Source organism: Leptolyngbya sp. GGD (assembly GCF_026735145.1).
GTDB lineage: Bacteria > Cyanobacteriota > Cyanobacteriia > Leptolyngbyales > Leptolyngbyaceae > Leptolyngbya > Leptolyngbya boryana.
Window position 1 is genome coordinate 1 of record NZ_JAPQKE010000006.1, and the last position, 113,745, is coordinate 113,745.

General features: G+C 46.6%; 122 protein-coding genes and 1 tRNA gene (1 of these 123 only partly in view). 55 read left to right on the forward strand and 68 right to left on the reverse strand.

Going from position 1 to position 113,745, the window contains the following annotated elements; genetic code table 11:
- On the reverse strand, positions 1–267 hold a 267-nt coding region (locus OU814_RS23295; RefSeq protein ID WP_268242245.1), incomplete at its 3' end, for a hypothetical protein.
- A gap of 96 nt (positions 268–363) precedes the next feature.
- Between OU814_RS23295 and OU814_RS23300 the strand changes: the two genes are divergently transcribed.
- From OU814_RS23300 to OU814_RS23325, 6 genes are all read left to right on the forward strand, one after another.
- The gene (locus tag OU814_RS23300) at positions 364–582 is read left to right on the forward strand and encodes a hypothetical protein (RefSeq protein WP_268242246.1); all 219 of its coding nucleotides are present in this window, start codon (positions 364–366) and stop codon (positions 580–582) included.
- Positions 579–848: a type II toxin-antitoxin system RelE family toxin gene (locus tag OU814_RS23305; RefSeq protein WP_268242247.1), complete on the forward strand. Its 270-nt coding sequence runs from the start codon at positions 579–581 to the stop codon at positions 846–848. The genes OU814_RS23300 and OU814_RS23305 overlap by 4 nt, the downstream gene beginning before the upstream one ends.
- Positions 849–1,006: 158 nt before the next feature.
- Complete coding sequence (locus OU814_RS23310; protein ID WP_268242248.1) at positions 1,007–1,504, forward strand: DUF4231 domain-containing protein; 498 nt, start codon at positions 1,007–1,009, stop codon at positions 1,502–1,504.
- A 31-nt stretch (positions 1,505–1,535) separates the two neighbouring features.
- On the forward strand, positions 1,536–1,694 hold the full coding sequence (locus OU814_RS23315) for a hypothetical protein (RefSeq protein ID WP_268242249.1): 159 nt from the start codon (positions 1,536–1,538) through the stop codon (positions 1,692–1,694).
- 21 nt (positions 1,695–1,715) lie between these two features.
- Positions 1,716–2,285: a hypothetical protein gene (locus OU814_RS23320; protein ID WP_268242250.1), complete on the forward strand. Its 570-nt coding sequence runs from the start codon at positions 1,716–1,718 to the stop codon at positions 2,283–2,285.
- Positions 2,282–2,671, forward strand: a complete 390-nt coding sequence (locus OU814_RS23325) for a hypothetical protein (protein WP_268242251.1) — start codon at positions 2,282–2,284, stop codon at positions 2,669–2,671. Before OU814_RS23320 ends, OU814_RS23325 begins: the two co-directional genes overlap by 4 nt.
- 131 nt (positions 2,672–2,802) lie before the next feature.
- Here OU814_RS23325 and OU814_RS23330 read toward each other — a convergent pair whose 3' ends face one another.
- The 3 genes from OU814_RS23330 to OU814_RS23340 all read right to left on the reverse strand — a co-directional run bounded on the left by OU814_RS23330 (position 2,803) and on the right by OU814_RS23340 (position 5,641).
- Positions 2,803–4,071, reverse strand: coding sequence for a glycosyltransferase family 4 protein (locus tag OU814_RS23330; RefSeq protein WP_268242252.1), 1,269 nt, complete (start codon positions 4,069–4,071; stop codon positions 2,803–2,805).
- 232 nt (positions 4,072–4,303) lie between these two features.
- Positions 4,304–5,275: a solanesyl diphosphate synthase gene (gene sds / locus OU814_RS23335; RefSeq protein ID WP_017288916.1), complete on the reverse strand. Its 972-nt coding sequence runs from the start codon at positions 5,273–5,275 to the stop codon at positions 4,304–4,306.
- A 195-nt stretch (positions 5,276–5,470) separates the two neighbouring features.
- Entirely contained in the window at positions 5,471–5,641 is a 171-nt protein-coding gene (locus OU814_RS23340) for a chlorophyll a/b-binding protein (protein ID WP_017288915.1), read from the reverse strand.
- 180 nt (positions 5,642–5,821) lie between these two features.
- Here OU814_RS23340 and ald point away from each other — a divergent pair, with 180 nt between their 5' ends.
- Positions 5,822–6,910, forward strand: a complete 1,089-nt coding sequence (ald, locus tag OU814_RS23345) for an alanine dehydrogenase (RefSeq protein WP_017288914.1) — start codon at positions 5,822–5,824, stop codon at positions 6,908–6,910.
- A 67-nt stretch (positions 6,911–6,977) separates the two neighbouring features.
- Here the strand turns inward: ald and ndk are convergent, their stop codons facing one another.
- Positions 6,978–7,427 carry a nucleoside-diphosphate kinase gene (gene ndk, locus OU814_RS23350; RefSeq protein WP_017288913.1) on the reverse strand — a complete coding sequence of 150 codons (450 nt, stop codon included), beginning with the start codon at positions 7,425–7,427 and terminating at the stop codon, positions 6,978–6,980.
- Between the two features lie 203 nt (positions 7,428–7,630).
- Here ndk and speA point away from each other — a divergent pair, with 203 nt between their 5' ends.
- Positions 7,631–9,661, forward strand: a complete 2,031-nt coding sequence (gene speA, locus OU814_RS23355; protein WP_017288912.1) for a biosynthetic arginine decarboxylase — start codon at positions 7,631–7,633, stop codon at positions 9,659–9,661.
- 156 nt (positions 9,662–9,817) lie between these two features.
- Here the strand turns inward: speA and OU814_RS23360 are convergent, their stop codons facing one another.
- From OU814_RS23360 to OU814_RS23375, 4 genes are all read right to left on the reverse strand, one after another.
- The gene (locus tag OU814_RS23360; RefSeq protein WP_017288911.1) at positions 9,818–10,420 is read right to left on the reverse strand and encodes an exopolysaccharide biosynthesis protein; all 603 of its coding nucleotides are present in this window, start codon (positions 10,418–10,420) and stop codon (positions 9,818–9,820) included.
- A gap of 88 nt (positions 10,421–10,508) precedes the next feature.
- Positions 10,509–11,759, reverse strand: coding sequence for a GTPase family protein (locus tag OU814_RS23365; protein ID WP_268242253.1), 1,251 nt, complete (start codon positions 11,757–11,759; stop codon positions 10,509–10,511).
- Positions 11,760–11,837: 78 nt separating this feature from the next.
- Positions 11,838–12,128 carry a DUF2973 domain-containing protein gene (locus tag OU814_RS23370; RefSeq protein WP_017288909.1) on the reverse strand — a complete coding sequence of 97 codons (291 nt, stop codon included), beginning with the start codon at positions 12,126–12,128 and terminating at the stop codon, positions 11,838–11,840.
- Between the two features lie 153 nt (positions 12,129–12,281).
- Positions 12,282–12,599 (reverse strand): DUF2605 domain-containing protein, encoded by a 318-nt coding sequence (locus OU814_RS23375; protein WP_017288908.1) that lies wholly within the window; start codon positions 12,597–12,599, stop codon positions 12,282–12,284.
- Positions 12,600–12,714: 115 nt separating this feature from the next.
- Between OU814_RS23375 and thrS the strand changes: the two genes are divergently transcribed.
- From thrS to OU814_RS23400, 5 genes are all read left to right on the forward strand, one after another.
- Complete coding sequence (gene thrS, locus OU814_RS23380) at positions 12,715–14,556, forward strand: threonine--tRNA ligase (protein WP_442786151.1); 1,842 nt, start codon at positions 12,715–12,717, stop codon at positions 14,554–14,556.
- A gap of 188 nt (positions 14,557–14,744) precedes the next feature.
- On the forward strand, positions 14,745–19,637 hold the full coding sequence (locus OU814_RS23385; RefSeq protein WP_268242254.1) for a DUF4347 domain-containing protein: 4,893 nt from the start codon (positions 14,745–14,747) through the stop codon (positions 19,635–19,637).
- Between the two features lie 279 nt (positions 19,638–19,916).
- On the forward strand, positions 19,917–20,345 hold the full coding sequence (locus OU814_RS23390; protein ID WP_268242255.1) for a hypothetical protein: 429 nt from the start codon (positions 19,917–19,919) through the stop codon (positions 20,343–20,345).
- Positions 20,346–20,444: 99 nt separating this feature from the next.
- Positions 20,445–20,864, forward strand: a complete 420-nt coding sequence (locus tag OU814_RS23395; RefSeq protein WP_144056224.1) for a hypothetical protein — start codon at positions 20,445–20,447, stop codon at positions 20,862–20,864.
- Positions 20,865–20,962: 98 nt separating this feature from the next.
- Positions 20,963–21,415: a hypothetical protein gene (locus tag OU814_RS23400; RefSeq protein ID WP_268242256.1), complete on the forward strand. Its 453-nt coding sequence runs from the start codon at positions 20,963–20,965 to the stop codon at positions 21,413–21,415.
- Between the two features lie 301 nt (positions 21,416–21,716).
- Here OU814_RS23400 and OU814_RS23405 read toward each other — a convergent pair whose 3' ends face one another.
- Positions 21,717–24,494: a hypothetical protein gene (locus tag OU814_RS23405; protein WP_268242257.1), complete on the reverse strand. Its 2,778-nt coding sequence runs from the start codon at positions 24,492–24,494 to the stop codon at positions 21,717–21,719.
- A 400-nt stretch (positions 24,495–24,894) separates the two neighbouring features.
- A complete protein-coding gene (locus tag OU814_RS23410) occupies positions 24,895–25,470 on the reverse strand; it encodes an HdeD family acid-resistance protein (RefSeq protein ID WP_017288902.1) in 576 nt (191 codons plus the stop codon).
- A 189-nt stretch (positions 25,471–25,659) separates the two neighbouring features.
- Here OU814_RS23410 and OU814_RS23415 point away from each other — a divergent pair, with 189 nt between their 5' ends.
- Positions 25,660–26,028, forward strand: a complete 369-nt coding sequence (locus OU814_RS23415; protein WP_268242258.1) for a response regulator transcription factor — start codon at positions 25,660–25,662, stop codon at positions 26,026–26,028.
- Between the two features lie 62 nt (positions 26,029–26,090).
- Here OU814_RS23415 and OU814_RS23420 read toward each other — a convergent pair whose 3' ends face one another.
- Complete coding sequence (locus tag OU814_RS23420) at positions 26,091–26,798, reverse strand: response regulator (protein ID WP_017288900.1); 708 nt, start codon at positions 26,796–26,798, stop codon at positions 26,091–26,093.
- 387 nt (positions 26,799–27,185) lie between these two features.
- Between OU814_RS23420 and OU814_RS23425 the strand changes: the two genes are divergently transcribed.
- From OU814_RS23425 to OU814_RS23435, 3 genes are all read left to right on the forward strand, one after another.
- On the forward strand, positions 27,186–27,587 hold the full coding sequence (locus OU814_RS23425; protein WP_268242259.1) for an Npun_F0494 family protein: 402 nt from the start codon (positions 27,186–27,188) through the stop codon (positions 27,585–27,587).
- 48 nt (positions 27,588–27,635) lie between these two features.
- A complete protein-coding gene (gene cobQ, locus OU814_RS23430; protein ID WP_017288898.1) occupies positions 27,636–29,105 on the forward strand; it encodes a cobyric acid synthase CobQ in 1,470 nt (489 codons plus the stop codon).
- A gap of 144 nt (positions 29,106–29,249) precedes the next feature.
- Positions 29,250–29,489: a 2Fe-2S iron-sulfur cluster-binding protein gene (locus tag OU814_RS23435; protein ID WP_017288897.1), complete on the forward strand. Its 240-nt coding sequence runs from the start codon at positions 29,250–29,252 to the stop codon at positions 29,487–29,489.
- 107 nt (positions 29,490–29,596) lie between these two features.
- Here the strand turns inward: OU814_RS23435 and OU814_RS23440 are convergent, their stop codons facing one another.
- The 6 genes from OU814_RS23440 to OU814_RS23465 form a co-directional block, all read right to left on the reverse strand.
- Positions 29,597–30,925, reverse strand: a complete 1,329-nt coding sequence (locus OU814_RS23440; protein WP_268242260.1) for a tetratricopeptide repeat protein — start codon at positions 30,923–30,925, stop codon at positions 29,597–29,599.
- 136 nt (positions 30,926–31,061) lie between these two features.
- The gene (locus OU814_RS23445; protein WP_017288895.1) at positions 31,062–32,312 is read right to left on the reverse strand and encodes a glycosyltransferase family 4 protein; all 1,251 of its coding nucleotides are present in this window, start codon (positions 32,310–32,312) and stop codon (positions 31,062–31,064) included.
- Between the two features lie 76 nt (positions 32,313–32,388).
- Positions 32,389–33,918, reverse strand: a complete 1,530-nt coding sequence (locus tag OU814_RS23450) for an MFS transporter (RefSeq protein ID WP_268242261.1) — start codon at positions 33,916–33,918, stop codon at positions 32,389–32,391.
- Complete coding sequence (gene recO, locus OU814_RS23455; protein ID WP_017288893.1) at positions 33,915–34,820, reverse strand: DNA repair protein RecO; 906 nt, start codon at positions 34,818–34,820, stop codon at positions 33,915–33,917. Before recO ends, OU814_RS23450 begins: the two co-directional genes overlap by 4 nt.
- Before the next feature lie 9 nt (positions 34,821–34,829).
- Positions 34,830–35,513 (reverse strand): deoxyribose-phosphate aldolase, encoded by a 684-nt coding sequence (gene deoC, locus OU814_RS23460; RefSeq protein WP_017288892.1) that lies wholly within the window; start codon positions 35,511–35,513, stop codon positions 34,830–34,832.
- A 114-nt stretch (positions 35,514–35,627) separates the two neighbouring features.
- The gene (locus tag OU814_RS23465) at positions 35,628–35,828 is read right to left on the reverse strand and encodes a hypothetical protein (protein ID WP_148664733.1); all 201 of its coding nucleotides are present in this window, start codon (positions 35,826–35,828) and stop codon (positions 35,628–35,630) included.
- Positions 35,829–36,365: 537 nt separating this feature from the next.
- Here OU814_RS23465 and OU814_RS23470 point away from each other — a divergent pair.
- Both OU814_RS23470 and chlP read left to right on the forward strand, forming a co-directional pair.
- Positions 36,366–37,328 (forward strand): DNA-methyltransferase, encoded by a 963-nt coding sequence (locus OU814_RS23470; RefSeq protein WP_268242262.1) that lies wholly within the window; start codon positions 36,366–36,368, stop codon positions 37,326–37,328.
- Between the two features lie 154 nt (positions 37,329–37,482).
- Complete coding sequence (gene chlP / locus OU814_RS23475) at positions 37,483–38,706, forward strand: geranylgeranyl reductase (protein ID WP_017288889.1); 1,224 nt, start codon at positions 37,483–37,485, stop codon at positions 38,704–38,706.
- 281 nt (positions 38,707–38,987) lie between these two features.
- On the opposite strand, the gene OU814_RS23480 is transcribed toward chlP, so the two are convergent.
- The 17 genes from OU814_RS23480 to OU814_RS23560 form a co-directional block, all read right to left on the reverse strand.
- Positions 38,988–39,452, reverse strand: coding sequence for a BON domain-containing protein (locus OU814_RS23480; protein WP_190652069.1), 465 nt, complete (start codon positions 39,450–39,452; stop codon positions 38,988–38,990).
- Between the two features lie 88 nt (positions 39,453–39,540).
- Positions 39,541–40,113 carry a hypothetical protein gene (locus tag OU814_RS23485; protein ID WP_017288886.1) on the reverse strand — a complete coding sequence of 191 codons (573 nt, stop codon included), beginning with the start codon at positions 40,111–40,113 and terminating at the stop codon, positions 39,541–39,543.
- A 157-nt stretch (positions 40,114–40,270) separates the two neighbouring features.
- On the reverse strand, positions 40,271–41,176 hold the full coding sequence (locus OU814_RS23490) for a hypothetical protein (RefSeq protein ID WP_268242263.1): 906 nt from the start codon (positions 41,174–41,176) through the stop codon (positions 40,271–40,273).
- A 578-nt stretch (positions 41,177–41,754) separates the two neighbouring features.
- Positions 41,755–42,852, reverse strand: coding sequence for a hypothetical protein (locus tag OU814_RS23495; protein ID WP_268242264.1), 1,098 nt, complete (start codon positions 42,850–42,852; stop codon positions 41,755–41,757).
- Positions 42,849–43,073 carry a hypothetical protein gene (locus OU814_RS23500; protein ID WP_268242265.1) on the reverse strand — a complete coding sequence of 75 codons (225 nt, stop codon included), beginning with the start codon at positions 43,071–43,073 and terminating at the stop codon, positions 42,849–42,851. The genes OU814_RS23495 and OU814_RS23500 overlap by 4 nt, the downstream gene beginning before the upstream one ends.
- Positions 43,074–43,128: 55 nt before the next feature.
- A complete protein-coding gene (locus OU814_RS23505; RefSeq protein ID WP_268242266.1) occupies positions 43,129–45,264 on the reverse strand; it encodes a VapE domain-containing protein in 2,136 nt (711 codons plus the stop codon).
- Positions 45,265–45,749: 485 nt separating this feature from the next.
- A complete protein-coding gene (locus OU814_RS23510; RefSeq protein ID WP_268242267.1) occupies positions 45,750–45,989 on the reverse strand; it encodes a hypothetical protein in 240 nt (79 codons plus the stop codon).
- Between the two features lie 40 nt (positions 45,990–46,029).
- Positions 46,030–46,200, reverse strand: a complete 171-nt coding sequence (locus tag OU814_RS23515) for a hypothetical protein (RefSeq protein ID WP_268242268.1) — start codon at positions 46,198–46,200, stop codon at positions 46,030–46,032.
- A gap of 115 nt (positions 46,201–46,315) precedes the next feature.
- Positions 46,316–46,639: a hypothetical protein gene (locus tag OU814_RS23520; RefSeq protein ID WP_268242269.1), complete on the reverse strand. Its 324-nt coding sequence runs from the start codon at positions 46,637–46,639 to the stop codon at positions 46,316–46,318.
- 305 nt (positions 46,640–46,944) lie between these two features.
- A complete protein-coding gene (locus tag OU814_RS23525) occupies positions 46,945–47,208 on the reverse strand; it encodes a hypothetical protein (protein ID WP_268242270.1) in 264 nt (87 codons plus the stop codon).
- Between the two features lie 3 nt (positions 47,209–47,211).
- Positions 47,212–48,195, reverse strand: a complete 984-nt coding sequence (locus OU814_RS23530) for a hypothetical protein (RefSeq protein WP_268242271.1) — start codon at positions 48,193–48,195, stop codon at positions 47,212–47,214.
- A 477-nt stretch (positions 48,196–48,672) separates the two neighbouring features.
- Positions 48,673–50,499, reverse strand: coding sequence for a hypothetical protein (locus tag OU814_RS23535; RefSeq protein WP_268242272.1), 1,827 nt, complete (start codon positions 50,497–50,499; stop codon positions 48,673–48,675).
- Between the two features lie 65 nt (positions 50,500–50,564).
- A complete protein-coding gene (locus OU814_RS23540; RefSeq protein ID WP_268242273.1) occupies positions 50,565–51,416 on the reverse strand; it encodes a hypothetical protein in 852 nt (283 codons plus the stop codon).
- 11 nt (positions 51,417–51,427) lie between these two features.
- The gene (locus tag OU814_RS23545; protein ID WP_190652057.1) at positions 51,428–51,844 is read right to left on the reverse strand and encodes a hypothetical protein; all 417 of its coding nucleotides are present in this window, start codon (positions 51,842–51,844) and stop codon (positions 51,428–51,430) included.
- Positions 51,841–52,056 (reverse strand): hypothetical protein, encoded by a 216-nt coding sequence (locus OU814_RS23550; RefSeq protein ID WP_268242274.1) that lies wholly within the window; start codon positions 52,054–52,056, stop codon positions 51,841–51,843. Before OU814_RS23550 ends, OU814_RS23545 begins: the two co-directional genes overlap by 4 nt.
- 162 nt (positions 52,057–52,218) lie before the next feature.
- Positions 52,219–52,551 (reverse strand): hypothetical protein, encoded by a 333-nt coding sequence (locus OU814_RS23555; protein WP_190652055.1) that lies wholly within the window; start codon positions 52,549–52,551, stop codon positions 52,219–52,221.
- A gap of 271 nt (positions 52,552–52,822) precedes the next feature.
- Positions 52,823–53,020, reverse strand: a complete 198-nt coding sequence (locus OU814_RS23560; RefSeq protein WP_268242275.1) for a hypothetical protein — start codon at positions 53,018–53,020, stop codon at positions 52,823–52,825.
- 520 nt (positions 53,021–53,540) lie between these two features.
- On the opposite strand from OU814_RS23560, the gene OU814_RS23565 reads away from it, so the two are divergent.
- The 4 genes from OU814_RS23565 to OU814_RS23580 all read left to right on the forward strand — a co-directional run bounded on the left by OU814_RS23565 (position 53,541) and on the right by OU814_RS23580 (position 55,487).
- Positions 53,541–53,762, forward strand: a complete 222-nt coding sequence (locus OU814_RS23565; protein WP_268242276.1) for a hypothetical protein — start codon at positions 53,541–53,543, stop codon at positions 53,760–53,762.
- A gap of 17 nt (positions 53,763–53,779) precedes the next feature.
- Positions 53,780–53,938, forward strand: a complete 159-nt coding sequence (locus OU814_RS23570) for a hypothetical protein (protein WP_268242277.1) — start codon at positions 53,780–53,782, stop codon at positions 53,936–53,938.
- A 173-nt stretch (positions 53,939–54,111) separates the two neighbouring features.
- Complete coding sequence (locus tag OU814_RS23575; protein WP_190652051.1) at positions 54,112–54,267, forward strand: hypothetical protein; 156 nt, start codon at positions 54,112–54,114, stop codon at positions 54,265–54,267.
- Positions 54,268–54,470: 203 nt separating this feature from the next.
- Positions 54,471–55,487 carry a hypothetical protein gene (locus OU814_RS23580; protein ID WP_268242278.1) on the forward strand — a complete coding sequence of 339 codons (1,017 nt, stop codon included), beginning with the start codon at positions 54,471–54,473 and terminating at the stop codon, positions 55,485–55,487.
- Positions 55,488–55,534: 47 nt separating this feature from the next.
- Here the strand turns inward: OU814_RS23580 and OU814_RS23585 are convergent, their stop codons facing one another.
- From OU814_RS23585 to OU814_RS23600, 4 genes are all read right to left on the reverse strand, one after another.
- The gene (locus tag OU814_RS23585; RefSeq protein ID WP_268242279.1) at positions 55,535–55,816 is read right to left on the reverse strand and encodes a hypothetical protein; all 282 of its coding nucleotides are present in this window, start codon (positions 55,814–55,816) and stop codon (positions 55,535–55,537) included.
- 621 nt (positions 55,817–56,437) lie between these two features.
- Positions 56,438–56,635: a hypothetical protein gene (locus OU814_RS23590; protein ID WP_268242280.1), complete on the reverse strand. Its 198-nt coding sequence runs from the start codon at positions 56,633–56,635 to the stop codon at positions 56,438–56,440.
- Between the two features lie 96 nt (positions 56,636–56,731).
- Entirely contained in the window at positions 56,732–56,938 is a 207-nt protein-coding gene (locus OU814_RS23595; protein WP_268242281.1) for a ribbon-helix-helix protein, CopG family, read from the reverse strand.
- 696 nt (positions 56,939–57,634) lie between these two features.
- Positions 57,635–57,707, reverse strand: a tRNA-His gene (locus OU814_RS23600).
- Between the two features lie 117 nt (positions 57,708–57,824).
- Between OU814_RS23600 and OU814_RS23605 the strand changes: the two genes are divergently transcribed.
- Positions 57,825–58,217 carry a DUF4359 domain-containing protein gene (locus OU814_RS23605; RefSeq protein ID WP_017288884.1) on the forward strand — a complete coding sequence of 131 codons (393 nt, stop codon included), beginning with the start codon at positions 57,825–57,827 and terminating at the stop codon, positions 58,215–58,217.
- A 16-nt stretch (positions 58,218–58,233) separates the two neighbouring features.
- On the opposite strand, the gene OU814_RS23610 is transcribed toward OU814_RS23605, so the two are convergent.
- Entirely contained in the window at positions 58,234–58,599 is a 366-nt protein-coding gene (locus tag OU814_RS23610; protein ID WP_017288883.1) for a VanZ family protein, read from the reverse strand.
- 793 nt (positions 58,600–59,392) lie between these two features.
- Here OU814_RS23610 and ilvC point away from each other — a divergent pair.
- The gene (gene ilvC, locus OU814_RS23615; protein ID WP_017288882.1) at positions 59,393–60,388 is read left to right on the forward strand and encodes a ketol-acid reductoisomerase; all 996 of its coding nucleotides are present in this window, start codon (positions 59,393–59,395) and stop codon (positions 60,386–60,388) included.
- A 74-nt stretch (positions 60,389–60,462) separates the two neighbouring features.
- Here the strand turns inward: ilvC and OU814_RS23620 are convergent, their stop codons facing one another.
- The gene (locus tag OU814_RS23620; protein WP_017288881.1) at positions 60,463–60,675 is read right to left on the reverse strand and encodes a hypothetical protein; all 213 of its coding nucleotides are present in this window, start codon (positions 60,673–60,675) and stop codon (positions 60,463–60,465) included.
- Between the two features lie 98 nt (positions 60,676–60,773).
- Here OU814_RS23620 and OU814_RS23625 point away from each other — a divergent pair, with 98 nt between their 5' ends.
- On the forward strand, positions 60,774–61,667 hold the full coding sequence (locus tag OU814_RS23625) for an EndoU domain-containing protein (protein WP_268242282.1): 894 nt from the start codon (positions 60,774–60,776) through the stop codon (positions 61,665–61,667).
- A 73-nt stretch (positions 61,668–61,740) separates the two neighbouring features.
- On the opposite strand, the gene OU814_RS23630 is transcribed toward OU814_RS23625, so the two are convergent.
- On the reverse strand, positions 61,741–62,700 hold the full coding sequence (locus OU814_RS23630) for a Gfo/Idh/MocA family protein (RefSeq protein WP_268242283.1): 960 nt from the start codon (positions 62,698–62,700) through the stop codon (positions 61,741–61,743).
- Positions 62,701–62,818: 118 nt separating this feature from the next.
- On the opposite strand from OU814_RS23630, the gene OU814_RS23635 reads away from it, so the two are divergent.
- A complete protein-coding gene (locus tag OU814_RS23635) occupies positions 62,819–63,802 on the forward strand; it encodes a homoserine kinase (RefSeq protein ID WP_017288878.1) in 984 nt (327 codons plus the stop codon).
- Between the two features lie 27 nt (positions 63,803–63,829).
- On the opposite strand, the gene OU814_RS23640 is transcribed toward OU814_RS23635, so the two are convergent.
- A complete protein-coding gene (locus tag OU814_RS23640; protein WP_268242284.1) occupies positions 63,830–64,303 on the reverse strand; it encodes an SAM-dependent methyltransferase in 474 nt (157 codons plus the stop codon).
- Positions 64,304–64,489: 186 nt separating this feature from the next.
- Between OU814_RS23640 and OU814_RS23645 the strand changes: the two genes are divergently transcribed.
- On the forward strand, positions 64,490–65,527 hold the full coding sequence (locus tag OU814_RS23645; protein WP_268242285.1) for a helix-turn-helix domain-containing protein: 1,038 nt from the start codon (positions 64,490–64,492) through the stop codon (positions 65,525–65,527).
- Between the two features lie 69 nt (positions 65,528–65,596).
- Here the strand turns inward: OU814_RS23645 and OU814_RS23650 are convergent, their stop codons facing one another.
- Positions 65,597–66,157, reverse strand: coding sequence for a zinc ribbon domain-containing protein (locus tag OU814_RS23650; protein WP_017288875.1), 561 nt, complete (start codon positions 66,155–66,157; stop codon positions 65,597–65,599).
- A 141-nt stretch (positions 66,158–66,298) separates the two neighbouring features.
- Between OU814_RS23650 and OU814_RS23655 the strand changes: the two genes are divergently transcribed.
- The 4 genes from OU814_RS23655 (at position 66,299) to OU814_RS23670 (ending at position 69,916) form a co-directional block, all read left to right on the forward strand.
- Positions 66,299–67,729: a circularly permuted type 2 ATP-grasp protein gene (locus OU814_RS23655; RefSeq protein ID WP_017288874.1), complete on the forward strand. Its 1,431-nt coding sequence runs from the start codon at positions 66,299–66,301 to the stop codon at positions 67,727–67,729.
- A gap of 15 nt (positions 67,730–67,744) precedes the next feature.
- A complete protein-coding gene (locus OU814_RS23660) occupies positions 67,745–68,692 on the forward strand; it encodes an alpha-E domain-containing protein (protein WP_268242286.1) in 948 nt (315 codons plus the stop codon).
- Positions 68,693–68,791: 99 nt separating this feature from the next.
- The gene (locus OU814_RS23665) at positions 68,792–69,409 is read left to right on the forward strand and encodes a MotA/TolQ/ExbB proton channel family protein (protein ID WP_017288872.1); all 618 of its coding nucleotides are present in this window, start codon (positions 68,792–68,794) and stop codon (positions 69,407–69,409) included.
- A 105-nt stretch (positions 69,410–69,514) separates the two neighbouring features.
- Positions 69,515–69,916, forward strand: coding sequence for an ExbD/TolR family protein (locus OU814_RS23670; RefSeq protein ID WP_017288871.1), 402 nt, complete (start codon positions 69,515–69,517; stop codon positions 69,914–69,916).
- 35 nt (positions 69,917–69,951) lie between these two features.
- Here OU814_RS23670 and aqpZ read toward each other — a convergent pair whose 3' ends face one another.
- Positions 69,952–70,731, reverse strand: a complete 780-nt coding sequence (aqpZ, locus tag OU814_RS23675; protein ID WP_017288870.1) for an aquaporin Z — start codon at positions 70,729–70,731, stop codon at positions 69,952–69,954.
- Positions 70,732–71,365: 634 nt separating this feature from the next.
- Here aqpZ and OU814_RS23680 point away from each other — a divergent pair.
- The 3 genes from OU814_RS23680 to OU814_RS23690 all read left to right on the forward strand — a co-directional run bounded on the left by OU814_RS23680 (position 71,366) and on the right by OU814_RS23690 (position 73,626).
- Complete coding sequence (locus tag OU814_RS23680; protein ID WP_017288868.1) at positions 71,366–72,796, forward strand: form I ribulose bisphosphate carboxylase large subunit; 1,431 nt, start codon at positions 71,366–71,368, stop codon at positions 72,794–72,796.
- Positions 72,797–72,882: 86 nt separating this feature from the next.
- Complete coding sequence (gene rcbX, locus OU814_RS23685; RefSeq protein WP_017288867.1) at positions 72,883–73,263, forward strand: RuBisCO chaperone RbcX; 381 nt, start codon at positions 72,883–72,885, stop codon at positions 73,261–73,263.
- A 15-nt stretch (positions 73,264–73,278) separates the two neighbouring features.
- Positions 73,279–73,626 (forward strand): ribulose bisphosphate carboxylase small subunit, encoded by a 348-nt coding sequence (locus OU814_RS23690; RefSeq protein WP_017288866.1) that lies wholly within the window; start codon positions 73,279–73,281, stop codon positions 73,624–73,626.
- Positions 73,627–73,639: 13 nt separating this feature from the next.
- Here OU814_RS23690 and OU814_RS23695 read toward each other — a convergent pair whose 3' ends face one another.
- Entirely contained in the window at positions 73,640–74,923 is a 1,284-nt protein-coding gene (locus OU814_RS23695; RefSeq protein ID WP_268242287.1) for a hypothetical protein, read from the reverse strand.
- Positions 74,924–75,056: 133 nt separating this feature from the next.
- Here OU814_RS23695 and OU814_RS23700 point away from each other — a divergent pair, with 133 nt between their 5' ends.
- From OU814_RS23700 to OU814_RS23735, 8 genes are all read left to right on the forward strand, one after another.
- Positions 75,057–76,088: a hypothetical protein gene (locus OU814_RS23700; protein WP_268242288.1), complete on the forward strand. Its 1,032-nt coding sequence runs from the start codon at positions 75,057–75,059 to the stop codon at positions 76,086–76,088.
- A 183-nt stretch (positions 76,089–76,271) separates the two neighbouring features.
- The gene (locus OU814_RS23705) at positions 76,272–76,478 is read left to right on the forward strand and encodes a hypothetical protein (protein WP_268242289.1); all 207 of its coding nucleotides are present in this window, start codon (positions 76,272–76,274) and stop codon (positions 76,476–76,478) included.
- A gap of 107 nt (positions 76,479–76,585) precedes the next feature.
- The gene (locus OU814_RS23710; protein ID WP_268242290.1) at positions 76,586–76,813 is read left to right on the forward strand and encodes a hypothetical protein; all 228 of its coding nucleotides are present in this window, start codon (positions 76,586–76,588) and stop codon (positions 76,811–76,813) included.
- Positions 76,813–77,238, forward strand: a complete 426-nt coding sequence (locus OU814_RS23715) for a PIN domain-containing protein (protein ID WP_268242291.1) — start codon at positions 76,813–76,815, stop codon at positions 77,236–77,238. Before OU814_RS23710 ends, OU814_RS23715 begins: the two co-directional genes overlap by 1 nt.
- A 98-nt stretch (positions 77,239–77,336) precedes the next feature.
- A complete protein-coding gene (locus OU814_RS23720) occupies positions 77,337–77,906 on the forward strand; it encodes a CDP-alcohol phosphatidyltransferase family protein (RefSeq protein WP_268242292.1) in 570 nt (189 codons plus the stop codon).
- A gap of 107 nt (positions 77,907–78,013) precedes the next feature.
- Complete coding sequence (locus OU814_RS23725) at positions 78,014–78,931, forward strand: response regulator (protein WP_190652039.1); 918 nt, start codon at positions 78,014–78,016, stop codon at positions 78,929–78,931.
- A 93-nt stretch (positions 78,932–79,024) separates the two neighbouring features.
- Entirely contained in the window at positions 79,025–79,717 is a 693-nt protein-coding gene (gene ubiE, locus OU814_RS23730; protein WP_268242293.1) for a bifunctional demethylmenaquinone methyltransferase/2-methoxy-6-polyprenyl-1,4-benzoquinol methylase UbiE, read from the forward strand.
- 24 nt (positions 79,718–79,741) lie between these two features.
- Positions 79,742–80,971, forward strand: coding sequence for a DUF445 domain-containing protein (locus tag OU814_RS23735; protein ID WP_017288859.1), 1,230 nt, complete (start codon positions 79,742–79,744; stop codon positions 80,969–80,971).
- Here OU814_RS23735 and OU814_RS23740 read toward each other — a convergent pair.
- The 6 genes from OU814_RS23740 to grpE all read right to left on the reverse strand — a co-directional run bounded on the left by OU814_RS23740 (position 80,958) and on the right by grpE (position 87,681).
- The gene (locus OU814_RS23740) at positions 80,958–82,151 is read right to left on the reverse strand and encodes a UvrD-helicase domain-containing protein (RefSeq protein ID WP_268242294.1); all 1,194 of its coding nucleotides are present in this window, start codon (positions 82,149–82,151) and stop codon (positions 80,958–80,960) included. The genes OU814_RS23735 and OU814_RS23740 overlap by 14 nt on opposite strands.
- A gap of 147 nt (positions 82,152–82,298) precedes the next feature.
- Complete coding sequence (gene rsgA, locus OU814_RS23745) at positions 82,299–83,396, reverse strand: small ribosomal subunit biogenesis GTPase RsgA (RefSeq protein ID WP_268242295.1); 1,098 nt, start codon at positions 83,394–83,396, stop codon at positions 82,299–82,301.
- A 4-nt stretch (positions 83,397–83,400) separates the two neighbouring features.
- Positions 83,401–83,634: a sulfurtransferase TusA family protein gene (locus tag OU814_RS23750; RefSeq protein WP_017288856.1), complete on the reverse strand. Its 234-nt coding sequence runs from the start codon at positions 83,632–83,634 to the stop codon at positions 83,401–83,403.
- Positions 83,631–84,767 (reverse strand): molecular chaperone DnaJ, encoded by a 1,137-nt coding sequence (dnaJ, locus tag OU814_RS23755; protein ID WP_017288855.1) that lies wholly within the window; start codon positions 84,765–84,767, stop codon positions 83,631–83,633. Before dnaJ ends, OU814_RS23750 begins: the two co-directional genes overlap by 4 nt.
- A 96-nt stretch (positions 84,768–84,863) precedes the next feature.
- The gene (gene dnaK / locus OU814_RS23760; protein WP_190652035.1) at positions 84,864–86,813 is read right to left on the reverse strand and encodes a molecular chaperone DnaK; all 1,950 of its coding nucleotides are present in this window, start codon (positions 86,811–86,813) and stop codon (positions 84,864–84,866) included.
- 184 nt (positions 86,814–86,997) lie between these two features.
- Entirely contained in the window at positions 86,998–87,681 is a 684-nt protein-coding gene (grpE, locus tag OU814_RS23765; RefSeq protein WP_017288853.1) for a nucleotide exchange factor GrpE, read from the reverse strand.
- 203 nt (positions 87,682–87,884) lie between these two features.
- Here grpE and OU814_RS23770 point away from each other — a divergent pair, with 203 nt between their 5' ends.
- From OU814_RS23770 to OU814_RS23785, 4 genes are all read left to right on the forward strand, one after another.
- On the forward strand, positions 87,885–89,885 hold the full coding sequence (locus OU814_RS23770; protein ID WP_017288852.1) for a GspE/PulE family protein: 2,001 nt from the start codon (positions 87,885–87,887) through the stop codon (positions 89,883–89,885).
- Between the two features lie 53 nt (positions 89,886–89,938).
- Positions 89,939–91,048 (forward strand): type IV pilus twitching motility protein PilT, encoded by a 1,110-nt coding sequence (locus OU814_RS23775; RefSeq protein ID WP_017288851.1) that lies wholly within the window; start codon positions 89,939–89,941, stop codon positions 91,046–91,048.
- A 112-nt stretch (positions 91,049–91,160) separates the two neighbouring features.
- Positions 91,161–92,384, forward strand: coding sequence for a type II secretion system F family protein (locus OU814_RS23780; protein ID WP_017288850.1), 1,224 nt, complete (start codon positions 91,161–91,163; stop codon positions 92,382–92,384).
- A 109-nt stretch (positions 92,385–92,493) separates the two neighbouring features.
- The gene (locus OU814_RS23785; protein ID WP_026148724.1) at positions 92,494–93,072 is read left to right on the forward strand and encodes a hypothetical protein; all 579 of its coding nucleotides are present in this window, start codon (positions 92,494–92,496) and stop codon (positions 93,070–93,072) included.
- A 45-nt stretch (positions 93,073–93,117) separates the two neighbouring features.
- Here the strand turns inward: OU814_RS23785 and OU814_RS23790 are convergent, their stop codons facing one another.
- The 3 genes from OU814_RS23790 to OU814_RS23800 are packed head-to-tail and all read right to left on the reverse strand — an operon-like array spanning position 93,118 to position 94,236.
- Complete coding sequence (locus tag OU814_RS23790; protein ID WP_190652033.1) at positions 93,118–93,597, reverse strand: ferredoxin; 480 nt, start codon at positions 93,595–93,597, stop codon at positions 93,118–93,120.
- Positions 93,598–93,984, reverse strand: coding sequence for a DUF1257 domain-containing protein (locus tag OU814_RS23795; RefSeq protein ID WP_190652032.1), 387 nt, complete (start codon positions 93,982–93,984; stop codon positions 93,598–93,600).
- 42 nt (positions 93,985–94,026) lie between these two features.
- Positions 94,027–94,236, reverse strand: a complete 210-nt coding sequence (locus OU814_RS23800) for a DUF2997 domain-containing protein (RefSeq protein ID WP_017288846.1) — start codon at positions 94,234–94,236, stop codon at positions 94,027–94,029.
- 399 nt (positions 94,237–94,635) lie between these two features.
- On the opposite strand from OU814_RS23800, the gene OU814_RS23805 reads away from it, so the two are divergent.
- Entirely contained in the window at positions 94,636–96,510 is a 1,875-nt protein-coding gene (locus tag OU814_RS23805; RefSeq protein ID WP_268242296.1) for a serine/threonine-protein kinase, read from the forward strand.
- Between the two features lie 4 nt (positions 96,511–96,514).
- Here OU814_RS23805 and OU814_RS23810 read toward each other — a convergent pair whose 3' ends face one another.
- From OU814_RS23810 to OU814_RS23860, 11 genes are all read right to left on the reverse strand, one after another.
- A complete protein-coding gene (locus OU814_RS23810) occupies positions 96,515–97,717 on the reverse strand; it encodes a hybrid sensor histidine kinase/response regulator (RefSeq protein WP_268242297.1) in 1,203 nt (400 codons plus the stop codon).
- Positions 97,718–97,919: 202 nt separating this feature from the next.
- Positions 97,920–98,531, reverse strand: coding sequence for a hypothetical protein (locus OU814_RS23815; RefSeq protein ID WP_268242298.1), 612 nt, complete (start codon positions 98,529–98,531; stop codon positions 97,920–97,922).
- 78 nt (positions 98,532–98,609) lie between these two features.
- Positions 98,610–99,164, reverse strand: coding sequence for a thylakoid membrane photosystem I accumulation factor (locus tag OU814_RS23820; protein ID WP_017288842.1), 555 nt, complete (start codon positions 99,162–99,164; stop codon positions 98,610–98,612).
- A 57-nt stretch (positions 99,165–99,221) separates the two neighbouring features.
- On the reverse strand, positions 99,222–99,527 hold the full coding sequence (locus OU814_RS23825) for a hypothetical protein (RefSeq protein ID WP_268242299.1): 306 nt from the start codon (positions 99,525–99,527) through the stop codon (positions 99,222–99,224).
- 95 nt (positions 99,528–99,622) lie between these two features.
- The gene (locus tag OU814_RS23830) at positions 99,623–100,933 is read right to left on the reverse strand and encodes an aminopeptidase P N-terminal domain-containing protein (protein ID WP_017288840.1); all 1,311 of its coding nucleotides are present in this window, start codon (positions 100,931–100,933) and stop codon (positions 99,623–99,625) included.
- 79 nt (positions 100,934–101,012) lie between these two features.
- Complete coding sequence (locus OU814_RS23835; protein ID WP_268242300.1) at positions 101,013–101,270, reverse strand: TIGR03643 family protein; 258 nt, start codon at positions 101,268–101,270, stop codon at positions 101,013–101,015.
- A 175-nt stretch (positions 101,271–101,445) separates the two neighbouring features.
- On the reverse strand, positions 101,446–102,192 hold the full coding sequence (locus tag OU814_RS23840; protein WP_268242301.1) for an MBL fold metallo-hydrolase: 747 nt from the start codon (positions 102,190–102,192) through the stop codon (positions 101,446–101,448).
- 23 nt (positions 102,193–102,215) lie between these two features.
- Positions 102,216–102,812 (reverse strand): anthranilate synthase component II, encoded by a 597-nt coding sequence (locus tag OU814_RS23845; protein WP_268242302.1) that lies wholly within the window; start codon positions 102,810–102,812, stop codon positions 102,216–102,218.
- Between the two features lie 54 nt (positions 102,813–102,866).
- Positions 102,867–103,313: a diacylglycerol kinase gene (locus OU814_RS23850; RefSeq protein WP_017288836.1), complete on the reverse strand. Its 447-nt coding sequence runs from the start codon at positions 103,311–103,313 to the stop codon at positions 102,867–102,869.
- 188 nt (positions 103,314–103,501) lie between these two features.
- A complete protein-coding gene (gene ybeY / locus OU814_RS23855; RefSeq protein WP_017288835.1) occupies positions 103,502–103,996 on the reverse strand; it encodes an rRNA maturation RNase YbeY in 495 nt (164 codons plus the stop codon).
- Positions 103,996–104,268: a DUF3285 domain-containing protein gene (locus OU814_RS23860; protein ID WP_017288834.1), complete on the reverse strand. Its 273-nt coding sequence runs from the start codon at positions 104,266–104,268 to the stop codon at positions 103,996–103,998. Before OU814_RS23860 ends, ybeY begins: the two co-directional genes overlap by 1 nt.
- 21 nt (positions 104,269–104,289) lie before the next feature.
- Here OU814_RS23860 and scpB point away from each other — a divergent pair, with 21 nt between their 5' ends.
- The gene (gene scpB, locus OU814_RS23865; protein ID WP_268242303.1) at positions 104,290–104,874 is read left to right on the forward strand and encodes an SMC-Scp complex subunit ScpB; all 585 of its coding nucleotides are present in this window, start codon (positions 104,290–104,292) and stop codon (positions 104,872–104,874) included.
- A gap of 202 nt (positions 104,875–105,076) precedes the next feature.
- Here scpB and trxB read toward each other — a convergent pair whose 3' ends face one another.
- Positions 105,077–106,444 (reverse strand): thioredoxin-disulfide reductase, encoded by a 1,368-nt coding sequence (trxB, locus tag OU814_RS23870; protein ID WP_268242304.1) that lies wholly within the window; start codon positions 106,442–106,444, stop codon positions 105,077–105,079.
- Between the two features lie 173 nt (positions 106,445–106,617).
- Here trxB and sipA point away from each other — a divergent pair, with 173 nt between their 5' ends.
- The 3 genes from sipA (at position 106,618) to OU814_RS23885 (ending at position 109,174) form a co-directional block, all read left to right on the forward strand.
- Positions 106,618–106,836, forward strand: a complete 219-nt coding sequence (gene sipA, locus OU814_RS23875) for a regulatory protein SipA (protein WP_017288830.1) — start codon at positions 106,618–106,620, stop codon at positions 106,834–106,836.
- A 79-nt stretch (positions 106,837–106,915) separates the two neighbouring features.
- Entirely contained in the window at positions 106,916–107,866 is a 951-nt protein-coding gene (locus tag OU814_RS23880) for an AAA family ATPase (protein ID WP_268242305.1), read from the forward strand.
- Positions 107,867–107,869: 3 nt separating this feature from the next.
- Positions 107,870–109,174 (forward strand): DUF58 domain-containing protein, encoded by a 1,305-nt coding sequence (locus tag OU814_RS23885; protein ID WP_268242306.1) that lies wholly within the window; start codon positions 107,870–107,872, stop codon positions 109,172–109,174.
- A gap of 149 nt (positions 109,175–109,323) precedes the next feature.
- On the opposite strand, the gene OU814_RS23890 is transcribed toward OU814_RS23885, so the two are convergent.
- The gene (locus OU814_RS23890) at positions 109,324–109,722 is read right to left on the reverse strand and encodes a response regulator (RefSeq protein ID WP_017288825.1); all 399 of its coding nucleotides are present in this window, start codon (positions 109,720–109,722) and stop codon (positions 109,324–109,326) included.
- A gap of 158 nt (positions 109,723–109,880) precedes the next feature.
- Between OU814_RS23890 and gyrA the strand changes: the two genes are divergently transcribed.
- The 3 genes from gyrA to OU814_RS23905 all read left to right on the forward strand — a co-directional run.
- Positions 109,881–112,457 (forward strand): DNA gyrase subunit A, encoded by a 2,577-nt coding sequence (gene gyrA / locus OU814_RS23895; protein ID WP_017288824.1) that lies wholly within the window; start codon positions 109,881–109,883, stop codon positions 112,455–112,457.
- 453 nt (positions 112,458–112,910) lie between these two features.
- The gene (locus OU814_RS23900) at positions 112,911–113,246 is read left to right on the forward strand and encodes a cation:proton antiporter subunit C (protein WP_017288823.1); all 336 of its coding nucleotides are present in this window, start codon (positions 112,911–112,913) and stop codon (positions 113,244–113,246) included.
- Positions 113,243–113,745 carry the start of a cation:proton antiporter gene (locus OU814_RS23905; protein ID WP_190652022.1) on the forward strand. Its footprint extends 925 nt past the window's final position, so 503 of the gene's 1,428 nt are visible here — the first part of the coding sequence; the start codon lies at positions 113,243–113,245; its stop codon lies beyond the right edge, outside the window. The genes OU814_RS23900 and OU814_RS23905 overlap by 4 nt, the downstream gene beginning before the upstream one ends.

Genomic DNA, 113,745 nt, shown 5'->3' on the forward strand with positions numbered 1-113,745 from the left:
TGTTGCGTGGGGATGTTGAAGAGCTTGATGAACAACTTCCACCTGGCTATCAAATACAAGCTGTTTAAGAATTTCTAGAGGTAAATTTGGATTTTGAGCAACCGCCAGCCGAACACTGAGATCAGGATGCTGGGATAATTCTCGCAACCGGGATGTGGGGGTTTCAGGATTGATTGCAACTCGTCTGAGCCGATGGAGTTCCAGATCTACCGATTCTCCGTACTCGTTACGGAAAAAGAATTTTAAGTACAACTCTCTTCTGCTCACAGGCGGTAGAAAACACGTTGAGGGGTTGCGTAGTCAGTTTTCCCATTTCTTGAACGATCAGCGATAATTTGGAAACATATCTACTGAAGAAGCCAAATGACTGAGCGACTTGAGCAAGCGATCGCTCGCCTAAAAACCTTGCCGACTGATAAGCAAGATGCGATCGCAACCCTAATTTTAGAAGAACTCGAAGAAGAGCAACGCTGGGATAATTCCTTTGCTCGCTCTCCAGACTTGTTGGCTAAACTGGCAGACGAAGCAATGACAGAATATCGATCAGGCAAGACTCAAGAATTAGACCCGGAAACGTTGTGAAGTCTCGTACTACTGCTCGTTTCCGGGAAATGTTTGCTGATCTCCCAAAACCGATTCAAGAGCAGACTCGCAAAGCGTATCGGCAATTCAAAGAAGATCCAAGCTATCCCAGCTTGCGATTCAAGAAAGTCCATCCAAAGTTGCCCATCTATTCTGCACGTATCAACAAAGATTATCGTGCTGTCGGTCAATTAGAAGACGATACGGTGATTTGGTTCTGGGTCGGTTCCCATGCAGAGTATGATTTGCTGCTTGACCAGTTGTAGAAACGCCAGCTAACAACGCCCATGCACCCGACCGTTTAAAGGTTATTGGTTGGGTTCGAGAGGTTATTGGCGGCGGGTTATGGGCATCGTTAGACCGACAGAGCACAATAGAAGAACGAGAAAGAAGATTTGAGTTTTCTAGGGTTGGAGATAGTTTTGTGGCAGAATCAGCAGACAGTAATCAAGAAACTTCAACCACCGACTTTCAACGATCGCTGAAGCAAAAACATGAAGAAGCCTTAATAGAGTGCGATCGGTTAATCCAGCGGTTCAAATACATCGCTGATAAGGATAAGCGTCGTTTCACGCTTCTTAAACAATTCAGCATCTCTCTTACACTTATGGTCACTTTACTCTCCGCTTTAGCTGCTAGTAAAAGGCTCAGTGATTGGGAATGGATTGTGCCTGCTGTGAGTGGTCTTGCTGCACTTTCTACAACTTTGCTCAGTCAAACAACTTCTCAAAAAACTTGGATCAATTCTCGTAATGTTCAGCAAAGACTACAAGTTGAAAAATTCCTCTATCTTCAAACCTCTGGTAGTTATTCACTAATGAGTGAGGAAGAGAAAGTTTGTCATTTCTCAAATCAAGTCATGGAAATATGGTCAGAGGGACATGAAACTTGGGGACAAACTGTATCGGACAGAAAGAAGTAAATCTGTTATCAGTACATTCTTTAACCTGCCCATGCTTCGAGTGTTTCCGCCAATCAGCAGACCCTATGAGCCTGGTATTCGGCAGCAAGTCGAACCGGGAAACCAGGGCAAAATTGTGGCGAACATGAAAAATGTGAGCCAAAAGCAACGACACAAACTCTATCGATTGAAAGTAAAATTGAGCCTCTAGCTTTTATGGGACAACAGCGTTTTGAGCCAAATTCAAGTCTTAAACTTGCAGATCCTTCACCAAGGACTTCCCGCAATTACACCCGCTTTCGGAGCAGCGATCGCAGAAGCAGGAGCAATTTGTCTAACGGATGAAGCCCATGAGCCAGGAGTAACTCTCGAAGTTGAAGGAGAATTTTCCACTCAGTTCCAGTTGAATTGGCAACCCGTTACAGAACAAGCAAGGCGATGCTGGAATGATGAGGAATATACAACCGAGCAAGCGGCTTATGGCATTGCATTTCTATTAATTTTGCTATTAACCAATCTGACGGTGATTGAACGTTCTCGTAAGGGCACTGGATTTGACTACTGGTTGGGAAGCCAAGATTCAACCACGACACTGCCGTTTCAGCGCATGGCTCGACTTGAAGTGTCTGGGATTCGTAAGGGCAATCGGAGTCAAATCAATGCCAGAGTTAAGCAGAAAATCGAACAAACTGGCGCATCTGATGCAGAAGGGTTGCCAGCTTATATCATAGTAGTAGAATTCAGCCGCCCGCTTTCTATCGTTAGCGCGAAACGGAATCCCGAAGGAGCCTTACTCCAATGAACCAGATTCAAACGCTCCATCAACAAGCAATGGATTTAGCCGAAGCAGCCGCAGTCGCCCGCTTGAGAGGCGCGATCGAGCAAGCAACACAGTTGACCCGACAAGCGTTTGAACAAGAAACCCAGGCTGCTAATTTAATTGCTAGCGTTCTCGATGCCGAACCTACTCGATCTGTCCTCCACCGTAGCGCTGCATCTTTAGCGATCGAGTGTGGCGAATTACGAGCCGCAGAACGACTAATTGCCACCGCATTATCTGGCAATCCGCCCCCAGAGATTGCAGAAGAACTCAAAGATTTATTCATCCAGATTAATCTGAGTCAATATCTGAAGCGTCAAGGAATTGATATCAACATTAACGAATTTCAAGGTTTGGTAAATCAGTAATAGCTAGTGAGGTACAGTCGAACAACATGGCTGAAGCAGACGGTAGAGAGTCTTTGCGCTTCACTTCAGACTTATCCACCGCCGCCCACTTTGACCATCATGTCTCTCAAAAACCTCAGATTTCTCAGCGATTATGCGATCGCTGCCGCTGGTGTTTTCGTCGGAACTTTTAGCACCTGTTGATACACCTTGCCTAACTGAGCCGCAACGCCATCCCAGCTAAACATCTTCTCAACTCGATCGCGCCCTGCCTGACCTAACTGATCACGCCAGTTTGGATCTGCCAAAATTCGATCGATCGCCTTGGCAAATGCCGCATCATCTTTTGCCGGAGCTAACAAGCCTGTGATTTCAGGAATGACGGTAAACTGCAATCCGCCCACATCCGAAGCGACAACAGGCGTTCCACTTGCCATCGCCTCAATTGCTACTAATCCAAACGGCTCATAATGACTCGGCACTACCGAAACATCGGCAGCAGCATAATACAAGTGCAGATTTTCAACTCCTAAACGACCCGGAAACAGCGTGATATCTTGCAAGCCGAGTTCATTGACGATGCCTTCAATACGCTCTCGTTCCGCGCCATCACTTTGCCCAGGACGACTGCCCCCGCCGATAATCAACTTCAAATTCTGGTCTTTTAGCTGAGACTGACCCACTGCACGAACTAAGGTTTCAATTCCTTTTCGGCGATCGAAGCGACCTACATACAGCACAATCTTGGCAGTTTCATCCAATCCCAACGTGCGCCGCGCTTCAATTCGAGAAATATGACCAAAGCGTCGAGTATCCGTGCCACAAGGAATAATATCAATGCTGCCGTGAGTCGAAACGAGCGATCTCATGTGGTCTTTCTCTTGTGGACTCGTTGCGACAATCCGCTCAGCCGTTTCTAAACATAATTTCTCAGTCGCTAAGCGAGTCTTCGCAATCATAGGAATCGCTGAAATTGACTGATATTTCACTGCACCTAAAGAGTGATAGGTATGAATCTGCTTCACGCCTTGCAGCTTTTTCAAGGTCATACCGACCCAGGAAGACAGCCAGTAGTTAGTATGAACTAAATCATATTGAAATCCTGAGTCAGCCTGAAATTGTTGCAGGGCTTCGACAAACTCAGGCAAGTAGCCAAACAAATCATCACGCGGAATAAATTTTTGCGGCCCAGCCGTTAATCGAATCGTGCGGCAATGCGGCGTGTGTTGCACAATCTCAGGCTGGTCGGCATCCGATCGACGAGTAAACATATCGACTTGCCATCCCTGCCGGGACAGCGCTTCTCCAACGTTCCGCACATAGACGTTTTGACCGCCCGCTTCCTCTTTGCCAATCTCGATCGCAGGATCGCCATGAACCGAAATTAATGCAATCCGAGGGCGCTGTCCTGAAATAGCCATAGTTCTTTTACCAAAACACGATAAACAGAAACAGAATGTGAATTTTCATATTCGCTTGTGTTTAGGTTAGTAACATTTCACTTCGTTTTCATCTTTCAGGGGTTAGAAATCAAACAAGATAATATCTGGGCTAGACAAAATACTAAAAAGTTAGAATCTATCAAAAGTAAGATTTTCAGCACAAAAAAAGGGTAGATAGCTCTACCCTGTACCTGCATTTCGATTGTGTGAATTAATACAAGCGGCTTAATACATAGTCAGCAAGTTTGATCAAAGCCTGTCGAGATTCAGACATTGGCAAGTCTGCCAGATGTTCGATCGCGGATTTAGCATGATGCGATGCCAGTTCTCTCGCTCTCTGAATCCCTTGGCTATCCCGAACCAGTGCTAAGGCTTGTTCGAGATCGTCTTCTTGTTCAAATTCTCGATCGATTAAGTCTTCCAGATACGGCTTTTCTTCCAACGCATACAGAACTGGAGCCGTGAGATTGCCGCTTCTGAGATCTGAGCCAGCAGGTTTGCCAAGAGATTCGGTTGAGCCTGTGAAATCAAGAATGTCATCGACAATTTGGAACGCTAAACCGAGATTACGCCCGTAGTGATAGAGATTTTGTGCCTCAACTTCAGAAGCATCGCTGAGAATTGCGGCGGCTTTTGAACTATTGGCAATTAAAGATGCGGTTTTGTAATAGCTCTTTTCGAGATAAGACTCGATCGTAATTCCCATATCAAACCGAAATAATCCCTGCTGAATTTCGCCTTCTGCAAAATCCTTGATCACCTCAGAGAGCAGCTTGATCACTTCGATGTTTTCTAAATTCGCCAAGTACCAAGAAGACTGGGCAAAAAGAAAATCTCCAGCAAGTACTGCAACTTGATTGCTAAATCGGCTATGAACCGCTGGAATACCGCGTCGGGTTGCGGATTCGTCGATCACATCGTCATGCACCAAGCTTGCCGTGTGAATCATTTCGGTGATTTCAGCTAAGCGTCGGTGGCGTTGAGTAATCTCCTGCCCATGCATCGTGGCGCGAGCGACTAAGAGCACGATCGCGGGTCGGATGCGTTTCCCGCCAGCGCTAAATAGATGCTCTGCGGCAGCGTACAGAATCGGATGACGCGCACCAATGAGGTTTTGAAGATTCTCGGTGAGTAAACGTAGATCCGCTTCTACCGGAGAAAATAGGGATGTTGCTGAGGTCATGTAGTTGCCGACTCAGAGGCTATAGGTTAAGTTTTTTTACGGCTTGTAAGCTTATTTTACTCATAAATCCGCAATTCTAGGGGACTCAAAATTTTTGGTTCTCAGATTTGGGTAAATCTAACTAGCAAAAGTCCCGCTCTCTCATCGATTCGATCGAGTGGCGGGACAAAACCAAATCGAGTCAGGATTCACATCTTAGAGCAAGCCGAGCCAGGTCAAAACGCCTTGTCCCGTGACAAATTCTACAATCAGCGCTGCCACAAATCCGATCATTGCGGCACGTCCATTTAAGCGTTCTGCATACTGATTGAAGCCAAATTTCGGATTTTCAAGCTTGGGGGTTACGGTCGGTTGAATCTGCGTCATGGTAAACAAAACCTATCCTAGATTTAGGGGTAAAAATTGTTACGAGTCAAAGCGGTTGAATCGCTTAACAATTCTTTATCTGTATTTTAGCGAGCGAATTGCATAAATGGGATCTGCATGTTAAACAACCGTTGACTCTAGGTTGGAAGACTACACTAGAAGTACGACTGGAGAATGGCTATGGAAATCGGTGTCCCTAGAGAAACCAAGGATCAAGAGTTTCGAGTTGGTTTGAGTCCGAGTAGTGTGAGGGTGCTGATCGAACAGGGGCACTCGGTCGCGATCGAGTCAAAGGCAGGTGAGGGTTCGGGCTTTAGTGATGCAGATTATGTGCAAGTCGGTGCCACGATCGTCAATAGCGCCAAAGCAGCCTGGGATCGTGAACTCGTGATTAAGGTCAAAGAACCTTTGAAAGCCGAGTATGACTATTTACAGAAAGGACAAATTCTATTCACCTACCTGCACTTGGCAGCTAGTCACGAATTAACCGAACATTTGCTGAATTCAGGTGTGAGTGCGATCGCTTATGAAACTGTAGAACTTAGCGATCGCCGACTGCCGCTGTTGACCCCTATGAGTATCATTGCGGGTCGCTTATCGGTGCAATTTGGAGCGCGATATCTGGAACGACAGCAAGGTGGGCGAGGTGTCTTGCTTGGAGGCGTTCCCGGCGTTAAACCGGGACGAGTGGTGATTTTAGGTGGAGGAATTGTTGGAACCGAAGCGGCGCGGATGGCAACGGGAATGGGCGCGCAGGTGACAATTTTAGATGTGAATGTCGATCGCTTGTCGTATTTAGAATCCGTCTTTGGATCGCGAATTGAACTGCTTTACAGTAATTCGAGTCATATCGAAGAATTAGTTCCTCAAGCGGATCTACTGATTGGTTCAGTGCTGATTCCAGGACGGAAAGCGCCGATCTTAGTGTCGCGAGAATTAGTGAAAAAAATGCGATCGGGTTCGGTTATCGTCGATGTTGCAGTCGATCAAGGTGGCTGTATCGAAACGCTGCATCCGACCTCACACACCGCTCCAACTTATGTGGAAGAAGGCGTAGTGCATTATGGTGTCCCAAATATGCCGGGTGCAGTTCCTTGGACGGCGACCCAGGCTTTGAATAATAGTACGCTGCCGTATGTGTTGAAATTGGCAAATCATCGGATGGAAGCCCTCGATCGCGATCCTGCCTTAGCGAAGGGGCTAAATGTCCAGAACCATCATTTGATTCACCCGGCAGTGCAAGAAGTGTTTCCGGATTTAGTGAGTTAGCGCGATCGTCAAAATCTACAGAAGTCCAACTTTTTGAACAAGTTGGACTTCTCAAGTCAAGCCGAGATTATTCGTGAATCCAACCGATGATCGTCGGCGACCAATTCACTAATTCTTCGTCTTTGAACCACAGCGCAATTTCGCTTTGAGCCGTTTCGGGTGCATCTGAACCGTGAATCAAATTCCGTCCAATGTTGGCACCAAAGTCTCCCCGAATCGTGCCAGGTTCAGCCGTCAGCGGATTTGTCGCACCAATGACTTTCCGGGCGCCTGCAATCACACCGTCACCTTCCCAAACCATCGCGACCACAGGGCCGGATGTAATAAATTCCACCAAGCTGCCGAAAAACGGACGCTCACGGTGAACACCGTAATGGCTCTCCGCCAACTCACGGCTAACGTTCATGAATTTCAATCCGACGAGAGTAAAGCCCTTTGTTTCAAAGCGGCGAATGATTTCACCAACCAATTTACGTTGTACGCCATCAGGCTTAATGGCTAAAAATGTGCGTTCCAAGCTGGACTCCCAAGAATGACGTGAAATTTACCAAACCTAGATTAGCCCAGATTGGGGGTTTGGGATGAAATTGGGAAGTAGGGAGTAGGAGTCAATCTCCCCACTCCCCCCACTCCCCAAATTACGTAGTGCGAAAGACCTCGATTTCGTAAACTCCGCGATACACTGAATGCTTAAGAATCGCAAAGTGAGGAGCAGCCACGATGGGAGAGCGCGCAGCTACTGCCAAACCGGAAAATCTACAGCCTGAAGAGAAGTTGGAAGCGTCAAGCAATCACTCAAAGGGCAAGCCGAACGGCAAATCGAACGGTAAATCGCGCCCCGTTGAACCGCCTCAACCGAAGAAACAATGGACGATCGAAGATAGCGAAGAGCTTTATCGCATTCAAGGATGGGGCGATCCGTATTTCTCAATTAACGCAGCAGGACACGTCACCGTCTCGCCGAAAGGGAATCGTGGCGGATCGTTAGACTTGTTCGATTTGGTCAACGCATTGAAACAGCGAAATCTAGGCTTGCCTTTGCTGATTCGATTTTCAGACATTTTGGAAGATCGAATTGAGCGGATTAATTCGGCATTTGCGAAAGCGATCGCAAGATACAGCTATCCCGGTGTCTACCGAGGCGTGTTTCCTGTGAAATGCAATCAACAACGTCATTTAGTCGAAGATCTGGTGCGATTCGGACAACCGCATCAGTTTGGATTAGAAGCTGGCTCAAAGCCTGAACTGATGATTGCATTAGCATCGCTCAAAACGCCGGGAGCGCTGCTCATTTGCAATGGCTATAAAGATCGCGAATACATTGAAACCGCAATGTTGGCGCGACGATTGGGACAAACGCCAATCATTGTGCTTGAACAAGTCGAAGAAGTTGAATTTGCGATCGAAGCGAGCAAAAAACTTGGAGTCGAACCAATTCTGGGCGTGCGAGCCAAGTTGAATGCCAAAGGGATTGGGCGCTGGGGCACTTCGGCAGGCGATCGCGCTAAGTTTGGCTTAACGATTCCTGAAATTATTCACGCCGTCAATCGGTTAAAAGAAGCCGATATGCTTGGCTGCTTGCAACTGCTGCATTTTCACATTGGCTCTCAAATCTCAGCGATTAGCGTCTTGAAAGAAGCGATGCGAGAAGCGAGTCAAATTTATGTGGAACTCTGCAAACTGGGAGCCAACATGCAATACATGGATGTTGGGGGTGGATTGGGTGTGGACTATGACGGGTCGCAAACGAATTTCCACGCATCCAAAAATTACACGACTCAAAACTATGCCAATGATGTCGTGGCGGCCGTGAAAGATGCTTGTACGATCGCGAATCTTCCCGTTCCGACTTTGATTAGCGAAAGTGGCAGAGCGATCGCATCGCATCAATCCGTTTTAGTCTTCAACATTCTGGGAACGAGCGATGTCTCGTCTGAGATTCCAGAACCTGCCAAGGAGAATGAGCATGTGATCGTGCAAAATCTCTACGAAACTTATACGTCGATCAACTCTGATAATTTCTTAGAGATGTATCACGATGCCACTCAGTTCAAAGACGAAGCCGTGAATCTGTTTGGATTCGGTTATCTGAGCCTGACTGAACGCGCTAGAGCCGAGCGTTTGTATTGGTCGTGCTGCCATAAGATTGTTACTTTTTCGCGACAGCTTGACTATATCCCTGACGATCTTGCAGACCTAGAGCAGATCATGGCATCCATGTACTACATGAATCTCTCAGTCTTCCAATCGGCTCCCGATAGTTGGGCGATCGATCAACTCTTCCCGATCATGCCGATTCATCGCTTGAACGAGGAACCGACGCGCCGTGTAACGCTCGCCGATCTCACCTGTGACAGTGATGGCAAGATTGATCAATTTATTGATCTGCGGGATGTGAAACCTGTGCTAGAGTTGCATACTTTAAAGCCTGGTGAACCTTACTACTTAGGCATGTTCCTGAATGGAGCGTACCAAGAGATTATGGGCAACTTGCACAACTTGTTTGGTGACACAAACACTGTTCACATCCAACTCACGCCCAAAGGCTACCAAATTCAGCATGTGGTACGCGGCGACACGATGAAAGAAGTGCTGGGTTATGTGCAATATGATCCTGAAGACATGATCGAAAGTATTCGACTTCAGACTGAACTCGCATTAGCAGACAATCGAATTACCTTGCAAGAGTCACAATTGCTGCTTCAGAACTATGAACGCAGTTTAAGCGGCTACACTTACCTCGTATCTTAGCTTCTGGTTGTTTCATCTGGAAGGATGAATTTTACTAGGTTTGCTGATACGAGTAGAGGGTGAGAGTGACTGTGTTGGACTCTCAATTCTCCAGTGCTAGACTGTCTAGCTCTCAACCCTCTACAACTCAATGCTCAACATTGCTTGAAGCTGAATTTATAGCCATTGCTGAATGAATTCTGGCGATCGCCAAAGTAAGTAAACGATCGTGGCACAAATTCCTGTAATCACAGTCGTCAGTCCATAAGCCACACACATTAATAATCCATCTGATTCAAGCATGGCGACGACGAGGAGTAAGATCCCGATCGTGGGAAATGGATTGGTCAAAGGAATTGGTGCAATTAATAAAATAGAAAGCCAAGTGATGCACATTCCATTGAATTGCCAAATTTTTGGATTCGCTGCAATTCGACGCATCCGAGGACGAGTAATTTTCTCTAAAATGCGCGTGACTCGTCGCACATTCTGCAATAGCTGTTTAGCAAAGCTCGTCGGAAATCGAAACCGGGCGACTTTTTTGGGCAACCAGGGGGTACGCCTTCCTAATGCCATTTGAACACCTAGCAAAACACAAGCCGTACCCGGAATTCCCGTTAGCCCGGGCGGCACAGGAAAGAGAAAAGGAATCACCATTAGTCCAATGACGAGACCAAATCCGCGTTCTGAAGTTTCGGAGAGAATAGCCGCGATCGTTAACGGTTCTTCGGATAGCCGCTTAATTAGAGATTCAATGTCTTGCGAGAAGCGAAGATGCATTCGTCGATAACGTGACAGATACGAAAATTCTAACCGAGACTTTCAGAAGTCGAACGCCTGCAAACTACTGATCTTTAACTCACTTGACTTATCCCTTCGAGGTTTTAAATCGATGTCTCGCATCGCTGAAAGCTTCCCGCATTGCAGCTTGAATCCTTTTCGGGTCAGGCGTTTTACCACCCATCAAATCCCCAAAATACACACATGCTGCTTCGCCTAACGCCCAAGTATAGGCACTCGCCCACGAAGCCGCAATTACACTGCCAAACCCCGGCACAAATTTAATCAATTCGCGCCCGATCGCTTGTGCTACAAATCCACCCGCGATCGCACTAACGACCCCACCTGCCTGCGAAGGGCTTAACGTCTGTCCATACAACTGTCCCAATGCTCCCACCATCGAAACTTGTAGCGCAGTCAACACGGGCATTGTGGCTAACGGTAAAGGAATCGCTGCTGCTGCCCCTGCCATTACGGAAAACGGCAAGATATAACGTCGCGCAGCATCTCGATACAAACCGCTAATTTGCTGACCTGCATCTCGATCGCTTAACAGTTGCGAAATGGTTCTTGCTTCAGCTTCTGGCAGCAATTCCGCGATCGTATCCATCAAAGACTCTAATCCATAAAAGGTTGGATGAAACTCATCTTCCTCCAACGTAAAATCGATCAAAACGGCACGGTCAAACAAGCCCTTAAAGTCTTCTTGAATGCGCGTAAACGCACGATCGACTTCTGCCAAATTTGGTGGATACTCAGGATGATCGCTCACATCCGGTGGATAGAGTTCATGCAGACAAGTGACAACCAGTAAGACAGGCACTTCTGGGCGTTTTTGCCGAATCCGACCTGCAATCTGTTTGAGCGTATCCGTTGCAAAATCACTGATTTTAACAGTGAGCAGTAAAATTTTGGCATTCGTCTCAGATTCACTCGACTGCAATTCGCCCACTAATTCGCGAATCACTTCCGATGTTGCTTGCGTTCCATCTCCCAAGCCGACCGTATCTGTAAAAATGACAAGTGGTAAATCCTCAGTGGGATAGCAATATTGTTGAGTGTACTGGGTATGCGGACGAAAGCCTTGACCAATGATTTCAGCCGAAACGCCGGTTAAACCACGAACGATCGAAGATTTTCCTGATTGCGGTTTGCCGACCAGCAATGCTTCAGTCGTCGGTAGTTCCGATCTGACTTTCTTCAAAATCTCTTCGACTTCTGCTTCATCGACCTTGAACCAATTCTGTAGCGTCTTTGCCATTGGTTCAATCGAGACGCGCTTCGTGGCTTCTGCCATCCCATCCCGAATTTGATTCAACCAGGAACTATCCCACTTCATCGCTCCTTCCTCATCAGAATAGAAAAGGCGCGATCGTAACCGCACCTTTACTGATAATTATGGCGTTTCTCAATTTAGCTATTCATCACCCGACTGTGCGGATTCCCCCCCTGGCGAGGACTTATAGATGGCATCTAGCTGTTCACGGGCATCTTCCACACTCATCGATCGCATGACCAGCAGCGGTTCGTCAATCATGCGACCATGCTCATCGAGTAGCTCTGGATGAGGGGTCGGACGATTCTGTTTGACGGGAGGATACTGACGCTGCGACTCAACCCCCAACGTCATTAAATTCCGGATTAAATTGCCAACTGCCAAGAAAGCCAATGCTGTGAAAGCCAGAATATAAAGTAGGTGCAGAATCATACGCCTCGCGCCAATAGAGATTGACAAAAGAGAATTTACCGGAAGCGCTGCGGCTCCCGGTTTGCAATTATGAAAAATCGTTTTCTAATTATCTAACAGTTTCTCAGATTTTTCTGATTCCTGGTATCCCAAAAAAGAGAGAGTTTGCAAAACTCAACTCGATTGCTGCGATCGCAGTTTGAGACTGACTTGCCAACATTCGCTCACTAGATGATGCCACGTGACTAAGACGGATGAATCGACTCCCGCCTGACCCCCTGTGGCTTTCAGCAATGCCTGAACCGTGCTCACTTCCTGCTGACTGGTCATCACGCGCTGCAAGAGGTCTTTCTGCTCGTCTGCAGAGAGAAATGGAATGTGCTGCTCTTCCAACAGGCTGCGAGAGCGCGAAAACCAGTACTCGAAGTCGTCGAGCAGCGGTTCTAAGATGGTTTTGAATAAGTCGGAGTCGGGGTGATTGGGATTAAACATTTTGAAAACCGATCGCGTTAGCAAATCCTAATAGTCGTTACATTTCGTAACATTTCTATTTTAGCTTGAAAGTTTGCAGATTCAACCCCGAATTACCGTGAGGTCGGTAAGATATATGGGTGATTTTATTAGCCTTCGTCCCATGTCTGCCGATTCAAACCAGCCGGAAAAAATTTATTTGCCCAAAACCAGCGAATCTGAAGCGTTGAAGAAAATTCGCCATACGACTTCGCACGTATTGGCAATGGCGGTTCAGAAGCTCTTTCCGAAAGCACAGGTGACGATCGGGCCTTGGATTGAGAATGGGTTTTACTACGATTTTGATAACCCAGAGCCTTTTACTGAAAAGGATCTCAAAGCGATCAAGAAAGAGATGGCGAAGATCATTCGGCGCAAATTGCCTGTGATTCGTGAAGAAGTGAGCCGCGAAGAGGCAAAAAGCCGAATTCAAGCGCTGAATGAGCCTTACAAGCTAGAGATTCTCGACGATATCAAACAAGAGCCGATCACGATTTATCACTTAGGCGATCAGTGGTGGGATTTGTGTGCAGGCCCGCACGTAGAAACGACCGAAGAATTAAATCCAGACGCGATCGAGCTTGAATCCGTTGCGGGTGCATATTGGCGCGGAGATGAAACTAAAGCTCAGCTTCAACGCATTTATGGCACAGCTTGGGAAACGCCTGAACAGTTAGCTGAATACAAGCGCCGCAAAGAAGAAGCGATGAAGCGCGATCATCGAAAATTGGGTAAAGAGTTAGGATTGTTTATTTTTTCGGATTTAGTGGGACCAGGGTTACCTCTGTGGACACCCAAAGGAACGATTCTGAGATCAACCCTAGAAGACTTTCTCAAACAAGAGCAGACCAGACGCGGTTATCTGCCTGTCGTTACGCCACATATTGCCAAAGTGGATCTGTTTAAAACTTCAGGTCACTGGCAGAAGTACAGCGAAGATATGTTCCCCATGATGGCGGAGGATGACAAAGCTCGAACCGAAGAACAGGGCTTTGTGATGAAGCCGATGAACTGTCCGTTCCACATCCAAATCTATAAGAGTGAACTGCGATCGTATCGAGATCTGCCGATGCGATTAGCAGAATTTGGGACAGTCTACCGCTATGAACAGTCAGGTGAACTTGGCGGATTAACGAGAGTACGAGGCTTTACAGTCGATGACTCTCACTTGTTTGTCACGCCTGAACAGCTTGATGCGGAGTTTCTCAGTGTTGTGGATTTGATTTTATCGGTCTTCAAGAGTCTACAACTGAAAAACTTTAAGGCTCGTTTGAGTTTCCGCGATCCAGACTCGGATAAATATATTGGGTCTGATGAGGCGTGGGAGAAAGCTCAAGGTGCAATTCGCCGTGCAGTCGAAACGATGGGCATGAACTATTTTGAGGGCATTGGAGAGGCAGCATTTTATGGACCGAAATTGGACTTTATCTTTAGTGATGCGCTCGATCGAGAATGGCAGCTTGGAACGGTGCAAGTCGATTACAACTTACCGGAACGCTTTGATCTCGAATATGTGGCAGAAGACGGCAGCCGTAAGCGTCCTGTAATGATTCATCGTGCGCCGTTTGGCTCGTTAGAGCGATTGATCGGAATTCTGATCGAAGAGTATGCGGGAGATTTTCCAGTGTGGCTTGCTCCTGAGCAGATTCGATTACTCACGGTGAGTGATGAATTTTTACCATTTGCGAAGCAGGCTGTCGAGCAAATGAAACTTGCAGGAATTCGAGCGGAAGTTGCGCCGAGCGGCGATCGATTGGGCAAACTGATTCGCAATGCTGAGAAGGAAAAGATTCCGGTGATGGCAGTTGTGGGTGCGAAAGAGGTCGAATCGAATGCGTTGAATATTCGGACGCGTGCATCGGGTGAATTAGGAGCAATTGCGCTCAGTGAGGTGATCGATCGTCTTAAACACGCGATCGCAAATCACGGGAATTTCTAGCCTGCAAAATTTGCCCAGTTTATGTTGGCAGTTTCACAGAGATTTCACGGTTGCAACGGCATCTCCAAATTTAAGAGATGCCGTTGTTCAGTTCTATTACTGACTTCGAGAAATTTCACTAGATAAGCTTATTTAAGTTGCGATCGCAGACGGGAATGATAAAGACGTTCTGTTAGGAGTCCACCAGAATGTCTGCTTCTGCACCCCAGTTTGACGCTGCTGTTTTGAATCATTGCGAGCGTGCTGAAATTGCCTTTGTTGATCCGTCTGTTCCTGAGGTTTCCAGTCTCGTTGCAGGAGTGAGATCGCAGATTGAAGTGATTTTGCTCGATGGCGATCGCGATGGTATCGTGCAGATCGCTGAAGTGTTAGAGAATCGTAGGCAGATTAAAGCGATTCATCTCATCTCTCATGGAACTCCTGGCGCAATTTTAATAGGCACAGCACAATTGAGTGCTGAAACGATGAGAATTTATGCGCGATCGCTGATGCAGTGGTCGGAAGCATTAAGCGCAGATGCAGAAATTTTAATTTATGGTTGCGAAGTCGCTCAAGGTGCAGAGGCACTTTTGCAACAAATGAGTGAACTGACAGGAGCCACGATCGCGGCTTCTGCGACAAAAACAGGCTGTGCAGAACTTGGAGGAAATTGGGAGTTAGAAGTCAGAACGGGAGAATGTCAGACTGAACTCGCATTTGGGATGGAAGCGCGCGCGCGTTATCGATCGATTCTGGCAAATGATCCTGTTATTGTGACAGGCGCAACCACATACAATGCACCCAGAAATTTGGCAAATGTTGATGGAGTCTTGTACTTCTCAGCAGTGAGTGGCAGTGGAACTGAACTATGGAGAGTTGATCCGGTAACTGGAAATGCAACGCTCGTGAGTGACATTGTTTCAGGCAGTAGCTCCTCTTCTCCCACAAATCTAACCAATGTAAATGGAACGCTCTACTTCTCTGCGACAACTCCCACAAGCGGGCGTGAACTCTGGAAGTTTGACCCTGTAACTGGTACAACATCGATCGTTGGAGATATCAACTTAAACACGGGTAATGCTGATCCTCAAGAATTAATCAATATAGGCGGAACACTGTACTTTTCAGCAACTGATGGTACAGGACGTAAATTGTGGAAGGTTGATCCTACCAATGGACAAGCGCAGCTAGTCACAAATGCAGGTTCTTCTCCTACATCTTTAACCAATGTGAATGGAACACTGTACTTTGCAGCGACAACTAGCACAAATGGGACTGAACTGTGGAAGATTGATCCTGTAACTGGACTTGCATCACTAGCTGCTGATATTCGACCTGGTACTGGAGGTTCTTCCCTCACAAATCTAACCAATGTCAACGGTATTCTTTACTTCTCTGCAAGTGGTAACGATGCAAATGGAACTGAGCTATGGAAATTTGATCCCAATAGCGGACAGGCAACTTTAGTCAACGATATTCGATCAGGTAGCCTTGGTTCCTTGCCAGCTAGCCTAACGAATGTAAATGGAACATTGTACTTTACCGCAGATGATGGCACAAATGGTCGTGAACTATGGAGAGTTGATCCTACAACAGGTCAAGCCTCATTGGTGGCAAACATTAATTCAACAGGTTCTGCTCTCACGAATACTACGACTACCGAACTCATCAATGTAAATGGAACACTGTACTTTACTGCAGATGATGGCACAAATGGTCGTGAACTATGGAAAGTTGATCCTGCAACAGGTCAAGCTTCAATGGTCAGGAATATCAATGCGGGTTCAGCGAGTTCTGATCCGCAGTCTCTAATCAATGTAGATGGAACCTTGTACTTTACAGCAACAAATGGTTCTACTACTGGTCAGAACGGACGAGAACTGTGGAAAGTTGATCCGACAACGGGTCAAGCCGCGCTTGCGAAAGATATTCGGGTGGGGACAAGTGGATCTGGTGCTGCGAACTTGACAAATGTCAATGGAACTCTATACTTCTCGGCAAACGACGGTTCTGGCGATCGCTTATGGAAACTAGAGCCTCCAACTCCCCTCACGCTGGATCTCAACGGCGCATCTGCGGGCAGTAACTTCGCTGTAAGCTTTACCGAAAATGGTGCAGCAACAACGCTTACCAGTTCTACACTCGCAATTACGAATTCTGACACCGAAATTGATCGAGCAACGATTACAATTGCCAATTTCGTTGCAGAAGACGAGCTGCTATTTACCAATCAAAATGGGATTACAGGCAGTTTTACCAATGGTGTCCTTACACTGACTGGAACAACCTCGATCGCGAATTACCAAACTGCGCTCAAATCGATTACTTACCGCAACCTCAGCGACAATCCCAATACGACAAATCGTCAGATTCAGTTTGTCCTATTTGATGACACTCGCTCTAGCCCAGTTGCAACCACAACAGTCAGCATTACTGCACTCAACGACAGTCCAGTTCTTAATGCTCCTACCAGTCAAGGCTTTATCCCTAGCGGATTAACTCCCGTTTCAGGCATTAGTATTAATGATATTGATGCTAACAATGCGATTCCTCTAAATGTGATTGTCTCTGCTGGAACTGGAACTATTTCACTCGGTACAGTCACTGGAATTACTTTTGTCTCAGGTGATGGCAGCGACGATCAGAGCTTTGAGATTCGCGGCAGTCTCAGTGATCTGAATACAGCACTTGCATCTCTATCCTACCGTGCTAATGGTAGCTCGACTGATACACTCTCCATTACAGTCAACGATAACGGAAATGGAGATAACGGAATCACTCCAATTCAGGTCAATCGATCGATTGAACTCAGACCGCCGATCGCACTCGATCTCAATGGCGCAAATCCAGGGATCAATTTTGCGACAAGTTTTACCGAAAACGGCACTGCAACCCTAGCTAGCTCTGGTCTTACAATAACGAGTTCCAACTCTAATATGACTGGAGCGATTATTACGATCGCGAATTTTGTCGCAGCACAGGACGAGCTTCTCTTTGTTAACCAAAACGGCATCACAGGCAGCTTCAACAATGGTGTTCTTACACTCACTGGAACAACCTCGATCGCAAACTACGAAGCTGCGCTGAAATCGATTACCTACCGTAACCTCAGCGACAATCCCAACACGACGAATCGCCAAATTCAATTCGTCTTATTAGATGGTACGCAAACAAGTACACCTGCTACGACAACCCTGAGTATCACTGCGGTCAATGATGCTCCACTTCTCAGTATTCCTGGAACGCAGAACGTTGCTGAGAATAGTTCAACGGCAATTTCTGGCATTAGTATCAACGATGTCGATGCAAATAATGCGATTCCTCTTACAGTGACGCTCTCTGCTGGAACCGGAACACTCTCACTTGGTGTCGTCAATGGAATTTCATTCATCACAGGTGATGGAAGCGACGATCAGAGTTTTCAGATCCAGGGTAGCCTCGACAATCTAAATACAGCACTTGCATCTCTATCCTATCGGAGTACTGCTGCTACAGGCGATACGATTTCAGTTACAGTCAATGACAATGGCAATGGCGACAGTGGTACTACAGCGCTTCAGGTCAGTCAATCGATCGTTGTCAATGTTGGAAACAACATCAATGGAACGAATGCTGATGAAACCTTCACACTGACATTGAGAACAGATCAGCTGAATGCGGGGGGAGGGAATGACACTGTTAGTGCTCTATACGAGCAGGTATTGCAAAACGATCGAGTAGACGGTGGTAGCGGTAACGATCGCTTTGTTCTCAGTTTTGGGAATGTGGCTCTTACAGTCAATCCAGCAGATACCAGTAATCAAATCAGCGGCGTTACAGGGCTAACTGTTCAAAATTTTGAAGAGTTTGATTTTAGTCAGTATATTGGCGCGATCTCATTCGCTGGAAGTAACGCACGCGATTGGTTTATTGGTGGGTACAGTGACGATCGAGTGACTGTTGACTATGCTCAAGTGCAGCAAAACGATCAGTTTAATGGGAGTGATGGCAGAGATCGCTTTGTTCTAAACAATGGAACTATGGCGATTACAGTAGACGTGATCAACTTCAACTCACAAATTACGAATGTTTCAGGATTAGTGATTCGCAACTTTGAAGAATTCGATTTTTCAGGATATGCAGGTGCAATTACGTTCTCTGGAAGTGGTGGTGCTGACTCAGTTTGGGGTGGCTCTGGTAATGACATCCTCAATGGTAGCTCTGGCAATGATACCCTCAGTGGTGGAGGTGGCACGAATACCCTGATTGGTGGCTTTGGCAATGACACTTATCTCATCCAGTCTGCTAGCGATACGATTACCGAACTCGCAAACCAAGGGGTTGACTCAGTGATTTCCTCTGTGAGTTATACGCTCTCTTCTCATGTCGAAAATCTAACTTTAACGGGTTCGGCTGCGATCGATGGAACTGGAAATGATCTTGCAAATATTTTGGTTGGAAATGCTGGAAATAACCGCTTAACCGGAGGCGCAGGAAATGACAGGCTCGATGGAAGTTTAGGAGCAGATACACTTATCGGAGGACTTGGCGACGATACTTATGTGGTTGATAATCTTGCTGATGTCATCGTCGAAGCTTTGAATCAAGGAATTGATTCTGTTAACGCTTCAGTCAATTGGATTTTGAGCGATAACGTTGAGAATCTGACCCTGACTGGAAATGCTCAAAACGGTACGGGTAACGCTCTCAACAACCAAATTTTCGGCAATAACGAGAACAATACGTTGATCGGCTTAGCAGGCGCAGACAACTTGCGAGGTAATGCTGGAGCGGACATTCTCATTGGAGGACTGGGCAACGACACGATCGATTTAGGTTTAGATCAAGCGATCGATCTTGTGATCTATGCTGCGGGAGATGGTCGGGATACGGTGACTAATTTCCGGCGAGGAGTCGGTGGTGACCAACTCAGAATTGATAGCGCGATCAATATCGATGTAGTAGATAATGGAGCTACAACATCCCTTTACTTGCAAAATCAATCTTTGGGATTTGGCAAGGGAACACAATTGATGGTTCTAATGAATACAACTGGCTTTACTTCGAGCAATATTAGCCAGAACCTAGCAATCGGGAATCAAGCAGCCTTCTTCTTTGCTTAGACAACCATATTTGACCTCATTCTCATTGCACTTGAGCGGGATGAATCAACTCATCTCGCTCTTGCATTTTAAGAGCGAGTTACTATCTGGAAATCACCCTACTTTTCCTGTACAAAAATTGTGTATTTACTCTTAACTTATAAAGCTAAGCATAGTTAGTATCTGTCTAACTTACGTAAGTTTGCTATATAGATTCATTGTTCCTTGCTCAATAATAAGGCCATACAAACTTTGCGTGAAGCACAAAGTTGATCTGTAAAAGTTAGAGGAGTAATGACGATGAGCTTCTTATCTCGTTCTGCATCTGTTTTAGTGGGCTTAGCTGGTTTAGTAGCGGTAGCTGCTGCACCTGCATCGGCACAAAATGCATCGGTGAGCGGTGCAATCACTCGTACATCTCCCGCTGGTTTCACCACCACGATTTCTGGTGAGATTGTTGCACCTGCAGGAGTGTACTTTAGCGGCTCTTTGGATGTCACGGGTACTGCTGATTCGACGGCTCCAGTGTTAAGCGTTGATGCACCCACTGCATTTCTACCGACGGTTGGTTCTTCATCTTTGTTGGAGCAGACAGTTGCGAACACTCTGACTGGTCTTGATGTGACAACCGAGGCAGGAATGGATGCTTATGCTGCAATTCTGAAAGCTGCTGCTGGTGTGGATGGTCTCGAATCGAATCCCACTGGTTTCAGAGGATTTCCATTCTAAACTAGTTCCGTCTCTAGCTTAAGTTCCACTGGTACTTCTGGCAGCACTAGTGGAACTCAAGCCATATAAAGATCTGTAAAAGTTAGAGGAATAATGACGATGAGCTTCTTATCTCGTTCTGCATCTGTTTTAGTGGGCTTAGCTGGTTTAGTAGCAGTAGCTGCTGCACCTGCATCGGCACAAAATGCATCGGTGAGCGGTGCAATCACTCGTACATCTCCCGCTGGTTTCACCACCACGATTTCTGGTGAGATTGTTGCACCTGCAGGAGTGTACTTTAGCGGCTCTTTGGATGTCACGGGTACTGCTGATTCGACGGCTCCAGTGTTAAGCGTTGATGCACCCACTACATTTCTACCGACGGTTGGTTCTTCATCTGTGCTTGAGCAAGTTGTTGCGAACACTCTAACTGGTCTTGATGTGACAACCGAGGCAGGAATGGATGCTTATGCTGCAATTCTGAAGGCTGCTGCTGGTGTGGATGGTCTCGAATCCAATCCGACTGGCTTTTTAGACTAGTTCTGGCTCCGGCTCTAGTCTTATCGATACTTCTAGAACCCTTGGTGATAGGACTAGGAGCCGTTTAAAGATCTGTAAAAGTTAGAGGAGTAAAAACGATGAGCTTCTTATCTCGTTCTGCATCTGTTTTAGTGGGTCTAGCTGGCTTAGTAGCGGTAGCTGCTGCCCCTGCATCGGCACAAAATGCATCGGTGAGCGGTGCAATCACTCGTACATCTCCCGCTGGTTTCACCACCACGATTTCTGGTGAGATTGTTGCACCTGAAGGAGTATTTTTCCCTGGTTCTTTGGATGTTGCAGGTACAGCAGATTCGACGGCTCCAGTGTTAAGCATTGATGCACCCGCTGTCCCTCTGCCGACTGTTGGTGGTTCATCTTTGCTTGAGCAGGTTGTTGCTAACACTCTGACTGGTCTTGATGTGACAACCGAGGCAGGAATGGATGCTTATGCTGCAATTCTGAAGGCTGCTGCTGGTGTGGATGGTCTCGAGTCTAATCCGACTGGTGCTCCGGCTCCGACTCCACCAGGTCCAATTCCACCATTTGACTAAGTAGTATTGTCTGGAATTGATCAGAGATGTAATGACTACATCTCTGATTTTTTATGAGTTCACTTAGCTAGAATTTACTCTAAAAGTCAATTGGGAAGTCTATAAATCTACTTGCTCATCTTGAATCTACGTGATTGTTCTAAATAGAGTAGTTGTCCAAAACTACTCCTAGCCTTGATAGTCTTGAACCTAAGATACTCAAAACTTGAGAACCATTCGATCGCTTTCTACTTTTTCCGTATGATGCTTGCTCATTGAGCAGAGATGTATCACTCGTCTCTCGGCTGTGCGTGGAATCAGACTAGAACTGATATCCCCCTTCTAGGCGAACTTCAAAACTGTCGCCACTCATTCCTAACCGCGATCGCCAAGCGAAGCCCCGACTGGAACGATTTCTCAAGATAATGCCATAAGAGAGGGCAGATTCTCGGCTGATCAGGCTCTCTGTCGATCGATAATTTTGAATATATAAACCTGCTGACCAAATTACACTCAAGCGTTGAAGTGCCTCGAATCCAGAGAAAAACTGATCACTGAGTTCGAGCGAAGAACGAAATTCTAAACCGCTCTTAAATCTAAGTTGTCCCTCAAAGAATCCAGCAGGCTCTACGCGATCGCGACTATAACTCAAGAAAAAGCCTGGTGTGAGAGAGTAGTTCAGATCGTCTTGCTGTCGAGCATAGGTATAGCTCAAGTTTAGGTAAGCTGGATTAGAAGAATTTGGCACACTGCTCCAAGACAACCGTAACGATGGAACAAGACTTACGACGGCTTTTGGTTTCCCATTAGAACCGTTGATGACGCGAGTATCAATATGATTAACTAAAGAGTTTAAGTAAATTCCAACTGTTGGCTCAGGATTGCCTACATTGTTCGTAGCAACATCAAACGCAGCATCTCCATTCAGGTTAAACCAAACGCCAGAATTGACAGCATAGTTCCATTTTCCTGAAGACCCTGACAACATCGCTTCAACAGCAGGCAAAAAGAGATATCCTTCAAATCGATTCACGCGAGTTTTGCTACGCCCGATTTGACTCAGTTCAATGCGATCGAACGCAATATCCGACGATCGAATCCCAATCGGAACAACAGTGTAATCTGGCGAAGACGACGAGAAATCCTGCACAAACTCTTGACCATCAGGAGCTTGAATCACCACTTGTGTTGCAGACGATCGATTCGGTGTCAGTCCAGTTAAGCTCGACGGCACTGGCGTACCAATAAAAGATAATTGACCAAAGTCCCGATTAGAGAGTTCTAATCGGGAAAAATAAGTCTCTCCTGGAATCCAAGTGCTTTCAGTCTGCAAAAAACGAGCAATACGGCGTTGATTGCCGACCCGAATCTGAAAAAGATCAGCGTGTCCCGGAGTAATGGTGCTCGGGAACGTGATCGTTCCTGAAATCTGTCTGATTCCACTCGTTGTATTGGCATAGTATAAGCCGCGGTTGAGGCGCTGGTTGATCGCACTTCTCTGATTCGAGGTTGCTTGAGTGACAATGCCAGAAAACGGTTCACGGCGATCGTAGCGCTCGCGGCTCTCTTCTAAGCTTTGGGTTAGCTCTTTCGGTCGAACGAAACTAAAAACTCCTCCCAACAACAAGCCCAAGCTAGAATTCAACGATTGCAAATCATTCACCTGCCCCTTCTTCATGGAAAAAGAGATAGAAAAGCCAGGATTTGCGAACACATTTGTGTAGGTTGCTTGAGGCTGAGTTGCATCATATTGCAGCAACGTGCGATTGTGAGGCTGATTCAGCGACAAACGATGCCAAAAGCGATCGTCAGCTTCAGTAATTTTTGTGCGTAAAATTTGAGGAGTTCTCTGTCCCAATGGAATCCAGAACAAGGAATTGAAATAAGCCAGATTGCGTTCGCTTAAATTCAAGCTTGGATTGACCAAAATATTGAGTAAATCAAGATTGTCAAACTTTCCCAACTGTCCAATCTTGATTCCAGGCAGAGAACTCATGATTGGAGCTGTGGATTCCCCTTCTCCAGTAAACGGATTTTTCCAGCCAATTCTTGCAGCTTCTAGAGCCGATTGCGGGATTTTTGCCCCAACGAATAAGCCTTCTGCTTCAAGGAGCGGTTGTAGATTACTCGTCGGGTATGCCTGAAGAATCAACGGAGCATTTTCTGGCTCTAAAAACTGAAACAGTGAGCTTCCACCGTTGGAAGTATTGCTAGAGCCACTGCTGAGAGATGGCGGCGGGGCGATACGAACTGCTGTCGGACTTAAAGTTGGATTGTTAATGACCACCGGAGCAGCAGCCACTCCGGGTGGATTATTGATTTCACCTGAAATCGTTTGAATTGTAAACTGGCTCGTATCCGTCTTTCCGTACAAATCCCGAAACGGCTGCGGCAAAGACCAAACAGCTTGTAATCCCCAGAGTGCTTGCGTTAATTTAATACGCTGCTCGATTTCAACTATTCTTTCTTGCCCTTGATAGTCAATTCCCGCTTGCCAACCTCGTGTTTCGATCACAACTCGATTCTTCGGCAAGACCCAGTAAAACTGGTCAGGTTTAGGAAAGTGTGCAAAGTCAAACTCTCTAATGAGAAGCTGATCATCACGATATTGAGCATCAATGTCTGTATAGTTTTCAGTCTTTGCAGGGGTGAATGAAGTCGTCGATTCCAGCAAGTTACTCGCTGGATTGACCACCCAGGGCAAGCGATTCGAGCTATTCCCGATCGCGTTTAAGATAATCGCATCGAGTAATTTTTTAGAAACGTCTGGATCGGCGATTGCAGGTTTTGGAAGCTCTGGAGGTTTCGGTTCTGGAGGTTTTGATTCTGGAGGTTGAGCGGGTTGCTGAATCTCTGGCGCATCTGGGTCTTTGGGGAGCGGGACAATGATCTCGCTAGGTGTTGGATTAATGGTTTGGGCAATGACTACCGGGTCTGGTGCTAAGTTCTCCTTGGGCAGATTCGATAGAGTCTCGGCTGTACTTTCTATCGGCTTTGTCAAATCGATTTTGAGATTGGAAGCAGCGATCGCGCTTTTTAGAGAGAGAAGATTGATCAGCAGGCTGACGGATATAGAAAGAAAGTACGAATAGCGCTGCATAACTTGATTCAATCAACAGAGAGAACAAAAAAATCCGCTCAATTCCCCATAACCTAAAAGGCTGAGAAGTTTAGCCCAGAAGGTTTCAAGTTAAAACTCGGAAAGCTCCTAGATTTTACGTAGGTACTTACTGAGCTTTACTGAAATGTGAAATCCATTCATATAGTGCTCCGTACATTCAGATCTCGTTAACTGGAGCATCTACGGAATTTATTTGCGTTCGTGAAAAAGTATTTAGCTGTTGTGCGTGTTAATACTTGTTAAAGCTAGTTTGTTGAGAAGCTGATAAAAGTTATTCCTGATTTAGCGTTGCTTATCTGTATAAACAGTGAAGCCGCCGACATCTACAAGACATCGGCGGCTCCAAAAATCAGAATCAATGATTGTTCAGCGAATTGGCTTAAACAGAAGTGGCTGAGCTTTCATCACTCGGTTGCACTGGGGGATTCTGCACTGGGGGATTCAAAGAGAACATGACTCGCGATAAACCACTCGCAGCAACACTCGCACCCACAACGGTTCCCAAGAGCCAAGGTGCATCAAACGGGTATTGCAGCAGAATGTAGATCCCTAAGCCCAACGTGACGATCGCATTTCCGAGTAACCAGAACCAATTCTTTTGCTCACGCAGCTTGAACGCTAAAATCGTTTCAAACGTCCCTTCACTGACTAAGAATCCGCCTAGGAGTAGCGTCAAAGTCAGAACACCCGTCAAGGGTGCGACCAGCAACGTAATCCCGGTTGCAATGTACAAAGCACTCAAGAGAATTTTCCAAATAAACCCACCTTGTTCACGCGTTTGAATTGCATAAACTAACTTAGTAAATCCGGCTGCAATCACAATCAAAGCAAGCCAAGTCTCAGTCACGATCGTCGAAAAGACTGGAGCAGCGATCGCACCTAATCCCAAAGCAATGAGTAACACGCCTATCCAAAGTCCGCTGTTTCTACTTTTTGTCTCAATCGCGGTCGTCATAATTTTTTCTCCGGTTATACAGCCGTAACAATAGAAAATTGTGACCCGGATTGATAAGCCCCTCAAGACAGAGAGTGAAATCGAAAGATAGATTTCTCTCGAAATCCTTCTAGAGTATGACTGATTGTCAGTAAATAAAAGTAACTATAGGTAGCAAGAAGCACAAAATGTAAAGTGAGGACTCAGGCTGTGTTAAGACGTAAGGTGCGTCGAATCTTAGCAGTTGACGATGTGTTGGACAATCTATTGCTGCTGCAGGTCTTTTTAGAAGCAGAAGGCTTTGAAGTTGAAGTCGCAGAGAGTGGAATTGCAGCTTTGCAGCAGCTTCAGCAAACTTGCCCAGATCTAGTTCTGCTAGATGTCATGATGCCTGGCATGAATGGATTGGAAGTGACTGAGAGAATTCGATCGCGCAATTGCACCTTACCAATCTTATTAGTTTCTGCTCACGATAAGACCCAAGTGCAGCCTGGATTAGATGCTGGAGCAAATGGATATGTGCAAAAACCCATTAACTTTCTGACTTTACTAGAGCGGATTAATGCCTTAACCGCATAGCGAAAGAGACGTTCCAACGAAACGTCTCTAAGCGGTAATTCGATTCATCTAGAGGGATTGAACTATTGAACAAGACCTGTTCTCAGTGCCCGTACTGCAACTTGGGTACGATCATCCGCACAGAGCTTATTCAAAATGTTGCGGACATGGGTTTTAACTGTTCCGACAGTGATATAGAGCTTTTCGGCAATTTGCGCATTACTACAGCCATCGACAATCAGCTTGAGGACTTCAAGTTCTCGCTCAGTGAGTGGATAAGCAGGAACTAGATCTTCGTCTGCTAGACGATTAATTGAAATCGTGGCAGGTTCGGGAGAATGTTGATTTGAACTATAAACTTTTTGAGTTTGATGTAGAACAACGCGTGCGATCGCGGGATCAATCCAAGCATTTCCGCCGGCTGTGGTCTGAATCGCCTGCGCCAACTTATCGATGCTGGCATCTTTCATACAATAAGAATCCGCGCCTGCCGCAAACGCAGCTAAGACCGTATCTTCGCTATCCTGCATCGTCATGATCAGAATGCGAGTATTTGGACATTCGCCGGATGCTTGAGCTTGCTTAAATTGCTGAGTCAGCTCAATGCCAGTGAAGTCAGGCAAGCCAATATCTACGATCGCGACATCAGGCTGGGCTGTCTTGACTAACTTCAAGCCTGACTTAGCATCCCGCGCATCACCAATCACCTCAAACCCTTCGCGCTGTTGCAGAGCGGCTCGAATCCCAACACGGGTTAGATCGTGGTCTTCAATCAAAATGACTCGAATCATACCTACCGCCAAGCCTCATTTCTTAATCGTATATTGGACATCACAGACTGTGAGGATTCTACGAATTTCTATCAGTGAAGCAATCTTAAGGCGTATAGAGTAAGTGCCGGATCTATCTTGAGTGGTCTCTCTCCGCAATCGAGGCTCTACCCTTGGAGAGAGAAGCGATCGAAACATTGAGTCAACATCGAATCCTTGAGATTACTGAGTAAAAACTGCAACTTTACCCGGATTCGGCGTTAAACTCTGAGAAAATTTACTAAAGATAGCACGATTTTCTCACTTCGCTGCCATCTAATCTGCAAATGAACAATATTTCTGTCAATAATAGAGGCTGAATCTTTTGTCAGTTCATCAAAGCTTTATCAAACCTAGTCATAATTCCTGATGACCCCTACTACGCCTAACCCTGTCTTTCGTCATCCTCAGAAAACGCTCGATCGTGCTGCTCGTGCGGTTCGGTGTGCGCCTTTTCGACTCAAACTCTATTCTTTGATGCTGGATCAAAGTGTTGCGCTCAGTGCCTTAATTGGCATCCCTGGGACTCGAAATCAATTGACAAAGCGGATGCTTTCTGAACTGAGTGCGGATGGTGAAATGCTCTGGCTGATTCAAGTTGGACTGCTGCGGCGGGAAGTCGATGGGCAAGGACTGACGGATCGGTTTCGCTTGACTCCACTAGGACGGCAACTGGTCTCGCAATGGCAATCCGTCGGTGGGTTTGGCAAGGCAAATTTGCGCGATCGCATTTTGAATACGTTAAACCGTTGGCTGCGCTTGCCCGTTTAGAACACATAATTAGACCCGATACTCGATTCATTCCCCGGAGGTGACCCAATGAAAGCAGTCATGGTTGTAGGAACGACTTCCCATGCAGGCAAATCAATGATCGCAACAGCCTTGTGCCGAATTCTCACACGCAAGGGGTTTCGAGTGGCTCCCTTCAAGGGACAAAACATGGCGCTCAATTCTTATGTCACGGCAAATGGCGGTGAGATTGGCTATGCTCAAGCGGTGCAGGCTTGGGCAGCGGGAATTCAGCCTTGGGTTGAGATGAATCCAATTCTCTTGAAGCCGCAAGGCGATATGACCTCGCAAGTGGTATTAAAAGGGCGAGTGATTGGACGGACAACGGCTGCAGATTATTATGAGCAGTTTTTTGAACCGGGCTGGACGGCGATCGAAGAATCGCTCAGACGCATCTCTGAAGAATTTGATCTCGTCGTCTGTGAAGGGGCAGGGAGTCCAGCTGAAATTAATCTCAAACACCGCGACTTAACGAATATGCGGGTTGCGAAGCATTTAAACGCACCGACGATTCTTGTCGCTGATATCGATCGCGGTGGAGTCTTCGCGCATGTGGTTGGAACTTTGGAATTACTCGATCCAGATGAGCGAGCTTTGATTAAAGGAATTGTCATTAATAAATTTCGCGGACAGCGATCGCTGCTCGATTCGGGCATTGAGTGGCTCGAGCAGAAGACCGGGATTCCGGTGATTGGGGTGATTCCGTGGCTGGATCAAGTGTTTCCGGCAGAAGATTCGTTGTCTTTGTTCGATCGCAGTTCCTCAAACCCGAAAGGCGATTTAACGATCGGGGTCGTTCGTCTGCCGCGGATTTCCAATTTTACGGATTTTGATCCCCTAGAAGCTGAACCCTCAGTGAATGTGAAATATCTGCATCCTAAGCAATCATTAGGGCATCCGGATGCCGTGATTATTCCAGGATCGAAAACCACGATCGCGGATCTGATCGCACTGCATAAAACTGGAATGGCAGAAGAGATTCAAAACTATGTCGCAGCAGGTGGAACCGTTCTTGGCATCTGTGGCGGTTTCCAAATGCTCGGTAAGATTTTGGCTGACCCGGAAGGCATTGAAGGGCAGGAAGGGCGATATCGCGGCTTAGGATTGCTTCCTCTGAAAACGGTGATTGCAGGTCAGAAAGTGGCGCGTCAGCGGAATGTCACCTCGAATTTTCCTCAAGACGGCTTGCCTGTGTCAGGCTACGAGATTCATCAAGGTCGAACTCGCTTGATTGAATCAGAAGAAGGCACACAAGCGCTGTTTGATGATCCAAACTTGGGAGTGGTCGATGAGTCTCAATCGGTTTGGGGCACGTATTTGCACGGAATTTTCGATAATGGTCCGTGGCGGCGGGCTTGGTTAAATCGTTTGCGGCAACAGCGAGGACTGCGATCGCTACCGACCGGGGTTGCCAACTATCGAGAACAACGGGAAATCATGTTGGATCAATTGGCAGATGCGATCGAGCCGCATCTGAATTTGAAACCGATTTTACCCTAGAAAAAAAACAAGCGCATCAGATACTCTGCATGCGCTCTTATCCCTAACCCTTTCGGTGCAACGTACCCGTTTGTCCTTGATTCATACAGTAGAGGCAAAATCTACTAAACTCGTTAGCGTTTAGATATTCTTTAGAATTTTGTGATGAGTGTTAGCATCCGATTCCTTCCTGATGATGTCACTGTTGATGCAGAAGTTGGTGAACCGCTTTTGCAAGTTGCCGATCGTGCAGGGGTTTCAATCCCGACAGGTTGCCTGATGGGTTCATGCCATGCCTGCGAAGTCGAACTCGATAACGGTGAAACCGTGCGGAGTTGTATCTCTTCGATTCCACCCGGACAAGACTGCATCACGGTCAATCTCTTTTTCGATCCGACTTGGTGACGCAGGTTTGAAATCAAGATGCGGCTTAGTCCCCGAATCTCTGCAAGTTGCGTGACCAATTTGTGCGGATACCCTGCTGGCAAGAACTCTGTGACTTCGGATTTTCTTCAGTGGTCAAGATGAGGCTTCGCGGCTAAAAGATCTAAATTCGAGGCGATCGCCTTTTCAATACGATGCTTGGCATCTGAGAGAGCCGAATTCAATGCGATCGCTTTTTCAAAACTCTCAACTGCTTCTGCATCTCGTCCTGCTCGGCTCAACGAAATCCCGCGACTGTACCAAATCTTGTCGTTCTTCGGATTGAGGCTTAGGGCTGTGTTGTAGCTTGCAATTGCCATCTCACTCTTGCCTAAATGCTCTAGCGCTTTTCCACGTCGATACCAAACCTCATCGACATCGGGATTCAGCGCGATCGCTTGATCAAAACTCTCGATCGCTGCTTCATAGCGGTTAGCTTTTCCCAAGGCGAATCCTCGGCTACTCCATGCCTCGTAAAACTGAGGTTTATATCGAATCGCTTGGTCGTAATGCGCGATCGCCTCCTCATATCGCCCCAATTTCTGGCAAGCTCCGCCCAAGTTGTACCAAGCCTCGTAAAACTCAGGCTTGAGTTTTAATGCTTGCTGATAATCTTCGATGGCTCGCTCATACTGGCAGAGTGCATCGAAAGTATTGCCTCGGTTGTACCAAGCCTCGATTGAATTCGGCTTCAGCGCTAGGGTTTGAGTATAGCTCTCGATCGCACGTTCATGTCGCCCGGCGCGATGGAACGCATTTGCCTGGTTGTACCAAACCTCATAAAGGTCAGGACGAATTTCCAGCACTTGTGCATACCTAGAGAGCGCTTCTTCGTATCGTCCTAACCGATAGTACAAATTCCCTAAATTATAATGAGCCGAAGAAAAATGAGGACGATTGAGCAGGGCTTGGCGATAGCTGTCGATCGCGTCTTCAAATCGGTTCAGTTGGGTGAGAACAATGCCCCGGTTGTACCAAGCCTTTGTATAGTTGGGTCGCCGTTTTAAGGTTTCCTCGTAGCTGTGAAGCGCTTCATACGTTGAGCCTAGTTTCAAGAGCGCATTGGCGCGGTTATACCATGCCTTAAAGTTCGTTGGAAGAAGCCTAATGGCTTGGTCATAACTGGAGATGGCTTCAGCATGGCGATCGAGTTGGGAAAGCGCCATGCCTTGCATATTCCAAGCCGGTTCAAAATCCGATTTGAGTAAGATGGATTCTTTCAAGCTCTCGATCGCTTTGTCATAGCGCTGCAACCCATAGAGCGCTTTACCTCGCTCAAACCAAACTTCGGACAGGCTCGGCTGACGCTGTAAAACCTTATCGAATTGAGCGATCGCATCGTCGTAAAGCCCGGCTTTACTCAACCGACGTGCTTGCCGCAGATAGAATTCGACTTGAGGATCAACAGGATCAGGCATGATTCCGAGTAGAGAATTGGAGTGCTCTACTCAGTATTGACATTTCCAGCAGAGAAACACAGCGTCTGCAAGGTTTGCTGAATGCCATGTCCCCTCAATGCTTGCCGTTGATTCTGCTTGCCCACAGGCTCAAATCTTAACTCTCAGGTTCAGGCACGATCGAATCCATCGGATACCGACCTCTGGGAATGTCAAACGCAGTCGGTCGCCAAGGCGATGGAATTTTGTTCAGAACGCTCACTCGACGTTTTCGACGATGTTCATCCAGCAGATCTTCATACAGCGCTTCGACCTGGGCAATATTGCGGCTCAGGGTGTAACGTTCTTCAACGCGTTGCCGCGCTTTTTGCCCCAACATTCTTGTCCAGCTTGAATGATCTCTCAACTGAGGCAGTAAAGCTCGCAACTGAGAAGTCACTCGCTGCGTCTCTAGCACAATTCCCGCTTCGTCTTCTAACACTTCACCATCGGCTCCTGCATCCGTTGCCACACATGCAACTCCGCAAGCCATCGCTTCCAGTAAAGACAGCGATAAGCCCTCAACGAGCGACGGCAGGATAAACACATCTGTGCTGCGCAGAATGTTAATGCGATCGCGCTCATCTGCTAAAAAGCCGAGCCATTTAATTCCCTGTTCTTCGCCATAAAACGGAATCAGCGAAGCCGCTAAGGTTCCATGATTGCCCACAATCACGAGCTGGCTATCCTCGCCCATATTTGCCTGTTTCCAAGCTTTGAGCAGCGATTCTACATTCTTCTCCGGTGCAATCCGACCTTGATAGAGAAAGAGCCGTTTCGCGCCAAGTTGAGCTTTGAAAGAAGACGCACCTGGAGAATATCTTTCAATATCAACTCCATTGGGAATCACGGCAATTCGTTCCGCAGGAACGCCCAGTTTAATTAATAAATCCCTTTGAATTCGCGAGAAGATAATGACGCGATCGTACTTGGCAAGCGACGGCGCATACAGCTGATACATCAGATGTTGCGTGCCTGATGTGAAATTGCGAAGTTTGCGATCGAATGCCGGATGAAAGGTTGCAACAAGCGGCAGATTCAACTCCTGGCAAATTTCCGGCAGCATGAAATCTAGCGGAGAAAGCGTCAGCGATGCATGTACGATATCCGGTTTAGGAGAGAGATCCCGCAGAGCTTTTTCTAGAACTTTGGCAGATTTTAGAGTCGGAATTGTATAGATCTGGGATTTATATAAAAATGGAATTTGAATTTCTCTTAAATCCGGAAAATTATCAGGACTGGCTTCTTCCTGGGCAAAGTGGAAAAAACTGACCTGATGTTCCCGGTCTAGCAAAGCATTCGTAACTTCTCGACTGTAGGTAACATTGCCGCAAAATGGCGTTTTCTTGCCAAGCCAAGCGATGTGCATTGTAGTTTGTAATAGAGGCTAGGGAATCAGCGAGGGCGAAGAGTATTAGAAACAACTCGTCTCTAGGTATTAAGGCTTATTCTTCAGTCCCATCGGTGGTATGAGCAATATACCAGGTTAAAGATCCTCCTGCGATCGTCAACGCGGCAAGGGCTAAAAACACAGCCCGTAATCCAAATAGAGTCTCAGAAACTCCCGCTAAGACCAACGGTAGAGATAATGCAATATTCACGGCATTGTTCTGCAATCCGAACACTTTCCCGCGCATGTCTTCTGGCGTTTCTTGCTGAATCGTTGTTTGCATGGGAATGCCAACTAATGCGGCAAAGGCACCCAACGCCGCTAAAAGTCCCAAGGTAATCCAGAGATGAGAATAGAAAAATGCAATCCCAACAAGGGAACCTGCAATTCCAATTGACCCAATTGTGCCGAGTCTCGCATGAGCAAATCGCTGTCCGAAGCTCCCCAGTAACGCGGCTCCTGCTGCCATCCCTACTCCGCCTGCCGCGAGCAAAAATCCAAATTGTGAGGATTTAATTTCAGGCATGACTTCCGCTAAGCGGACGGCTAAGACGGCTAAAGCCGCAAAAATTGAGAACAAAATGACCAACTGGATTAATGCACCTCGGACATGGGCATGATTTTTGAGGAATCGCAGCCCGTCTTTGATATCTTCCCAAACATGGGGTTGCTCTTGAGAGGGAATGTCTTGGGTTTTCTCGTTGGTGTGCATGAGTAAAAGCAGAACACCCGCGATCGCATATCCTCCTCCCACCAACAATTCTTTGCCAAAATCCGTGCCTCCCCCAAACCAACTCGCGACCGTATCCGCTAAGGCTAATAGGGGTTCTCCGACAGCAAAGCCGACAATCACAGATGCCATTGCAGTCGTGGTGTAAAGCGAATTTGCAGAGAGCAGATGCCGCTTTTCTACCACAAGCGGCATGATCGACTGCTCGGCTGGTGCAAAGAACTGGGTCAGCGTTGACACTAAGAATGTAATGCCGAGCAGCAAGCAGAATCCAACGGGTAACCCTTGAAAGGTTGTCCAACCCTTGGTCAGCCAAAGCGCGATCGGCAAGATGAAAACCAGTGCGCCCCTGAGAAGATTAGTCGCGACGAGGACTCCTTTTTTTGACCAGCGATCGACATAAACTCCGGCGATCGAACCAAAGAGGATTGCTGGAATCGTAAAGGCAATCATGATCGACGACACCCAGCCGCTAATCGTCTGCCCTTCTGATTGAAATCGACTCGCAATCAGCGCAATCATCAACACCAGATAAACTTTATCGGAAAGTTGGGAAAAGACTTGTCCTGACCAGAGCGTGAGAAACGCGCGATTTTTTAGAACAGGAGCAAATCCTTGTTCTACTTCTTCTGGAGGTTTCGGCTCGACAGGCTTATCTTCTGATACGTATTTCTTAGAACCATTGCCATTTGATTCTGGAGAAAAATTTTCCTTGGGCATCGGCGATCGCCCATTCCCAGTCGGTGGCTGAGAGCGAAACGGTTCCGAACTTGGACGGGAATTCAAGCCGATCGCATCTTTATCTAACGGAGAGGACATGAGAACGTAATCATCAGAAGGGGAGGGTCGCATCATGGTTTCGGCATCGAATCGGGTGCAAAACAACTCTCAATCAGCGCAGCAGATCGAATCGGTTGATCGAAATGATACTGAGCATACTGACGGAGCAACTTTTCTAGGATCAACCAGGTCGTCGTCGGAAACTGGTCAGGTTCAGGAGAGTCAGCTTGGGGAAGCTGTTGAAGGGCGGCCAGTTCAGGGGCGTGAAGCGGCACATTGAGGGAACGCGACGAGAAGAATTTACGGGGGAAATCGGTGACTGTCGTCTGCGACGAAGTTGAGGATTCTACTCGATATTCTCCCACAGGTGACTGGACTCGGTGACGTGGAGCTTGTTCTTCAATAATGCGATCGAGTTCATCAAGTTTGACCACACCGCCAGCGGCTCCACTAAATCCACAGACTGGATCAAGTTGGTCGAAGGCCTCGATTGTGGCTCCCGTCACTGAGCACTGATACACTTGGGGAGCAATTCCCGCGATCGCGAGAAGTTGATAAATCGCGTGAATCAAGCGGGGGAGAACCTCAGAATCCGTGGCTTGCTCAATTCTACCGAGATGTTCATTGAAGAGATAAAACAAGTCTTCCTGAGGCTGTTCACTTAAAGCTTGCTGCAGCACCAGTTCTGCTAAATATTGTCCTGAAGTTAATTTCTTCAAGTTCCGCGCCAATCCCGGATAAGATTCGAGCGTTTCGGCTTGCGTAATCTTGTCGAGCGATCGACCTTTCGCAAACAGGAGTTGATTGACAACGAACAATCCACTCCGTCCGCCCAATTTAGAATTCTGCTTACGTGCTCCCATTGCCACCGCACGCAGTAGCCCAAACTCTTTCGTCAGAATCGTGACAATCCGATCTGATTCACCGAGAGGCATCGCTTTGAGATTGATCCCGATCGCTTTGTAAGTTCGACTCATGTAGACGGATTAAGACGGGTTCTTATCCAGGGTATCGCGCTGGCGCAGTAACTCAACACCTCGTGAGGTTCCAAGTCGAGTTGCTCCCGCCACGATTAACTCCAAAGCCTGCTCTGCGGTACGGATTCCACCAGAAGCCTTAATTCCGACTCGGTCTTGCGCAATTTCTTTGAGAAGGCGCACATCTGCGACCGTTGCCCCCCCTGTCCAACCTGTACTTGTTTTCAGGAAAGCCGCACCTGCATCTAAACAAATTTCTGCGGCTGTGCGTTTTTCCTGTTCTGTTAAAAGCGACATTTCTAAAATCGTTTTGATCGGACATCCGGTCGCTTCTCGGATTTCAGCGATTTCTCGATGCACAGCGTCGAGGTTCCCAGATTTAAGCCAGCCGATATTAATCACGACATCTAATTCGCTCGCTCCATTTTCGACCGCATCTTGTGCCTCATAAAGTTTGACGTTTGAGGTGTTTGCACCGATCGGAAATCCGATCACCGTTGCGACGCGCGGTTGTTTCGTGTGTAACAGATTGGCGGCTTGCTTAACATGCACAGGCAGGACACAAACCGAGGCGAACCGATAGCGATCGGCTTCTTCACACCACTGCTCGACCTGCACAGGCGTCGCGATCGGGGCAAGCAGCGAATGATCGATAAAGGGCGCAAGGTCAATATCGGAATAAGGTTGAGTCATAACGCACTGTTCTCAGAAAGCACACCTGTTTCAGGATCGCATAAAACAATCCGCAGCTCAGCGAACTGAACTGCGGAACTGAAAGCAAAACATTGAAACATCGAAACTCTTTGGCTAACGGGTTCCTGACCCGCCTGTTCCTTTAGGAGGATCGTTGGGTTCTGGATCGAAGCTGTTCTGTAATGGTTCAGCCAAATGACGGACAGTGGAGTGAATCGAGATGGATGCAACCGGACTTGCATCTTGAACTTGTGCGGATTTTGAACCATTGGTAGATGGACTGCTTTCTGCTCGAACCAGCTTCGAATCATCCATTATCAGTAATACACTCGCAGCCAAAGTTGCCGTCAGTGTAGCCTTTAGAAAAGTACTCATGGGCAGCAACCTATGAAGATAGAGTATCTACGGTGGTGGACTCGCTTCATCATCTTGACCACTATTCTACGTGATCGAAGTAAACGAATCCAGTGTTTACACGGTGGAGTTATTGCTTCTTACATAGGTTGAGCTGAGAAAAAAGTCGATGCCTAAGTGATTGTACGCAGATAAAATTATCGATTTTGAACATCATGACAAGTCAACCCTGAAGATAAATGGAAGTGGTTTCTTACCCAATCTGAGTGACAGAAGTTGTCGAACTGAAATTGTGCAATCGTTAGAATGCCCAATTGTCGAAAAAATCTGAATACTGTAATACCTTACCCATTAATTTTTTAAACCGTGTCCGGGGAATTCGCTAAAAACTATTACTTTGGTTAAAGTATTTCTACAAAAGTTCAACTAACAGAGCAGAATGTGCTAAATGACAACCGCAAAAACGATGGTTTTTAAAGGAAACGTTAGGATTCTCTTATGTCAATCGCTAAAAAGCTGAAAGCGAATCGAAATCGTAGCCTAGAACTCACAGATTTAGATCGCGATCGACTTCGACCGCGATTGATTTCTATCGAAAGGCTGAGTTCAGACTTGAGAACCGGAACGATTCAAGCGGATAGCTTGGAGATCGCTGCTCTGCTGCCGACTGGATTTGTAGATCTGTTAATTCTCGATCCGCCCTACAATTTGACGAAGAATTTCAATGGCTTCAAGTTTGAGCGTCGTACCGTCGAGGCATATACCGAGTGGCTCGATGCTGCGATCGTTCAGTTCAAGCCTTTGCTGAAACCGACTGCTTCGATCTACATTTGTGGCGATTGGCTGTCTTCTGCTTCGATTTTCACGGTTGCTGCGACTCATTTTATTGTGCGAAATCGCATTACTTGGGAACGTGAGAAGGGGCGAGGAGCCAAAACCAATTGGAAAAATTCCAGCGAAGATATTTGGTTTTGTACGATGTCTCACGAGTACACCTTTAATGTCGAGGCAGTGAAGCAGCGCCGACGGGTGATTGCGCCTTATCGGACTCAGGACGGAACGCCGAAGGATTGGCAAGTGACCGCACAGGGAAATTTTCGCGATACTCATCCCTCGAATTTTTGGACAGATATTACGATTCCGTTTTGGTCAATGCCGGAGAATACCGACCATCCCACTCAAAAAAGTGAAAAATTGATTGCAAAATTAATTCTCGCCAGCTCCAATCCCGGAGATTTTGTCTTTGATCCGTTTCTTGGCAGTGGCACAACTTCAGTCGTCGCAAAGAAATTAGGACGGCACTACTTAGGAATTGAGCAGAATGAAGAATATTGTTTATTCACAGAGCGCCGTTTGGAATTAGCAGAGATTGATCCGAAAATTCAAGGATTGGCAGACGGTGTATTTTGGGAGCGCAATACGTTAAGAGAGCAAGAGATTCGCATCAGTTCTATAGAGTAATTGCAAAGTGTTCAGCATAAGTACATTGATGCACTCGAAACCTTGCGAGAGGAATTGTTAAGCTGTGTTTCAACTTGCGGCACTCCGTAACAGATGAGCAAAACAGGCGTGATACCATTGCTCTCGTAGCTTTTAAGAAATTGGGAGAAAACCTTTGACACTCCGGGTTGCAGTTGTAGGCGGCGGACCTGCTGGATCATCCGCAGCAGAAACGTTAGCAAAAGCAGGTATTGAAACCTATTTGATCGAACGCAAGTTAGACAACGTAAAACCCTGTGGCGGGGCTATTCCCCTCTGTATGGTGGCTGAGTTTGACTTGCCAGAAGAAATTATCGATCGTAAAGTTCGCAAGATGAAAATGATTTCCCCGTCCAACGTGGAAGTCAGCATCGGCAGCACTTTGAAAGACGATGAATATATTGGCATGTGCCGCCGCGAAGTCTTAGATGGCTTTTTACGCGATCGCGCAGTGGCTTGTGGCACGAAGCTGATTAACGGCACGATGCACAAGCTGGAATTGCCAACGAGTGCAAACGGGGTTTATACCTTACACTATGCGGATCATTCCGATGGCAACTTAGAAGGAAAAGCGGCAACCCTAGAAGTCGATCTGGTGATCGGCGCGGATGGGGCAAACTCACGCGTCGCAAAAGCGATCGATGCAGGTGACTATAACTATGCGATCGCGTTCCAAGAGCGCATCAGCTTGCCAGACGACAAGATGGCGTATTACGAAGACCTCGCAGAAATGTATGTGGGCGATGATGTCTCTACAGATTTCTACGCTTGGGTGTTTCCGAAATACAACCACGTTGCGGTCGGAACCGGAACGATGTCGCCCAACAAAGCAGACATCAAAAAGCTACAAGCTGGAATTCGTGCTCGTGCGGCAGCAAAGCTGAGAGGCGGTAAGATCATTCGCGTCGAAGCGCATCCAATTCCAGAACATCCCAGACCTCGGCGCGTTGTCGGTCGCGTTGCCCTTGTCGGTGATGCAGCGGGAACCGTAACGAAATCTTCCGGTGAAGGAATTTACTTCGCAGCGAAGTCAGCGCGGATGTGTGCAGAAACGATCGTTGAATTTTCCGAAAACGGTCGTCGGATTCCCACTGAGGCAGATTTGAAAGTTTATCTCAAGCGGTGGGATAAGCAGTATGGTCTGACCTACAAGGTGTTGGATATTCTGCAAACCGTGTTCTATCGGACGGATGCAACTCGCGAAGCATTCGTCGAAATGTGCTCGGATATCGATGTTCAGAAATTGACCTTCGATAGCTATCTCTACAAAACGGTTGTCCCGGCAAATCCGCTGGTGCAATTAAAGATTACGGCGAAAACAATCGGCAGCTTGATTCGCGGAAATGCGTTAGCGCCTTAAGTTGAGCAAATAAATTGTAAAGAGCGATCATACAGTGCTGTACGATCGCTCTTTTTTAACGACTTCAACTTGAATCTTTGAGAAGAAGACGATACGCGATCGCATCTTCTCTAACTCAAACTCAACTTTACTGAGTGCCATTTGCTCTTGAGAGCTAGTAACTTTTGCTTATAAATCAGTGGACGTCCTGATTGTGCGATTCTCAGCGAATCAGGACATCCATGATTGAGGCTTATGTAATTTTCAAATCCTGTTTACTTGCGATTTGAAAATTGCACACACTACTGCTTTTGAGCAGGAGCAACCTTTGCCGCAACGTTGACTGTCTTAACGCCTTTGATCTCCTTGGATAAAGGCTCAATCTTATTGAGCTGATCTTGAGTTTGTACGGTCCCAGAAACAACGACTGCACCATCTTTCGCTTTAATCGCTAACTGACCATTGGGAATATTCGCTTCCAGCTTGCTGCCGACTTCTCTTGCTAGATCACTATCAGCGCGATCAGTATCTCCGCCCGTTGCATTACTCCGTTGTTCGCGAGCGCGAATATCAGAGTTCAATTGATCTCTTCGCACTTTGCTTGCGGCATCGTTCTGATTATTTTGGGCAGTTTGATTCGTCGGAACTTCCCCAGTCTTCTCAGTCGAATTGGGAGCGCTTTCACTCGTTTTTGATGAATTGCTTTCACAAGCAGCGACTCCAAGTAGGAGAATGCTGCTCAGCGCTAGCGTCATTATCTTTTTCATAGGTTTATTGCTCTAGAATTACAGTCTCAACACAAGTGAGAAAGCATCGTCAAAGCCGCACTAGACCGTAGCTATCTCACCGTCTGTTTTATCGAACCGCAGAAGTCGGAGAAGAGTAAATTTCCCAATCGTGAATGCCTCGATGCTTGAGAATAGATTCAGCCTGGTGAATTTCTGTGTCTGTTCCATCGACAATCACAAGATATTCTCCACGAGTAACGTAATCGTGGTAAACCCGTGCTCGATCTTCTGGAATTCCCAACCCGATGAGTCCACCAAGCAGCCCGCCTGCCGCAGCTCCGATCGCTCCACCTGCCAAGGTCGTTGCGAGTGTTGTTGCTGTCGCGCCTGCTAACAGAATTGGTCCTACACCAGGAATTGCAAGTGTACCCAGTCCAACAAGTAAGCCTGTTAGCCCCCCAACTGCGCCGCCTGCTGCTGCGCCTGTCTTCAATCCTTCATCAACATGAGTGGTTTCAGAAAGATCCTGAACATGTGTTTCCCCGATATGACGACTGTCTTCCAATCGATCGGTGTTTCGCCCAATCACCGAGACGCGATCCATCGGAAATCTAGCATCCCGCAATTCAGTTAAAGCCTGTTCTGCTGCTTGAGAAGTGGAAAAGACACCAACGGCTCGTCTATGGTTCATTACAGCCATGTTTTCCTCCTGCTTAATCACATTTTGTAGTTTGTGATACCATCTTCTTGTTTCAAAAGCATTGAGTCGTCACTCGCAAGGGATATGCTTCCGCTTCAGAAGGAGGAACGTTGCATCTTCTCCCCACACTCTACACAGCGAACGGGAGGAACTGTGCTTAGACTGATGAGGGTCTCACAACTGAAGGACGGGTAGCGGGTCGCTGGAAAACGATCGGTTCACCGTTGAACAAGCCTGTTACGTTTTTATTTGGGTAGGTCTGCTTATTCCAACGGAGGTTGTCGATCGCTTGTTGCTTTGTCCAACCCGGTTCAAACCCCACTCGTACCCCATTCCAAAACAATTCATACTCCAGCTTTTGTCCGTTGAGCATTCCTTCAACTCGCTTCTCAGGATAAGCTTTCTTGTTGTATTGCAGGTTATTGATTGCCTGTGCAATGCTCCAACTTGGTTCAAAACCGACTCGCACCCCATCCCAAAATAATTCATACCCCAGCTTCCTCCCGTCGAAATAGCCTTCGCCCTTTCGGTTGGGATAAGTCTTTTTCGCCAATTCCAGGTGAGTGATTGCATCTTGACGTGACCATTTCGGTTCCGTTGCCACTTGTACACCATCTAAATAATACGCATATCCTTTTTCTCCCAAATGGCGGTCGTCTCCTAAGAAGTGGCCGTCGGGTAAGTTCAAGCTAAACGCTTGTTGTTGAGTCGTGCCGATGCGTGTCACTGCACCTTCCAGTGTGGCAGGTGAACCAAGTTTAAAACAGCCTTCTACCCGAAAACGACCACTCGGAGCGTTGATTGTGAAAACCGGACACCCGCCTTCAGGCGGCAACAGCGTTCTTTCACTCGTGATGTTATTGGATTGGGCGTAGAGTTCATAGGCGGCAGGTTGCAGATTGGCACAGATATTGATGCCGAGTGCTTGAGTACATTGAGCTTGGGGTGCGTCTGCTTGGGCAGCTTCAGGGGCTGAGAGCATCAGGAGTGGAACCGTGATGCTCAAGAGAGCGGTGGCTTTGAGTACAGCGTGACGGAATTGAGATTTTAGAGTGACGGTCATGTGGGAAGCTCCTTCTTAAAGTCTTGAAAGCCTTATCTGAAGAGGCTTTCGTCGTTGATATCTTTAAGTTACTCGGTCTGCTTCCCCCAGTCGATAAGGGTAAATTAAGGAAAGTTAGGGATCTCAGGAATCTCAGTTAAGGTCAATTTTTTAGAAGTTCAAGGGACACACGACTCGCAAGGAAAAAGACATGGAAAGCGGCGATCGTAACGTCTACTCAATCAAGAAGCTTTCAGACCTAAAAGCGTGAATCGCTTACAGATTTCCATAAAAAATTCGACCCTTTGTCGAACAGGGCAAAGGGTCAAGAGATGGACTTTGCCCACCTTTGAAGGATTTAATTTTCGGCTCTAGGGAGACTTCAGAAAAGTCTCCATTTGGATTTACTAGAACCAGGAAGGGCGAACGAGGGGACTCGAACCCCCGAGTGGAGGAACCACAATCCAAAATTGATACATATGGCTCTAGTGGTTAAAACGCTGAAAAGCCGCCCCTAGACTGACTTTAAGGGCGGCTTAAATATCCTTAACTGTGCCAAATTATGCAGCAATATCTACTAATTTTTGCTCACATCTTGCTCATGGTGGTGATGGTCGGTCAGGGTTGAGCATTGCGCGATCGTATGCGCGTTGATGCACTTCATCAGAAATCCAATGGTGATACTGTTCCGAGTGGACAGCCAGGGAATGCCCCATTTGAATTGCTGCGAGTTCTACGGGCAAGAAGTCGATCGAGCGTACTGCCCAGCAATGCCGCAGATTGTACGGTTGCGAGATTCCGTACCGCTTAAACGCATTCGTCACTCGATTCCCCAAAGCTGAATTTGTTTTCCCCGTGACCTGTGGCAATAGGGAAATGTCCCACAAGTGCCATTTATCCCACCATTCGGGGTAGAGTGCCCAAACCCTTCTAGCGCCCGTCTTGCCGCCTCCGTGAAGGTCGTCAGTCAATGTGAGGACAGGACTATCGCGCAACCGTTCTAGGTCGATATGGAAAAGCTCATGATTTCGTAATCCATAACAAGCCATGACCCCAAAAGCCCATTGCCATCGCTCATGGTCGATACGATCGCGCCATTCGCTGATCTCCTTATCAGAGGGCAAGTCTCTCGGATTCACCCGTTTAGGCGAATAGTCCCCACGTAAATCAGCCGCATTAAATTCAATGCCTGCAAATTTGGCTAACTGCCCTAGTGCCATGCACCGCCGTTGCCGATTGCGCGTGTCTGGAGCCGTCTCAAGGATTGATTGACGCAAGATTTCAGCAGTGAGCGGGATATCCGGAGGCAGTTGCCCAAAGGGTTGTTTGTAGTCGGTTTTCCATGTGGTTTCAGATTTTGGGGTGCGCGATCGACGGTTGAAATATTCGATTTCGTAGCGCTCAATCCATGCTGAAACTGTGTCAGATTCAGGCTTCTTGGTTTCTACCCAATCAGACCATTGGAACTCACGACAGGCGATTTGTCCCGATAGTTTGCGCGCTTCTGCTTCTGCGCGTTTTAGCCCTGCCGGATTGTTTTGCAGCCCCAATGAGATGTACTGCCATTTAGGGGAGCCGTCGCCCGTTTTAGTTGGGACTTTTGCTCGCAATGACAGCACAGAACCTTTGCCCCGCGCCTCGATCGTCACGCCAAGGTTAGCCGCTTTTAGGCGGGCGTTGACCTGTTCTATCGTCATTTGTTCAATGGGTAAGTTTTGCGCTTCTCAGGAGGCATACAAAGCTGTTCTTGGCAGCGATTGACGTGGAATTGCAGCGTAGGTCGTCTTGAGCCATTGGGCGACACATCGCGAACGTGGAAGCCCATTTTGAACATACCCGACCTATACAAGTCTCTCAATTTTTCGGCAGGCAAATCAAGAGCGATCGCAGCTTCGCCAGTAAAGAACCAAGTTTTCATTTTTGATTTGGATGTGGGGAAATGCTTGGGGCGGTCGGTTGCCGCCCTAGATGCGTCAGATTGCGCCAAGAATCAATCTTTGCACGTCGATCGAAGCTTCTGTCTTGCACCATTGCTTAACAAGGCTTCTCACTTCCGATCTTTTGGTAAGCAAAGTCTCGATCTCTTGCTCAAAATCAGCCCCCGATCCTTGCTGCAAAATCTCACAGATTAAAGCCGCTTCCGTTTCTGGGGATAGAACATCGTCAAGTGTTTCCGGCAGTTGCGGGGCACTGTAGCCACGTACCCGAATCCCGTTGAGATAGTCTCTGTCGGGTGTCCAGCCTAGTTGCTCTAAGACAGCCTTGGCGCGTCTTTTATCTGCGGAGGTTTGGCGACCTGGCTCAATTTTCAGCACATCATCCAGGATGATCTGGATCGTAATGAACCGAGACTGTCCGCAAGCTTCTTCGATTCGCTGCACCCAAGGGTCTTGAGTTTCAAACTGTTTCGCCGCTGCCTCTGCTGCTTTGTCCTCTAGCTCGGATAGATGCCAAGGATGACCGTTTTTGTAAAGGCTTACGATTGCCGCCCAAATACGATCTCTCTCCTTTGAGACTAACTTTAGGTCAATCTTGCGAGTTACTTCAACAGTCCAGAATCGTCGATTGCCCGTGGAATCCGACAAAAACTCTTGCTCATTTGTGGTTCCACAAATAACAGACTTGCGATCGTATGGTTCAACATCGCGACCGTAAGGTTTTCTGAATGTATCGCGAGTTTGGGTGAGAAACTCCTTAACTGCTGACATTTCTTTTTTTCTAAAGACGGTTTCTAGTTCAGCCCACTCACAGATCCAGTGTTGGTGCATTTTCATCAGGTTGTCTTTCGTTGTGACATCACCCAAACCGTCTGCAAAGTACTCGGAGCCGCCCGCCATCGTTTTGAACCAACTTGACTTAAAGTAACCCTGCTTTCCTTGCAGAAACAAAGCGCTGTCTACCTTGCATCCAGGCTGGTAGATTCGAGCAACCGCGCCGATTAACCATTTAACAGTCATTGTGTTTGCAATGGTTTCATCTTGCCCAAAGTGCCGCTCCGCAAGCCCTTCAAGGATTGAGGTGTCATTACCATATTTCTGATAAACAGACTCTAAATAATCCAAAATCGGATCATAAGAATTTGCCTTTACTGTGAGCAGGAATAAATCGCAAAAATCATCCTTACCTTTGATTCTTGGTTGAAACCCGTACTCTGTGGCAAGTCTTGCCTTTACTCCGTCCAAGCTAAATCTTTTTCCGTCAAGCTCTACTTGCTGCTTGAGAGTGTTGTACTTGAAGCGATCACCAAATGCTTGGATAAGTTTAAGCCTGTCCCAGAGGGCAATATTCTGATAGATTGCACCCCACAAAAAAGCACCTTTCAGCGAGGCTAAACCCTCAAAGTCGCGGAGCTTCTGGTAGTCGGTAATCTTTTGACGCGCTATTGAGTAGATCTGCGGTTCCCACTCCTCAAAGTTTTCGCCAAGGGAGTCTAAGAAAGCAATCACTTTCTGTTTGTCTGGTTCATGGATTACCAGGAGCTTTAGAACTGCCTTGAGACAAGCGTTAAAGCGATCTTTGGGTAAATCCTCCCAGTACTGAGGAAGTGTGTAGAGAAAGTCTAGCGGCAACATTGCGTCATTAATCAACGCGCGATAGTCTTCTGCGGTCTTGCCAGACTTGAAATACTCACAGAGTCCAGCTTTAGGTTGACTCTCAATCGTCGGCACTAGCTGAATCTTGCCACCTGTCCACGTCGCAGCATTGAATAAATTTGTGAACACACTCGGGTTTATCCACCCGTCCGCATCAAAAAGAATCGTAAGTCCTGAATTGGTCTGCAATGACTTTCTGTAATGGCTCACACCCGCGATCGCGCCAGTGGGAGTGCCGCCAATCATGGTCCCAGCCATCGCATCCTTAAAGCCTTCGGTGACAACCTCGCAGCCTTCGGGTAGATATGCTTGCGATTCCTTGCCACATGGCGTTAGATATTTCGCGGGCTTCCCATCCTTGATAGGCGGATTGTCGCACCGCAACTGCCCAAACTCACCCGCAAACGGCATCCAAATGCCGCTAGAAGACTCAAACTCACCACTGTCAGACGCACACCCGATCCTACGGCTTCTTGCGTCATACTCGCTGATAGAGCAGACCCCTAGCGATTCCATCTCAGCAATTTGCTCATCGCTAAAGCCCTCGGATCTAAAATGATTTTTGTGATCACCGTTCAGCACTGGCTTAGCCTTCTTGTGTACCGTCCGATCAACTGGAACTACAGACCGAGATCTCCTCTCAGTGTGAGAGGAGATCTCTTTCCAGATATCAGATCCAGAACAATCGTTGAAACACTTGAATTTACCCGATTTATTGATTGATAAATTACCGTTGTTGCAGACTGGGCAAATATATTTGCCCTTCTCGCGAGTCGGGGTTAGTTTGTCGATGTGATCAAGGATCGACCCGATGAACGCAGTAGAATTAGAATTGTTTGAGTCTAAACTATTGACCGATTGAGCAAAAAAGTCTACCATGTGTCGTATACCCGCTATGGGTGATTTGGTTTGATAAGTCGGTCGCTTGCAGGCTGAATCCGACTTAAAGTTTTTGAGAACCGCGTGAAGGTGTCACCCTTCTACGCGGTTTTTTGCTTTGCCTAGGGTTTTCTGCGACGAGACTCAGCGAGACGCGCCCAGTTGTCTAGCTTTTCGCGCTTCTCTTGACTGCTGCAATGCCAGTAGAGAACGGTATCCGGCTCGTTTCCCCACACGCGAGCAGTAGCGGATATCTCCCACTGCCGTTTTTCAGCGATAAGTTTTTCGTCTGGCGTTCTAGGATTGCGTCCCGTTGCTTGAAATTTGCGAGCAGCCGTTAATTTTCTCGATCGAGCTGACATGTTAAAATCCTCGAAATAATGTGAATTCGCCCCAACTGCACTAGCTGGCAGATGGGGTTTTTGCTTGCGCGGGTGCTGGATTGCCAAGGATGAAGTCTCGCAGCATAGAACTAACCCCGCCGTTACATCCGTAACCCAGATCGATCGCCTTCTGTTTAGCAATATCGCGGACTTCTGGCGCAACTTCTAAATTGATAATTGTCCGTTTCATGGATTGCTTCTCCTGTCTACATCTAAGGTGTTCAAGTAGTTCTTGCTTGTGCAGCGACATTCTGCGATCAAAACCTTTGAAAAACAAGCAAATTTCCAAAAATAAAGCCCTAGACCTAACCCAACCCTTCATTCTGGTAAACCGCTAGGTGGATAGCACCGCAGAATGCAGCAGCAAAAAGACATTCGTCAAGTGTTGCGAAAAACCTGTTTTTGAGTAAGTAACGGTGGTCGCCAGAGTCGCTGTCTGCTAGACCCCAAAAGTGGATCAAATCCAATGAGCAGAACACGTCTCTTAGGTTGGGTATCGCTAGGATGTCACTATCGAGAGTTCTGAAAAACGTCATCGTTGGGGGTGAATCAAAATCATCAGTATCGTGTCCGATTTTTCGGTAAAAATCCCGCTCTGATTCTTCGGTATGCTCGTAAATCTCATCCATGAAAAATCCCTCGTAAAAGAACACCCCCAGGAATGACTAGGGGTGAGAGTTGATCAATCGTCCGACCATTCCTCCTCGCCCTGATCGTTACTCTCGGTGGGAGCCTGAATCTCGGGTAGCGGTTCGCTAGATTGTTGTGAGTCCTGCTGACTCTGTTTTAGTTTTTCTCGTCTTCTAGCGACGATTCTCATAATAATTGCCGAGGATTCCGGGGAAAGTTTCATTAGAATTTCCTGCTGTATATGTGTAAACGTTCAATCATGAAGCCCTAGACAAGGAGATCTAGGGCTTCATGATTGAGTTGATCAATCGTCCGACCATTCCTCCTCGCCCTGATCGTTACTCTCGGTGGGAGCCTGAATCTCGGTCTTTGACTGATCTGCTGGCTGTTGCACCTGCGGTCGTGGTGATTGTCCGGTAAGGATTTCGGAAGCCTTTATCGTCAATACAAATACGATCGTTTCGAGCGCGTTCCCCTTGAGGTTTGGGTAAGCAGTCCAAATGATGTCTAAGTCTCGCTCAAGCTGTCCGGTAAGTGTGATTGTGACTCGTTTCTTGGATGTGGGCATTGTCTAACGTCCTCCGACTGCCACAGGTGATTTTACCGCCCATAACTCACCCAACGTTTGCACACTAGCAAAGTCGGATGTTTCGGTGAGAATGCACCCGCGCGCAGTTGCCCAAGGTACAGCAGAGTCCCCCAGTGCTAGTTTGAGCAATTCAACGCCCCCGCCAATTAGCAGGCAACCTCTCGACAGTCCCTCCTCTTTCGCAATCCGACGCAGTTTGGGCAGAAGTGCGATCGCGTTCTCATCAAACCATTGCGGCACAATCTCGCTTAATAGCGGTAGAAGATCGACCCCACGGATTGACGTTGCACCCTTAGCCAGGGTTAGTGCCAGTAATTCAACCTGAGGTACTGATTTGCCCTCTTGAGCGTCGATACTCGCGACAAACTTGGGATGATTCAGAACTTTCGTTAGTAACCGCTCAGAGCCATTCTCAAGCAGTGCTGAGTAACCATCGACCCCACGGACGGAACCTAAAACAGTACCGTACCCGACATCCACAACAATATCTGCACTCGACTTCTTGAGAACGATTGATGCTTCTGGGAACACTTCAACGCTCTTAATCTTGAGCTTCAATTGCTTCCCTTTGAGAGCAAACTTTCGCCCCTTCAAAGCAGTTTCGTAAGTCGCCTTGAGAGTCGGATTGCATACAGGTGAGACGATACTTAAGTTCTCAATCTCAAGCTCATGCCCAACGTTACCGAGCTTCATTAATTCCTGCAGCACACCCGCGAGAACCACGGGGAAATGATCGACTTTGCCTTGTGCCCCTGACTCGCTAGGGCGAATTGCTAGATCCAAGCCAACAGATCCGACCGTCGCACCGTACAACCATTCAACGCCATCCACGGAAATAGGATCGGCTTTCCCTCGATTTTGCAGAATCATTGACGCGAACTTGCCGCAGTAATTCCGACCGTCCTCAAGATGAGCGAACCATTTAACAGATCCATTGCCTCGGTCGATCGCTAAGTCCAGTTTCATTTTTTAAGTCTCCTGATTTTTCCTGATTTCTGTGAGTGCGATAGGTGTAGCTAGGTGTTGCACTTATATGCACTTATTGTAGTCTAACTACACTTGTTGAGAAGTGATAATCTACACGTACTTACGGACATTCTTAGCTTTTACCGCCCGTTAGCCGCGACTTTACTGCGCGGGAAACCTGCCCTCGGATCATGTTTTTACTGATAGAAACTATTCCTTTTGTTGGGTGCTGCCAGACTTGATGGGAGCCTTTACCATTGCGTAGAAATTGCCAGCCATTAGCGGTTAGTTCTTGATAGAAACTGTGGTGAATATTGGGATTTCTCCTAATAGTTTGATAGGTAATTTGTAGGGCTGTAGCGTGTAGCATTTTTGGCTGTAGCATGTAGCATGTAGCACTGTAGCAACGGCTGTAGCACCTGTAGCATCGTTGCTACAAGGGATATTGCTACAGATGCTACAGTGCTACAGAGTGATTCAGCTATTAGCGAAAAACGTCCCATCTACCTCGTAGATTTCGTTTTCTAGCGTCATTAAGTCCAGTACAAACTTGATATCTTCTACGGGCATTCTTCGCACTGGCTGACGAGCTTTATTAGCTAGGTCACGCGCTTTAGAACCCTCTGGATTGACGGAGAGAAAGCGTTTAATCTCTGCCCTGATTGCGAGTTCTGACGAGTCAATTTCACCCCCGTCTGGAACGACCTGATCTGTGTGGTAGAAGTCTTCGATCGGGTGTTCCGCCTCGTTTGCACTCAGAACTGACTCAAGAGACTGTCTACGCGATTTTGTTTCTGAACTTGCAGGAACATCTCGAACCAGGTCGGGATAGACCGGAGTGATTCCCCACGAATTTGTAATCGAGTCGAAGAATACGCGCCCGGTTTCGTTCAGTTGCGATTGCGTTGGTTCACCGCTAAAGAAGGTCGAACGATTGGCAATCAAACCTTGATTTGATTTCGCCAATAACAGCACCCGTCTGTAAACGTTGCGAGTGCCGCCACTGATACCAAAGTCATCGGTATTTGGTGATTGGCTCACTAGCCAGCCGTACTGCTTAGAACTCCGTCCCATGCTGCAAAGCGCATTGAACCCTGCCATCAGTCCCTTGAACCACTTCCCGGTCTTTTCCTTGACCGCTAGAGCCTCATCAAAAATCAGCAGCTTCATCGGTGCATGTGAGTTCTGAAACTCAGCAATGAAGTTATCGATCGCGTCTTGAATGGCTTCCATGTCCTCAACAGGCATGAACGGACGAATGGGACATTGCAGCAAGCGATCGCACATCTTCCAGTAATCCGCCTCTGCCGGATCTGACTTCGGATCAATTGCCCAAATCTGACAGTCAGGATGAAGCTGTTTGATCCAGCGAGTTGCATATGCGATTGTTAGTCCTTTCCCGGCTCCTGGTTGCCCAACAATCAGAGTCGATTGCAGATGTTCAGCAAGGGATTTAGCAATGTCCTCAGATGCTCCTTTTTGAGCCGTAGAAGCGACGCTTTGAATCATTGGCGTGTGTTGCGCCTCTACCGCATTTAATCGGGTATTCGTCCCAATGGTGGGCACTGCCGCAGGTTGAAATGATGAGATCGCATCTTCGGCTTTGATTGCGCCTGCGCTCTGTAATCCGTACTGAGGGAATCGCTTCGATGCTTCTGGCAGATGGCTTGTATAAATCGCGGGATTGCCCAAAACATCTCGCAATGCTTGGGGATTTGCAAAATAGCTCTGAATTGTACCCGCGAGAAACGCATCAATGAGGAACTGATAGCAAGCCCATCGCTGCGTAGGGTGAACATGGTTCATTGCCGATAGCAAGCCTTCTGGGGAGAAGTGGAGTAATTCATACTCAACCTTTTCGCGATCGCTCAAGTAGGCTGCATCTTCTCGAATTGAATCGCGTTGCCCCTGGATTGCAGCGACATCGTAAGCGTTTCCGGTTTCGGTTGAACTGGACAACTCAACATCACGCTCGGCTTGGGTCTTGCTGGATAGCGGCATGATTTGAACTTTGCCAGTTTGCAACCATTGGGCAAAGACTGCCATCGAATAGGCGATCGCTCCTCCTGCGACGATGAGTGAGCCTAATGGATTGCTGAGGATGAGTAATGCGCCCCCGCCTGCAATACCTGCAAGCCCTGAAACTTTGCCAACGCCTGCATCAATCTTGGATGTCTTGATCTCATTGCGTAGGGTATGTTTACGGGTTTCGATGAAGTTGAGCGTGTCGCCCATCTCCAGCAAGGTTGCAGGGAGAAGCTGATCATCGTGCATCAGTTGCGGATTAAACTTGCTTAGAGCCATTTGATTTACCTCACCGGGGACTTGAATGGAAAAGAGGGGAGTGTGACGGCTCCCCTTTGTCGTATCTATGCGGATTCAGATTTGTTTCTAGAAGGCTTTCTAAAGTTCAGCACCTTGGGGAAGCGCTTCGATTCAGACTCAGCCTTCACGATGTCCTCATTGGCTTGCCAGAGTGCCACAAACTTTTCTGCGGCAAAGACATTGATGTAAGTCCAGATAGCAGAAGTGACGAAAGCGCTAGGACTAAGGAACATGAACCGATAAAGCGGTGCGACGGCTGATGCAATGTCCACAACATAGGAAGCTCGAACCACGCCTGAGATCTTTTTATGATTGGCTGTTCCTGCTTGCTTGTAGGCTTTCGCTTCAATGTGAACTACATCGATCGCTTCTTTTGGAACTTCCCCAACTCGAAAGTTCTTCACCGATTCGTAGTCCTGCTTAGCTTTAGCGACAGACTTCTTACCACGCTGTAAGTTGGCTTGAACGCCCAGAATGACGATCGAGATAATGCCCGTTACGTAGAAGTTAGGATCAGCGAATGCAACGCCGATGTTCTGAATGTTGCCATTATTGGGACTGAACGGCTTGGGCATAAATGAAGGATGGGTTTCTGCAATGTATGACCCATCAAACTTGCCCGTCTTAGAAAAGTGATTGCCGATCGCTAACGCCTGCCAATAAGATTCGGCACTACATAGCCAGAAGTAAATGGCGATGGAACCGAGAAAGATTCGCTGCCCTCCTTTTGGAGCCGTACACCATTTGTAAAGTGCGGCTGGACGGGAGAAGAACCACGCGATCGAGTCAGCAAGCGAACCGAAGATTTCATCGGCAGTCGGTTCAGTGTTGTGATTCGATTTGGGCTGAGTCGAATTTGATTGAGTCGATTGAGGTTGAGAGTTACGCAGTGCCATTGGAATTGCTCCTATTTGAGTAGTGGGTGATCGGGGTTATTGCAGACGGTTGTATCTGGCGTGAATTTGCGATCTCGCCAAATTCCTGCACAGCGTTCAAATTTGTCGAAAATCAATCGGGTCTGCGTTGGTTGCGTCTTCCAAAATGGAAGCCCTGGCTTGATTTGCTCTCGTCCGACATCGTTGATAATCAGCCGATGAATGTTCAACTGATCTGCTTTCTGAAATGCGGTAGCCTCTCGGTCTTGTGCATCGGCTTGCTTCTCTGCAATTTGGGCGCGCTGCTCAATCTCTGCGGTCCGTAGGTCGGTTTGATGCTGCTTACCCGCTCTGAGAAATAACTGACTGCCACCGATTGCAGCGGAGAAAATTAACAGACCTAATCCAAGATTTCGAGAACCTTTGTAAAGCTGTTTGTATAAGCTCACTTCGTCCTCCGTTGCTCGATTCGTTGAACTTCGTCCGGGCGAATTGTATTGTTCTTAATCTGGCTGGAATCAGTGATTACTGGACGATCAGCAGGGACTTCAAAGCCTTTTATCGGTTCGCTTTTGGGCGTAGGACTGACAGGCTGACAGCCTTGGATGATTGCGACTAGAGCAATCAATACCGCAGTACGTTGAATGGAAAAACGTATCATTTCGTCCTCCGTTGCTCGATCTCGGGAACTTCAACCTTGAATAGAACGCCCTGGTCACGCACCCAGTAGCCAGCGACGAAAGCAAGCAGGACACAACCAAATACGAAAATCCCGCTCATCATCGATCCGTCATTACGGTGATAGTTGCTCATGATTTTCTCCCTACTGGATTAGCCAAGCGATTAATGACCAACACTGAATCGGGTCTGTCAGCGTCGATAAGCTCTCCAACGCAAACAGCATTGGGTCGCTTTCCGTCTCGTTTTCCATTGAAGTTTCAACGCCATCACCGATCGCGTCCGAAACGCTCGTCCAGAAATCATCTTGTAGCCCAGATTTCAATCCCCAAGCATGAACCGCCAACACTGCGACCAATGCCGATTGATCGTTCTCAGATAAGCTGCAATTTCCTGCTGCATCCTCAAATCTTTCTGCAAATTCCTTGATTTCGGGCAGGTCGTAATTTCCGCCGAAATAGCCAATAGAGTCAGCCATAATGAAAAAATCCTCAAGTTGTTTGTGGGATAATGCCGTCCGATGATTGCGAGTCTGGGGACGGCATTTTGATTAGTTGATCGGCATGTGATACGACTCACACTTGAGTCGCTCGATCTCTGTGGGCTTGACGCGCTCCATTTGGCTCATTGGGTGGAAAGTCGCAAACCATCTCAGACGTGCGCGATCACCCTGGACCGCCACAATCTGATTACGGGCAAAGGCTGATAGATGCGATGGGCACTCTCGCCATCGGACAAAATCGCCAACTCTAAACATCCGCCGCGCCTCCGGGAAAGTTTTTGCAATTGAGAAATGCAGCGAGTAGCTTAAACGCCAGCGCATACAGGTCCTGACCAGCGCCAGGAGTGAAATCTGGATCAATCGATTGAACCGTCTGAACCGCTGGATAATCGCCATTGAGGGCACGTTTAGCGCAGTTGAGAGCGATCGCAGAATAATTAAGCATTTTGGTTTTCCTTGGGTGATTGATTAGCCGAGTCATCGCCTGAGTATCTTGGGATTGCCACAGAGGCAAAAGCGCTTGAGAGTTTCGCTTGATCACGTTAAACAAGGTCACTCACAACTCAATACGCTTAGGTCTTTCTCCTAAGAGGAACACCCACTTAAGGGCTGTAATTTTGAATCTTGGTTGTGTTCAAGGCGGTTGCAATCCCGCTTTAACGTCCTTTACCAGTCACCCCGGACGATTATTTAAGTCTTTCTGTCTACGAGGGGCATCCACTGAGCGAACCCTCCGTCAGGGACTTTCACCCCCGCTCAGGGTTGTCTCTCCCCTCGCACATCTATATGATAGTGCTAAATGCAGACGAAACGACGACAATACAAAGACAAATTACAGATATTAATCAATTCTTACTCCTTTCATAGGTATCTGCGATATGTCTGCGTTGCGCATACAGAACGAAGACAATACGGGCTAATATAGATGAGTAAGTCAAAACACCTAGTAAGGTAAGGAGTAGTAAATGTTGAGTTCTGATATGAAAGTTCCTAAGAACAGGCAAACCCGACTGTCTGACGATGTGTGGTTAGCAGGGGAAGCGATCGCCCGTCACTTTCGGATGTCTTCTGCTAGGGACGGGTTTGAGGCTGCGACTAGGGATTACGTTTTGCGGTTGTCTCAGACAGATCCGAGGTTCGCTGAGATTTGGGAGAAAGTAAAAGCTGAGGGTGTAGAAGAGAATTAACGAGAGAATTTCCAATAATGAAACCGCTAACCCCTGCCCAAAACCTGATCGTTGAATTTGCGATCGCATCTCTGCATTTCCTTAAGGAAGCCGCCTTAGAATATCGCTGCCAGATCGACGAATTATCGGAGCAACAGCTAAGAAATTACGCAACATCAGCCCGCGCAAAAAAGTAGCGCCTAAAGAGTCTGCATTTTTTAGATACCTCAATAAAATCCCCCGGCAGGTGTTTAGGCTCACTGGGGGATTGCTTGTTTAGTTAATGTCCGGACTGTGAAGTTGGAGATCGTTCTTCCTGGAAATCTTGAACCAGACCGCATCATGAATGAGCAGAATTTGAGAAACGCAAATGGGCAATGGACGAATACTTTTTATTGTCGCAGTGCTGATTGGCTCGACCTGGTTAGGTAGCCTCGTCGGTCGCCAGATTGGAAATAAATTGCTTGGGTCGGCATTTGGATTTGGTGTCGGCTGTTATGCAGTCGGAGCCACCAAGAAAAATTAACAAAATCCCCGGGCAGGCGTTTGGGCTTACTGGGGGATCAATTGTTCAGAACAAATAGGAAGTTTTAAGGCGTTCTTTCGCTCTGCATGAAGCCCAAAGGAGGGATGAAGATCTTGTGAATCCATAGCTTTTCTCCTGACGTACCAAAAGACACCTGGTTAATATTCGTGTGTTTTGAGTGGCGGAAAGGCAGCATGAGGCGAATGATAGCAGTATCTTTGGGTTTAACGATCTCGCTTCTGGGAAGCCCCACACATACAGAGGAAAGCCGGGTGATTGATAATACGCCATCGGTTCCTAGTATTTGTCAGATTACTCCTAACAGCAAGATTGAATATAGCAAGGTTGTTCAAGTGCTTGCGCCTAGAGGAGAACCTGAAAGTGCTGTGTTTGATCAGAATTATGATGATGCTCTCTCAGGCTTCTTTTCTGAAAAGAAACCTGAGGATCGAAAGCTATTTTTTACCGCATGGTTTTTAGAAGGGATTCTTTTCACGGGACATCAGGACGATCCTTTAGTGAGAGGGAATTGGTCGTCTTACCGGATGTATGGAACCCCATCAGAATATGGGACAGATGATCGCTTCTCTTATTTCGTCAAAGTTGGAGAGTCGGTCTACCCGTTAGAAATCTCTGAGATTCCTGATCTATGCAAGTACGGAGCCGAAGAAATTAGCTGGCATCGTAATGTTTCTTCTCCGGTGCTACTCAAGTTCTCAGACGAAGCAAGGGCAGCCCTCAAGAGATCTCAGCAAAGTGACAAAGTTGCAATTTTTTACCGAAGAAAGGACGGGAATAGAATCTACGAGACATCAACACCTATCGGGCAGGGGACAATCAGCGCTTGGAAGCAATTAGAGATTGCCTCTCCTGAAAGCACTTTAGAACGAGCGAAAGAAAATCCGATGGAGGCAAAAGTCAGGCGGTATCGGGAGGGGTGGAAGCTATACGGAGCAGACACTCAAGGATGGCTCGATCGCGTCAACAATAGTAAGGATAAGTATGACGGCTTTTACTCTGCACGTCCTAATGTCAACTGCCATACTCACCCATCTTTACGTGCCCCAGTTGCATACGTTGTCACTAAACCTTATACTCTGCTGCCTTGGTACGCTGGAAGAATTAACCCTAAGAACCCTGGTGATTTTTGGTTAGCAGTTTCACCAGGAATCAATCAAATTTGCTGGATGCACAGATCTGCAGTTGGCGGGGGCGATTAAAGCAAGGCAATCCCCGATAAGCATTCTGTCTATCGGGGATTGCGCTTCTACAACTGATCTTTCACTTGTTCCCAAACACTCAAAGCCCCCTCGCTCCATCCTTCCAGGAAAGCATCTTCATCCCCTGGTATACAGTCATCCTCAGCATATTGGATGTGATTCTCATACACCCAATCTGGTCGCCCGCCTTCAGGATCAGCGTTTAGAGCTTTGAACTCCTCAAGACTCATCTCTAGCGCATCTTCTTGCCCCGCTTTAACGCCATCAATGCGACTTTCGTCACGGAACTGCTGTTTCTCAATCTTCAGACGCTCAAGTAACTTGTCCATCGCAGGTACATCCTTTAATTTGATTTCTTCGATCGTTACCGCTGTTTCAATTGCTGATTGGCAGACTTGCGAGACATTGATACTGTCTTTTACTACCTGAAGCCTTTCGTAAAGGGCATCTGAAAGGCTAACATTAACCCTCTGACTCAATGTTGTGTACCTCGTTAATTTATACACAATAATATAGCATATAGATTTATATTGAGTACTTTATTTTTTAATACACAACAAATCTCCCAAGTAAGCACGATCTACTATTGGGGGTTATGGGACGATCGATAAGTTGAGACGATGGACTAAAGGGAGCGAGCTTGCACCTGCATTAGTCCAACTCTGCAAGGGTATCTAAAACGCTGAAACCCTTGCTACGTGGATTTTTGCACATTTGCGTGGAAAAATCTTGCTTTGAACTTCTGTGTATACAGCAGCTAACCAAGATCAAAATGGAGCCATCAAACTATTGCTGTATATGGATTCTATATACCAATTAGTCCAGATTTTGAAAACCGGACACAGATTGGACTAAATCCGATTATCCCGCTAACAAAGGAAAAGACCGGACACAATTGCCCGATCTTAGGAACGTATTAATTAAACCTATGAATCATCTCAAGATGAGACTTAAACAAGAGCATTGATAATGTCCTGATCGGAGACAGAACTCTCAACCTTTTTCTCTGGCTCCGACTCAATCAAGCTGATCCGCGCGTTAGGAATCTCATAAAACTTACCGCCAACTTGGACGAATGCCCGCTGCTCGTTCAGATTGATCGTGTCGTATGGCAGTCGGTATTGTTTTGGGTCAATTTTTCGTTGCATTGATTTTTCTCCAGTAAATGATTGAGTTTGCCCCTTTGAGGATGCCCGTGAAGCCCTGTCTACAAGATTGCGCTTACGTTTGTACGTTTAGGGTTGTTATCGCTCGTTAGGGTCGAGAGGGTATGTTTTACCGCGCTCCAACTGCTTTTGAGCGATCGCGGAAATCATGCGCCGTTCAGTGTTGAGCAGGGATAGCCCCCGACGAATCAGCGCGCTTATGGTTGTGCCCTCGCCGGCTGCAATTCGCTCTAACCGCTCTTTTTCCTGCGGTGAAAGTCTGAAAGCAAATGTGATTGTTGCCATTGCGTGTTCTAGAGGATTACCCTTCTAAGCTGTTCTGCGGTGCAATACGAGGGAGAAGGGTTTTCAACAATCTGCTGAAAAGCAATCGTGGCGGGCTTTACCGCATTTATGCGGATAAATGCGAACGGCTAGGTTGTAGAGAGATGATCTTTTGGGACAAAATTGGGGCAAAAAAGCTGTCCAGCTTCAAATCCTCACACAGTAGGAGTTCTAGAGATTGGGACAAAAAATTTGTCCCAATTTGTCCCAATTTTGTCCCAAATCAAACCCTTATCCTGACTGGGTTTGATGCCATTTGGGACAAATTGGACAGACTTTTTTATAAAAAGAACAATTTTTCTAAGTATAGTCAGCAGATATGTATCGATTTAGACTGACGTTTCTATTCACACTGAAAATTTCCAAAAGTTTGGGCAAAAAAAACGGCGTTTTTGTCCCAAACCTCCTCAAAGCCTTACTGCATATAGGTTTGAAGCTGGACAGAACTAAAAAGCGGTTTTGTCCCACTTTTCTGAAACCCTTACTGCATATAGGTTTGCCTTGGGACAAACTGGACAGCAATTTTTGTCCCAAGGCTTTTCAGTTTTGTCCCAAGGTAAATTGAGGTCATTTCTGAGCCTTTTTCCTTGATATTCAGTTTTTCCCTGTTCCTTGCTCACACCTTGCTCATGCTTTTTTTGTGAGGGTTGGAACCAGGGCGAACGAGGGGACTCGAACCCCCGAGTGGAGGAACCACAATCCTCTGCCTTAACCACTTGGCTACGCTCGCCATTGCGTTAATGATCATAGCATAAGAAATTAGATAAGTTCAAGAATCTGAGAACATGTAGACTTGGTAAAACGTCATAGAAGACCAAATCGTGAATTGTAGCGGGGTGGTGTGAAGATGAAATCCTCTCAGATTCTTTTGGGGACTGTTGGGTTAGCAATGCTGGGAGGTGCAGGATTCATGGCGCTGACTAATCCTGATGAAGCCGCATTTGGAGAATTTGCATTACAGCAAATCAAAGCTGAAGGCTGTCAAAAAGTGCCTCAAATTATTCGCGAGCAGTGCCCGCAGTTTGTTCAAGATAATCAAGCACAGGTTAAAAAATTAATTCTCCAAAGTACCGATCGCCAAAATTTCGGACTATTCAGCATTTATCGTACGAATTTATCCACGCGATCGATTGTGCCGAATTTGCCCATTTTTCTTGACTTGCCTGCGTTTCAGTTGGAAACCGTTGGTATGTTTGGCAAGTTCTACATTTATCAGGCTGAGCAGAGTCGGACTCCATAAACTCGGCTTTGTGGTGTTAGGAACGGCGCTTGTTGCCGTTTTCGGCGAGCTGATACCCCAAGCCAATCCCGAATAAACTCATCACTAGGTCGATCGCATCCAGCGTGCGATTGGGTGAGAATCCTTGCACTGCTTCTTCAACGATCGTGAATATCGCAAAAAGAAGTGGGAAAATTGGCAACCCATTTCGCAGACGACGATATCCGAAAAGGGAATGTCCGAGATAGGTTGCGATCGCGTAGAGAATGACATGCCCGATCTTATCCAAGTAGGGAATGAAGTCGAGTTGGGTGGGAAGGTTCCCCGTGTAGGCAAGGATGAGAATTGTTAAAAACACGATCGCATAAACCAATGCCGAAACTTTTACAGCTTTAGAAGACATAAACTTGAATGATTGAAATTCAGGTTTAGCTACACTGCGATTTTGTAATTTTCGGACTCAGAGAGTAATCATCGATTTTGCGTCTGCGGAGTCGCAAACAATAGCGTGACAGCCTATGCCAGCATGCCATTACTATTCGTGAAAGGCAACATTAATAATGGAAGAAGTCAAATAAATTTTCCGAGAAGTTTGTGCGATCGAACAAATCAGTAACCAGTAGAATCAACCAAACAATTCGCATCATCCAAGTCTGAAGATTAAAACGATGAATGCAATTGAGTAATGAAAAAATGATAGGTAATCGCTTCGTCTTTGAGAGATATTAGTCCCAAATTGATCGTGAAATATATAGCCTGTTTTGCTCCCTGAATCTCTCAAATTTGGGGGATTTTTAAACTGGAAAATTCTGAAAGTTCTAAGCTCCCCAAAATCGGGTCATTTGAATGAACAGACGTATAGAATTCAGGATACTGAGTGACATGATTGATGTAGAGATCTAATCTATATTAAACAGATTTTCCCACCATATAAATAGGGACGAAAATCGATTTGATTAAGACTCCAGAACCAGATCAATAATGAAAACTGACGGTAGTAGGTAAATTGAGTAAGTCTACTAGAAACCGGGTGATATCCTACCTCACGCTCAACATTCGTGCCTCGGCTCTATTTTTGCCAACCCTATCAGACTTTTAGGAATTCTGAATGATTCCGAATAGTTTCCCAACTTTCTGATAAGATTACTGGTTCTGACACCAATTTATTATCTACGACTTGCTGGGAGACTCCTCATATGGCTCGGATGTACTATGACGCTGATGCCAATTTAGATTTACTTGCGGGCAAAACGATCGCGATTATTGGCTACGGCTCTCAAGGGCACGCCCACGCCCTTAACCTCAAAGACAGCGGCATGAACGTCATCGTTGGGCTGTATCCGGGCAGTAAATCAGCGACGAAAGCGAAAGACGCTGGCTTAACGGTTCATAGTGTTGCGGATGCGACAAAGGCTGCGGATTTCATCATGATTTTGCTGCCAGATGAAGTCCAACGTTCCGTTTACACCCATGAAATTGAACCGAATCTGAGCGAAGGCAATGTGCTGGCATTCGCCCACGGTTTTAACATCAACTATGCTCAAATCATCCCACCTGCGAATGTGGATGTGGTCATGGTTGCACCAAAAGGTCCAGGGCATTTGGTGCGTCGTACGTATGAACAAGGTCAAGGTGTGCCTGCCTTGTTTGCCGTGTATCAAGATGCGACAGGTCAAGCACGCGATCGCGCAATGGCATATGCCAAAGGAATTGGCGGCACTCGCGGTGGAATTCTGGAAACGACGTTCCGGGAAGAAACCGAGACTGATCTATTCGGCGAGCAGGTTGTGCTTTGCGGTGGCCTGAGTGCGCTGATCAAAGCTGGATTTGAAACGCTCGTGAATGCAGGATATCAGCCTGAGCTTGCTTACTTTGAGTGTCTACATGAAGTGAAGCTGATTGTGGATCTGATTGTAGAAGGTGGATTAGCGACGATGCGTGACAGTATCTCGAATACTGCGGAGTATGGAGATTTGACTCGTGGTCCTCGAATTGTCACCGATGCAACTCGTGCAGAGATGAAGAAGATTCTCGACGAGATTCAGACGGGGCAGTTTGCACGAGAATTCGTGCTGGAAAATCAGTCGGGTAAGGCAGGTTTCCATGCAATGCGTCGGCGTGAGGCGGAGCATCCGATCGAAGAGGTTGGAAAGGATCTGCGTGCGATGTTTAGCTGGTTGAAGAAGGCGTAGAAGTAGGGAGTAGGGAGTGGGGAGTAGGGAGATAAAATTTCTAAGGACTCCCTGATTCTTTATGCTCTCATTCCCTACTTCTTCATATTCCGAACCGCGTCTTCAGTCCGCTGGTTCGGATTTGTTTTAGGTTGCCACCGTGGAAAAGCATTGATTAAGAGTTGGTCGATCGCAGTTCGAGCCTGCAAGCTATATTTCCCGATCGCGGATGGCAAAAATCGATCACCACATCCAACGAAAATTAAACTCACTAGCAAGAGCAGTCCAACCGGAATTTTGGAGCGCATAAGAGATTTTTTAGGTAAGTGAGAAACTGGAAGGCGCGTATCATGGTCTACGTTTAGTAGTGCCCAATTTTTGGCATGACATTCGTAGATGGTGAGCGATGAAACAATTTCTCAAAGTTGGGCTAGTAGGCTCTGGACTTCTCTTACTCGGTGTAACAACGGTTTACTCCTCTGCATTGGCTCAATCTAGTCCCCGAATTGAATACCAAGCGAGACAGAAGAAACCCAAGCCAACTCGCGCGATTTCAGCTAGGTCAGCACTTTTGCCATTTTTTGATCAAGAAAATAATCCAGCGCAAGTCGGCATTCCTCGCGATCGCTTAGTAGACATTACTCCGCCTGCACCGCAATTGAATGAGTTCGATCGCAAAGCACTTGCAACTTGCGGAGAGTTTGGTAGCCCAGTTGGAACCGTTAGATTGCGTCGATTGTTTGCAGAATCGCCTGATGTTGTGCAAAGGATTAAAACCGCAGTAGGGGGTGAGATTTTTCCAGGTCGCAGAAGTGATCAGCAGTTTCAAGATGATCTGCTGACGATTTGGTCAAATCGAAAAGGGTTTGAGCATATCTTCTGTGGTGAACTGCGAGGCTCACAGCAAATTGGAGGATTGCATTATGTAGGGCGTTACTGGCAGTTGCAGCAAGCCGGAATTGCAGGACGATTGCCGAATAATGCTCAAGCAGAAGAAGTGGTCGAAGGGAAAATCTATACCTTGGGCGTTGAGGTGCGTCGGGGCAATCAGGTGATCTCTAGAGATGCGAAAAAGGGATATTCCTATGTGAGTAATGCTGAGGAGCTGTTGACAGATGCCACGATCGCGTTTAAAACTTCACGATCGACTTCGAGTAGTAAGTCCGTTTGTTTGTTTACGGTACGAGATCCAGAAGCAAGGGTTCCTTTTAAAGCGGTGTTTGTGAAGGCGGCACGCGGAATTGTGACATTTTATCCAGATGCAACGCCGAGCCAACGAGAGGCGGCTTGCGATCGTTAGGGAAGTAGGATGTGTTGCAACTTTGCTCGACTTACAGCATCGACAAGAGTTGAACAAAGTTGCAACGAAGTGCTTAATCGATGCGAATCGTTTGTCCGGATTCTGCCGATCGCTGAGCAGCAATCGCAACTTTCAAGGTATACAAACTTTCTTCAGGTTGGACATAGAGGGGCTTGCCGTCTAACAAATAATCTAAAACTGCACTGGTATCTTTGGTAAATAAACCTCGGCGCGCACCAATCTCGATCGGCGTTGCACCTTCAGAATTGATCAACACACCTGAATCGCCCTCAAAGACTAATGCGCCTTGATCACCTTGAACTTCTAGCTTGCGTTCTGCGCTCCATGCTGTTTCACCTTTGCTATATACAACATCCGCAATGACGCCATTCTGAAAGTTCAGTTGCGCCTTACACATACAGCCCAAAAAACGATCGCTCTGTAAGTTCAAATATCGATTCTGACAACTCACAGATTCGACCTGTCCAAAGACGTGAACAAGCCGATGGAGCCGAGACAATGCTCCTACAAGTGGAAACCCGAAGACAGATGGATTGTAAGTCCATTTAGCAGGTGCAGGATGTTGCGGTGTGGCGGTTGCATAGCGGGCATAAAAAGGCGTGCCAATTTGGGAAAGCGATCGCAAAAATGCCTGATGGACTCCCCCGAGTAGTTCGATATGTTCAACATGAAGTAATCGATTCTGAGCACGAGCCGTCTCGATAGCCGTTGTCGCAGATTCAAGATCGATGGCTAAAGGATATTCCACAACCACATGCTTGCCCGATTCAAGCGCCGTTTGAGCGATCGAGCTATGTTCTGAATTCACCCCGCAAATGATCACCAAATCAACAGAACCTAGTAACTCTTGCCAAGCGTTAAATGCTTGAGTTTGATGGGTATGTCCGAATTCAGTTGTTTTATCCGCTCGATGTCCAGCTACTCCCACTAACTTCGCGCGATCGTCTTGATTGATAGCTTCTGCCCGCAGTTTTGCGGCATACCCAGTTCCAACTATTCCGACTCGAATCACAGCGATCGCCTTTTGTAATTAAATCTTCATTCTCAAGTTTACGGGTTTCGTATCACATCTAACCGTTAGCGAGGTCGTTCTAGCCCAGTATAGAGGTTGACAAAATCGTTAACAGTTCATGACAGTTGTTTCTTTGCCCGTTCTTTATTCTACGATCGATCCAAGCGCGATCGTGTCTAGGGTGCTGTCGTGCTATGACATTGGAACGGTCAGATCGTGCGAATTTTGGTGCCGTGGTTTAAGTGATGTCTATTTGGTTGAAACCGATCAAGCATCGTATGTGCTGAGAGTTTCCCATTGGGGTTGGCGATCGCAAGCAGATATCGATTTTGAATTAGCGTTGCTCGATTTTCTGCAAAAGAAAGGGATTTCAGTTGCTTATCCCTTGCCTACAACCTCTGGCAAATTGTCAATTGTGATCAAAGCCCCAGAGGGAGATCGCTATGCTGCTTTGTTTATCTATGCGCCTGGTGCAATTCCGCTCGGAGATTTGAGCGTTCGGCAGGCGACGAAATTAGGAGAAACAATCGCAAAAATGCACCAAGCTGGAGAAGCATTTGAATGTAAGTTCGATCGCAAGCCTTTGACGCTGAAGTATTTGCTCGATGAATCTTGGGATGCGATCGCTCCGTTTTTGCAAAGTAGTGATCGGGATTATCTCAAAACTGCAATTTTGCAAATCAAATCAGAGTTGCAGACATTTCCGCGATCGGCTCCTTATTGGGGGATTTGTTGGGGCGATCCGCACAGTGGTAATGCTCATTTTACAGAGACTGATCAACCCACTCTATTTGATTTTGATCAATGTGGATTGGGTTGGCGAGCGTTTGATTTGGGTAAGTTTCGGCAGATTGCGCTCAATACAGGCATTAGCCGTCGAGTTCGAGAGGCATTTTTAGCGGGATATCAATCCGTCACTCCGCTGGAAGCTTTTGAACTGAAAGCAATTTCTGCTTTTACTCAAACGGCTCATATCTGGGTTTGGTCAATTAGTCTAACCTATGCCCTGCGCCACAATTACAGCCGTTTGGACGATTCATTTTTCCGCAAACGAGCCGAGCAGTTGCGCCGGCTTCGATCTCCAGATTGGCAGATGTTTTAAGCTTCCCTGAGAGCAAGGAGGTTTTTATTAGGCTGGAATTGTCCAGAAGTACAAGGTCGATTCTTCTTCGATATCGAGTTTAATCACTTTTTCAGGTAACCAATCCCCCATATCAAAATCGATCGAGACAAGCCGCGTTCCCGGTTTAAGCTGCTCAAACAAAGCAGGTCGAAGCCTCAAATTCAGATGTGGCAGAAGATATAGCACGACGATCGAAGCATCTTCAAATCGACTTGTAAACAAATCCGCTTCTTGAAACTTAACGCGATCGCGAATTCCTAACTCATCTGCTTTCGCTTGAGCTTCTTTGACTCGAAGGGGATCAAGGTCGATCCCAACGCCCCGCGCCCCAAACTGTAATGCGGCACTGATCAAAATCCGTCCATCGCCACATCCGAGATCGTAAATTACATCAGAATCATTGACTTGTAAAACTTCGAGCAAAGTTTCGATCGCGGCTTCAGGGGTGGGAATAAACGCAATATCAGGGCGGCGCAGCATAAGTTATACAATCAGAACTCTCCGCCAAAACGCTTTACAGAATTTTAGCTTCCCCATCATACTGAAAAGCGATCGTGATTTTGTACACGGGGCTGAAACACGATACGCTTGACTCAAGCAGCTAGGCTCGATCTAAAGTGCTTTTGTCATGATGCAAGGCTAAAGAAAGTCGTAGGATTTATGGGTATGTCGGCACAAAAAGAACAACTTAAAGCGATCGCAACGCGGCTCAGTCAGGAGCGTCAGAAAAAATCGATGTCGCTCGAAGAAATTGCCGCGAAAACCTACATTCCGCAACGATTACTGATTGCGCTCGAAGATGCAAATCTCGATCGGCTTCCCGAGCCTGTATTCATTCAAGGCTTCATTCGGCGTTTTGCGGATGCGATTGGGCTTGACGGCATCGCACTGTCGAAAGAGTTCACTGTCGATCTTTCCCCCCTGCCTGCTCCAGCGACAGCTTCTTTGATCTCGAATACGATCGAGCCTCAAACCCCGAAGCCAACTGCTCTCAAATCTTCTATCCCCAAAGCGCCTGAGCCTGCTCTCCCTAAAGCATCTGAGCCTGCTGTTCCCAAAGCACCTGAACCTTCCATCCCCAGGGCTGCTGAGCCTCCTCAGGTCGTGCATAGCGAAGCTCCGACTCCACTTCCCACACCCAAAGCTTCTGAACCTGCTGCCATTCGTGATCCTCAGCCTGCTCAAAAACTCGAGCCTACTGCCGTCCGCGACTCCGTTCCTACGCCTCCTCGCATCAGCACCAGTGAGCCACCTGCTCGTCTGCCACTGATTGCTTTAGCGGCTGCAATCGGATTAGGTGTCATCGGCGTTCTCGCTTCAACGTTTGTCAATCGTCAGCCAGAGCGATCGAATCCTAGTGCTGCAACTTCTCCGACTGTACAACCCTCTCAAGCGCCTACACCCGGCAGTTCTGCTCCAGTCGGTTCTACCCCAAGCAGCCCGACTCCTGCTTCACCGTCTCCAGGGGCTGTCAATGTCAAAATGAATATCACTGAGGAAAGCTGGGTAGAAGTCCTCGTTGATGGAACTTCTGTTTACGAAGGCACACTGACAAAAGGAACCCAGAGATCTTGGAGTGGTAAATCTGTCGAGATCAATACGGGAAACGCGGGAGGAGTTTCGCTGTCGTACAACAATGGCGAAGCTAAAGTCATGGGTGCGGCGGGTGATTTAGGGTCTGCAACTTTTCCGCCCACGCCTTGAGCCAGACTTTTGAACATAGCTAGCCATACTATCGCCTTCTAAATTCCTCGGATTCGGGGAATTTAGTTGCTAACTTTTTAGCCTTGTTCCACAGTGCGCACAAAAACGATCGTTCTCTTGCACTTTCGTTCCACATTGCGAACAGAAGTGAGCCGTTGAAGCATTGGCAGATGAAGATGTCTCAGTCTCGAATCGGAGATTCATGTTGCCCATGCTCATCTCCATCGGTTCCATTCGCATGGTCATATTGCCCATCCGCAGGGGTTCTAATGGCTTCATTTCTGGCATTTTGGGACTACTAGGAGTCGTGACACGCTGCAACAGAACCTCTTCAGAACCAAGCATCAGCGGCACTTCGCTCAACAGACTAATTCCGTTTGCCTGCAATCGAATGTAAGACGTGCGTTGAGATTCGATCTGCAAAATAAAGCTGGAATGTGATTTAAACAACTTCGGCATACTTGACCAAGCGCCAAGCGAGAGGCTCATTTGCTGGCTTTGTTGCTGACCAGAACTCTGGCTTGTCCAAGTCAGCACAGTCTGTGTTCCAACATTCTCGATCGTTAACCGTTGTCCGTTTCCCAAATCTGCTGCGTACATCATGAATTGCCAAACTTTGCAGAATTCCATCTCTACCTTGCAATTTCATTCAGAGAATAGATTGACTTCGTTATATTTCTTGATTCCTAAGATGATGGATTTAGTATTCAGCTTTACAGCTTAAGCAGTTCACTCAATCCTATTAATCAGAGAGCACTATGGTGATTTGTTGTGAAGTTAGCAAACTATGATCCTGGACATTTTTACGACGAACTGTTTGATGCGCCGGGTCGTCCTCGTCCAGAAGTGACTCCGCTCATTGACCGGATTAATTCTTTATCGATCGAAGAAATTCAACATCGTCAGCAAGCCGCTCAGATTGCACTATTCAAAATGGGCGTAACTTTCAACGTCTATGGCGATGAGCAGGGCACCGAGAAAATTTTTCCGTTCGATATTCTGCCTCGGACGATCGCGGCTGCAGAATGGCAGATTTTAGAAAAGGGACTGAAGCAGCGAATCGTTGCACTGAATGAGTTTTTAGCCGATGTGTACGGCGACCAAAAGATCATTCAAGATGGCGTGATTCCATCCGAGATTGTGTTTTCTTCGCGAGGCTTTCTCAAGCCCTGTATGGGATTGAAGCCCCCGAAAGGAATTTGGTCACATATTAGCGGGATGGATTTAGTTCGCGATCGCACTGGAGAATGGTACATCCTAGAAGACAATCTCAGATGTCCTTCTGGCGTGTCGTATGTCCTCGAAAGTCGGCGGATTATGAAAAGCACACTGCCGCTCGTCTTTAATCGCATGAACATTCAGCCGGTCGAAGAGTACCCAAGCTATTTACTCGAAACGTTGCTGAATCTCGCTCCTGATTACATTGAGAATCCCACTGTTGTACTACTGACCCCAGGCATTTATAACTCTGCTTACTTCGAGCATTCTTACTTGGCTCAGCAGATGGGCGTTGAACTCGTCGAAGGTCGCGATCTTGTGATTGCAGACGGTTACTTGCAAATGAGAACCACGAAAGGATTGAAGCGAGTCGACGTGATTTATCGACGCATTGATGATGAGTTCATTGATCCGTTAGCATTCCGCCCAGACTCACTGCTGGGAGTACCAGGACTGATGGATGTTTATCGATCGGGTCGATTAGGCTTAGCCAATGCTTTGGGAACTGGAATTGCAGACGACAAAGTGATTTATGCGTATGTTCCAGAAATGATCCGCTACTATCTCGGCGAAGATGCGATTCTGTCGAATGTTCCAACTTACCTCTGCTGGGAGCCTTCACAATTGAGCTATGTGCTCGCCAACTTAGATAAGCTCGTGGTCAAAGCGGCGAATGAGTCGGGGGGCTATGGCATGTTGATTGGGTCACAATCGACTGAAGCAGAACGAGCAGAATTTGCAGAAAAAATCAAAGCTGCTCCTCGCAATTACATTGCTCAACCGACCCTCTGCTTATCGCGTGTGCCTGCCTTAATGGGCGATGAGTTTGAAGGCTGTCATGTGGATTTACGTCCCTATATTTTGTATGGCGAAGATATCTACATCACGCCAGGAGGCCTGACTCGCGTTGCGTTGAAGCGCGGCTCATTAGTCGTCAACTCGTCGCAAGGCGGCGGATATAAAGATACTTGGGTGGTTAGCTAGCTAGAGGAAAGAACAATGCTAAGTAGAGTTGCAGATTCGATCTACTGGATGAATCGCTATGTTGAGCGTGCTGAGAATATTGCGCGCTTCATTGATGTGAATTTGAATTTATCTCTCGATTCACCGATCGGGGTTGTTCAGCAATGGGAGCCATTGATCCGGACGACTGGAGATTTAGCTATCTTTCAAGAGAAGTATGGAGAAGCCACTGCGGATAATGTAATTCGGTTTTTGACCTTCGATCGCACTTATCCCAACTCCATCATTTCCTGCTTGAATGCTGCCCGTGAGAATGCGCGATCGGTACGTGAAATTATTTCGTCTGAGATGTGGCAACAGATCAATGCGTTCTATCACTTTGTCAATGATGCAGCAGTCGCGGATCGGCTTGATTTTCCTACATTTTTTAGTGAAGTTAAACTTGCAAGCCATCTGTTTGCGGGAGTTGCCAGTGCCACGATGACCCATAGCGAAGGCTGGCATTTTGGACTGATGGGTCGCTGGCTGGAACGAGCCGATAAAACGAGTCGAATTGTCGATGTGAAGTACTTTATTTTGCTTCCTTCGATTCGAGATGTGGGCACAACGTTAGATCAATTGCAGTGGATGGCATTGTTGCGGTCTGCAAGTGCGTATGAGATGTATCGCAAACGTGGCGTGCATCGCATCACCCCAACTTCGGTCGCTGAGTTTTTAGTGCTCGATCGAGAATTTCCGCGATCGATTCGATATTGTATTCGCCAAACTGAGCGATCGCTGCATCAAATCACCGGAACACCTGAAGGCGCTTGGAATACATCCGTTGAGCGATCGCTCGGAAAACTGCGATCGGATTTAGATTATTTAACGATCGAAGATGTGATGGAATCCGGGCTGCATGAATTCTTAGACAGCTTGCAACAGCGCATGAATGATGTCGGTATCAGACTCTCTGAAACCTTTTTTGCAGCGCAACCTGTATAAATTGAATCAGCGCTCACGCCTGAAACACGCTCCGAAATTCCCACGATCGTACTCAAAGTCATCGATAATAATGAATCGTCCAAAGATTGCCCATTGCTCATGCCTAACTGGTTTATTGCTGGCGGACTTGTCATGTATCCGCTTCTGCTTTTCTCAATCCTGGCAGTCGCGCTGATTCTAGAGCGAATTCTTTTCTGGGGCAAAGTCTCCCAACGTCATCAAAGAGTGGCACGAGAAGTGCTCAGCGTCTATAAACGCAACCAAATTGCCGCGTTCCAAATGTTAGAAAAGAACGCCGATTTACCGATCGCTAGAATCTTCCTTGCCGCCCTAGAATTAGAGCAAGCTACGCCTGAAGAATTTCGCCTCGCTCTCGAAAGCGCCGGACTCGCAGAGATTCCTTTGCTCAAACGCTTTAATACGGTCTTTGACACGATCGTCGGTCTTTCTCCCCTGCTCGGATTGCTAGGAACTATCACCGGACTGATTAACTCGTTTGCTTCCCTACGGCTTGGAGATGTTGGGGGGACGAATACACTGGGAGTCACAGGCGGGATCAGTGAAGCTCTGATTTCTACTGCTTCGGGTCTGGTTGTCGCCATCTTCACCCTCTTGTTTGCCAATCTGTTCCGAGGTTTGTACGCGCGCCAGATTGCGCTGATTCAAGAGTACGGCGGACAGTTAGAACTTCTCTATCGTCGTCGGCACACTTTCTAAGTCGTGAGTTAATCGGTCGCTCGTGATCAGTAGCTCAGTGAAATTAATCAACTGTAGGAAAGGTTGAGCCTGAACCCCACACGATCAAATCCAGGATTTTCTATTATGCGCTTGCCCGAAGACCCAGATCTACCTCCCCAAATCTACCTTGCACCCCTGATCGACGTAATCTTTGCGCTCCTGACATTCTTCATCATGTCTACGCTGTTTCTTACGCGATCGCAAGGCTTACCCGTCGCTCTTCCCAAGGCTGTCACCGCTGAATCTCAAAAAGTTTCTCAAGTCGTGATTACTATCACTCCGAACGGCGAGCTTGCTCTCGATAAAAAACCAATGAATATCAGCACTCTCCCTGCTGCAGTGCGAGAAATTCTTAGCCGAAATCCTAAAGCCGTTGTTGTGATCAATGCCGACGAGAAAGTCCCTCACGGGCAAGTCATTACTGTTATGGATCGGCTGAGATCGATTCCCAACATTCGCCTCGCGATCGCAACTCGTCAGCCCTAAAAAAAGCGGAGGCTTTTACCTCCGCTCCCAATTCGCTAAACCATTTCCTCAATCCGCTCCGGCTCATCCGAAGTATGCGCATCTTCAAACAAGGATGAATAGACCCATCCAGCTAAAACTGCGCCGAGTATCGGAGCCACCCAGAATAACCAAACCTGTGCCAACAATTCTCCACCGACAAATACCGCAGGAGCCAGACTCCGTGCTGGATTCACTGAAGTGTTTGTAACTGGAATGCTGATCAAATGAATCAAAGTTAACGCAAACCCGATCGCAACAGGCGCAAATCCACTTGCAACTCGTCGATCGGTCACGCCCAAAATGATCAGCAAAAAGAAGAATGTCAAAAACGCCTCTGCCAAAAAGCAAGCGACTAATCCGTACCCTCCCGGCGAATGTGCGTCAAATCCATTCGTCGCTAAAGGATTCGATCCCGTTAGCGCAAACCCAGGCTTTCCGGACGCAATCAAATACAGAACTCCAGCCCCCACAATTCCGCCTAAAACCTGCGCCACAATGTACGCCAGCAAGTTTTGTCCACCGCGAAACCGCTTCGCCGCAAATAATCCAAACGAAACCGCCGGATTAAAGTGTCCACCTGAAATTCCACCGACCGCGTAAGCCATCGTCAGCACCGTCAACCCGAATGCTAACGACACGCCAACCAAACCAATTCCTAGCGGAAACGTCGTATTCTCACCAATCTTGGCTGTATCTGCTGTATAAGCTGCTGCCAAGACTGCACTTCCGCATCCCCCAAAGACCAGCCATAATGTGCCTAGAAACTCTGCTGCACATCGTTTTAAAAGAGACATAAACTAAGCCTCGCTTTAGTATTCTATAAAACCAAAAAATTGTCTCAGCAGTATATTCATAGTACAAGGGTATAAACTACCGCCGGGATAAAATGATCGAGCTTTGTTGGAACCTAGATGAAACTACGGACATCTCTGCTCAGACGCATCTATTTTTTGGTAAGGCATAATTCTATGGTTTCACGAATCATTCGCTTCTAATTTTTGTAGTTAGTTAAGATTTAGTTCAGATTTTTTATTATAAACTGGGCGATTTTCGGGCAAATCAGAATGCTCATCCTCTTGACAGCGATCGCATTTTCTGAAGCAGATGAGGCAGTTCCAATTTTCTTAAGCTTTAATATGGCAAACGTAATAATTGGACATGTCTGATAACATTTTTTTATCAACGAACATAGATTCTCTAAAGTAAGGCTTATTGAAATCCTGATATGATTCTGAAAGTCTGCGCCTATGCACCGGAATCAGTCGAGATTAAAGAAACTGACTCCAAACATGGGATCATGTTGTGGCAAACTGATCCCCAGTGACTAGGGCAATATGCCAACCAATTCGGTCAGAGGATTTCTCTGGTCACTGTTGGTGATGTCTGCTTATAAGGTTTTCCATCGTTTTTCATTACAGGAAGGGAGATATGTCCTACGCTCAAACCAAAACCCAGTCGAAAGCTGGGTATAAGGCTGGGGTACAAGATTACCGCTTAACGTACTACACCCCAGACTACACGCCTAAAGACACCGATATTTTGGCAGCGTTCCGGGTGACTCCTCAACCTGGCGTTCCGCCCGAAGAAGCTGCTGCTGCTGTTGCTGCTGAATCCTCAACGGGAACATGGACGACCGTTTGGACGGACTTGCTGACCGACCTCGATCGCTACAAAGGACGCTGCTACGATATCGAGCCTGTCCGTGGCGAAGATAGCCAATTCATTGCTTACATTGCATATCCTCTCGACCTGTTTGAAGAAGGATCTGTTACCAACTTGCTGACCTCTTTGGTCGGTAACGTATTCGGGTTCAAAGCGTTGAAAGCGCTGCGCCTCGAAGACCTTCGCATTCCGGTTGCATACTTGAAGACCTTCCAAGGTCCTCCTCACGGGATTCAAGTTGAACGCGACAAAATCAACAAATACGGTCGTCCGATGCTCGGTTGTACGATCAAACCGAAACTGGGTCTGTCCGCTAAGAACTACGGTCGTGCAGTTTACGAATGTCTGCGCGGCGGTTTGGACTTCACCAAAGACGACGAAAACATCAACTCGCAGCCGTTCCAACGTTGGCGCGATCGCTTCTTGTTCGTTGCAGATGCAATCCACAAGGCACAAGCTGAAACCGGCGAAATCAAAGGTCACTACCTGAACGTAACCGCTGCAACCTGCGAAGAAATGCTGAAGCGTGCAGAGTTCGCGAAAGAACTCGAAATGCCGATCATCATGCATGACTTCTTGACCGGTGGTTTCACAGCAAACACCTCCTTGGCTCATTGGTGTCGTGATAACGGCGTTCTGTTGCACATTCACCGCGCAATGCACGCAGTTATCGACCGTCAGAAGAACCACGGGATCCACTTCCGCGTCTTGGCGAAGTGCTTGAGAATGTCTGGTGGTGACCACATTCACACCGGAACCGTCGTTGGTAAGCTCGAAGGTGACAAGGCGATCACCCTTGGTTTCATCGACTTGCTGCGTGAGAACTACATTGAGCGCGATCCTTCCCGTGGTGTTTACTTCACCCAAGACTGGGCTTCCATGCCTGGTGTCATGGCAGTTGCTTCTGGTGGTATCCACGTATGGCACATGCCTGCGTTGGTTGAAATCTTCGGCGACGACTCTGTATTGCAGTTCGGTGGTGGAACCTTGGGTCACCCATGGGGTAACGCACCTGGTGCAACGGCTAACCGTGTTGCGCTCGAAGCTTGCGTCCAAGCTCGTAACGAAGGTCGCGACTTGATGCGTGAAGGTGGAGACATCATCCGTGAAGCTTGCCGCTGGTCGCCTGACTTGGCAGCTGCTTGCGAACTCTGGAAAGAAATCAAGTTCGAGTTTGAAGCTGTTGATACCGTCTGATGAATTTTAGATTGCGGATTTTGGGTTTTAGGCTGCACAATAAGCCAAAACCCAAGATCTAAAATCTATTATTCAAAACTCAACTTATGGATCTGAAGCGAATTGCGAAAGATACGACAAAAACGCTGACAAGCTATTTGACGTATCAGGCTGTCCGGGTTGTTTATGCTCAGCTAGACGAAACTGATCCAAAGAAGGCTTACTGGCTGCACAAGTTTTCTTCCAGAGAAAGCATTACAGACGGTGAAGCATTTATGGAGGCTTTGTTTCGCGAACGTCAGGATTTGGCTTTCCGAATTCTGACGGTGCGAGAGCATCTTGCTGAAGAGATTGCCGATGTGCTGCCGGAAATGCTGCGATCGTCAATGCAGCAAGCGAACATGGAACAACGCCGCAAACAGCTAGAACGAATGACGCAACTCGATTTGACGACCACAACTGAAGATTCTGATCCTGAACCTAGTTAATTTATTGAGGATTTCATGAAAACTCTCCCTAAAGAGCAGCGTTTTGAAACGTTCTCCTACTTGCCTCCTTTGACCGATGCTCAAATCGCTCGTCAGATCCAATACACGATCGAGAACGGGTTCTTCCCTTGCATCGAGTTCAGCGAATCGTCTGCTCCTGAGCAGTACTACTGGACAATGTGGAAGTTGCCTTTGTTCAACGCAACTTCTCCTCAAGAAGTTCTGAACGAAGTTCAACAGTGCCGTTCTGAGTACTCGAATTGCTACATCCGCGTCGTAGCATTCGACAACATCAAACAGTGCCAAGTGATGAGCTTCATCGTTCACAAACCAGGTTCTGGTGGAAGCGGCTACCGCTACTAATTTGTAGATATTTCTACAACTGATTTGAGGAGATGGATAATCCATCTCCTTTATTTTTTCTTCCCTCCAAATACCAGAAAAGATTAGAAACAGTTAAATCTGAAACATCTTCCCAATTTGATCTAGCAAATGAGGAATAACCCAGTTCAGTTGCTTGTTGCGCAATCGTAGTTTCATATTCTGTACGTAATTGCGGCTTAAATTTGAATCGAAGCTGATCTCGAAGTGAGTGAAAATTAGACTTAGACTGAAGTTCGAGGTAGGCTACTTCTTCTGGAACTTCTAAAACTTCAATTTCAGGCAATTCGGTGAATCTGAGATCGGGGAGAGCTTCTAATTCACTAGATGGTAAAGCTTGAATAACATCAATTTGAGTACTCCATAGCTTTAAGGCAGCTAAATCTTGACTCTGAATTCGCATTAGTTCTGGAAAAATAAAATCAAGCTCAACTTGCGACTGACAAGCATTCACAATCTCAAACGAATCTCGCTGAATTTTCTCCCGTAGTGTTGTAAGACTTGTACGAGCTGCGCTAGGTTCATTTTGTAGGGAAAAAACGTAGGCAATCGCAGATTCTATTATCCAAGCACACTCTGCGCGACGTAGCCTTTCTGCTGCACTCATTTCAGGCATCAATCGCGGATCGTTATAGATAGATAGCGATTCGTACATCATCTGCACAGCATTTGCAAAATGCTGGTCTCGTACGATTGAATTATTCATTTCAGCAGCAAGTCCAACAAGTTTCAATGCTTCTGTAAATTTTGCATATGCAGCTTCAAACTCTCGCCGTCGTGCTTCAAGAGTAGTTTGATCGAGTCGCTCTAGAATATCTGCGTGTTGTCCTGATAAGACCTGCTTGAGATCTAAAAAGCCATTGCTGAGGTCTTTTCGCAATTCCTTTACGTCTTTGCGAAGTTGGAGTGTTTGGTATAAGTTAACAGCGGTTAAAGCTCCGGTGACTGCTACGCCTGCACCTACAATCGTAGTTGTCGTTTGCAAAACTCCCAAACTTTGCTGAACAACTCCCAAGCTTTTTTGTACTTCTTCAATCATCCCGTAAGTCTTTTGGAATCCGCGATGTATTTGATACATCTGTGCTGCACCTTCGATCAGGTTTGTAATAGGTGCGATAGGATTTATGGGCATTTCCGCCGCAACTCTAGCAATCTCGATAATTTTTCCTGTATGAGAATTCACTAAAACGGGGAGCAATTCGCCAGCTTTTGAAACCATGTAACGAGCTTCGCCAGATGCAAGCATTTGCTGAGCAATCGCGGTGAAATAAAAGTCCATATGGAATACAGATTGAGGTGAAAGTCTTCCATAGATTGCCCGAATGAGATTTCGACATATCAAATTTTAAAACGATTTATTCCACAGCATCTAGGGAAATCTGAAGATTGAAATTCTGTCCCCTTTTTGTCTTGTGAACAATTACTTTTCAACTCTAAGATCTGTTTCCCAATCAGTAGAAGGCGTATTGGCTGATCAATACAAGGGTGTTGAGTCTATGGAGATTAAACAGACAGCCAATCATTTGAATTTGTCGGTTCAAGCTTGTCTAAAAGAACTAACTCAATCTTCAAACTTTTTAAGGAAAGATCTTCAAGCTTGTTTGGTAACTTTAGATTCGGCAGAAGACAAATGGCAGAGTAAACAACAAGTTGCTGAAATTGATACGTCTGAGGTTTTGGAAGCAATTGGACAGGTTGTTGGCTACTGGAACCAGCTTCAGCAACAAATGGAAAAGATTACACAAGAAGTAATCGAACTAGAACAGCGGAACTGGACATTATTAATTGAGGAATTGAGGGAAAAATTTTTTCTCGATCCAAAAACACAAGAGCAAAGAGTAGGTATAGGGTGGGGAGACAAAGATAGGTTCAAACTTGTATTTCCAAGCAAACTGAAGCTTATTTCCAACAATCTCGATCAAGCAATTCAAGCCATTTTTCGTCAGTTTCGCGATTCAGGCCAAGTTTTCTTTGAAGAGACATTTTTCTTTGTCAAACTTCTAGACGTAGAATCGCAGCTTCAGCTAAATACAGAGCAGGTACAGTTGCTACGAGAGCTTCAGGAAAATGCAGAGCAAGTCAGTAGGACATCAGATGCTTATGCCCTTAATCTCTATCAAATGGTAGGAGGAGTCATAGAAGAGTGGAACAAGCGTTTTGGCGAGATCTTGTGGAAAGAAATCGAAGACTTGTATAAGAAAGGGCTTGAGAAGATCGAAGAGCGCGTCGAGTTAATAATTCACGATCGCCTCAAACTTCTAGAAAAATGTGTTCAACAAGTTCTGTTGTTTTTCAACGATCTACTTGAAAAACAATACCGTTATCAACAAGAAATGCTTACTCAGCACAAAGCAGAAAAAGTATGGCTTGATCAACAACGTCATCAAGTAAAGGAACTGCTTGCCGATTTAGAGAAGAACTTGAATTTGTCCATCCCTACCTAGGTAACTTAGCCAAGACGGAAATTGAAGAAAAAATGCGATCGCTTATCCCAGTTTCCAGCAATATGAGAGAGTAGAGGAATGATTCGAGAGAGGACACTATGCCAACGATCGTACAAGGTATCCATTTAGAGCGATCGTCGTTTTGAAATCTAAAATAGAGTCAGAAATCTTAGAGAATTTGCGATGAATTCTGTAGAACGACAAAAACTACTTGAAGCGGTCAATACTCTACCCGATGAGAGCTTACTCGAACTTGCAACATTCATTGACTACTTGCAGTACAAAGTTGACCAACCAAAGCCGAAAAGTGGTTCTGACTTTTTGATATCGATCGCCGGTCTTGGAGCCTCCGATGTCGACCATACCGAAGCTGAGTCAGAAAAGATTTGATGTCGATCGCAGATCTTGACCCTTTGGATACAACTCATCGTTCTGAAGCCTAGCCGAATAAATTGGCGATAATAATAAAGATGGCAACCTCTTGACGGGCATCGTTTATGCAATTAGATGAAATTCAAGACCAAGCTTTGAAACTGTCTCCTGAAGAACGATTGAAGTTAGCGAATGTTCTTATGCGATCGCTTCAACCTACTCCTAGACCAGTTACCAAACGTCAGGAGATAGCTGAGCGATTAATCGGAATGGCACAAACAGATGCCCCACCTCCTTCAGATGAGGAAGTGGCAGCAATGTTAGATGAACGTTTGGCCCAGAAATACCTATAATGCGAGTCCTTTTTGATACCAATATTTTGTTGGACGCGATTTTATGCCGAGAGCCATTTACAGCAGATGCAGCGTTTTTGATTAGGGCAGTTGGAGCAGATCAAATTAAAGGATTTGTCTCAGCGACTACTCTAACAGATGTCTACTATGTGGTGAAACGGCAGACAAAAAGCGCTGAAATGGCGAGAAATGCTGTAACTGATATTCTTGCCATCATGGAAATTTGTACCGTCGATCGTAATGTTTTAGAGCAAGCAATTCTTTCAAATCAGAGTGACTTCGAGGATGCCGTCCAGATTGCTTGTGCGATCGCCCTGAGTTTAGATGCGATCGTCACTCGCGATGTTGAAGGCTTCACTGATTCAACGATCGAGGTGTTATCTCCTGATGGCTTGAGAAATCAGGTAGAAGGTACTCAAAACTGAGATTGAAGCACGATCGCTTCTAAGTGATCAGGTGATTTGAACTTCCGGATTTCTGAAAATCAATTCGTATCTAACGAGTAAGTTTTCATACTAAGAAAATGATCAAACTTACTTATCTTCCTGCAATTTTAGTAGGATTTCGATTTGCGATCGCGCCCTTTCTCCTATTAGATGCTCTCGATGGAGCAGTTACAAATTGGTTTCTTTGCGGTTATATTCTCGCGATCGTTTCTGATATTTTCGATGGCATTATTGCTCGTAAATTAAAAGTGAGCACCCCTCAACTTCGTCAAGCAGATAGTTGGGCAGACATCTGTTTATTTCTCTGTCTTGCTTTGAGTACCTGGCTCGTTTATCCAACGGTTATTCTTGACTTTAAAATCCCCTTATTAATTGCTGTTGCGGCGCAATTTCTTCTATTTTCAATTAGCTTGATTAAGTTTAGGAAGCTTCCCAGTTTTCATACTTACACCGCAAAGGCTTGGGGATTAGCTTTACTCGTGGCAGCGATCGCGCTATTCGGATTCGGTTATGCTCCACCGCTTTGGGCAGCGATCGTCCTCTGTTGGATCAATAGTTTGGAAGAAATTGCCATGACATTCATCCTGCCTGCTTGGACATGTGACGTTTTGAGCATTGTTCATGCGCTCAAATTGCGACATGAATGATTAGAGATCTCATCTAAACCAAAGGTATTTGTTACAAATTCGCTCAAAGTGGCAAGACTAGAAGTACTCAAACTCACTGTTCCCAAGCTGCGAAGGAGTGACGATCGATGGAATATGCAATTCCAGAACTAGAACCGATTAGCCGCCAACTGATGAATCTCGATCGACCCAAAAAAGCCAAAATGCTCGTCGTCGATGATGAACCCGACAACCTCGATCTGCTCTACCGGACATTCCGTCGCGATTTTAACGTCCTGAAAGCAGAAAGCGGCATCCACGCGCTGAAATTGCTCTCCGAAGAAGGCGAAGTCGCTGTGATCATTTCTGACCAACGGATGCCCGAAATGAAAGGAACCGAGTTCCTCAGCCGCACAGTGCCGAACTTCCCCGACACCATGCGGATTATCCTTACAGGCTTCACCGATGTTGAAGATTTAGTCGAAGCCATTAACTCTGGACAAGTTTATAAATACATCACCAAACCTTGGGATCCCAACGAGTTAAAAGCCGTTGTCCAACGAGCAGCCGAAACTTATGAATTATTGAAACAGCGCACAGAAGAACTGCGCCGATCTCAATCACAAACCGCGCTCTTATCCTCGATTGTTGGAGTCGCCCAAAGCGCAACCAGCGTTGAAAGTACATTAGAGCCAATCGCTACCGCCTTTGGTCAAAACTTCCTTGCCGATCTCTGTACCATTCAATTAATTGAAAATGGTGCATTTACGAATAGTGCAACCTATGGTGCAAGTGGTACCTCCGATATAGCAGCATCTTCATTAGTGAAAGAAGCGATCGCATCTCAAAGTATGCAAGTCGCAACCGAAGCAGAAGATCCCAGTTTCGGCGCACATCTCGTCGTCCCAGTCACGCTCCGAGGCGAAGTATTAGCCGTTCTCTGCCTGCAATGGAAACACCCGCAAAGCCTGAGAGAAGACGAACTGCTGCTGCTGCACCTCTCAGCTCAACAAGTGGCATTAGCCATCACTTGTAGCCGCTCCGCTCATATTGCAGTCGCAGTATAGCCAAATCAGCGTTTCTCTAAAATCCCTGTCGCAACTACACCTCTCGAAACTTAAAATTTTAGAGAGACCCATTTTAGAGAAGCGCTTATCTTAATGAATTCTGATCATATTCAAGCTTTATTCGATCGTATTGCTCCCGTCTACGATGAGCTGAATCACGGACTAAGTTTCGGAATGCACCGCATCTGGAAACAAATGACAGTCAAGTGGAGCGGTGCCAAACCCGGAGATACCTGTCTGGATTTGTGCTGCGGAAGTGGCGATCTGGCTCAAATGCTATCAGAAAAGGCAGGCAGAACCGGACAAGTTTACGGAGTTGATTTCTCAGCGGCTCAGTTAGAGGTCGCACGAGATCGCAGTGAACGCCGCTGCATCAAGCCTCCGATTCACTGGATTCAATCCGATGTCTTAAATCTTCCACTTTCAGACAATCAATTTGACTGCATCACGATGGGCTATGGCTTACGCAACGTGGTTGACATCTTAAGCAGTTTGAAAGAAATCCATCGTGTTCTCAAACCTGGCTCAAAGGCCGCAATTCTCGATATGCACCGTCCTGACAGTGCGTTCGTCAGAACCTTTCAACAGTGGTATCTCGATGAAGTCGTCGTTCCGGCGGCTCAACGCATGGGCTTTACTGAAGAATACGCCTATATCGCGCCCAGTCTTGATAAATTTCCAACGGGTCGCGAGCAAGTTCGCCTTGCCGAGCAAGCAGGTTTTGCAACTGCCACCCATTACCCGATCGCGGGCGGTACGATGGGAGTATTGGTTATTACGAAATGAGGCGATCGCCTCTCCTGAAGTCCTGTGGATCTCTCGACGCTCTGGCTATTTGTTGGACCTCCTGTAGTTGGCGGTGTGATTGGCTATTTCACCAATGACATCGCAATTAAGATGCTGTTTCGCCCTTATCGAGCAGTTTATATCGGGCGACGGCGAATTCCGTTTACGCCGGGTTTGATTCCAAGAAATCAAGAACGACTGGCGAAGCGAATCTCTGACACGATTATGGGATCGCTATTAACGCCCGAAGAATTACAAAATTTGGCGCGCCGACTGCTGCAAACAGAACGTGTGCAGGCTGCAATTCTTTGGTTGTTAAAATTATCGATCGAACAACTTCAAGAAAGCAAAGAACAAAAAACTGCAAAAATCTTAGGAAGTATTCTGAGAGATCTATTTGGGCAGTCTTTGCCTCGATTGCTGAAGGTTGTAGCCAGACAAGAAGAATTTCTTGAGGATCAGTTAAATCACATTTTTGATCAAGTCATTTTAGAGTTTCAGCTGAGTGAAGAACAAGCAGAGAAGCTGTCAGAATGGTTAATCGAAATTGTCATTCCACCTGATGTCTTGCGGCAGACATTAATCGATTTTTTGACCGATCGTAATATTCAAGTCATCGACGAAGGCTTCCGAGAAAAAACAAGCGGAACTTACTGGGTTGTTGCTAATTTATTTGGAGTACGGAATACTCTAACTCGTCTGAGAACGTTTTGTTTAGATGAGAAAGAAAATAGCAATGCCGTTCTAGCAGAGTTGACTTTCTCGTTAGGAGTCAAGCAGCGATTTAAAGAATGGCTACAGAATCTATCGTTACAAAATCTTCCTGTTGCAACAGTGAGACAACTTCGCAAAACCATGCGGGATAGTGTTCGTCACTATCTTCAAGATCGTGGCTCAGATGTCTTGCAAGGATTGAGCCAATCTGTCGATTGGGAAAATGTCGCATCTGTTGTTCTGAATCGCTTACAAAACTCAGAAGCAGTTCTTTCTTCTCTAGATCTAGTTAGCGAAGAATTAGCGCTCATTTTAGAGCGTTATTTGGAGAAAGATTTGGAGAAAATTGTCGCTCAAGCAATTCCAATCCTCAATATCGATCAAGTGATCACGGATCGAGTAAAAGCGACTTCTCCTGCTGATTTAGAAGCTGCAATTAATGGAATTGTGCGCAGCGAACTACAAGCGATCGTCAATCTAGGTGGAATTCTAGGGCTAATCATCGGAGCGCTTCAATCTGTTTCTCTTATGATTCGCTAAGCTGATCAGGTGAGGTCAAAATATCTTCTAAAATATCAACAATTCCGCTTCTATTCTCATAGACAAACACGAGATGATCTTTCGCACGAGTCATTGCAGTATAAAGCCCTGCTTGTTCTTCAAATTCCTCGGAAATCTCAGCTAGTACGATAATCACAGCATCAAATTCAATGCCTTTGGCTGCATTCCAAGAATCAATCAAAACCGAAGATCGAGCCGTAAAATTCTTATCTCGTTCTGACGAGGTCATCGGTGCATGATGACTCACGCCTAAGCGAAATAACTCTTTGCTGATTTGAGTTTTTATGGCTCTTGCCTTTTCATCACCTGAATGAAATAGAATTCCGATCGAGGATTTTGCACAACTTTCTAGAGCAGTCTTGACTTGATTTGCAATCTCGATCGCAATTTTTTCTGATTCAATCTGAACTAAAAGAGGAGAAATTCCAGAACTCCGAGATGCTTTCTTTTTCGGTTCAATCAGTTTATCGATCGACGGACTATTTTCGCGTTTTTCGATTTTAATCTCTGCTTTCGCCAAGGCAGGTTGAATAAACTTCCAAGCCAGTTCTAGAATTTCGGGCGAATTGCGGTAATTGAGATCAAAGATTTGCGATCGTCCTACAACATCAATTCCTAGTTTTGCCCAACTCCAGCCGCTTCTCCGACGATGTTCCTGCCCATATACAGATTGAGTATTGTCATAAGCAAAGAATAGAGAATTCGTTTGACGATCGAGAACTTTCAATAACGCTTGAAACCATTCATCATAAAAATCTTGCGCTTCATCAACTAGAATTGCTTGATAATTCAAATCCGATTGATGTGCCAATTCAATCAACTTTTGTCTCGATTCTCTTGCTCGATCAGATACATAGCGATATTGAAAATTTTGAAACGCCCAACGATGGAATGTACTACATTCAACAGGATAAGTTAAGTTTGATTCAATCCATCCTTGCATGTAGCGATTGTAGGAAAGAACAAGAATACGATCAAATTGTTCTTCTACCAATTTCTTCACTCTTTGTTGCAGCACCAAAGATTTACCAGAACCAGCTACACCTCGGATTAAAGAATGCCCTCGAAGATTGAAATTCCTTGCCTGCTTCTGGGTCTCATCTAGCTCTGAAAAAATCGACCTCTGATGCATTGTTTTCTGAAAGTCAATCCACTGCATTCTTTTTCTCTCAAGCATTGCCTTGCCAGAGTGCCCAAGAATTTAATCTCGATCACTTAAAATCAGTCAGCTAGGAAACGAGATGATGCAGTTTATCGAGGGAGACTTCGTATCATCAGTCTGGATTTCAATCTTGAACGAACTCAACTATTCGTCTTCCTCACTTTTCATTAATTTCTCAATGTCTAATTTTCTCAGCGATTGTTGTTGATTTTTGCGCGATTCACGACGGTACTTCTTCGCTTCTAAACGCGGCTCAAACTGAGTTCCTTTTCCTTTCGATTTAAGCTTTAAAGCTTCATCAGGATCAGTTTGCTGATGAACCTGAATTTCATACGCGATCGCATCTTCCAAAAAATCTAAATAGTGCTCATATCGCTCCCAGTCCCCGCGCACAGCACATCCAGGTTCATCTCGATGTAAACAATCACTAAACTGACAGCTTTTTCCTGCTAATTTCTGCCGTATCTCTGGAAAATATTGTGCTAATTCCTGGGGCAAACAAAACAAATCAGGCTGATTAAATCCTGGTGTATCTGCTAATAATCCGCCCGTTGGTAACTCAAAGAGTTCGACATGGCGCGTGGTATGTCGACCTTTCTCTAACTTGCCAGAAACAGCATTAACTCGTAAATCAACACTTGGAATAATCTGATTAATTAAGCTCGACTTTCCAACACCCGATGGACCCGATGCGACTGTAATTTTGTTGTTTAAATACTGCTTTAATTCATCTAAACCAGATTTTTGACGAACGCTAATAAATATTGGGTGATAGCCCCATTCAGCTAGACGTTCTTTCCATCCTTGCTGCTCATCCTGCGAAACTAAATCGCTTTTACTTAACGCCAAGCTAACGACTAATCCTGTCGATTCAGCCTTCACCAAAAATCGGCTCAATTGATATGGCTCGATCGTGGGAGATGCTAATGCAAAGACGAGCAAAATCTGATCCACATTGGCAATCGGCGGACGGTCTAATTCTGATTGTCTTTGCAAGACTTGAGAAATTGCGCCGCGATCGCCATTCCAATCTGGTTCCTCAATTAAAACCCGATCTCCCACCATAACGCGTTGCCCGATTTTCTTTAACCGAGTGCGTCGAGTACAGAGCAGCAGAGATTTAGGCAGGCTCTTTTGATGAAGCCGTACCCAATAAAAATTAGCTTGAACTGCTAGAACTGTACCTGTTAATGGCTCCTGATCAGGCTGATCCTCTTCCAAAACCTTGTCATCAGAACTCATAAGATCAGCGACGAATTTTGACCGCAAAAAAGCTCGATCGATCTTCGATGCTCTCAACCGTATAGCCTTCCATCGTCAGGCTATCAGGAACTTGCTCGATCGGCTCACCCGGATCAAGCCAAACTTCGAGCAAAGCTCCCTCTGCCATTTGTTCTAACTTCAACTTCGTCCGCACAAAATTGATCGGGCAAGGTGTCCCGCGTAAATCCATTTGTAGTGCTTCTTCTGCTTGACTCATCCGCCAAAAATCTTCCCAATAAAACCTTCAACACCGCCCTTTCCCACACGATCGCCGCGAATCTTTGCAAGTTTCTCCAGCAATTCGCGCTCCTCAGGAGTAATCCGCGTTGGAATATCCACTGACACCGTGATCAAATGATCGCCTCGGCTGACTGGATTTCCAAGTTTAGGAACTCCCTTATTTTCCAAGGTCAGAACTGTTCCTGGCTGTGTGCCTGCTGGAATGGTCAATTCTTCCTCACCATCAACGGTCTTCACCTCAATGCGAGATCCTAAAATTGCCTGCAAGTAGCTGATTTTGACTTCAGACAAGACATTAATGCCATCGCGCTGGAAATCAGGATCGTCGTTGATGAACAAATAAACATACAAGTCACCCGCAGGTCCACTGCGCTGACCCGCATCGCCTTCACCTGAAACTCTCAATCGGGTGCCATTATCCACCCCTGCCGGAATGGTAATTTTCAGTTTCTTCGTTTCTTGGCGCTGTCCGTTTCCGCTACACACTTCGCACTTCTCTTCAATCATCTGCCCTGTTCCATTACAGGTCGGACAAACTGAAACTTGAGTGAAACTCCCGAAGGGGGTACGAGTCGCCCGACGAACTTGACCCGCTCCAGAACAAGTTGTACAAGTTCTGGGACGAGTCCCTGGTTTTGCACCACTGCCATTACAGTTTGTGCAGGTCTCCAAATGGCTAATCCGAATTTCTTTCTCGCCTCCGAAAACCGCTTCTCGGAAGTCTAATTTCAGGTCGAGTCGGAGGTCATCCCCTCGAACCGGGCCGCCTCTTCGTCGAGTCTGTCCGCCGCCTGGAGCACCACCTGAAAATCCGCTAAAGAAACTTTCAAAGATATCCGCGAAACCACCCATGTCGCCGAAATCTTGATAGCCACCAGCAGCACCAGCACCAGAAACACCAGCCTCACCGAAGCGATCGTATCTTGCCCGTGCCTCCGGATCAGAAATCACCTCATAGGCGCGATTGATCTCTTTAAATCGCTCCTCTGCTCCAGGCTCTTTATTCACATCCGGATGATATTTACGGGCGAGACGACGAAAGGCTTGCTTGACTTCTTCCTTGTCTGCATCACGGGAAACGCCAAGAATTTCGTAGTAATCACGAGCCATAGGGTAGAGATTCAGGGGGTAAGAGGGCTAATAAAGGGATATACAAGGCGTTAAGGTAACGGTCTAGACTCCCTATCTTACTACCCTAACGCCGAACTAATCGACTGTTTCATAATCCGCAGTCACGGTTGCATCTGCCTCAAAGGTGAACCCACTCATATCAGCAGAAACGGTGTCATCTTCAAAACTCATCCGAGAACTGGTATCAGTTTCAAAAGGAGAGCTTGCGACAGGTTGAGCATGTTCATAAACTGCTGAACCAATGGTATACAGCAGTTGCTGCAACCCATCAAGATACGATTTCACCTCATCGATACTAACCTTTGGATCGGCGATCGCGCTCCTAAGTTGAACAATTTTCTCATTCGCTTGCGATTTCAAAGTGTCGCTGATGACTTCACCATTCTCTTTGAGAGTCATTTCATAACTGTGATAGAGGCTATCTGCCTGGTTTTTCAATTCAACCAACTGCATTCGCCGACTATCTTCTTCTGCGAAGAGTTCTGACTCTTGACGCATCCGTTCAATCTCACCCTCGCTCAATCCACCCGTATTGGAAATTTCAACGCTCTGAGCGCGCCCTGTCCCTTTGTCAAGCGCTGATACTTTGAGAATGCCATTCGCATCAATTTCAAAGGCAACTTCAATTTGAGGCACGCCTCTCGGTGCAGGTGGAATGCCCGTGAGTTGAAATTTACCTAGGCTCTTATTATCCCGAGCCATTGCCCGTTCACCTTGCAACACATGAATTTCAACGCAGGTTTGTCCATCCGTTGCAGTTGAGAACACCTGAGTTTTGCTGCTGGGAATCGTAGTATTGCGATCGATAATCCGCGTAAAGACTTCCCCCAATGTCTCGATCCCCAACGAAAGCGGCGTGACATCTAACAACAGCAAATCTTTGACTTCTCCACCCAATACGCCCGCCTGAATCGCTGCGCCGAGTGCCACTGCTTCATCTGGATTGACGGAACGGTCAGGAGTCTTGCCGTTGAAAAATTTCTTGAGTGCATCTTGAACGGCTGGAATTCGAGTCGAACCGCCGACGAGGATAATGCGATCGATATCTTCTGTCGTCAGATTCGCATCTTTCAACGCTTGCTCCATCGGATTGAGCGTCGCTTGAATCAACTCGTTTGCCAGCTCTTCAAACTTAGCGCGAGTCAGTTCTGTCTCTAAATGCTTCGGTCCCGATTCATCGGCGGTAATAAACGGCAAATTAATCGATGTGCTGAGGGTTCCAGAAAGTTCGATTTTTGCCTTCTCGGCAGCTTCTCTCAGGCGTTGAAGCGCCATCTTGTCATCTGCAAGATTAATTCCTTCTTGTTGTAGGAACGTTTGGCTCAACCAATCTACGATACAAGCATCAAAATCGTCTCCACCCAAATGGTTATTGCCAGAGGTCGCTTTGACTTCAAAAACGCCATCCCCTAACTGCAAAATCGAAACGTCAAACGTTCCACCACCCAGGTCAAAGACCAAAACGCATTGGTCTTGATCTTGTTTCTCTAACCCATACGCAAGTGCAGCCGCAGTTGGCTCGTTAATAATTCTGAGAACTTCTAATCCTGCGATCGTGCCAGCGTCTTTCGTCGCTTGACGCTGAGCATCACTAAAATATGCAGGAACCGTAATCACCGCTTGGGTGACTTCTTCGCCCAGATAATTTTCTGCATCCTGCTTGAGTTTTTGCAGGATCATGGCACTAATTTCTTGAGCTGTGTAATTACGATCGCGAATCCTCACATCTACGGTCGCATCTTTCCCATTGACGCAGTTGTAGGGAACCCGTGAGCGTTCGACCTGTGTATCATCCCATCGCCGACCAATAAACCGTTTGATACTAAATACAGTGTTTTCCGCATTAGTGACAGCTTGTCGCTTTGCCAATTGACCGACTAGGCGATCACCCGCCTTGCCAAATCCGACCATACTTGGCGTGGTTCGCCCGCCCTCAGAATTGGTAATGACTAAGGGCTGACCGCCCTCCAACACAGCTACACAACTGTTGGTTGTTCCTAAGTCGATGCCGATGACTTTTCCCATAACTAGCGCTGCCGAAAGTACGCGAGGTGAACGCAGAACATAAAGTTCTAAGTTAGTTCTCCGTACCATACGGATATCTTTGAACTAACTTTCCGAATGATTCCCTATTGCAGAAATTTTTTAACGCTGCGCTGACAGGCAACCTGATCCAGTCGCTCTATCCTCGGTACTTTCACGAACAGACTTAGCCTTCAGTCTCGGCACTATCGCCATCTTCAGGAGGTGCTGCAACTTTGACCATGGCATGACGCAGAACTTTATCCTCGAGCATGTATCCCCGCATCAGTTCTTCAATCACGGTTCCTTCTGGATGTTCACTGGTCGGTTCGCGCATGACTGCTTCGTGCAGATTCGGATCAAATTCTTTCCCTTCTGCTCGCATTGGTGCAACACCGACTTTCTTCAAGCGATCGACCATATCCTTATAGACACCCTGATAGCTCTTATGGATGTTCGCTTCACCATCAGTTTGCGGCTTAATCTGCGATCGTGCTCGCTCAAAGTTGTCTACAACCGGAAGCAACTCTTTCACGGTGCTGCATTTAATTTGAGTTTCTAACTCTTCTTTTTCGCGCTGAGTGCGACGACGGAAATTCTCAAAATCGGCGGCAATCCGCATGTACTGATTGTTGAGTTCATCTGCTTGCTTTTTCAGACCTTCAATTTCTCGCTCTTTCGCAGCATAATTCGATCGCAATTCCATAAATGCCGCTTCATAATCCGTTTCATCTTCAGATTCAGAAGCTGTTGCAGCAACTTCCGTTTCCACGGCTTCACTCGCTGGCTCAGACGGAGTAGAAGTTGGTTCAGAAGATTCACTGGCTGAAACTTGAGTTTCGTCTACTTGTTGATTTTGTTCGTCGATCATCGTGCGCTAATTCCCCTGTATAGAACGCTGGCTTAAGCAAACTTCTTCCATCCTAGCGAATGAGTCCTCAGATGCCGCACTGCTTACAACCGTTAAGCATCATATCGCACTGCCTTCGGTTTGAAGCTCGATCTCATTCAATCCAAGCGTTCTTCAAAAAACATTTTGGGAATGCTCAATAAGGTGATCTTCGTTCATCCGTTATGACAAACTCTTCTTCTCAGCGGCGCGCCCTTGTTGTTCAAAACAATTTTTCGCCGTTTGGCAATAAATTGATTCAATCTGGCTACGTCAATAACGAGCAAATGCAGCAGGCTCTTATTGAATGTCGAAAGTCAGGTAGACCGCTGACTGCCGTGCTAGAAGCGCTGACCGGGCAGCAACTGTCACCGGATTTGATTCGCCAATATAAACGGCAGCAACTGTTTGAGTTGAAGATTCTTTACGGCGTTGAATCTCTTGATCCTGAACTCAATCAGGTTTCTTCCGCTCAAGTCGGGCAGTTAATCGACACGTTGATTCCAATTGAGCTTTGCCGTCGTTATAATCTCATTCCCCTTTCTCAAAGCGAGACCGATCCACCTTTTGTGCTTGTGGCAATGGTGGATCCCGACAATCTAGCAGCGCAGGATGAATTAAATCGCATCTTACGTCCAAAAGGCATTGGATTGCAGCGATTAGTCATTACGATCGATGATTATCAGCGGCTGATTTCTACCTACATGGATGCTCGGCTTGAGCAGGAGAAGCAGCTTGAAGCCCAATCTAGAGTAGATGTGCGCTCAGATCTCGAAGGGTTAGAATCCCTTGCCGAGCTATCAGAAGATGACAGCGCAGAAATGGATCTCGATGCTGGTGCTGAGGCTGATGCCGCTCCGATCATTGCGCTGGTGAATAAAATTCTGATTAAAGCACTGCAAATGGCAGTCTCTGATATTCACATCGAACCGCAAGAAGAATCTCTCCGCATCCGATTTCGTAAAGATGGAGTCTTACGAGAAGCGTTTGAGCCTTTTCCGAAGAAGATTATCCCCGCAGTTGTGGCACGCTTCAAAATTATTTCTCAACTCGATATCGCAGAACGTCGAGCGCCGCAGGATGGCCGGATTCGCCGGATTTATGACGGTCGCAAAGTAGACTTCCGAGTCAACACACTCCCCAGTCGCTATGGCGAAAAAGTTGTCCTTCGGATTCTAGATAATTCGGCGACACAGCTTGGACTCGATAAGTTGATTACGGACGAAACTTCTTTGAGAATCGTTCAAGAAATGGTGAAACGTCCTTTTGGTCTCATGTTAGTAACTGGCCCCACGGGGTCCGGAAAAACCACAACACTGTACTCAGCTTTGGCTGAACGTAACGAACCTGGAGTCAACATTAGTACGGCTGAAGACCCGATCGAGTATTCTCTCCCTGGAATTACCCAAGTTCAGGTCATCCGGGAAAAAGGGATGGACTTCGCTGCAATTTTGAGAGCGTTCCTACGACAAGATCCGGACGTCATTCTGGTCGGTGAGACCCGCGACAAAGAAACAGCAAAAACCGCGATCGAAGCTGCTCTGACGGGTCACTTGGTTTTGACCACTCTCCACACCAATGATGCCGCAGGTGCGATCGCTCGACTCGATGAAATGGGAGTTGAACCCTTCATGGTGTCCGGCGCATTGCTGGGTGTTGTTGCTCAGCGTTTGGTTCGGAAAGTCTGTGACGAATGCCGAATCCCTTACCAACCTTCCCCCGAAGAACTTGCTCGCTTCGGATTAACCAGTGCGGGTGATGCCCAACTGACGTTATATAAAGCCAACACTTTAAGTCCCCAGGAAATTCAGGAAGCTCGCTCGAAAAATCAACTTTGTCAGAAATGTAGCGGGGTTGGTTATAAAGGACGACTCGGGGTTTATGAAGTGATGCGAGTGACAGAAGCGCTTCAGACCTTAATTACAGAGGGCGCTCCGACTGAACGAATTAAAGAAGTAGCTGTGGAAGAAGGAATGCAAACCCTACTCGCTTACAGCTTGGATCTTGTTCGCAAAGGACTTTGCACGCTTGAAGAAATTGAGCGGGTCACCTTCACTGACACTGGACTCGAAGCCGAACTCAAGGCAAAGCGTAAGACTTCGCTCACCTGCCGGACTTGTGGAGCAGAAATGCAGCAGGATTGGCTCGACTGCCACTATTGCACGACTCCGCGCTTCCAAGATTAATCCTTGACCTTAACTCATTTGCACTCGTTCTTATCTCTTAAGGAGCAACTCACATGGAAATGATGATCGAAGACTTGATGGAACAACTCATCGAAATGGGCGGTTCTGACATGCACCTGACCGCAGGACTGCCGCCTTATTTTCGCATCAGCGGACATCTTCAACCCGTCAGCGATCATGTTCTCAGTGCAGAAGAATGTCAGCGTTTGATTTTCAGTATGCTGAATAACACTCAGCGCAAAACACTAGAGCAAAACTGGGAGCTTGACTGCTCTTATGGTGTGCGCGGATTAGCTCGTTTTCGGGTCAATGTCTACAAAGATCGCGGAACTTACGCTGCATGTCTACGGGCACTCAGTTCCAAAATTCCAAATTTTGAAAAACTGAATCTTCCCGATGTCGTTCGAGAAATGTCCGAAAAGCCAAGAGGCTTAATCCTAGTTACAGGTCCTACCGGTTCAGGTAAGACAACGACTTTAGCTGCAATGATTGATTTGATCAACCGCACTCGTGCAGAACATATTTTGACGATCGAAGATCCGATCGAATTTGTATACGAACCTATCAAAAGTTTGGTTCACCAACGCCAGCTTCATGAAGATACAAAGAGCTTTGCAAATGCTCTAAAAGCAGCTCTCCGGGAAGATCCAGATATTATTCTGGTTGGGGAAATGCGGGACTTGGAAACTATCTCACTGGCAATTTCTGCGGCAGAAACAGGTCACTTAGTTTTCGGCACGCTCCATACGAGTTCTGCGGCACAAACCGTTGATCGGATGATTGATGTCTTTCCATCCGAGCGTCAAACGCAAGTGCGGGTGCAGCTTTCCAACTCACTCGTTGCAGTCTTCAGCCAAACGCTGGTGCCGAAGAAGAATCCCAAACCGGGTGAATATGGGCGAGTCATGGCTCAGGAAATTATGATTGTCACCCCTGCGATCGCCAACCTGATTCGTGAAGGGAAAACCGCCCAAATTTACTCAGCAATTCAGACAGGCGGAAAACTGGGAATGCAGACCCTTGAAAAAGTACTAGCTGATCAATACAAAGCGGGACTGATTACCTTTGAAGCCGCCGCCTCTAAAACTTCTCGTCCTGATGAACTTCAGCGCTTAATTGGTGGAGTTCCCAATGGTGCAGCAGGCACAGCAGTGAAGCGCTAACTCGAATGACTCTCACCTTCTACTCAAATGTCTTGGCGAGAAGGTGATTTTTTAGATCGATCACTTTGCGGAATCCGCATCTTCCATTTTTTCTACCTCTTACCGAAAATCTATGCCAACCTATGTTGCCCGCGTCCGAGACGCTAAAGGAAACGCCAAAAAGGAAAAAATTATCGCGGATTCTCTAAGTGATGCGCGGTCTGCCTTGCGTGAACAAGGACTGTTTGTGCAAGAACTGAAAGAAAACGAAGCCTTTGATATCAATAAGAGCTTTGCCAATTTTCAAACTTCAATGGTTTCTGTCACGGTCAAAGACAGAGCAGTATTTTCGCGTCAGTTTGCAGCACTTGTAAACGCAGGGGTTGCCCTAGTTCGAGGATTAGGTGTATTGGCGGATCAGTGCACCAATCCCAAATTGAAGAAAGCACTGATGGAAATTAGCTCAGATGTTCAGCAAGGGGTCAACCTGTCTGAGGCGATGAGAAAACATCCTCAATGCTTTGATGGCTTATATGTCAGTATGGTGCAAGCTGGGGAAACGGGTGGAGTACTCGATGAAGTGCTCAATCGCTTGGCAAAACTGCTTGAGGATGTTGCCCGCTTGCAGAACCAAATTAAATCAGCGATGAGCTACCCAGTTGTAGTTGGGGTGCTTGCAACACTAATTTTCTTGGGAATGACGATCTTCTTAATCCCAATCTTTGCAAATATCTTTAAACAAATGGGGGGCGATCTGCCAGCATTTACTCAACTCATGCTGGATATCAGTGCTTTTCTAACCAGTCCATCAGCGTTTAGCCTTTTTATTATTGTTCCATCAATGGTTTTCGCGTACAAGCAGTATTACAAAACTCGCGTTGGCCGCGAAACAATGGATCGCTTCTTCTTAAAGATGCCATTATTTGGTGATCTCATTCAGAAAACGGCAACTGCGAGGTTCTGTCGCACTTTTGGAGCATTGACTCGATCGGGCGTTCCAATTTTGACCTGTTTGGAAATTGTCCGGGACACTTCGGGAAATCAGATTGTCGCAAACGCGATTGATGAAGCCCGCAAAGAAATTCAGACAGGCGGCATGATCAGTATTGCGTTACAAAAAGAGCAAGTTTTTCCAGCAATGGCAATTCAAATGATCAGCATTGGTGAGGAAACCGGCGAGATCGACAAAATGCTGATGAAAGTTGCAGATTTTTACGAGGATGAAGTTGAGCAAGCTGTGAAAGCCCTAACAAGTATTATGGAACCGATTATGATTCTGTTTTTGGGCGGCATGGTCGGCAGTATTCTCGTTGCAATGTATTTACCGATGTTTGCCATCTTTGAAAAGCTCGGTTAGTGCGCAATCACATTCCGTTATTTTACAAATTCGGGTCAGATGTACGGGGCACAAGTTCACCGCATCTGACCTTTGTTGTTCATCTATTGTTGATCCCAAAGCCGTCGCAATGTCCGCTCAAAAAGTTCAATACGAAGAATTACTCGCCACATATAGTCATTCCACAGAAGCGATCGAGCTTCTAAAATGCCACCGCGCCTATCTAGAAATGATTCCAAGTATGCGACGGGCAGAGGAGAGTGTGCTTACGATTCCATTGCCGATCGTGCGAATTCGCCATACAACAATGGCAGCCAATGGAACCAACATCACAACGCTTGAATCTCATCTTTTGCCGTGTGAATTAGCAATCTTGATGTGTGATCCAGAGTGGAAAATCAAAACCGGAAAAGAAATCTTTATCTTTATTCATCAACCCGATGAAGATTTTTCTGATCTGTTAAGTCGTTGGCGACGGACACAGATTATTTTAGAGAAAGATTATGAGTGGGTGATGCCACCTCGTCACCAGCACATCCTGAATGATGGGGCTGACAAAATATACCCTCTATTTGTCGTCTTTGAAGAGACACCTGAACGGATTATACGCGGCTTGAAAGGCGCGCATCTGCCCTTTACCCTGCAAGGCGCAAGCAATGATCGCTCTGAGTTAGAGGAAGCATCCGACTCTCTGGCTCCTGAAGAATGACGATTAAAAAACCCTTCAACTTAATGATCAAGAGATTTTTTCAATTCAGCTATCTTGAGTCCTACGTTTGAGTCTTGATTTCTGGTGTCGGCGACTTACCGCAATCATGGCATGGTCAACTGGGAAACCTGCAACTGGAATGACTTGATACTTACGCTCCTCTTCCAGTCGTTTTAACTCAGCGTAATTGACCCAGTGAATACAATCGACAGGGCAGGTCTCGATCGCTTCTTGAATGAGTTCTTCAGCGTCCCCGTCTTGGCGAATCACACGCGATCGGCCGTAGTCCGGCTCAATGTAGAAAGTATTTCGGGCAACGTGAGCACAATGCTTACAGCCGATGCAAGTAATTTCATCGACGTACACACCCTTTTGTCGGAAAACTCCCCCCAACTCAGGCTCAAAACCCGATCGCCCTTCTGTCTCACGAAGAAACCCACCCAATTCGGGTTCCAGTCCAGACCGTTCGGGGTCAACCCCAGAGGGAGAATTATCACCTTCGGGTAGTTGGAAGGAGTCAGCCATTTACGCACTCCAGCGTTGTAAAACTAGACGAATCGAACCATCTTCGTTCTTTTGCTGCTCGGCAACCTGGAAGCCTTTGTCAGCGCCTTCATTCACAATTGTGTGATAAGCGTAGCGCTGCGTTACCTTACTCAAGAAACGATCGACGGAGTTATCCAAATTCCAGAACTGAAGGTCGGCAACCAGCTCATATTCGTGACCGTTCCAGGCAAAACCGACATCGTAACCGTTGTTTTGTTCGATCACAACTTCTGCAGATTGAGTCTGACCGCGATATCCCCGAACGTCTCGAGGACCGGTTTTCCAGTCCATTCCTAAATCCGAGAGCGCAGATTGTAAGGAAGTGAGATTGCGGATTTGAGTTTTGATTTGACTAAAATGTGACATGGCAAATGGTTACGAATCGAATTGTAAGGGGTCTATACGAACTTACCAATCGCTGTACGTTGCTTGGGTCTTTACCGTTTCGGATTGCTGAACCGTTTGGGCAAAGTATTCAGAGGTGCGTTCTTGGGCGATAACTCGACCCAACTGAGCTTCGATCGCGGCAGTGACTTCTTCGCAAGAAGTCCCAATAATTCCGGTTACTTTCTCTTGCACCCGACCGTCTGGATAGATGATGAACTCTAACGTCTCCATGCGCTTTGCCCAATGTCTAGAAGGTACTTAGCAAAATGTCTGGGAATGGAAGGCTTGTCAAACAAAGTCGAAAGTTACTTCTATTCAAAGTTCCAGCAATTTCACTTTAAAACGTTACAGAACTTAGCAGCTAATAAGAGTGGTTTCTGATTATCTGTCAGTTTCGCTTAACTTCCTAAGAGAGTCAAGCCAAAACACTAGTGAAATGCTTTACATAAGTATGCATTTGGTCAACTCGTGCCTTCCTCTATCAACGGAGTGATCCCGATAGAAGGCAACTGATTGAAATTTTGCCGTCGCGGTGAGGGGTTTCACCCCATAGGAATAATACCGAAGTCTGAGTAACAATTATTACAGCAAGTCATCCCTTGCGCTGTTTTCAAAGTTGTGCATCCCACTATGGTATCTTCGATCGCATCAGGAACGCTGCTCCGGCAACGGTATTTGATCAAGCAAATCTTAGGTCAAGGCGGATTTGGACGAACCTATTTAGCCGTTGACCAAGAACGGTTTGATGAGCTGTGCGTTATTAAGGAATTTACTGTTCCATATCAAGATGACAGCTTAGTGGAGAAAGCGAAAGCACTGTTCCAGCGTGAGGCAAGTACGCTTTATCAAATTCAGCACCCGCAAATTCCTCGGTTTTGGGCAGCATTTGAGAGTGAACAGCGGCTGTTTCTCGTTCAAGATTTTGTGCAAGGGCAAACGTATCGGGATTTATTGCAGGCTCGACGGCAGAACGGAGAAGCATTTTCTCAAGCCGAAATTTTACATTTGCTGAATCATTTATTGCCTGTTCTAGCTTATTTGCACGATCGAGATATTATTCATCGCGATATTTCTCCGGAAAACATCATCTTGAGAGCCGCTGAAGTTCGTGAAAGGGTGATTCCGGCTGTCGTGACACCAACGACGAACCAAAGCTTGCCGATATTAATTGATTTTGGCGCAGTGAAGGAAGCAGCAAGTCATTGGCCGATTATTTCGACGATTACTCGGGTAGGAAAGGTGGGTTATGCTCCTCCCGAGCAGCTACAAACGGGGAATGTTTCTCCACATAGTGACCTCTATGCGTTAGGAGCAACTTGTCTAGTACTCCTGACAGGTCGAGAGCCTCAAAATCTTTTGGATAGCCAAACGTTGGCATGGCAATGGCAGCCTTATAGCCAGATCAGTGATGAGTTGGCATTGATATTTCAGAAAATGCTGTCGCTGCATCCGAGCGATCGCTATCAATCTGCACGTGAAGCTTGGGCAGACCTACAGCCCTTGATAGAAGGATCGGTGAAAAGCACTTTGCTGAATCCGATGTCACAGTCCCTTCAGACACAGCCCCTTCAATTGATTGAACGAGAGATTGCACCCGCAGCAAGAGATATCTGCTTGAAGCAGGTTACGACGACAATTAGGACGCGATTATCGATGAGCAGCAACACCGAGAATGAAGCTTCGGGTAGACCCAGGTCAGGACTTTCTAGAAGTTCTTCAGTATCTAGAAAAGCTTCAACGATGAGCAGATTCGCAGTTCCGGTCGCGATCGCAACCAGCCTACTGGTTTCTACAGGAATTGGATTGCATCTGTTTCGGATCACAGATCCCTTACCAAGTACCCAACAGATCAGGACAGCTGCTCCTTTTCGGAATTCCGGAACTGTGAGTAATGGAGAGCCGCAGCGGATTGTCATCCCAGCGGGAGAAATTTCGGCTGTGCTGCAAGGAAACTTACTGGAGCAAACCTCTCAACCCTATACTGTTGAAGCTGCACAGGGGCAGATTATGACTGTGACGGTTGAAGGAACAGGGGTGTTGATGAATTTGCTGCAATCGAATGGGCAGGCAATTGATAGTTCGTCTCATCAGACTCGGAATTGGACAGGTCAGTTGCCAAAGAACGATCGGTATACGATTCAGGTAACAGGAGTAGGCTCATATTCGCTAGATGTGGCAATCACGCCCATTTCGCAATTTATCGATTCAAATATTCAGCATGTTCGATTCCCACGCAACAAGACGCAGACAGTAGTCACTGGAAAGCTTCAGCCTAATCAAAGTCGCAAATATTTGTTAAAAGCATCTGGTCGCCAAGTGATGGCAGTACGCGTTCTGAAAGGGAAATCGCTCCTAACAGTTCTTGCACCAAATGGGCAGCGCATTGGCGGCAGTTCGACTGAGTCGCAGAATTGGCAGGGACGTTTGCCCATGGATGGCGAATATACGATCGAAATTATTTCGGACAAGCCAGAAGAATTTGCCCTTGGATTTGAGATTTACTAAACGGCTAGGTGAGTGGAAGTTGAACCTGCACGGTTGTGCCCTGTCCCACTTTACTTTTGATGTCGATCGTACCGCCCTGTAATTCGACACATTGTTTGACGATCGATAATCCTAAGCCGCCACCTGCGATTGTATCTACGTTTTTCGCACGGTGAAATGGCTCGAAAATTAAGGGTAAATCTTGTTCTGGAATGCCCGCACCTTGATCGCTGACTGTCAACACAACGTGATCGCCAGAGCATTGCACGTTTAAGTTGATCGGTTGGTGTGCAGGAGAAAATTTGAGGGCATTGCTCAAAAGATGATGCAAAATTAAGGTCAGCAATTCTGGATCAAGCATGACCTGAGTGCAATTGCCAACATAGTTCAATTCGATTTCGCCTTGAATATCTGACAGTAAGCTGCTGCAAAATCGATGTAGGTCAAATGTATGCAGCTGCAATTCGATGCCTTCAGCCTCTGTTTTTCGGAACGTAAGCGCATTGGTGAGAATCGTTGTCATTGATCGAACGGCTTCGCGGATTTTTTGGAAATAGCGAGAGCGACGTTCTTCGGAACAGTCTGTTCCTAGTCGTTCTAAAAGTTCGGCAGAGGTCAGGACGATCGCCAATGGAGTCCGAAATTCGTGCGAAGTCGTTGTGATAAACCGAGATTTTAGCTCATTCAGTTCGTCTAAAGCTTGTGTAACTTCCGTAGCCGATCGTTCACGCTCTTCGATTTCAATCTGAAGCCGCGCGTTGACTAAGGCTAATTCACAAGTGCGTTCCTGGACGAGGCGCTCGAGTTGTTGTTGGTCTTGGTGACGTTGCAGGGCAATTGCGATCGCGCTATACAGTTCACTCGGCTCGATCGGCTTTAATAAAAAGCCAAAAGGCTCAGCTTGTTGGGCTGAATTCAAAGTACTTGCATCGGTATACCCGGTGAGAAATACGACCGGGATTTTCCAGCGATCGTGGATGGTTTGGGCAACTTCAATCCCCGTTTGCTGACCTTTCAGTCCAATATCCATCAAAACGAGATCAGGTGCTGTATTTGCAACAAGAGCCAAAGCAGATTTTGCAGAGTTCGCGATACCTGTAACCGCATAATCTGCAGCTTCTAGGCGTGAGCAAAGATTTAGCGCAACGATGCCTTCATCTTCAATAATGGCGATCTTTTCACCCACCATTTTTTGCTCACCTGCCTGGGTTGAAAGTGATGATTTCACAAGCACATTCTTTCACTAAATTAGGAACTCAATTGATGCACCTAGATGTATAAAATGCTACTTATTATTGAAAAACAGAACTCATTTATGCAGGGTTAAAAGATAGACTATACCCTACATAAAACGTTGGAAAATCATGCTCTGAAGTGTTTATTATTCTAGTCTAATTTCAACAGAAATCTTTTGCATCGAAAATAGCATGCTATCCGATTGGAACATAGCCAGGTTGCACAGCATGAATGTACTCACTGCCAGATTCGGGAAACCCACGACGGTAGACAGCTTCTTCGGGTTTGCCCCAGCCGAGTTGCAAGATCAGTTCTAGAGTTTCGTCTTTTCCTTGCTGGCTAAGGACAGCCCATTCTGAGCGGTGCAAAATGCGATCGATATCTTCTTGAGCAATCAGCTGATACAGTTTACCGCTGTTCATACTGAGATAGAGATCTAATTCAGTCGTGAGATTTTGCCAGAATTGCACAATCTTAATTTTCTCGGCTCTGAGAATTGCAAGATCAGAAGGCAGACTGATAAGGTGTTCATGAATTTTGGGGCAAGTACAGGTTTTCCCCTTGATCGTCATCGATGACCAGACGATGCCTGAGACTTGATGCTCGAGCTGATACTGGTGAATTGCTGTGCGGAAGTCTCGGTAGGCAGTAAATCGCTGAATTCCGTCCGAGTTGACGAAGCGATCAAGCAGGGGATTAATGCCAGAGGGCATTGCCGCAAGATTGAGGCGTTGCCCATTCATGCAGGCGTGCCGCTCTCGTGACAGGATTTGGATCAGTTCCTCAGTGCTATAGATTTGGGGCATCTCAGGCAAAGGGGCTAGGTGTCCTATCCGTCATAGTACCGAGTAAATCTAGAGCCGTGGGCTTTTCTGATCTGATTCTTAAGATTTTGATTGAGGAACGAGTTCGGAATTGATTTCGTTGACTGGGCGACGTTTGAGAATGACCGATTCTGATCGAGGTAGCAAATCAAAGACTTTGCGAAATTCGTCATCGATTTTTTCGTAAGGAATCGAGCCAATTTCGTTGAGGCGCACTTTTCCGTTTTGGTCAAATAAGACAGTTTGGGGAACGAAGCCTTTGTAGTAGTAGCCTGGTTCTTTGGGATCAAATTTGGCTTTGATGGGGAGCGAATCGACTCGAATTGGGAGAATGTCGATGACGCGCCCATAGAAGGCTTGAGTTTGAGAAACGATGTTGGTGTATTGTTTGCAGTCGCTGCTGTCGTCTGTGTAGAACACAAGCAGTGCAGGTTTCTTTTGGTTGAAAGAGTCGGCTAAAGTGACTTTAGGGGGAACGAGTGAGCCATTTCCAGCATAGAGTGCGAAGATCTCGCCATCATATCGATCGTCGGTCAGACTTGCCCAAGCTGGTTGAGCGATCGTAAAACAGACGATGAAAACGGCGATAAAAACAGAGACTAAACGGTTCAACATAAGGGTCAGGAGAAAAAACGTCACTCATATCTCATTGTGACGGAAGACGGGCGCATCTCACTGATCGAGTTTTTCCGGCTTGCGAATGGTGAAAGAAACTTCCTGAGGAAATTGCGGTGTGGAGGATTGCGCGATCGTCGGAGGTGCGCTAGGGATGAGGGGTTCTTCAGGAGGCGGAACAGTGTTGAGCAGATTAAAGGGAAAGCCGGCGCGGCGATCAAAGTTAGATGCGATCGCGAGAAATGCGCCGCCTAAGATAAAAATTGGCAGAGGTAATTTGATCTCGCTTGCCCATTCAAACGCTTGGGAGAAGATGAAAAAAATGACAAAGCAGATCAGTCCAAATTGTGCCGTTGATCCCATGAGTTTCTCTGGTTCACGCTACAGCTTGTTATAGTACACCTGATTTTAATCTTTGTCGCACTGTGTGCGTCGATGCGCTGCACAGTGCGAATTTCTTATCGCTCCATTGCTTCAAGTGATTTCGGAACTGCTGCGGTCAGGATTTCATTGGACGTTTCTGTCACTAAAACATCATCTTCAATCCGAATGCCAATTCCTCGCCAGCGATCGCTAATTTCCGGCTGTCCTTCGAGCGGTTGGAAGTCCTCGCGAATATAAATTCCCGGCTCAACTGTCACGACTTGTCCCGGTTGAAAATTCAACCAGGTTTCTCCGACTTTTCGCGCGCCTGCGTCATGTACATCTAAGCCGAGCCAGTGTCCTGTTCCATGCATGAAAAAGGCTTTGTATTTTTCCTCTTTGATGATTTCTTCGATATCACCTTGTAGTAAGCCTAATTCCAGCAATCCTTCCGTGATGACTCGAACCGATGCATCATGAAATTCATTCCACGGCTTGCCAGGTTTGACTTGTTCGATCGCAGCAAGTTGCGCCTTCAACACCAATTCATACAAAATCCGCTGCTCCTCAGTAAACTGATTGCCGACCGGATAGGTGCGGGTAATGTCTGAGTTGTAATAGTTGTAAGAACAGCCTGCGTCAATGAGTAAAAGCTCGCCGTCTTGCATTTGGCGATCGTTTTCGGTGTAGTGCAGAATGCAAGAATTTTTGCCGGATGCGACGATCGAAGGATAAGCAATGCCTTGCCCACCTCTGAGCCGAAATAAATGCTCCATTTCGGCTTGAATCTCATACTCATACATTCCAGGCTTGCGAATTTTCAGAGCCAGATTATGCGCTTCCGCCGCAATTTCAACCGCCCGCCGCATCTCGGAAAGCTCGTATTCGCTTTTCACTTGTCGCATAGGGTGCAGGGTAAAACTTGGATCTTCGATCGACGTAGGCCCTACTCCATTGCGTTCATATAAAGCGACACAGCGCTGCCAAAGTCTGAGAACGAGATCGTTAAACGTGCGATCTCGTCCAAAGTGATAGTAAAGTTTTTCAGCTTTCGTGACATACTGCCCTAATTTCTCATTGAGTTCAGTAATCGGATAAGCTTCATCCGCTCCATAGAGTTCTTTCGCTGCCTCGACTCCGATGCGATAACCTGTCCAGGTTTCCTTATCTCGATCCTTTGGCTGCACAAATAGAATAAATTTGTGTTCTTCATGCCAGGGTGCAAAGACTGCGACTGCATCAGCTTCGTTGAATCCCGTCAGATAGTAAAAGTCGCTATCTTGGCGGAAATTGTATTCCACATCGTTGTGCATCACTGCCATCGGCGCACTGCGAAAAATTGCTGTGCCGTTACCAATTTTTGCCAAGTAGCGATCGCGTCTTTGCTGAAATTCGGAATGGAGCATGAATCTAGAAGGATGAAGGATAAACGAGTGTTGCCACACAGCTTTTATTTTAGGACGGCTCTCTAATCTGGTACGTCTTCTAGGAGCCTTTCTGATTCTGAGAGCGAAACCGTCCTTCTACAAAATCTCGCTGTTTCAAATGCTTGGTTTTGCGTCCTGTCACTCGTTTCCGCCACATCTCAAAGCTCGATCGCTTCATTTCTCGTCGCATTAGTGCAATCGTCTGTGGCTCATCCAAACCAAATTGCAGTGCGATCGCTTCAAAGGGAGTGCGATCTTCCCATGCCATTTCAAGAATTCTATCGATTGTTTCGGAGTCTAAGTCTGGTCGTTTCACGGCTTCACTCGTTACAAGTGCTGATTACAGCACGAGGGTTTACTGTCACAGATCCAGTGTAAAAACAAATTCAAGATCAGTGATCAGAATTGCCTCAAGTCATCGAGCCATTGAGTTGAGTGAATGGCTCGATCGTACTAAAGCAGAAATCTCAGCCAGACATTCCCTCAATTCGTTAGGCGTAAGTCATAACCTGAATCACCGACCCATCCTTCGGTAAGTTTGCCTTACTTAAGGAAATTGAGCTTCCGCCCTTTCTCACAGGCGTTCCACTCATTACGCTCAGAAACGCATCCAATCCGCCAATATCACACTGTTCTTTTGCTGCTGCCGTCCGGTAGTACATGGGCACGATGATCTTGGCATTCAGTACCTGCAATGCCTGTTTTGCCTCTTGTGGGTCATACGCTTTCGCTCCGCCCCCAACAGGCAGAAACACGACATCTGGACTGCCAATCAAAATCTTTTGCTCTAACGTGATCGGAGCCGCAGCCCCACCTAAATGCACCACATTCAGACCACCCTGCGACCAACGCCAAGCGATATTGCGACCGAATCGTTTTCCACCGACGCGATCGTGATCCATTGCAATTCCCTGCGCTTTGAATCCGTTAATGTCATAGGCACCTGATTCCACTAATAGCTTTGGATTCCCAGGCACAACATCGATCGCACCCTCATCGAGAATTTGGCTACTAATCATCACCAAATCAGCTGCAACCTTCGGTGCGCGATAGCCAGCAGTACAGCCTGCACTTCGGAAAGGATTCACTAAGATGCGCCTTCCACCCCCGGTAAACAGGAAACACATATGACCTAAATACTGCACGGTTAATCCGCCTGACTGTGCTTGCGCTGCAATTGGAACTGCGCCCGCAACCAAGCCCGCACCTGCGTACTGAATAAACTGCCTGCGTTTCATACTCCCTCACACCAAGTTTTGAATTATTGACCTTGAATCGATCGCAAAAAGTTCCGTAACAGTTGCTTGCCAGAACTGGTCAACACGCTTTCTGGATGAAACTGCACCCCTTGAATGTGCGGATACTCGCGATGGCGAACGCCCATAATCGTTTGATCCTCGACCCAAGCCGTAATCTCTAGCACTGCTGGACAACTCGATCGATCAATCACCAGACTATGATACCGAGTTGCGGTCATCGGATTGTCGAGTCCTTCAAACACTCCGGTATCTGTATGCTTCACTTCCGAAGTCTTGCCATGCATTAATACAGGCGCGGATACAATCTCGCCGCCAAAAACTTGCCCGATACTTTGATGTCCCAGACAAACACCTAGAATCGGAGTGTTGGCTCCCAATTGCCGAATGAGTTCCATCGAGATTCCGGCATCTTCAGGTCGTCCGGGTCCGGGTGAAATGACGATCGCATCCGGATGTAATGCGCGTACTTGATCCAGTGTAATTTGATCGTTGCGATAGACCTGGATGTCAGATGCGATCGCGAATTCTTCGCCCAATTCTCCCAAGTATTGGACGAGGTTATACGTAAAACTGTCGTAATTATCAATGACCAGAATCATGAAAGACTGCCTTGAATCAGTCTTTTCAGTTTCTCAGAAATTCTAGAAAATTACCTACAAGACTAACCAAAGTTTTGGCAATAAAATGCAGCCTGCGACTAAAACTGCTGCGATCGCTGACACTAAAACCGCTGCTGCTGCACAGTCTTTGGCGATTTTTGCGAGTTCGTGATAGGTCTGTTTAACGGTTAAATCGACCACAGATTCTATCGCAGTATTCAATAATTCCATCGCGAGAACTAAGCCGATTGTTAAACCAATCACAGCCAGTTCAACGACGCTGGCATGGAGAAGCAACCCTAATCCGATCGCGATTGATCCCAAACAGACATGAATTCTGAAATTTCGCTGAGTCAGAAATGCATAGCTGACCCCCATCCAGGCATAGCGAAAGCTCGTGAAGAGAGTAGGTGCAACTTGCCAAGCCAGATCCCGTTCAGGTTTGACCAGAGGGACGACTTTGGGACGTTTTGGGGACTGAGTGGGGACTTCTTGAGACATACGCAGACCAGGTGAGAAACCAGTGAAGATACTTTAGCAATACCCTCATGGCGCGGCTATCGCATCAGATCACAGTAAACACAGTATTACAACATTGTTAGGAAAGGTAAAGCTCGACCTGAGAAAATAAATCTGAAAAATACAATTGCTCAGAGAGAATAGTCCTGGGTTGCATTTCTCAACATTTTCTACCGTTTTGCGTCCAATCCCACTGCATTCAGTAAAATCTGCTGCTGATCTAACATTCGTAGCAAACTTGCATCGTCGGGATGATCCCACCCAAGAAGGTGAAGCAGTCCATGCGCAGCAAGCCAAGCCAGTTCCGTTTCTAAATTGTGGGGAGCGGCTTGTCGTTCGGCAGTTTCAACCGAAATGACAATATCCCCTAAATAAAGCGGTTCTGTCTCTAATTCATCAATCTGTGGACAGTCTACCTCTAGGGATGCGAAGGCGAGTACGTCAGTTGGCTGATCTTTGTGGCGATAGTTTTGGTTGAGAGACTGAATTTCGCGATCGTCGGTTAATCGTAAGCTCAGTTCATAATTTTCCTGGGGATGAAGCGGCGCTCCATCGAGTTCAGGTTTTAGGAGATCAAGCCACTGCCGAAACCAAATTTCCCAGGTTTCGGGCTGAATGGACGAGTTTTGAGGACAGCAATCCTGAACGCTTAATTCGACTTGCATTAGCGGGTCAAATACGAAAGAACGACAAGCGTGCCCAATAAGCCAATCGTGGTGAGGGCAAAGTGAAAAATCGATGTCCCGCGTTTGCGAACCATATTCCGCATTGCCAGTTTGACGTAGCTAGGCTGCGGCTCTTTTGGGGTTTCAGAAATTGGGGTTTCAGAAGTTGGGGTTTCGGGAAGATCCGTCATGAGAACTGATACATGATGAAAGGCAATTTCTAATGTAACAAGTTCAGCGCCTTTGCTGAAGTTTGCTACTCTATTAGTCATTCTTTTTCTGATGCGATTCTCATGACTCGTCTGACCACTACGCTTGAAGCAATTCTTTATCTCAAAGCGCAACCGATGACGATCGCGCAACTCGCTGAATTAGCAGGATTCGATCGGCAAACCACCGAAGAGGGATTGATGGAGTTGATGTCGGATTATGCTCACCGCGACGGGGCACTGGAAATCGCTGAAACAGATTCAGGATATAGTTTGCAACTTCGCGAAACGTATCAGAATTTGATTAATGCGCTGATTCCAGCAGATTTGGGAGTTGGGGCGCTGAGGACTTTGGCGGTGATTGCCCTGAAAGGCCCGATCAGCCAGACAGAATTAGTTGAAATTCGGGGATCGGGAGTCTATCAACATATTCCTGAACTGGTGGAATTGGGATTTGTGCGGAAACGGAAAAATTCAGATGGTCGATCGTCGTTAGTACAGGTGACAGATAAGTTCCATCAGTATTTTCAGATTAATCAAGATATTGGGCAGTTGATTCAGAAGAAGCCGAAACCCGAGGAATCTGTTGCGGCAGAGACTGTGGAGGAGGTTTCAGAGGAATCTGTTGTGACAGAGCCTGATCGGGTGGAGGTTAGTTCTGACGTTTAAGATCTGTACGATCGAAGCATCTCTAAGAGAATGTTTGAAATGTATTGTTTATCGCGTTCCCCCGCCATAGAACGAAGCGAGGAATCTTTTGTACGTTTCAAACATTCTCATAAAGCGAGTTTCGACTTCGCCAAATTCAAAAACTCCGAGTTTGTTGAAAAACTCGGAGTTTTTGGATGTCAGCATTGATTATGCGAAGCCCTTACTCGGTGATATGAGTGGTAATCAATTCACGATATTGGCTCTTTTGCTTGACACCTTTGACTTCTGCCACCTTGTCTTTATTTTTGAAAAGATGAATGGTCGGAGTTCCCATCACGCCTGCTGCTTCTGCAATTTCGGGATCTTCCTCAATGTCAATTTCGACATAGTGGATTTTGCCATCGAACTCATCGACAACTTTATTCAAAATTGGCTTGAGCGTGTGACAAGGACCACAACTTGGAGAAGCATACTTGACCAAGATTAAGCGATCGCTTTCGTGATACAACTTCCGCAACGCTAAGCCACCGACATGGCGAGTATGTTCCAAACTGAATTCGATCACTTGTTCAGAAGCTGGATGCGCCGTATTTTCTTCGTTGGGAACATCCGCTTCAATGCGCTCAAATTCTTGCACTAAGCCATTGGCGGATAACCAGCGCTCTGCCAACATCGCTGCCATACAGCCCGTTCCTGCAGCGGTAATCGCTTGCCGAAACTCGTGATCTTGCACGTCGCCTGCTGCGTAGACTCCTTCCAAATTGGTTTCGACAGAACCATGCGTTTTGATGTAGCCTACTTCATCGAGTTCGATTTGACCCTTAAACAAAGCTGTATTGGGAGTGTGTCCGATCGCATAGAACAAGCCTTTCGCTTCGATGATGCTTTCTTCGCCTGTTTGACGATTGCGAATTTTTACACCTGTCATGTGCTTCTCATCGCCGACAACATCGATCGCTTCTGAATTCCAGTGAACCGTAATGCGAGGATTGCTCAGGACTCGATCTTGCATCGCTTTTGAAGCGCGCATCACATCGCTTCGCACCAAGAGATTCACATGATCGCCATACTTTGTCAGATAAATTGCTTCCTCGGCAGCAGTATCGCCGCCACCAATCACCACGAGAGGGACACCTCTAAAGATCGGGGTTGCACCATCACAGATTGCACAAGCCGAAATTCCACGGCTCCAGAATTCATGCTCGCTCGGTAAGCCTAAGCGTTTTGCGGTTGCTCCTGTCGCAATTACGACACTGTGCGCTGCAACCTCTCGTGTTTCGGCGCGAATCTTGAATGGGCGAGTTGAGAAATCAACAGATAAGACATCTTCTGTAACCAGTTCTGCACCCCAACGCTCAGCCTGCGCTTTCATCTGGGTCATGAGTTGCGGGCCAGTGATGCCTTGCGGAAAACCAGGGAAGTTTTCAACTTCAGTTGTCGTCATTAGCTGACCTCCTGGAAGCCCGCCCGCCTGAAAGCCTTCAAAAACTAAGGGTTTGAGGTTGGCGCGTCCTGCATAAATCGCTGCCGTATAGCCAGCAGGACCTGAGCCAATAATGACTAAATTTTCGACAGTGGGGTTTGCCATAAGACTTTTACACAAACTCATAACGACTATGAGTAGTATACCCTAAAGTTTGGAAGAAATCGAATAATTTTGTTGGAAAAAGGGGTGGGGAGTAGGGAGTGAGGGAATGGGAAGTAGGATGTCGATCGCTTTAAAGGCTATGCTCGATTGGCAGATATCAGAGATTCGGTGTCATGAAAGAATTTACGATCGGTGCAAAGGTTCGTTTGATTTCTTTGCCGCCTTATTTGAAGTCGGCTGATCCAATGCCGATGCTGCGTCCGGCGGATATTTTGCAGGTCGGGGATGAAGGAACCGTGCTCGATCGCCGACCCGGTGGCTACTGGGGTGTGAGATTCGAGAAAGGAGCATTTCTGCTAGACAGCCAATACCTAGAAGCAAACGCAGAATAACCTCCCCACTCCTCATTAAATTATCCAAACCCAAACTTCCGCACTAAGATGGTTGTGCTCATAGTTACCCCATCCGCCTATGTCCGACCTGCAAACAACATTTTCTAAACTGAGACAGAGCCTTGATCAGATTGTGGTTGGTCAAAGTGCCCTCATCCAGCAGCTTTTGGTTGCGTTGCTTTCAGGCGGTCATGTGATCTTAGAAGGCGTGCCTGGAACTGGAAAAACATTAACTGTCAAAGTGATGGCGAGGCTAGTGCGATCGCAGTTTCGACGTGTGCAACTTACGCCTGATATTCTGCCTTCTGACATTCTCGGTACGAATATTTTTGACCTCAATACTCGCAGCTTTTTGCTGAAAAAAGGACCCATTTTTACTGAAATTCTTCTCGCGGATGAAATCAATCGAACTCCGCCGAAGACTCAATCAGCATTGCTCGAAGCAATGGAAGAACAGCAAGTCACCTTAGACGGTGAGAGTTTACCGTTGCCTGATTTCTTCTGGGTGATTGCGACTCAGAACTCGCTGGAATTTGAAGGCACGTATCCGCTGCCAGAGGCACAACTCGATCGCTTTTTATTCAAGTTAATGGCGGTCTATCCAGATCCAATTGCCGAGAAGAAAATGCTGCTCAATCATCAAGCAGGTTTTCAGGGTAAGCGATTGGATTTAGATAATATTCAGCCCATTGCATCTGTCGAGCAAATTTTGCAGGCGAGACGGGAAATTCGATCGCTCAAAGTCGAAGAGAGTGTTCTGGATTATTTACTCGCAGTGGTTCAAAAGACTCGGCAACATCCAGACTTAGTTTTAGGAGCATCGCCGCGATCGGCAGTCGCATGGCTCAATGTCAGTAAGGCTCAAGCTTGGCTGTCTGGGCGCAGCTATGTCACACCGGATGACATTAAAGCTGTTGCATTTCCTCTATTGCGTCATCGTCTGATTCTGCGTCCTGAAGCCCAGTTAGACGGGATTGGAGTCGAAGCGGTGATCAATGCTGTCCTCAATCAAGTTGCTGTGCCTCGTTAACTTATGCTGCCTTCACGTCGAACTTACGGATTGTTATTGCTGGGTGGTGCGATCGCGGTCATTACATTCTTCTTTAATCCCGCTTTGGCGATTTTGGGAATGTTGCTGTTTGACTTGATTGTTTTGGCTTTAACGATTTGGGATGGCTGGCGCGTCAAGCCGCATCGAGTCAAGATCGAACGGCAGGTCGCATCGCGCTTATCGATCGGGCGAGACAACTTAGTCAGTCTCTCGGTTGAAGCAGGCAAGACAACGGCAGATGTGCGGATTTATGACAAATATCCGATCGCATTTGGTATCTCTTCGATGCCTTTAGCGGCAAAGTTATCTCCCAATACTTCGCAACAGCTTTCTTACACGGTTCATCCCAGTGAGAGAGGCGAGTACATTTGGAAAGACATTCAAGTTCGGCAGTTAAGCCCTTGGCGTTTAGCTTGGCACAATTGGCAGATTCCACAAGAACAGAAAGTCGCTGTCTATCCAGATTTGATGGGATTGCGATCGCTCTCAATTCGCCTAACGCTAGAATCGTCTGGCTCAATGCGTCGCGCTCGAAGAATGGGAATTGGAACCGAATTTTCAGAGCTTCGAGAATATGGGATTGGAGATGATCCACGCTTCATTGATTGGAAAGCAACAGCGAGACGCGGACAACCTTTAGTTCGAGTGTTGGAACCAGAACAAGAGCAAACGTTGATTATTTTGCTCGATCGCGGTCGGTTAATGACTTCGCAAGTAAAGGGATTGACGCGATTTGACTGGGGACTGAATGCAACTTTAGCTTTGGCTCTGGCAGGATTGCATCGGGGAGATCGAGTCGGAGTCGGAGTATTCGATCGCCAAGTTCAAACTTGGATTCCACCGGAACGCGGGCAAGCTCATCTCAATCATCTGATTGAGCGGTTGACTCCGATTCAGCCCGAGATGCTAGAACCAGATTATCTCGGTGCAGTGACAACGCTCGTCAATCAACAAACCCGACGTGCTTTAGTCGTCGTCATTACCGATATTGTTGACAGTACTGCGTCTTCAGAATTGCTTGCAGCATTGGGAAGATTAACACCGAGATACTTACCCTTCTGTGTCACGTTGCGCGATCCACAGGTCGATCAACAAGCTCATACTGTTACTGAAGATCTACCTTCAACCTATGAAAGGGCAGTGGCATTGGATTTGATAGCTCAAAGACAGATGGCGTTTAGTACGTTGAAACAGCGAGGCGTTTTAGTTTTAGATGCACCTGCGAATCAAATCACGAATGAATTGGTCGATCGCTATCTGCAACTCAAACTCAAGAACCAACTTTAACGGCAATCCCTTGATCAAGACCTGATCAAGATGCGATCGCTGACACTGTGAATCTTCTAGCCCTAAGCACGATTTTTCAGCAATGTCTTGCCAAAATCGCGCTAAAATAGTACTAATGTATGCAAACCTTTGAGGCAAATGTTATGCCGCTACGCCCCCGGCAGCAGTTCCATAATCTGATCAACAAAGGCTTGATGATCGACGACTGGCTTCGAGATATAGCCATCTGCACCACTTTGTTTGAGGAAATTTTCGCGATCGCCTTCCATGGCGTGAGCGGTTACCAAGATAATCGGCAAGCTTGCAGTCTTCTCATCTGCCTTGAGCAACTGAGTTAGCTGAATTCCATTCATTGCTTTGCCTTGGTACATACTACGAGAGAGAGAGACATCCATGAGGATAATGTCTGCCTCGCCGGACTGGGCAATCTCAATCACTTCATCTACATTTTCAGTATGTTTGACCGCTAGACCTCCGCGTTTTGTCAGAATTTTGGAAAAGACTCTAGCATTTGTCAGATCATCCTCCACAATTAGGACGGTTTGCATATCAAATTCCTCTTACGACAAGATGCTGGATACGGCACAATAAAACGATTGTAAGATAACGCAACTGTATTAGTATTTTCAGGACAGCGATCAAATTAAATCACCGAACCGATCATTTCCGCATATAGTTTGTAAAATTCAGCAGGACAAGTAGGCTCATGGCGCGGACGCGAACTCAATCAGAACAGTTAAACATTCTTCCAAGTGGACAAGTCATTCCGACTGCGTTACATACAGAAATGCAGCAGTCTTATTTGGAATATGCCATGAGCGTCATCGTTGGGCGAGCACTACCCGATGTGCGCGATGGCTTAAAACCTGTCCATCGTCGTATTTTATACGCAATGCATGAATTGGGATTAACTCCCGATCGTCCTTATCGGAAATGCGCCCGTGTCGTCGGGGACGTACTCGGTAAATATCACCCGCATGGCGACCAAGCTGTTTATGATGCGTTAGTTCGATTAGTTCAAGATTTTTCCAGCCGCTATCCGCTACTTGGGGGGCACGGAAACTTCGGCTCCGTTGATAACGATCCGCCTGCGGCAATGCGATATACCGAAACGCGGCTATCCGCGATCGGGAACGAAGCCTTACTCACAGAAATTGGCGAATCAACCGTCGATTTTATTGGGAACTTTGATAATTCACAGCAAGAGCCAACCGTTTTACCTGCCCAACTCCCGATCCTGCTGCTGAATGGGAGTTCAGGAATTGCAGTTGGAATGGCAACGAATATTCCGCCGCATAATATGGGTGAAGTGGTCGAAGGATTGATTGCCTTAATCGATCGACCCACGCTTTCAGATGAAGAACTGCTCAAGTTGATTCCAGGACCCGATTTTCCGACAGGTGGGGAAATCATTGATACGAATGGAATTCGAGAAGCTTACTTAACCGGACGGGGCAGTGTTCCGATTCGGGGAATTGCAAACTTAGAAGAAATTCAAACCGGACGAGGGAAGCATCGTAGAAGTGCGATCGTCATTACCGAATTACCGTATCAGGTCAACAAAGCTGGCTTGATTGAGAAAATTGCCGAATTAGTCAACACTGGCAAAATCGAAGGGATTGGCGATCTGCGCGATGAAAGCGATCGCGAAGGTATTCGCGTCGTGATTGAACTACGTCGCGATGCGAATCCTCAAAAAATTCTCAATTTCCTGTATCGTCAAACCCCCTTACAGAACAATTTCGGAGTAATTTTACTCGCGCTTGAGAACGGACAACCGAAGCAAATGTCCCTCCGACAAATGCTGCAAGCGTTCTTAGACTTCCGCGAAACTACTTTAACGCGGCAATATCGTCATGAATACGATCAAGCCGATAGCCAGCTTCATGTGGTCGAAGGTCGCTTAAAAGCGCTAGCGAATTTGGATGACGTGATTGATATTTTGAGAAACGCACCCGATGGAGGAACTGCGAAGATTCAACTGCAAGAGCGCTTAGACTTGAGCGATCGACAAGCAGATGCCATTCTGTCGATGCCACTACGTCGGCTCACGGGAATGGAGCGGCAAAGTTTACAGACCGAGTATGATGAGCTGCTGGCAAAAATGGATGAGTTGCACAAGCTGCTTAGCGATCGTAAAGAATTGCTCAAAGCATTGAAGAAAGATCTGCGGGCGTTGAAGAAGAAATACGGAGACGATCGTCGCACTAAAATCCTTTCTTCCACTGAAGTTGCAGCGATGGAAGTCAAAGATAAAGATGAAGCGACGACTGCTGCAAAATCGGTCAATTTAGCCTTTGAGTTTGAGGAAGAAGAGCAAGATACCGTTGTAGAAGTAACTCAGCGGGGCTATGTGCGGCGCATGACCCCGAAAACCTACGATCGCTTAAGCAAAACTCGCAATGATGATACCGTCACTAAAGACTTAGAAGACGGGGATGATTTTGCAACTCAAACTGACTTTACAACCACAGGTAAAACGCTGGTTGTCTTTACTCGCAATGGAAAAGCCTTTACGTTGAAAGTCCGAGACATTCCGCAAGCGAATAACAATAAAGCGAAAGGTTCGCCACTTGTGACTTTGTTACCTCCTGCGGCGCAAGCAGAACCCGATGCGATCGCGGCAACCTTTATGCTGCCAGAAGTTCTAGACGATCAATTTGTTCTACTTCTAACCGAGCAAGGCAAGATTAAACGTCTACCGCTATCTGAATTTGCGGATATTACCGGGCGAGGCTTAACTGCACTGAAACTCAAAGAAGGGGATCAACTCTTAGCTGCTAACCCAGTTCAAGTGGGTGAGCAGGTGATGTTAGCAACTTCAAGTGGGCGAGTCTTACGCTTTGAAGTGAATGATTTGCAGGTTCCAGTCGCAAGCCGGACTTCTCAAGGTCAAACGGGAATGCGCGTGGGCAAGAAAGAACGAATTGTTGGATGGGCGATCGCGAACGAAGATGATACCTTCCTGATGATTTCCGAGCAGGGCTATGCAAAACATATGGAAGTCTCAGCGATGCGTCGCGCCAGTACTGGAGAACTTGGAACTCAATCGTTCCATTTCAACAATAAGACTGATTTAGTCGCTGGAATCGTGGCGGTACTGCCTCAAGCATTAGTGTTCTTATTGACAAATGAAAATCACTTAGCGCGGATCGATGTCGATCGTTTAGAACTGAGAGCAAAAGATGAACGCGGCGATCGAGTTGTCAAATTGGCGAAAACAGAACGGATTACCCATGTGAGTCTACCTGTGTTGTTTGGTAGCGAAGAAGAGAACGAATAATCGTCGATCGATTGAACGCTGCTCCGAATCTCCCGATATTGTTATTCCAACTTGTCCTGGCACGAGTTCGGCAAGTCTTGCTGAACTCGTGCCAGAAGGCTCAATTTGTTGATCGAGATGACACAAACCAGACTCGTCCTGCAAGAGAACAATGGTCAGCAGAGCCGAGTTTGTCTTTTCGGTTTCAGTCGGACTTTATATAGAAAATTTCGAGTTGTTAGGGTCGAATCCACTCAATTATTAAGGACTTGAAGCGAATGAAACCTATGGTAAGGTATGGGGTTTTCTATACTCTTCAAGTTTTTTTTAAGACAGCTATCTCGTAATATCAAATAGAGACGAATCAATCCTTTAATGGATCATCAATATTATTCAATCAATAGTGCAAAGCTACGACTTTTCGCTATTGATCAAATTACGATCGAACACCCTAGTTTTTAACAGGAAAATTTCGTGCTAGAAGCGTGTGTCTTTGCCACAGTTTTGTGCGGTTTTTTTGGCATTATTCTGAAAAAGAATCTTGTCATGAAAATCATTTCAATGGATGTGATGAGTGCAGGGGTGATTGCTTACTATGTCGTGATTGCTGCTCGGCAAGGAACGTTCACACCTATTCTCTCTGGAACAACAGAACGAGCTTTTGCTGATCCAGTTCCTCAAGCTGTGATTTTGACAGGTATTGTGATTGGCTTCTCAATTCAGGCACTCATGCTGGTTGGTGTCATGAAGTTAGCCAAAGAAAATCCAACGTTAGAGAGTCACGAAATTGAAAAACAGAATACACCATGAATATTCTTACACTTGCCTGGATTACATTCCCGTTCTTTCTCGGGTTTGTGATTTATTTAGTACCAAAACTCGATAAACAGCTTTCATTGTTCGGCACATTAGTTTCTGTTGCTTATGCTTTGAAACTATTTACTGAGCCTGCATTAAACCTAAAACTATTAGATAGCTTTGGCGTAGTCTTAACGGTTGATTCGCTAACAGCGTACTTTATTTTAACGAATGCGATCGTCACGATTGCTGTGTTATTTTACTGTTGGCAAACCAGCAAATCAACCTTTTTTTACGCGCAAACGCTGCTCTTACACGCCAGCATTAATGCTGCATTTGTTTGCTCAGATTTTCTCAGCTTATATATTGCCTTAGAAGTCAGCGGGATTGCAGCATTTTTGCTAATTGCTTATCCGAGAACCGATCGCAGTATTTGGGTCGGGTTACGTTATCTGTTTACCAGTAATGTCGCCATGCTGTTCTACCTGATTGGGACAGCTTTGGTTTATAA

Bases quoted from the DNA above. Each gene is read 5' to 3' on its own strand.
- OU814_RS23830 (WP_017288840.1), bottom strand. From the start codon at position 100,933: ATGCTCCATTCCGAATTTCAGCAAAGACGCGATCGCTACTTGGCAAAA.
- OU814_RS23515 (WP_268242268.1), bottom strand. From the start codon at position 46,200: ATGAAACGGACAATTATCAATTTAGAAGTTGCGCCAGAAGTCCGCGAT.
- OU814_RS23550 (WP_268242274.1), bottom strand. From the start codon at position 52,056: ATGATACGTTTTTCCATTCAACGTACTGCGGTATTGATTGCTCTAGTC.
- ilvC (WP_017288882.1), top strand. From the start codon at position 59,393: ATGGCTCGGATGTACTATGACGCTGATGCCAATTTAGATTTACTTGCG.
- OU814_RS23610 (WP_017288883.1), bottom strand. From the start codon at position 58,599: ATGTCTTCTAAAGCTGTAAAAGTTTCGGCATTGGTTTATGCGATCGTG.
- OU814_RS23725 (WP_190652039.1), top strand. From the start codon at position 78,014: ATGGAATATGCAATTCCAGAACTAGAACCGATTAGCCGCCAACTGATG.
- OU814_RS23480 (WP_190652069.1), bottom strand. From the start codon at position 39,452: ATGAAAAAGATAATGACGCTAGCGCTGAGCAGCATTCTCCTACTTGGA.
- OU814_RS23595 (WP_268242281.1), bottom strand. From the start codon at position 56,938: ATGGCAACAATCACATTTGCTTTCAGACTTTCACCGCAGGAAAAAGAG.
- OU814_RS23790 (WP_190652033.1), bottom strand. From the start codon at position 93,597: ATGGCTGACTCCTTCCAACTACCCGAAGGTGATAATTCTCCCTCTGGG.
- OU814_RS23405 (WP_268242257.1), bottom strand. From the start codon at position 24,494: ATGCAGCGCTATTCGTACTTTCTTTCTATATCCGTCAGCCTGCTGATC.
- deoC (WP_017288892.1), bottom strand. From the start codon at position 35,513: ATGACTCAACCTTATTCCGATATTGACCTTGCGCCCTTTATCGATCAT.
- OU814_RS23680 (WP_017288868.1), top strand. From the start codon at position 71,366: ATGTCCTACGCTCAAACCAAAACCCAGTCGAAAGCTGGGTATAAGGCT.
- trxB (WP_268242304.1), bottom strand. From the start codon at position 106,444: ATGGCAAACCCCACTGTCGAAAATTTAGTCATTATTGGCTCAGGTCCT.
- OU814_RS23360 (WP_017288911.1), bottom strand. From the start codon at position 10,420: ATGCATCTTCGCTTCTCGCAAGACATTGAATCTCTAATTAAGCGGCTA.
- OU814_RS23365 (WP_268242253.1), bottom strand. From the start codon at position 11,759: ATGAAGTGGGATAGTTCCTGGTTGAATCAAATTCGGGATGGGATGGCA.
- cobQ (WP_017288898.1), top strand. From the start codon at position 27,636: ATGAAAGCAGTCATGGTTGTAGGAACGACTTCCCATGCAGGCAAATCA.
- OU814_RS23815 (WP_268242298.1), bottom strand. From the start codon at position 98,531: ATGCCCCAAATCTATAGCACTGAGGAACTGATCCAAATCCTGTCACGA.
- OU814_RS23410 (WP_017288902.1), bottom strand. From the start codon at position 25,470: ATGACGACCGCGATTGAGACAAAAAGTAGAAACAGCGGACTTTGGATA.
- OU814_RS23525 (WP_268242270.1), bottom strand. From the start codon at position 47,208: ATGCCCACATCCAAGAAACGAGTCACAATCACACTTACCGGACAGCTT.
- OU814_RS23505 (WP_268242266.1), bottom strand. From the start codon at position 45,264: ATGGAATCGCTAGGGGTCTGCTCTATCAGCGAGTATGACGCAAGAAGC.
- dnaK (WP_190652035.1), bottom strand. From the start codon at position 86,813: ATGGGAAAAGTCATCGGCATCGACTTAGGAACAACCAACAGTTGTGTA.
- rcbX (WP_017288867.1), top strand. From the start codon at position 72,883: ATGGATCTGAAGCGAATTGCGAAAGATACGACAAAAACGCTGACAAGC.
- OU814_RS23565 (WP_268242276.1), top strand. From the start codon at position 53,541: ATGTTGAGTTCTGATATGAAAGTTCCTAAGAACAGGCAAACCCGACTG.
- rsgA (WP_268242295.1), bottom strand. From the start codon at position 83,396: ATGAGTTCTGATGACAAGGTTTTGGAAGAGGATCAGCCTGATCAGGAG.
- OU814_RS23625 (WP_268242282.1), top strand. From the start codon at position 60,774: ATGAAACAATTTCTCAAAGTTGGGCTAGTAGGCTCTGGACTTCTCTTA.
- OU814_RS23390 (WP_268242255.1), top strand. From the start codon at position 19,917: ATGAGCTTCTTATCTCGTTCTGCATCTGTTTTAGTGGGCTTAGCTGGT.
- OU814_RS23890 (WP_017288825.1), bottom strand. From the start codon at position 109,722: ATGCAAACCGTCCTAATTGTGGAGGATGATCTGACAAATGCTAGAGTC.
- OU814_RS23495 (WP_268242264.1), bottom strand. From the start codon at position 42,852: ATGACGATAGAACAGGTCAACGCCCGCCTAAAAGCGGCTAACCTTGGC.
- OU814_RS23750 (WP_017288856.1), bottom strand. From the start codon at position 83,634: ATGAGTCAAGCAGAAGAAGCACTACAAATGGATTTACGCGGGACACCT.
- thrS (WP_442786151.1), top strand. From the start codon at position 12,715: ATGGGTGATTTTATTAGCCTTCGTCCCATGTCTGCCGATTCAAACCAG.
- OU814_RS23740 (WP_268242294.1), bottom strand. From the start codon at position 82,151: ATGCAGTGGATTGACTTTCAGAAAACAATGCATCAGAGGTCGATTTTT.
- OU814_RS23315 (WP_268242249.1), top strand. From the start codon at position 1,536: ATGCTTCGAGTGTTTCCGCCAATCAGCAGACCCTATGAGCCTGGTATT.
- OU814_RS23825 (WP_268242299.1), bottom strand. From the start codon at position 99,527: ATGGGATCAACGGCACAATTTGGACTGATCTGCTTTGTCATTTTTTTC.
- OU814_RS23555 (WP_190652055.1), bottom strand. From the start codon at position 52,551: ATGGCTGACTCTATTGGCTATTTCGGCGGAAATTACGACCTGCCCGAA.
- OU814_RS23805 (WP_268242296.1), top strand. From the start codon at position 94,636: ATGGTATCTTCGATCGCATCAGGAACGCTGCTCCGGCAACGGTATTTG.
- sipA (WP_017288830.1), top strand. From the start codon at position 106,618: ATGAAAGAATTTACGATCGGTGCAAAGGTTCGTTTGATTTCTTTGCCG.
- OU814_RS23375 (WP_017288908.1), bottom strand. From the start codon at position 12,599: ATGTTTAATCCCAATCACCCCGACTCCGACTTATTCAAAACCATCTTA.
- dnaJ (WP_017288855.1), bottom strand. From the start codon at position 84,767: ATGGCTCGTGATTACTACGAAATTCTTGGCGTTTCCCGTGATGCAGAC.
- OU814_RS23425 (WP_268242259.1), top strand. From the start codon at position 27,186: ATGACCCCTACTACGCCTAACCCTGTCTTTCGTCATCCTCAGAAAACG.
- OU814_RS23325 (WP_268242251.1), top strand. From the start codon at position 2,282: ATGAACCAGATTCAAACGCTCCATCAACAAGCAATGGATTTAGCCGAA.
- OU814_RS23605 (WP_017288884.1), top strand. From the start codon at position 57,825: ATGAAATCCTCTCAGATTCTTTTGGGGACTGTTGGGTTAGCAATGCTG.
- OU814_RS23820 (WP_017288842.1), bottom strand. From the start codon at position 99,164: ATGTTGAACCGTTTAGTCTCTGTTTTTATCGCCGTTTTCATCGTCTGT.
- OU814_RS23690 (WP_017288866.1), top strand. From the start codon at position 73,279: ATGAAAACTCTCCCTAAAGAGCAGCGTTTTGAAACGTTCTCCTACTTG.
- OU814_RS23465 (WP_148664733.1), bottom strand. From the start codon at position 35,828: ATGGATGATTCGAAGCTGGTTCGAGCAGAAAGCAGTCCATCTACCAAT.
- sds (WP_017288916.1), bottom strand. From the start codon at position 5,275: ATGACCTCAGCAACATCCCTATTTTCTCCGGTAGAAGCGGATCTACGT.
- aqpZ (WP_017288870.1), bottom strand. From the start codon at position 70,731: ATGTCTCTTTTAAAACGATGTGCAGCAGAGTTTCTAGGCACATTATGG.
- OU814_RS23620 (WP_017288881.1), bottom strand. From the start codon at position 60,675: ATGCGCTCCAAAATTCCGGTTGGACTGCTCTTGCTAGTGAGTTTAATT.
- OU814_RS23560 (WP_268242275.1), bottom strand. From the start codon at position 53,020: ATGCTTAATTATTCTGCGATCGCTCTCAACTGCGCTAAACGTGCCCTC.
- OU814_RS23650 (WP_017288875.1), bottom strand. From the start codon at position 66,157: ATGGAATTCTGCAAAGTTTGGCAATTCATGATGTACGCAGCAGATTTG.
- OU814_RS23300 (WP_268242246.1), top strand. From the start codon at position 364: ATGACTGAGCGACTTGAGCAAGCGATCGCTCGCCTAAAAACCTTGCCG.
- OU814_RS23485 (WP_017288886.1), bottom strand. From the start codon at position 40,113: ATGGCTGTAATGAACCATAGACGAGCCGTTGGTGTCTTTTCCACTTCT.
- OU814_RS23860 (WP_017288834.1), bottom strand. From the start codon at position 104,268: ATGACTAATAGAGTAGCAAACTTCAGCAAAGGCGCTGAACTTGTTACA.
- OU814_RS23580 (WP_268242278.1), top strand. From the start codon at position 54,471: ATGATAGCAGTATCTTTGGGTTTAACGATCTCGCTTCTGGGAAGCCCC.
- OU814_RS23385 (WP_268242254.1), top strand. From the start codon at position 14,745: ATGTCTGCTTCTGCACCCCAGTTTGACGCTGCTGTTTTGAATCATTGC.
- OU814_RS23420 (WP_017288900.1), bottom strand. From the start codon at position 26,798: ATGATTCGAGTCATTTTGATTGAAGACCACGATCTAACCCGTGTTGGG.
- recO (WP_017288893.1), bottom strand. From the start codon at position 34,820: ATGAGTCGAACTTACAAAGCGATCGGGATCAATCTCAAAGCGATGCCT.
- OU814_RS23840 (WP_268242301.1), bottom strand. From the start codon at position 102,192: ATGAAACGCAGGCAGTTTATTCAGTACGCAGGTGCGGGCTTGGTTGCG.
- OU814_RS23510 (WP_268242267.1), bottom strand. From the start codon at position 45,989: ATGTCAGCTCGATCGAGAAAATTAACGGCTGCTCGCAAATTTCAAGCA.
- OU814_RS23635 (WP_017288878.1), top strand. From the start codon at position 62,819: ATGACAGTTGTTTCTTTGCCCGTTCTTTATTCTACGATCGATCCAAGC.
- OU814_RS23540 (WP_268242273.1), bottom strand. From the start codon at position 51,416: ATGGCACTGCGTAACTCTCAACCTCAATCGACTCAATCAAATTCGACT.
- OU814_RS23340 (WP_017288915.1), bottom strand. From the start codon at position 5,641: ATGACGCAGATTCAACCGACCGTAACCCCCAAGCTTGAAAATCCGAAA.
- OU814_RS23440 (WP_268242260.1), bottom strand. From the start codon at position 30,925: ATGCCTGATCCTGTTGATCCTCAAGTCGAATTCTATCTGCGGCAAGCA.
- OU814_RS23720 (WP_268242292.1), top strand. From the start codon at position 77,337: ATGATCAAACTTACTTATCTTCCTGCAATTTTAGTAGGATTTCGATTT.
- OU814_RS23695 (WP_268242287.1), bottom strand. From the start codon at position 74,923: ATGGACTTTTATTTCACCGCGATTGCTCAGCAAATGCTTGCATCTGGC.
- OU814_RS23665 (WP_017288872.1), top strand. From the start codon at position 68,792: ATGCCTAACTGGTTTATTGCTGGCGGACTTGTCATGTATCCGCTTCTG.
- OU814_RS23535 (WP_268242272.1), bottom strand. From the start codon at position 50,499: ATGGCTCTAAGCAAGTTTAATCCGCAACTGATGCACGATGATCAGCTT.
- OU814_RS23585 (WP_268242279.1), bottom strand. From the start codon at position 55,816: ATGGACAAGTTACTTGAGCGTCTGAAGATTGAGAAACAGCAGTTCCGT.
- OU814_RS23780 (WP_017288850.1), top strand. From the start codon at position 91,161: ATGCCAACCTATGTTGCCCGCGTCCGAGACGCTAAAGGAAACGCCAAA.
- OU814_RS23435 (WP_017288897.1), top strand. From the start codon at position 29,250: ATGAGTGTTAGCATCCGATTCCTTCCTGATGATGTCACTGTTGATGCA.
- OU814_RS23530 (WP_268242271.1), bottom strand. From the start codon at position 48,195: ATGAAACTGGACTTAGCGATCGACCGAGGCAATGGATCTGTTAAATGG.
- OU814_RS23500 (WP_268242265.1), bottom strand. From the start codon at position 43,073: ATGAAAACTTGGTTCTTTACTGGCGAAGCTGCGATCGCTCTTGATTTG.
- OU814_RS23445 (WP_017288895.1), bottom strand. From the start codon at position 32,312: ATGCACATCGCTTGGCTTGGCAAGAAAACGCCATTTTGCGGCAATGTT.
- OU814_RS23575 (WP_190652051.1), top strand. From the start codon at position 54,112: ATGGGCAATGGACGAATACTTTTTATTGTCGCAGTGCTGATTGGCTCG.
- ald (WP_017288914.1), top strand. From the start codon at position 5,822: ATGGAAATCGGTGTCCCTAGAGAAACCAAGGATCAAGAGTTTCGAGTT.
- OU814_RS23660 (WP_268242286.1), top strand. From the start codon at position 67,745: ATGCTAAGTAGAGTTGCAGATTCGATCTACTGGATGAATCGCTATGTT.
- OU814_RS23370 (WP_017288909.1), bottom strand. From the start codon at position 12,128: ATGATTCTGCACCTACTTTATATTCTGGCTTTCACAGCATTGGCTTTC.
- OU814_RS23640 (WP_268242284.1), bottom strand. From the start codon at position 64,303: ATGCTGCGCCGCCCTGATATTGCGTTTATTCCCACCCCTGAAGCCGCG.
- OU814_RS23715 (WP_268242291.1), top strand. From the start codon at position 76,813: ATGCGAGTCCTTTTTGATACCAATATTTTGTTGGACGCGATTTTATGC.
- OU814_RS23395 (WP_144056224.1), top strand. From the start codon at position 20,445: ATGAGCTTCTTATCTCGTTCTGCATCTGTTTTAGTGGGCTTAGCTGGT.
- OU814_RS23400 (WP_268242256.1), top strand. From the start codon at position 20,963: ATGAGCTTCTTATCTCGTTCTGCATCTGTTTTAGTGGGTCTAGCTGGC.
- OU814_RS23590 (WP_268242280.1), bottom strand. From the start codon at position 56,635: ATGCAACGAAAAATTGACCCAAAACAATACCGACTGCCATACGACACG.
- ybeY (WP_017288835.1), bottom strand. From the start codon at position 103,996: ATGCAAGTCGAATTAAGCGTTCAGGATTGCTGTCCTCAAAACTCGTCC.
- scpB (WP_268242303.1), top strand. From the start codon at position 104,290: ATGACTCGTCTGACCACTACGCTTGAAGCAATTCTTTATCTCAAAGCG.
- OU814_RS23330 (WP_268242252.1), bottom strand. From the start codon at position 4,071: ATGGCTATTTCAGGACAGCGCCCTCGGATTGCATTAATTTCGGTTCAT.
- OU814_RS23785 (WP_026148724.1), top strand. From the start codon at position 92,494: ATGTCCGCTCAAAAAGTTCAATACGAAGAATTACTCGCCACATATAGT.
- speA (WP_017288912.1), top strand. From the start codon at position 7,631: ATGGGAGAGCGCGCAGCTACTGCCAAACCGGAAAATCTACAGCCTGAA.
- OU814_RS23775 (WP_017288851.1), top strand. From the start codon at position 89,939: ATGGAAATGATGATCGAAGACTTGATGGAACAACTCATCGAAATGGGC.
- OU814_RS23645 (WP_268242285.1), top strand. From the start codon at position 64,490: ATGTCGGCACAAAAAGAACAACTTAAAGCGATCGCAACGCGGCTCAGT.
- OU814_RS23845 (WP_268242302.1), bottom strand. From the start codon at position 102,812: ATGATTCTGGTCATTGATAATTACGACAGTTTTACGTATAACCTCGTC.
- OU814_RS23770 (WP_017288852.1), top strand. From the start codon at position 87,885: ATGACAAACTCTTCTTCTCAGCGGCGCGCCCTTGTTGTTCAAAACAAT.
- OU814_RS23670 (WP_017288871.1), top strand. From the start codon at position 69,515: ATGCGCTTGCCCGAAGACCCAGATCTACCTCCCCAAATCTACCTTGCA.
- OU814_RS23800 (WP_017288846.1), bottom strand. From the start codon at position 94,236: ATGGAGACGTTAGAGTTCATCATCTATCCAGACGGTCGGGTGCAAGAG.
- OU814_RS23450 (WP_268242261.1), bottom strand. From the start codon at position 33,918: ATGATGCGACCCTCCCCTTCTGATGATTACGTTCTCATGTCCTCTCCG.
- OU814_RS23520 (WP_268242269.1), bottom strand. From the start codon at position 46,639: ATGGATGAGATTTACGAGCATACCGAAGAATCAGAGCGGGATTTTTAC.
- OU814_RS23570 (WP_268242277.1), top strand. From the start codon at position 53,780: ATGAAACCGCTAACCCCTGCCCAAAACCTGATCGTTGAATTTGCGATC.
- OU814_RS23490 (WP_268242263.1), bottom strand. From the start codon at position 41,176: ATGACCGTCACTCTAAAATCTCAATTCCGTCACGCTGTACTCAAAGCC.
- grpE (WP_017288853.1), bottom strand. From the start codon at position 87,681: ATGATCGACGAACAAAATCAACAAGTAGACGAAACTCAAGTTTCAGCC.
- OU814_RS23470 (WP_268242262.1), top strand. From the start codon at position 36,366: ATGTCAATCGCTAAAAAGCTGAAAGCGAATCGAAATCGTAGCCTAGAA.
- OU814_RS23880 (WP_268242305.1), top strand. From the start codon at position 106,916: ATGTCCGACCTGCAAACAACATTTTCTAAACTGAGACAGAGCCTTGAT.
- OU814_RS23710 (WP_268242290.1), top strand. From the start codon at position 76,586: ATGCAATTAGATGAAATTCAAGACCAAGCTTTGAAACTGTCTCCTGAA.
- OU814_RS23885 (WP_268242306.1), top strand. From the start codon at position 107,870: ATGCTGCCTTCACGTCGAACTTACGGATTGTTATTGCTGGGTGGTGCG.
- ubiE (WP_268242293.1), top strand. From the start codon at position 79,025: ATGAATTCTGATCATATTCAAGCTTTATTCGATCGTATTGCTCCCGTC.
- OU814_RS23795 (WP_190652032.1), bottom strand. From the start codon at position 93,984: ATGTCACATTTTAGTCAAATCAAAACTCAAATCCGCAATCTCACTTCC.
- OU814_RS23850 (WP_017288836.1), bottom strand. From the start codon at position 103,313: ATGTCTCAAGAAGTCCCCACTCAGTCCCCAAAACGTCCCAAAGTCGTC.
- OU814_RS23705 (WP_268242289.1), top strand. From the start codon at position 76,272: ATGAATTCTGTAGAACGACAAAAACTACTTGAAGCGGTCAATACTCTA.
- gyrA (WP_017288824.1), top strand. From the start codon at position 109,881: ATGGCGCGGACGCGAACTCAATCAGAACAGTTAAACATTCTTCCAAGT.